Annotated in this window: 97 protein-coding genes and 6 pseudogenes (1 of these 103 running past the window's edge); 41 read left to right on the top strand and 62 right to left on the bottom strand. The window is 70.8% G+C overall.

All coding sequences use genetic code 11. From position 1 onward, the window contains the following. Together AB0I54_RS27825 and AB0I54_RS27820 are read right to left on the bottom strand one after the other, a co-directional pair. Positions 1–376 carry the beginning of an SDR family oxidoreductase gene (locus AB0I54_RS27825; protein ID WP_363298884.1) on the bottom strand. The gene continues 383 nt to the left of window position 1, outside the view, so the window shows 376 of its 759 coding nt (coding positions 1–376); its start codon is at positions 374–376; its stop codon lies beyond the left edge, outside the window. A gap of 93 nt (positions 377–469) precedes the next feature. Beyond that, positions 470–1,516 carry a Gfo/Idh/MocA family oxidoreductase gene (locus AB0I54_RS27820; RefSeq protein ID WP_363298883.1) on the bottom strand — a complete coding sequence of 349 codons (1,047 nt, stop codon included), beginning with the start codon at positions 1,514–1,516 and terminating at the stop codon, positions 470–472. Between the two features lie 126 nt (positions 1,517–1,642). On the opposite strand from AB0I54_RS27820, the gene AB0I54_RS27815 reads away from it, so the two are divergent. From AB0I54_RS27815 to AB0I54_RS27805, 3 genes are read left to right on the top strand one after another with little or no spacing between them, the layout of a single operon-like run. Next, on the top strand, positions 1,643–2,980 hold the full coding sequence (locus AB0I54_RS27815) for a multidrug effflux MFS transporter (protein WP_363298882.1): 1,338 nt from the start codon (positions 1,643–1,645) through the stop codon (positions 2,978–2,980). Continuing rightward, on the top strand, positions 2,977–4,107 hold the full coding sequence (locus tag AB0I54_RS27810) for a serine hydrolase domain-containing protein (RefSeq protein ID WP_363298970.1): 1,131 nt from the start codon (positions 2,977–2,979) through the stop codon (positions 4,105–4,107). The genes AB0I54_RS27815 and AB0I54_RS27810 overlap by 4 nt, the downstream gene beginning before the upstream one ends. Before the next feature lie 12 nt (positions 4,108–4,119). Then, on the top strand, positions 4,120–5,124 hold the full coding sequence (locus tag AB0I54_RS27805) for a small ribosomal subunit Rsm22 family protein (protein WP_363298881.1): 1,005 nt from the start codon (positions 4,120–4,122) through the stop codon (positions 5,122–5,124). On the opposite strand, the gene ddaH is transcribed toward AB0I54_RS27805, so the two are convergent. Beyond that, positions 5,113–5,940, bottom strand: coding sequence for a dimethylargininase (gene ddaH / locus AB0I54_RS27800; protein ID WP_363298880.1), 828 nt, complete (start codon positions 5,938–5,940; stop codon positions 5,113–5,115). The genes AB0I54_RS27805 and ddaH overlap by 12 nt on opposite strands. 105 nt (positions 5,941–6,045) lie before the next feature. Here ddaH and AB0I54_RS27795 point away from each other — a divergent pair, with 105 nt between their 5' ends. Both AB0I54_RS27795 and AB0I54_RS27790 read left to right on the top strand, forming a co-directional pair. Beyond that, positions 6,046–6,660, top strand: coding sequence for a TetR/AcrR family transcriptional regulator (locus tag AB0I54_RS27795; RefSeq protein ID WP_363298879.1), 615 nt, complete (start codon positions 6,046–6,048; stop codon positions 6,658–6,660). Positions 6,661–6,769: 109 nt separating this feature from the next. Further along, entirely contained in the window at positions 6,770–7,507 is a 738-nt protein-coding gene (locus tag AB0I54_RS27790; protein WP_363298878.1) for a bifunctional DNA primase/polymerase, read from the top strand. 15 nt (positions 7,508–7,522) lie between these two features. Here the strand turns inward: AB0I54_RS27790 and AB0I54_RS27785 are convergent, their stop codons facing one another. The 4 genes from AB0I54_RS27785 to efeO all read right to left on the bottom strand — a co-directional run bounded on the left by AB0I54_RS27785 (position 7,523) and on the right by efeO (position 11,990). Beyond that, complete coding sequence (locus AB0I54_RS27785; RefSeq protein WP_363298877.1) at positions 7,523–8,524, bottom strand: hypothetical protein; 1,002 nt, start codon at positions 8,522–8,524, stop codon at positions 7,523–7,525. Positions 8,525–8,713: 189 nt separating this feature from the next. Then, positions 8,714–9,568: an iron uptake transporter permease EfeU gene (gene efeU, locus AB0I54_RS27780; RefSeq protein WP_363298876.1), complete on the bottom strand. Its 855-nt coding sequence runs from the start codon at positions 9,566–9,568 to the stop codon at positions 8,714–8,716. A 3-nt stretch (positions 9,569–9,571) separates the two neighbouring features. Then, entirely contained in the window at positions 9,572–10,834 is a 1,263-nt protein-coding gene (gene efeB, locus AB0I54_RS27775) for an iron uptake transporter deferrochelatase/peroxidase subunit (RefSeq protein ID WP_363298875.1), read from the bottom strand. A 10-nt stretch (positions 10,835–10,844) separates the two neighbouring features. Further along, positions 10,845–11,990, bottom strand: a complete 1,146-nt coding sequence (gene efeO, locus AB0I54_RS27770) for an iron uptake system protein EfeO (RefSeq protein ID WP_363298874.1) — start codon at positions 11,988–11,990, stop codon at positions 10,845–10,847. A gap of 437 nt (positions 11,991–12,427) precedes the next feature. On the opposite strand from efeO, the gene AB0I54_RS27765 reads away from it, so the two are divergent. Next, positions 12,428–13,123 carry a PhzF family phenazine biosynthesis protein gene (locus tag AB0I54_RS27765; RefSeq protein WP_363298873.1) on the top strand — a complete coding sequence of 232 codons (696 nt, stop codon included), beginning with the start codon at positions 12,428–12,430 and terminating at the stop codon, positions 13,121–13,123. On the opposite strand, the gene AB0I54_RS27760 is transcribed toward AB0I54_RS27765, so the two are convergent. Together AB0I54_RS27760 and map are read right to left on the bottom strand one after the other, a co-directional pair. After that, on the bottom strand, positions 13,120–13,773 hold the full coding sequence (locus AB0I54_RS27760; protein WP_363298872.1) for a biliverdin-producing heme oxygenase: 654 nt from the start codon (positions 13,771–13,773) through the stop codon (positions 13,120–13,122). The genes AB0I54_RS27765 and AB0I54_RS27760 overlap by 4 nt on opposite strands. A 108-nt stretch (positions 13,774–13,881) precedes the next feature. Next, positions 13,882–14,739 carry a type I methionyl aminopeptidase gene (map, locus tag AB0I54_RS27755; protein ID WP_363298871.1) on the bottom strand — a complete coding sequence of 286 codons (858 nt, stop codon included), beginning with the start codon at positions 14,737–14,739 and terminating at the stop codon, positions 13,882–13,884. 58 nt (positions 14,740–14,797) lie between these two features. Here map and AB0I54_RS27750 point away from each other — a divergent pair, with 58 nt between their 5' ends. Continuing rightward, a complete protein-coding gene (locus tag AB0I54_RS27750; protein ID WP_363298870.1) occupies positions 14,798–15,031 on the top strand; it encodes a hypothetical protein in 234 nt (77 codons plus the stop codon). A gap of 3 nt (positions 15,032–15,034) precedes the next feature. On the opposite strand, the pseudogene AB0I54_RS27745 reads toward AB0I54_RS27750, so the two are convergent. Beyond that, a pseudogene (locus AB0I54_RS27745) lies at positions 15,035–15,382 on the bottom strand (MFS transporter); the annotation flags it as partial. Positions 15,383–15,438: 56 nt separating this feature from the next. Next, positions 15,439–16,035 carry a hypothetical protein gene (locus AB0I54_RS27740; RefSeq protein ID WP_363298869.1) on the bottom strand — a complete coding sequence of 199 codons (597 nt, stop codon included), beginning with the start codon at positions 16,033–16,035 and terminating at the stop codon, positions 15,439–15,441. A 126-nt stretch (positions 16,036–16,161) separates the two neighbouring features. Between AB0I54_RS27740 and AB0I54_RS27735 the strand changes: the two genes are divergently transcribed. From AB0I54_RS27735 to AB0I54_RS27725, 3 genes are all read left to right on the top strand, one after another. Then, positions 16,162–17,235 carry a sialidase family protein gene (locus AB0I54_RS27735; RefSeq protein WP_363298868.1) on the top strand — a complete coding sequence of 358 codons (1,074 nt, stop codon included), beginning with the start codon at positions 16,162–16,164 and terminating at the stop codon, positions 17,233–17,235. A gap of 37 nt (positions 17,236–17,272) precedes the next feature. Continuing rightward, entirely contained in the window at positions 17,273–17,986 is a 714-nt protein-coding gene (gene npdG / locus AB0I54_RS27730; RefSeq protein WP_363298867.1) for an NADPH-dependent F420 reductase, read from the top strand. Positions 17,987–18,096: 110 nt separating this feature from the next. Beyond that, positions 18,097–18,282, top strand: coding sequence for a hypothetical protein (locus tag AB0I54_RS27725; protein WP_363298866.1), 186 nt, complete (start codon positions 18,097–18,099; stop codon positions 18,280–18,282). Here the strand turns inward: AB0I54_RS27725 and AB0I54_RS27720 are convergent. Further along, the gene (locus tag AB0I54_RS27720; protein ID WP_363298865.1) at positions 18,272–19,075 is read right to left on the bottom strand and encodes a site-2 protease family protein; all 804 of its coding nucleotides are present in this window, start codon (positions 19,073–19,075) and stop codon (positions 18,272–18,274) included. The genes AB0I54_RS27725 and AB0I54_RS27720 overlap by 11 nt on opposite strands. Positions 19,076–19,179: 104 nt before the next feature. Here AB0I54_RS27720 and AB0I54_RS27715 point away from each other — a divergent pair, with 104 nt between their 5' ends. Then, positions 19,180–19,623 carry a DUF6578 domain-containing protein gene (locus AB0I54_RS27715; RefSeq protein ID WP_363298864.1) on the top strand — a complete coding sequence of 148 codons (444 nt, stop codon included), beginning with the start codon at positions 19,180–19,182 and terminating at the stop codon, positions 19,621–19,623. A gap of 14 nt (positions 19,624–19,637) precedes the next feature. Continuing rightward, the gene (locus AB0I54_RS27710) at positions 19,638–22,970 is read left to right on the top strand and encodes a BTAD domain-containing putative transcriptional regulator (RefSeq protein WP_363298863.1); all 3,333 of its coding nucleotides are present in this window, start codon (positions 19,638–19,640) and stop codon (positions 22,968–22,970) included. A gap of 35 nt (positions 22,971–23,005) precedes the next feature. Here AB0I54_RS27710 and AB0I54_RS27705 read toward each other — a convergent pair whose 3' ends face one another. From AB0I54_RS27705 to panB, 3 genes are all read right to left on the bottom strand, one after another. Beyond that, positions 23,006–23,833 carry an ABC transporter permease gene (locus AB0I54_RS27705; RefSeq protein WP_363298862.1) on the bottom strand — a complete coding sequence of 276 codons (828 nt, stop codon included), beginning with the start codon at positions 23,831–23,833 and terminating at the stop codon, positions 23,006–23,008. Continuing rightward, positions 23,830–24,855, bottom strand: a complete 1,026-nt coding sequence (locus tag AB0I54_RS27700; protein ID WP_363298861.1) for an ATP-binding cassette domain-containing protein — start codon at positions 24,853–24,855, stop codon at positions 23,830–23,832. Before AB0I54_RS27700 ends, AB0I54_RS27705 begins: the two co-directional genes overlap by 4 nt. 176 nt (positions 24,856–25,031) lie before the next feature. Beyond that, the gene (panB, locus tag AB0I54_RS27695; RefSeq protein WP_363298860.1) at positions 25,032–25,898 is read right to left on the bottom strand and encodes a 3-methyl-2-oxobutanoate hydroxymethyltransferase; all 867 of its coding nucleotides are present in this window, start codon (positions 25,896–25,898) and stop codon (positions 25,032–25,034) included. A gap of 287 nt (positions 25,899–26,185) precedes the next feature. Here panB and AB0I54_RS27690 point away from each other — a divergent pair, with 287 nt between their 5' ends. From AB0I54_RS27690 to AB0I54_RS27675, 4 genes are all read left to right on the top strand, one after another. Next, the gene (locus AB0I54_RS27690) at positions 26,186–27,784 is read left to right on the top strand and encodes an MFS transporter (RefSeq protein WP_363298859.1); all 1,599 of its coding nucleotides are present in this window, start codon (positions 26,186–26,188) and stop codon (positions 27,782–27,784) included. A gap of 96 nt (positions 27,785–27,880) precedes the next feature. Beyond that, positions 27,881–28,510: a TetR/AcrR family transcriptional regulator gene (locus tag AB0I54_RS27685; protein WP_363298858.1), complete on the top strand. Its 630-nt coding sequence runs from the start codon at positions 27,881–27,883 to the stop codon at positions 28,508–28,510. Positions 28,511–28,694: 184 nt separating this feature from the next. Next, entirely contained in the window at positions 28,695–29,756 is a 1,062-nt protein-coding gene (locus AB0I54_RS27680; RefSeq protein ID WP_363298857.1) for an endonuclease/exonuclease/phosphatase family protein, read from the top strand. Between the two features lie 89 nt (positions 29,757–29,845). Next, complete coding sequence (locus tag AB0I54_RS27675; RefSeq protein WP_363298856.1) at positions 29,846–31,069, top strand: MFS transporter; 1,224 nt, start codon at positions 29,846–29,848, stop codon at positions 31,067–31,069. A 1,098-nt stretch (positions 31,070–32,167) separates the two neighbouring features. On the opposite strand, the gene AB0I54_RS27670 is transcribed toward AB0I54_RS27675, so the two are convergent. The 6 genes from AB0I54_RS27670 to AB0I54_RS27645 form a co-directional block, all read right to left on the bottom strand. Then, positions 32,168–32,623: an ATP-binding protein gene (locus AB0I54_RS27670; protein ID WP_363298855.1), complete on the bottom strand. Its 456-nt coding sequence runs from the start codon at positions 32,621–32,623 to the stop codon at positions 32,168–32,170. Between the two features lie 142 nt (positions 32,624–32,765). Beyond that, entirely contained in the window at positions 32,766–33,851 is a 1,086-nt protein-coding gene (locus tag AB0I54_RS27665; protein WP_363298854.1) for a DUF6215 domain-containing protein, read from the bottom strand. A 139-nt stretch (positions 33,852–33,990) separates the two neighbouring features. Continuing rightward, entirely contained in the window at positions 33,991–36,039 is a 2,049-nt protein-coding gene (locus AB0I54_RS27660) for an NAD(+) synthase (protein WP_363298853.1), read from the bottom strand. Between the two features lie 109 nt (positions 36,040–36,148). Beyond that, positions 36,149–38,092, bottom strand: coding sequence for a S53 family peptidase (locus tag AB0I54_RS27655; RefSeq protein WP_363298852.1), 1,944 nt, complete (start codon positions 38,090–38,092; stop codon positions 36,149–36,151). Positions 38,093–38,301: 209 nt separating this feature from the next. After that, a complete protein-coding gene (locus AB0I54_RS27650) occupies positions 38,302–38,928 on the bottom strand; it encodes a DUF305 domain-containing protein (RefSeq protein ID WP_363298851.1) in 627 nt (208 codons plus the stop codon). Next, the gene (locus AB0I54_RS27645; RefSeq protein ID WP_363298850.1) at positions 38,925–39,596 is read right to left on the bottom strand and encodes a DUF3105 domain-containing protein; all 672 of its coding nucleotides are present in this window, start codon (positions 39,594–39,596) and stop codon (positions 38,925–38,927) included. Before AB0I54_RS27645 ends, AB0I54_RS27650 begins: the two co-directional genes overlap by 4 nt. Before the next feature lie 143 nt (positions 39,597–39,739). Here AB0I54_RS27645 and AB0I54_RS27640 point away from each other — a divergent pair, with 143 nt between their 5' ends. Next, entirely contained in the window at positions 39,740–40,174 is a 435-nt protein-coding gene (locus AB0I54_RS27640; RefSeq protein ID WP_363298849.1) for an Rrf2 family transcriptional regulator, read from the top strand. Positions 40,175–40,186: 12 nt separating this feature from the next. Here the strand turns inward: AB0I54_RS27640 and AB0I54_RS27635 are convergent, their stop codons facing one another. Continuing rightward, positions 40,187–41,374 carry a globin domain-containing protein gene (locus tag AB0I54_RS27635; RefSeq protein ID WP_363298848.1) on the bottom strand — a complete coding sequence of 396 codons (1,188 nt, stop codon included), beginning with the start codon at positions 41,372–41,374 and terminating at the stop codon, positions 40,187–40,189. A 303-nt stretch (positions 41,375–41,677) separates the two neighbouring features. Between AB0I54_RS27635 and AB0I54_RS27630 the strand changes: the two genes are divergently transcribed. Next, positions 41,678–43,039 carry a glutamine synthetase family protein gene (locus AB0I54_RS27630; protein ID WP_363298847.1) on the top strand — a complete coding sequence of 454 codons (1,362 nt, stop codon included), beginning with the start codon at positions 41,678–41,680 and terminating at the stop codon, positions 43,037–43,039. A 118-nt stretch (positions 43,040–43,157) separates the two neighbouring features. On the opposite strand, the gene AB0I54_RS27625 is transcribed toward AB0I54_RS27630, so the two are convergent. Beyond that, positions 43,158–43,889, bottom strand: coding sequence for a histone-like nucleoid-structuring protein Lsr2 (locus AB0I54_RS27625; RefSeq protein ID WP_363298846.1), 732 nt, complete (start codon positions 43,887–43,889; stop codon positions 43,158–43,160). Positions 43,890–44,172: 283 nt separating this feature from the next. On the opposite strand from AB0I54_RS27625, the gene AB0I54_RS27620 reads away from it, so the two are divergent. Then, complete coding sequence (locus AB0I54_RS27620; RefSeq protein WP_363298845.1) at positions 44,173–46,053, top strand: hypothetical protein; 1,881 nt, start codon at positions 44,173–44,175, stop codon at positions 46,051–46,053. A gap of 21 nt (positions 46,054–46,074) precedes the next feature. On the opposite strand, the pseudogene AB0I54_RS27615 reads toward AB0I54_RS27620, so the two are convergent. After that, positions 46,075–46,161, bottom strand: a pseudogene (locus AB0I54_RS27615) (VOC family protein); the annotation flags it as partial. A 114-nt stretch (positions 46,162–46,275) separates the two neighbouring features. On the opposite strand from AB0I54_RS27615, the gene AB0I54_RS27610 reads away from it, so the two are divergent. Next, positions 46,276–49,275: a bifunctional [glutamine synthetase] adenylyltransferase/[glutamine synthetase]-adenylyl-L-tyrosine phosphorylase gene (locus AB0I54_RS27610; RefSeq protein WP_363298844.1), complete on the top strand. Its 3,000-nt coding sequence runs from the start codon at positions 46,276–46,278 to the stop codon at positions 49,273–49,275. 397 nt (positions 49,276–49,672) lie between these two features. Here the strand turns inward: AB0I54_RS27610 and AB0I54_RS27605 are convergent, their stop codons facing one another. Continuing rightward, entirely contained in the window at positions 49,673–50,536 is an 864-nt protein-coding gene (locus AB0I54_RS27605; protein WP_363298843.1) for a phosphatase PAP2 family protein, read from the bottom strand. A gap of 184 nt (positions 50,537–50,720) precedes the next feature. Then, a complete protein-coding gene (locus tag AB0I54_RS27600) occupies positions 50,721–51,755 on the bottom strand; it encodes a LacI family DNA-binding transcriptional regulator (RefSeq protein WP_363298842.1) in 1,035 nt (344 codons plus the stop codon). 432 nt (positions 51,756–52,187) lie between these two features. Between AB0I54_RS27600 and AB0I54_RS27595 the strand changes: the two genes are divergently transcribed. The 5 genes from AB0I54_RS27595 to AB0I54_RS27575 all read left to right on the top strand — a co-directional run bounded on the left by AB0I54_RS27595 (position 52,188) and on the right by AB0I54_RS27575 (position 58,864). Then, on the top strand, positions 52,188–53,462 hold the full coding sequence (locus AB0I54_RS27595; protein WP_363298841.1) for an extracellular solute-binding protein: 1,275 nt from the start codon (positions 52,188–52,190) through the stop codon (positions 53,460–53,462). 105 nt (positions 53,463–53,567) lie between these two features. Further along, a complete protein-coding gene (locus AB0I54_RS27590) occupies positions 53,568–54,572 on the top strand; it encodes a sugar ABC transporter permease (RefSeq protein ID WP_363298840.1) in 1,005 nt (334 codons plus the stop codon). Positions 54,573–54,585: 13 nt separating this feature from the next. Further along, the gene (locus AB0I54_RS27585; protein ID WP_363298839.1) at positions 54,586–55,494 is read left to right on the top strand and encodes an ABC transporter permease subunit; all 909 of its coding nucleotides are present in this window, start codon (positions 54,586–54,588) and stop codon (positions 55,492–55,494) included. 163 nt (positions 55,495–55,657) lie between these two features. Then, positions 55,658–57,355 (top strand): glycoside hydrolase family 13 protein, encoded by a 1,698-nt coding sequence (locus AB0I54_RS27580; protein WP_363298969.1) that lies wholly within the window; start codon positions 55,658–55,660, stop codon positions 57,353–57,355. A gap of 135 nt (positions 57,356–57,490) precedes the next feature. Then, positions 57,491–58,864: an alpha-amylase family protein gene (locus AB0I54_RS27575; protein ID WP_363298838.1), complete on the top strand. Its 1,374-nt coding sequence runs from the start codon at positions 57,491–57,493 to the stop codon at positions 58,862–58,864. Between the two features lie 10 nt (positions 58,865–58,874). On the opposite strand, the gene AB0I54_RS27570 is transcribed toward AB0I54_RS27575, so the two are convergent. After that, complete coding sequence (locus AB0I54_RS27570) at positions 58,875–60,947, bottom strand: carbohydrate-binding module family 20 domain-containing protein (protein ID WP_363298837.1); 2,073 nt, start codon at positions 60,945–60,947, stop codon at positions 58,875–58,877. 190 nt (positions 60,948–61,137) lie between these two features. Here AB0I54_RS27570 and pulA point away from each other — a divergent pair, with 190 nt between their 5' ends. Together pulA and AB0I54_RS27560 are read left to right on the top strand one after the other, a co-directional pair. After that, positions 61,138–66,540 (top strand): pullulanase-type alpha-1,6-glucosidase, encoded by a 5,403-nt coding sequence (gene pulA / locus AB0I54_RS27565; protein WP_363298836.1) that lies wholly within the window; start codon positions 61,138–61,140, stop codon positions 66,538–66,540. Between the two features lie 32 nt (positions 66,541–66,572). Beyond that, positions 66,573–66,938: an isomerase gene (locus tag AB0I54_RS27560; RefSeq protein WP_363298835.1), complete on the top strand. Its 366-nt coding sequence runs from the start codon at positions 66,573–66,575 to the stop codon at positions 66,936–66,938. On the opposite strand, the gene AB0I54_RS27555 is transcribed toward AB0I54_RS27560, so the two are convergent. The 5 genes from AB0I54_RS27555 to AB0I54_RS27535 form a co-directional block, all read right to left on the bottom strand. After that, positions 66,935–67,633 (bottom strand): TetR/AcrR family transcriptional regulator, encoded by a 699-nt coding sequence (locus AB0I54_RS27555; RefSeq protein WP_363298834.1) that lies wholly within the window; start codon positions 67,631–67,633, stop codon positions 66,935–66,937. The genes AB0I54_RS27560 and AB0I54_RS27555 overlap by 4 nt on opposite strands. 68 nt (positions 67,634–67,701) lie before the next feature. Further along, entirely contained in the window at positions 67,702–68,751 is a 1,050-nt protein-coding gene (locus AB0I54_RS27550) for a PDR/VanB family oxidoreductase (RefSeq protein ID WP_363298833.1), read from the bottom strand. After that, positions 68,751–69,647 carry a metal-dependent hydrolase gene (locus tag AB0I54_RS27545; RefSeq protein ID WP_363298832.1) on the bottom strand — a complete coding sequence of 299 codons (897 nt, stop codon included), beginning with the start codon at positions 69,645–69,647 and terminating at the stop codon, positions 68,751–68,753. Before AB0I54_RS27545 ends, AB0I54_RS27550 begins: the two co-directional genes overlap by 1 nt. 344 nt (positions 69,648–69,991) lie before the next feature. After that, the gene (locus AB0I54_RS27540; RefSeq protein ID WP_363298831.1) at positions 69,992–71,908 is read right to left on the bottom strand and encodes a hypothetical protein; all 1,917 of its coding nucleotides are present in this window, start codon (positions 71,906–71,908) and stop codon (positions 69,992–69,994) included. Between the two features lie 49 nt (positions 71,909–71,957). Beyond that, positions 71,958–72,533, bottom strand: a complete 576-nt coding sequence (locus AB0I54_RS27535; protein ID WP_363298830.1) for a tetratricopeptide repeat protein — start codon at positions 72,531–72,533, stop codon at positions 71,958–71,960. An 85-nt stretch (positions 72,534–72,618) separates the two neighbouring features. Here AB0I54_RS27535 and AB0I54_RS27530 point away from each other — a divergent pair, with 85 nt between their 5' ends. Next, the gene (locus tag AB0I54_RS27530; RefSeq protein ID WP_363298829.1) at positions 72,619–73,038 is read left to right on the top strand and encodes a hypothetical protein; all 420 of its coding nucleotides are present in this window, start codon (positions 72,619–72,621) and stop codon (positions 73,036–73,038) included. 101 nt (positions 73,039–73,139) lie between these two features. On the opposite strand, the gene AB0I54_RS27525 is transcribed toward AB0I54_RS27530, so the two are convergent. From AB0I54_RS27525 to AB0I54_RS27485, 9 genes and pseudogenes are all read right to left on the bottom strand, one after another. Further along, positions 73,140–74,684, bottom strand: coding sequence for a DUF1996 domain-containing protein (locus AB0I54_RS27525; protein ID WP_363298828.1), 1,545 nt, complete (start codon positions 74,682–74,684; stop codon positions 73,140–73,142). Between the two features lie 195 nt (positions 74,685–74,879). Continuing rightward, positions 74,880–75,533 carry a response regulator transcription factor gene (locus tag AB0I54_RS27520; RefSeq protein ID WP_363298827.1) on the bottom strand — a complete coding sequence of 218 codons (654 nt, stop codon included), beginning with the start codon at positions 75,531–75,533 and terminating at the stop codon, positions 74,880–74,882. Beyond that, positions 75,518–76,789 carry a sensor domain-containing protein gene (locus tag AB0I54_RS27515; protein ID WP_363298826.1) on the bottom strand — a complete coding sequence of 424 codons (1,272 nt, stop codon included), beginning with the start codon at positions 76,787–76,789 and terminating at the stop codon, positions 75,518–75,520. Before AB0I54_RS27515 ends, AB0I54_RS27520 begins: the two co-directional genes overlap by 16 nt. 51 nt (positions 76,790–76,840) lie before the next feature. Then, positions 76,841–77,875 (bottom strand): NAD-dependent epimerase/dehydratase family protein, encoded by a 1,035-nt coding sequence (locus tag AB0I54_RS27510; protein WP_363298825.1) that lies wholly within the window; start codon positions 77,873–77,875, stop codon positions 76,841–76,843. A 60-nt stretch (positions 77,876–77,935) separates the two neighbouring features. Then, complete coding sequence (locus AB0I54_RS27505) at positions 77,936–78,499, bottom strand: winged helix-turn-helix domain-containing protein (protein WP_363298824.1); 564 nt, start codon at positions 78,497–78,499, stop codon at positions 77,936–77,938. 248 nt (positions 78,500–78,747) lie between these two features. Next, positions 78,748–79,345, bottom strand: a pseudogene (locus AB0I54_RS27500) (hypothetical protein); the annotation flags it as partial. A gap of 100 nt (positions 79,346–79,445) precedes the next feature. After that, positions 79,446–80,474 carry a glutamine synthetase gene (glnII, locus tag AB0I54_RS27495; RefSeq protein WP_363298823.1) on the bottom strand — a complete coding sequence of 343 codons (1,029 nt, stop codon included), beginning with the start codon at positions 80,472–80,474 and terminating at the stop codon, positions 79,446–79,448. Positions 80,475–80,800: 326 nt separating this feature from the next. Next, a complete protein-coding gene (locus AB0I54_RS27490; RefSeq protein WP_363298822.1) occupies positions 80,801–81,535 on the bottom strand; it encodes a hypothetical protein in 735 nt (244 codons plus the stop codon). A 120-nt stretch (positions 81,536–81,655) separates the two neighbouring features. Further along, entirely contained in the window at positions 81,656–82,024 is a 369-nt protein-coding gene (locus tag AB0I54_RS27485) for an arsenate reductase family protein (RefSeq protein ID WP_363298821.1), read from the bottom strand. Between the two features lie 235 nt (positions 82,025–82,259). On the opposite strand from AB0I54_RS27485, the gene AB0I54_RS27480 reads away from it, so the two are divergent. Further along, the gene (locus AB0I54_RS27480; RefSeq protein ID WP_363298820.1) at positions 82,260–82,574 is read left to right on the top strand and encodes a hypothetical protein; all 315 of its coding nucleotides are present in this window, start codon (positions 82,260–82,262) and stop codon (positions 82,572–82,574) included. A 54-nt stretch (positions 82,575–82,628) separates the two neighbouring features. On the opposite strand, the gene AB0I54_RS27475 is transcribed toward AB0I54_RS27480, so the two are convergent. Continuing rightward, positions 82,629–83,828, bottom strand: coding sequence for a winged helix DNA-binding domain-containing protein (locus AB0I54_RS27475; protein ID WP_363298819.1), 1,200 nt, complete (start codon positions 83,826–83,828; stop codon positions 82,629–82,631). A 195-nt stretch (positions 83,829–84,023) separates the two neighbouring features. On the opposite strand from AB0I54_RS27475, the gene AB0I54_RS27470 reads away from it, so the two are divergent. Beyond that, positions 84,024–85,364: a DUF2252 domain-containing protein gene (locus AB0I54_RS27470; protein ID WP_363298818.1), complete on the top strand. Its 1,341-nt coding sequence runs from the start codon at positions 84,024–84,026 to the stop codon at positions 85,362–85,364. Positions 85,365–85,375: 11 nt separating this feature from the next. Here AB0I54_RS27470 and AB0I54_RS27465 read toward each other — a convergent pair whose 3' ends face one another. After that, the gene (locus AB0I54_RS27465) at positions 85,376–86,134 is read right to left on the bottom strand and encodes an alpha/beta fold hydrolase (RefSeq protein ID WP_363298817.1); all 759 of its coding nucleotides are present in this window, start codon (positions 86,132–86,134) and stop codon (positions 85,376–85,378) included. 99 nt (positions 86,135–86,233) lie between these two features. Between AB0I54_RS27465 and AB0I54_RS27460 the strand changes: the two genes are divergently transcribed. Further along, entirely contained in the window at positions 86,234–86,503 is a 270-nt protein-coding gene (locus AB0I54_RS27460; protein WP_363298816.1) for a hypothetical protein, read from the top strand. Positions 86,504–86,522: 19 nt separating this feature from the next. Here AB0I54_RS27460 and AB0I54_RS27455 read toward each other — a convergent pair whose 3' ends face one another. The 3 genes from AB0I54_RS27455 to AB0I54_RS27445 all read right to left on the bottom strand — a co-directional run bounded on the left by AB0I54_RS27455 (position 86,523) and on the right by AB0I54_RS27445 (position 88,616). Continuing rightward, on the bottom strand, positions 86,523–87,107 hold the full coding sequence (locus AB0I54_RS27455) for a hypothetical protein (protein ID WP_363298815.1): 585 nt from the start codon (positions 87,105–87,107) through the stop codon (positions 86,523–86,525). Between the two features lie 2 nt (positions 87,108–87,109). Beyond that, a complete protein-coding gene (gene htpX / locus AB0I54_RS27450) occupies positions 87,110–88,027 on the bottom strand; it encodes a zinc metalloprotease HtpX (protein WP_363298814.1) in 918 nt (305 codons plus the stop codon). A 133-nt stretch (positions 88,028–88,160) separates the two neighbouring features. Next, a complete protein-coding gene (locus tag AB0I54_RS27445; protein ID WP_363298813.1) occupies positions 88,161–88,616 on the bottom strand; it encodes a MarR family winged helix-turn-helix transcriptional regulator in 456 nt (151 codons plus the stop codon). Between the two features lie 128 nt (positions 88,617–88,744). On the opposite strand from AB0I54_RS27445, the gene AB0I54_RS27440 reads away from it, so the two are divergent. The 3 genes from AB0I54_RS27440 (at position 88,745) to AB0I54_RS27430 (ending at position 90,581) form a co-directional block, all read left to right on the top strand. Next, positions 88,745–89,071, top strand: a complete 327-nt coding sequence (locus tag AB0I54_RS27440; RefSeq protein WP_363298812.1) for a rhodanese-like domain-containing protein — start codon at positions 88,745–88,747, stop codon at positions 89,069–89,071. A gap of 62 nt (positions 89,072–89,133) precedes the next feature. Further along, on the top strand, positions 89,134–89,712 hold the full coding sequence (locus tag AB0I54_RS27435; RefSeq protein WP_363298811.1) for a YceI family protein: 579 nt from the start codon (positions 89,134–89,136) through the stop codon (positions 89,710–89,712). 44 nt (positions 89,713–89,756) lie between these two features. Next, positions 89,757–90,581: a hypothetical protein gene (locus tag AB0I54_RS27430; protein WP_363298810.1), complete on the top strand. Its 825-nt coding sequence runs from the start codon at positions 89,757–89,759 to the stop codon at positions 90,579–90,581. Positions 90,582–90,682: 101 nt separating this feature from the next. On the opposite strand, the gene AB0I54_RS27425 is transcribed toward AB0I54_RS27430, so the two are convergent. After that, positions 90,683–90,940 carry a hypothetical protein gene (locus AB0I54_RS27425; RefSeq protein WP_363298809.1) on the bottom strand — a complete coding sequence of 86 codons (258 nt, stop codon included), beginning with the start codon at positions 90,938–90,940 and terminating at the stop codon, positions 90,683–90,685. A gap of 311 nt (positions 90,941–91,251) precedes the next feature. Here AB0I54_RS27425 and AB0I54_RS27420 point away from each other — a divergent pair, with 311 nt between their 5' ends. After that, positions 91,252–91,509: a hypothetical protein gene (locus tag AB0I54_RS27420; protein ID WP_363298808.1), complete on the top strand. Its 258-nt coding sequence runs from the start codon at positions 91,252–91,254 to the stop codon at positions 91,507–91,509. A gap of 130 nt (positions 91,510–91,639) precedes the next feature. Here the strand turns inward: AB0I54_RS27420 and glnA are convergent, their stop codons facing one another. Beyond that, a complete protein-coding gene (gene glnA / locus AB0I54_RS27415) occupies positions 91,640–93,049 on the bottom strand; it encodes a type I glutamate--ammonia ligase (protein ID WP_363298807.1) in 1,410 nt (469 codons plus the stop codon). A 210-nt stretch (positions 93,050–93,259) separates the two neighbouring features. Here glnA and AB0I54_RS27410 point away from each other — a divergent pair, with 210 nt between their 5' ends. Beyond that, positions 93,260–93,727 (top strand): RDD family protein, encoded by a 468-nt coding sequence (locus tag AB0I54_RS27410; RefSeq protein ID WP_363298806.1) that lies wholly within the window; start codon positions 93,260–93,262, stop codon positions 93,725–93,727. Between the two features lie 123 nt (positions 93,728–93,850). Here AB0I54_RS27410 and AB0I54_RS27405 read toward each other — a convergent pair whose 3' ends face one another. The 4 genes from AB0I54_RS27405 to lipB all read right to left on the bottom strand — a co-directional run bounded on the left by AB0I54_RS27405 (position 93,851) and on the right by lipB (position 96,975). After that, on the bottom strand, positions 93,851–94,549 hold the full coding sequence (locus AB0I54_RS27405; RefSeq protein WP_363298805.1) for a DUF4191 domain-containing protein: 699 nt from the start codon (positions 94,547–94,549) through the stop codon (positions 93,851–93,853). 59 nt (positions 94,550–94,608) lie between these two features. After that, on the bottom strand, positions 94,609–94,806 hold the full coding sequence (locus AB0I54_RS27400; RefSeq protein ID WP_363298804.1) for a hypothetical protein: 198 nt from the start codon (positions 94,804–94,806) through the stop codon (positions 94,609–94,611). 271 nt (positions 94,807–95,077) lie between these two features. Further along, a complete protein-coding gene (lipA, locus tag AB0I54_RS27395) occupies positions 95,078–96,043 on the bottom strand; it encodes a lipoyl synthase (protein ID WP_363298803.1) in 966 nt (321 codons plus the stop codon). A gap of 134 nt (positions 96,044–96,177) precedes the next feature. After that, entirely contained in the window at positions 96,178–96,975 is a 798-nt protein-coding gene (gene lipB / locus AB0I54_RS27390) for a lipoyl(octanoyl) transferase LipB (RefSeq protein ID WP_363298802.1), read from the bottom strand. A gap of 239 nt (positions 96,976–97,214) precedes the next feature. On the opposite strand from lipB, the gene AB0I54_RS27385 reads away from it, so the two are divergent. Continuing rightward, positions 97,215–98,651: a regulator gene (locus tag AB0I54_RS27385; protein WP_363298801.1), complete on the top strand. Its 1,437-nt coding sequence runs from the start codon at positions 97,215–97,217 to the stop codon at positions 98,649–98,651. A 7-nt stretch (positions 98,652–98,658) separates the two neighbouring features. On the opposite strand, the gene AB0I54_RS27380 is transcribed toward AB0I54_RS27385, so the two are convergent. After that, on the bottom strand, positions 98,659–100,014 hold the full coding sequence (locus AB0I54_RS27380; RefSeq protein ID WP_363298800.1) for an NAD(P)/FAD-dependent oxidoreductase: 1,356 nt from the start codon (positions 100,012–100,014) through the stop codon (positions 98,659–98,661). A 161-nt stretch (positions 100,015–100,175) separates the two neighbouring features. Further along, entirely contained in the window at positions 100,176–101,075 is a 900-nt protein-coding gene (locus tag AB0I54_RS27375) for a TIGR01777 family oxidoreductase (RefSeq protein ID WP_363298799.1), read from the bottom strand. 37 nt (positions 101,076–101,112) lie between these two features. Between AB0I54_RS27375 and AB0I54_RS27370 the strand changes: the two genes are divergently transcribed. Continuing rightward, positions 101,113–101,601, top strand: coding sequence for a GNAT family N-acetyltransferase (locus tag AB0I54_RS27370; protein WP_363298798.1), 489 nt, complete (start codon positions 101,113–101,115; stop codon positions 101,599–101,601). Positions 101,602–101,634: 33 nt separating this feature from the next. Here AB0I54_RS27370 and AB0I54_RS27365 read toward each other — a convergent pair whose 3' ends face one another. Continuing rightward, positions 101,635–102,828, bottom strand: coding sequence for a MarP family serine protease (locus AB0I54_RS27365; RefSeq protein ID WP_363298797.1), 1,194 nt, complete (start codon positions 102,826–102,828; stop codon positions 101,635–101,637). Positions 102,829–103,066: 238 nt separating this feature from the next. Between AB0I54_RS27365 and AB0I54_RS27360 the strand changes: the two genes are divergently transcribed. Both AB0I54_RS27360 and AB0I54_RS27355 read left to right on the top strand, forming a co-directional pair. Next, complete coding sequence (locus AB0I54_RS27360; protein ID WP_363298968.1) at positions 103,067–103,864, top strand: peptidoglycan recognition protein; 798 nt, start codon at positions 103,067–103,069, stop codon at positions 103,862–103,864. Between the two features lie 70 nt (positions 103,865–103,934). Beyond that, on the top strand, positions 103,935–104,153 hold the full coding sequence (locus tag AB0I54_RS27355) for a hypothetical protein (protein WP_363298796.1): 219 nt from the start codon (positions 103,935–103,937) through the stop codon (positions 104,151–104,153). On the opposite strand, the gene AB0I54_RS27350 is transcribed toward AB0I54_RS27355, so the two are convergent. From AB0I54_RS27350 to AB0I54_RS27330, 5 genes and pseudogenes are all read right to left on the bottom strand, one after another. Then, positions 104,120–104,638, bottom strand: a complete 519-nt coding sequence (locus AB0I54_RS27350; RefSeq protein WP_363298967.1) for a DUF4240 domain-containing protein — start codon at positions 104,636–104,638, stop codon at positions 104,120–104,122. The two genes, AB0I54_RS27355 and AB0I54_RS27350, sit on opposite strands and share 34 nt — an antisense overlap. Before the next feature lie 56 nt (positions 104,639–104,694). Next, positions 104,695–105,111, bottom strand: a pseudogene (locus tag AB0I54_RS27345) (WYL domain-containing protein); the annotation flags it as partial. 741 nt (positions 105,112–105,852) lie between these two features. Further along, positions 105,853–106,413 (bottom strand): annotated as a pseudogene (locus AB0I54_RS27340) (HTH domain-containing protein); the annotation flags it as partial. A gap of 75 nt (positions 106,414–106,488) precedes the next feature. After that, on the bottom strand, positions 106,489–109,191 hold the full coding sequence (aceE, locus tag AB0I54_RS27335) for a pyruvate dehydrogenase (acetyl-transferring), homodimeric type (RefSeq protein ID WP_363298795.1): 2,703 nt from the start codon (positions 109,189–109,191) through the stop codon (positions 106,489–106,491). A 293-nt stretch (positions 109,192–109,484) separates the two neighbouring features. Beyond that, positions 109,485–110,108 carry a GntR family transcriptional regulator gene (locus AB0I54_RS27330; RefSeq protein ID WP_363298794.1) on the bottom strand — a complete coding sequence of 208 codons (624 nt, stop codon included), beginning with the start codon at positions 110,106–110,108 and terminating at the stop codon, positions 109,485–109,487. A 287-nt stretch (positions 110,109–110,395) separates the two neighbouring features. Between AB0I54_RS27330 and AB0I54_RS27325 the strand changes: the two genes are divergently transcribed. Continuing rightward, positions 110,396–111,097, top strand: coding sequence for a hypothetical protein (locus tag AB0I54_RS27325; RefSeq protein WP_363298793.1), 702 nt, complete (start codon positions 110,396–110,398; stop codon positions 111,095–111,097). 59 nt (positions 111,098–111,156) lie between these two features. Here AB0I54_RS27325 and sucB read toward each other — a convergent pair whose 3' ends face one another. Both sucB and AB0I54_RS27315 read right to left on the bottom strand, forming a co-directional pair. Beyond that, entirely contained in the window at positions 111,157–112,950 is a 1,794-nt protein-coding gene (gene sucB / locus AB0I54_RS27320; RefSeq protein WP_363298792.1) for a 2-oxoglutarate dehydrogenase, E2 component, dihydrolipoamide succinyltransferase, read from the bottom strand. A gap of 62 nt (positions 112,951–113,012) precedes the next feature. Beyond that, positions 113,013–113,198, bottom strand: a pseudogene (locus tag AB0I54_RS27315) (dihydrolipoyl dehydrogenase); the annotation flags it as partial.

Raw genomic sequence — 113,198 nt, 5'->3', positions numbered from 1 at the left:
ACGCCGCCTGCGCGCACAGGAACGCCCCGTTGAGGTTGGTGTCCACCACATGCCGCCAGGCCTCGAAGGGCAGGTCCTCCACGGGCACCCCGCCGGGCCCGAAGGTGCCCGCGTTGTTGAAGAGCAGGTCGACGCGCCCGAACCGGTCGCGCACGGCGGCGAACAGGGCCGTGACGTCGTCGGGGTCCGCGACATCGGTGCGCACGGCGAGCGACTCGCCGTCGGGCGCCAGCGCCGCCGTCCCCGCCAGCTTCTCCGCGCGCCGCCCGGCCAACGCCACCGACCAGCCGGCGTGCATCAGTTCCACGGCGACCGCCCGCCCGATACCGGATCCGGCGCCGGTCACCACGGCGATCCTCGATTCCTTGTCAGTCATGGCATCGCAGCGTAGGCGCCGGGTCCGCGATGCGGAATCGTATGTCCGCCATACGGTTGCCTCGCGGCGCGGCCCCGGGCGGTGCCCAGGGGCTCAGACCGTGACGGCCTCCCCGGGGTAGCGCACCCCGATCCGCTCCCGTATCGCGTCCAGCGTCCGCATCACGGCGAGCGTGCCCTCGAGCGGTACGAGCGGGGACTCGGTCTCACCGGCCCGCAGCGCTCGCATGACCTCCGCCGCCTCGTGCCGCAGGCTGGTGCGCGGCCCGTCGGCCGGGTCCAGCACGAACTCCTCCGGGGCGCGGCCGTCGCGGTGCAGGACGAAGCGGTCGGGGTGGAAGAAGCCGGACGGGATGTCGATACGGCCGAGCGATCCGGTGACCGACGCGGTGTTCGCCGTACCGCCGACGATGGAGCAGTGCACCGAGGCGAGAGCCCCGCTTTCCCAGGAGAGCAGTGCTCCCGTCTGGAGATCGACGCCCTCGTCCGAGAGCACCGCTCGCGCCATCACGTCCGTCGGCTCACCCAGCAGCAACTGCGCGAACGACACCGGATACACGCCCAGATCCAGCAGCGCCCCGCCGCCCAGCGCCGGGTCCCGCAGCCGGTGGGCCGCAGGCAGTGCTCCATTCCTCGCCTCCGGCAAGAGGTGCCCGGCCAGCCCGAAGTCGGCGTGCACGGTGCGCACCTCGCCGATCGCCCCGTCGTCGACCAGCGCCTTCAGCCGCCGGATCAGCGGGTTGCAGTACATCCACATCGCTTCCATCAGGAAGCTGCCGCGCTCCTTCGCCAGCGCGACCAGTTCCTCCGCCTCGCGCGCGTTGAGCGTGAACGCCTTCTCGCACAGCACGTTGCGCCCGGCCTCCAGACACAGCCCGGCGGCCGCCCGGTGCGCCGAGTGCGGGGTGGCGACGTACACGACATCGATGTCCTCGTCCGCGGCGAGCGACTCCCAGTCGCCGTACGCCCGCCCGATCCCGAACCGCTCGGCGAACGCCTGCGCCGGGCCGAGGCTGCGCGAGGCCACCGCCACGATCTCCGCGTCCGGCAGGTCGACCAGGTCCGCGGCGAACGCTGCCGCGATCCCACCCGTCGCCAGGATCCCCCACCGCACGTTCCGCTCCGCCGTCCCGCCCGCCATCCCAGCCCGCCCTCGCTCATGTGACCCTCGACACTGCGTACGAGCTGAGAGCATAGGTGCCGATTCAATCAATGCGATCGGCGAGGCCGAAAAACCGGAGAGGCCGAGAAAGGGGAGGGACGACACATGCCCGAGCACGCGACGGCGGCGCCGACACCGGACACGGAGCGACAGCCCGCACCCCGCAACCCGGCCACCCGCTCGGCCCGCCGCACCGGCCTTCTCGTCACCCTCGTCCTCGGCGGCCTCACCGCCACGCCCCCGCTCGCGATGGACATGTACCTCCCGTCCCTGCCGGAGGTCACCCGCTCCCTGCACGCCCCCGCCGCCACCGTCCAGCTCACCCTCACCGCCTGCCTCGCCGGAATGGCGCTCGGGCAGCTGGTGGTCGGCCCGATGAGCGACCGCTGGGGCCGCAGACGCCCGCTCCTCGCCGGCCTCGCCGTTTATCTCGTCGCCACCGCCCTGTGCGCGGTGGCGCCCAGCGTCGAGACCCTGGTCGCCCTCCGGCTGGCCCAGGGCCTCGCGGGCGCGGCCGGGATCGTCATCGCGCGGGCCGTCGTACGCGACCTCTACGACGGCATGGCCATGGCCCGCTTCTTCTCCACCCTGATGCTGATATCCGGGACCGCCCCGATCGTCGCGCCGCTGATCGGCGGGCAGATCCTGCGCGTCACGGACTGGCGGGGCGTCTTCGTGGTCCTCACCGTCGTCGGCGCCCTGCTCGCCACGCTCGTCTGGCTCCGGCTCCCCGAGACCCTGCCGCCCGCCGAACGCCACGAGGGCGGGGGCGGCGAGGCCCTGCGCGCGATGCGCGGGCTGCTGTGCGACCTCCCCTTCACCGGCTACATGCTCACCGGCGGCTTCGCCTTCGCCGCGCTGTTCGCCTACATCTCCGCATCGCCCTTCGTCATCCAGGAGATCTACGGCGCCTCCCCGCAGACCTTCAGCCTGCTGTTCGGCCTCAACTCGGTCGGCCTGGTGATCGCCGGACAGATCAACGGGAAGGTGCTGGTCGGCCGGGTGCGCCTGGACAAAGTGCTGGCCGTCGGCCTGATCGTGACCGTCCTCGCCGCGACCGCACTGCTGCTGATGTCCGCCGGCGTCCTCGGCGAGGTGGGCCTGGCCCCGGTCGCCGCCGCGCTCTTCGTCCTGATGTCCGCGATGGGCATCACCCTCCCCAACGCCCAGTCCCTCGCCCTGCTGCGCACCCGGCACGCCGCCGGCTCCGCCTCCGCGCTGCTCGGCACCTCCTCCTTCCTCGTCGGGGCCGTCGCCTCCCCGCTCGTCGGAGTCGCTGGGGAGCACACCGCCGTACCGATGGCGCTGGTCCAACTGGCGGGAGCACTGGTGGCCCTGGCCTGCTTCGTGGGAATGTGCCGTCCCTGGTCCACATCTGCGGACGCGGAAGCCGGGGATTCCCCCCGCGCAAGCGAAACCGAAAGCCCGGGGGAGGAGAACTGAGCGCACCGAGACTCCGCGTCGACACACCGGAACGGGCCGGGCTCGACGCCGAGGAACTGCACCACCTCGTCCGCGAGGTCCACGACCTGACCACCGGCGACCACCCCTGGGCGCCCGGCGTCGTCGTGGTGGCCGGACGCGGGCCGGTCATCGCCGTCGAGGAGGCCGCGGGCTGGGCCGTGCGGTACGTGTCGTACGACCCGGAGATCGAGCAGGGCGTCGAACTGGCGCCCGAAGCCCGCGTTCCGATGACCGTCGACACCCCCTTCGACCTGGCCTCCCTCACCAAGCTGTTCACCTCCGTCGCCGCCGTGCAGCAGATCGAGCGGGGCACGCTCGGCATCGACGCCCGGGTCGGCGCCTATCTGCCCGAGTACCGCGGTGCCGCCGCGCACGGCATCACCGTCCGGCAGCTGCTCACCCACACCTCCGGGCTGCGCCCCGAACTCCCGCTGTACGACTGCCCGGACGACGCGGCCCGCCTCGCCCTGCTGCGGGCCGAGGAGCCGACGGGCGAACCGGGCACGTACCTCTACTCGGACCTGAACATGCTGCTGCTCCAGGCCGTGCTGGAGCGGATCACCGGACGCACCCTCGACGTCCTCGTGCACGAGGGGATCAGCCGGCCGCTCGGGATGACCGCGACCGACTTCGGGCCGTACCCGGGCGCCGCGGCGACCGAGGACCAGCGCTGGCCGTGGGCCAAGGCGGACCGGGGGATGCTGCGGGGCGTGGTCCACGACGAGAACGCATGGGCGCTCGGCGGGGTCGCGGGCCACGCGGGCCTGTTCTCGACGGGACGCGATCTGGCGGTCTTCTGCCGGGCGTTGCTGGCGGGCGGCGCGTACGGCCCCGCGCGCATCCTCGGCCCCGACTTCGTGGAGCTGCTGCTGACCCCGCCGGGGCTGGGCTTCGCCGTCGACCAGCCGTGGTTCATGGGGGAGCTGTCGGGGCACGGGGCGGCGGGCCACACGGGCTTCACGGGGACCTCGCTGATCCTGGACCCGGCCACGGACATCTTCCTGGTGCTGCTGGCCAACACGGTGCATCCCCGCAGACGCCCGCCGGACAGCGGGCCGAGGGCGAGGGCGGCGACTCGGATGGCCCGGGCGGTTCGGGAGACCTGAGAGAATCACACGGTGAACGCCCCCGTCTCCCCAGCCGAAAACCTCCGTGCAGCCCTCGCCGGGCTGCTCGACGGGCTCCCGCCCAAGCAGGCCGCCGGTGCCGTGGAGCGGCTGATCGCCAACTACCGGGGGCGGACCCCGACCGACGCGCCCATCCTGCGGGACCGCGCCGACGTCGCCGCGTACGCCGCGTACCGGATGCCCGCCACCTTCGAGGCGGTGCGCGCGGCCCTGGAGGCGTTCGCGGACGCCGTGCCCGGGTGGGTGCCCGGCAGCCATGTGGACGTCGGGGGCGGGACCGGCGCGGCGACCTGGGCCGTCAGCGCCACCTGGGACGGGGTCCGGCCGGTGACCGTGCTGGACTGGGCCGAGCCCGCGCTGGCCCTCGGCCGGGAGCTCGCCGCCGCCAACCCGGCGCTGCGGGACGCCACGTGGCAGCGCTCTCGCATCGGAGCGGCGCTCACCATCGAGAGCACCGATCTCGTCACCGTCTCCTACGTCCTCAACGAACTCTCCGACACCGACCGCGCCGCCCTCGTCGACGCCGCCGCTGCCGCCGCGCAGGCCGTCGTGATCGTCGAGGCCGGCACACCCGCCGGATACGCCCGCGTCATCGAGGCCCGCGACCGGCTCGTCGACGCCGGATTCCAGGTCGCCGCCCCCTGCCCGCACAGCGCCGCCTGCCCCATCGTCCCCGGCGAGGACTGGTGCCACTTCTCGGCCCGGGTCAGCCGCTCCTCCCTGCACCGCCAGGTCAAGGGCGGCTCACTGCCGTACGAGGACGAGAAGTTCAGCTACGTCGCCGCCGCCCGCTTCCCGGCCGCCCCGGCCGCCGCCCGCGTGGTGCGGCGCCCGCAGATCCGCAAGGGCCAGGTACTCCTCGATCTGTGCGAGGCCGAGGAGCAACTGCGCCGCACGACGGTCACCAAACGCCACGGCGACCTGTACAAGGCGGCCCGGGACGCCGACTGGGGCGACCCCTGGCCGCCGCGCGAGGACGACACCTCACAGCCGTAGCTCCTGCGTGCAGCACTTCACGCTGCCGCCGCCCTTGAGGAGTTCGCTCAGGTCCACGCCCACCGGCTCGAAACCGCGCTCCCGCAGCGGCCCGAACAGCCCGGCCGCCGCCTGCGGCAGCACCACGCGCAGCCCGTCCGACACGGCGTTCAGCCCGAACACGGCCGCGTCCTCGTCCCCGGCGGTCAGCGCGTCCGGGAACAACCGCCGCAGCACCTCCCGACTGCCCGGCGAGAAGGCGGGCGGGTAGTACATGACCTCGTCCCGCGCGTCGTCGAGGACGGCCAGGGCGGTGTCCAGGTGGTAGTAGCGGGGGTCGACCAGCTCCAGACCGATCACCGGGCGGCCGAGGAACTCCTGCGCCTCGCCGTGCGACAGGGGGCTCGCCCGGAAGCCGCGCCCGGCCAGCACGAAGGAGGCGGTGACGGCGAAGTCGCCCTCGCCCTCGTTGACGTGGACGGGCTCGTGGAGGCGCGTGAAGCCGTGCGCGCGGTACCAGTCCAGATGCGCGGCGGCCTCCCCGGCCCGCTCCCGGTGGGCGAACCGCGCCCCCAGCACCCGGCCGTCCACCACGGTGGCGCCGTTGGCCGCGAACACCATGTCGGGCAGCCCGGGTACCGGGACGAGCTCCTCGACGGTGTGGCCGAGGGCGCGGTAGAGGTCACGCAACTGCTCCCACTGGGCGACCGCGAGGGGTGTGTCGACGGGCTTGCGCGGGTCCATCCACGGGTTGATGGAGTACGTGACCTCGAAGTGCCTGGGTGAGCACATCAGATAGCGCCGGGGTGTGGCGCCGCGGGAACGGGAAAGGGCCAAGGCGGGCTCCTCCGGGAACCGCAGGGGTCGTTGCTGCCCATGGTGCGGCCCCGGCGAGCTTGGCGCGTGTGCCGAACGGGTTGTCTTCCTGGTTAGCCTCGACCCATGGTCAAGAAGCCCGCCCCCGACGCCACCCGGCGCAGCGAGAAGTCCCGCCGCGCGATCTACGACGCCGCCCTCGCCCTGGTCGCGGAGGCCGGGTACCCGAAGACCACCGTCGAGGGGATCGCCGCCCGGGCCGGGGTCGGCAAGCAGACCATCTACCGCTGGTGGGGCTCGAAGGCGGACGTCCTCCTGGAAGCCTTCCTGGACCTCGGCGAGCAGGCGGCACGGGCCGCGGGGCAGGAGCCGTACGAGATCCCGGACACCGGCGACCTCGCCGCCGACCTCAAGGCCGTCCTGCGCGCCACGGTCGACGAACTGCTCGACCCCCGCTTCGAGGCGCCCTCCCGCGCCCTGGCCGCCGAGGGCGTGGTCAACGAGCAGCTCGGCCGCGAGTTCGTCGGCAAGCTCCTCGAACCCCAGCTACAGCTGTACGTCGACCGGCTGCGCTCCGCGCAGACCCAGGGGCACGTACGACCCGAAGTCGACCCGCGTATCGCCCTGGAGATGTTCGTCTCGCCCCTCGCCCAGCGCTGGCTGCAGCGCACCGGACCCATCTCGTACGACTACACCGACACCCTGGTCGACTACGCGCTCGGTGGACTCGCCCCGCGCTGACCGAAAATCGCAGGTCGGAAGCCGGGCATGTCCCGACAAGGCACCCCGGCGCACGGGCAGGCGGGCGCATAGGGCATGCTGTGCGCAGCAGAGCGAGGCGAGGCGATACATGAGCGCGACGTTCGGCGGCCGCACCGGCCGGCAGGGCAAACTCTCCCAATGGCTGCGCGGACGCCGCCCGCAGGACGCGGCCGACGACGGCGGCCGTGAGGCCCTGCTGCTCGCCGCCGCCGGAGCGGGACTGCCGCTCGCGCCCGCCGCGTACCCCGCGCCCGGCTACCGCTGTTCGTGCGACCGCGTCGGCTGTCCCACCCCCGCCCGGCACCCGGTGTCGTTCGCCTGGCAGACGCAGTCAACCACCGACCGCGCCCAGATCGAGCGCTGGGCCCGGCATCAGCCGCAGGCCAACTTCATCACCGCGACCGGCATGGTGCACGACGTCCTCGACGTCCCCCTGGAGGCCGGCCGGCAGGCGCTGGAGCGGCTGCTCGGCTCCGGGGTCGAGGTGGGGCCGGTCGCCGAGAGCGACGACGGCCGCATGCTGTTCTTCGCCCTGACCCGCGGCACGCCCGAGGACGAGGACGAGTGGTGGCCGTGCGAACTGGACTGTCACCCCGAGACGATGGACGAGCACCCGGGGCTGCGCTGGCACTGCCGGGGCTCCTATGTGCTCGTACCGCCCGCCCGGCTGCCCGGTGACGACGACCGGACGGTGCGCTGGGTACGCGGCCCGGAGCATGCGCTGCCCGACCCGCTCAGCCTTCTTGAGGTGCTCACCGACGCCTGCGCCCGGCACGTCGGCGAGGAACCCGGCCACACGTCGGCGACCTGGCCCCTGCGCCGCTGAGGGCGGCGCGTCCTACTACTCGCCCTGCGCCGCCGTCAGTCCCTGGATACGGCCCAGCATCGACACCTTGCCGTCGCCCGAGCCCTTCTTCGGGTCCAGGACGACCTCGTTGGAGACGAACTCCAGCGTCAGCGACTGCTTGACCTCGCCCTTCGTCAGGGCCTGCACGTCCTTGTTCGGGGTCGGGACGGACGTGCCCGCGGCGGCGGTCTCCTTCTCGTAGTGGTGCGTGGTGAAGAACACCAGCGCCCCGCCGTCCTTCGTGCGCAGCGCCAGCGGCGCGTAGTCGCCGTCCGTGCGCGGCTCGTCGATGTACTGCGTGGCCAGGCCCGGCTTGCGGGCCTCCTTGGCGCGCGTCCTGCGCCAGCCGCTGGTGTGCTCGCCGTCCGCGAAGACACTGCCGCCGCTCTTCAGGTACGTCGCGTACTGCTCGCTCAGGTCCTGCGGGCGGACGGCGAGTTCGGGCGCGGTCGCCGGTACGGCCTCGGCCCAGCCGTCCTTGTCCGTCTGGAACTCGGGCACGCTGTCCGGGGCGAGCAGCGTCAGATACGCCACCTGGAAGGGCTCGGACAGGCTGTCGCGGGTGAAGACGAACAGCCAGCGGGCGCTGCCGCCCTTGTTGGCGGCGGTGTCGGCGACGAACCAGCGGGGCCAGCCCGCCTTCTTGGGAATGGTGAACTTCGCGTCCGACAGCTTCAGCGGCACGTGCCCCGCGTTGCCGCCGGGGTTGTTCGCATGGCCGGCCTTCAGCCGGGCGCTGTCGATGTCGCCGAGCGCACCGGTGACATGGTCCGCGTCCAGGGAGCTGTCGAACGCCTGGTCCGCCCGGTTGTAGGCGTCCGTGAACCGCGACAGCGCCTTCGCCGCCTCGGCCTTGGTGGTGGCGGGAATCACCTCGCGCTCCCCGTGCACCACCACACACCCACTCGCCGTCAGCGACAAAGCGACCAACGAGGCCGCTATGAGTGCGTTCCGGTCACCCCTACGAAGCGTACGAGACCTGCGATCCCTGCGCATTGGCTGCCTTCACCTTCCCCTTCCCGGAGCCGAACCCTACCGGGGCGGGGCGGCGGGCGGGTGGCGGGTTCCGTTACTGGTTCCGGTGGTCCGGGGGAGGAACGACGGCGGGGTCGCCCGGACCCGTGGCCCGGGCGACCCCGCCGTCGTTCTCTGCTGCCTTGTCCTCTGCTGCCTTGTCAGACCTGGTCAGACCTTGTCGCGGACCGCCGGAGGCGTCGGCTGTGGGGTCTTGCGGGTCAACAGGCCCGTCGGGGCGAGGAAGATGGCCAGTGTCGGGATCAGGTACAGGAGCCACACCGCGACCTGGACGACCGTCGGGTCGGGCTGGAAGTTGAACACGCCCTTGAGGAGCGTGCCGTACCAGCTGTCCGGCGCGATGGTGTCGCTGATGTCGAAGGCCAGGTTCCGGATGCCGGGGATCCAGTTGGCCTCCTGGAGGTCGTGGACGCCGTAGGCCAGCACGCCCGCGGCGACGACGACCAGCATGCCGCCGGTCCACGTGAAGAACTTGGCCAGGTTGATCTTCAGCGCGCCGCGGTAGAACAGCCAGCCCAGGAAGACCGCGGTGAGCAGGCCGAGCGCCACGCCGACCAGCGGGCGCGGAGTGCCGTCGCTGGCCGCGTGCACCGACGCCCACACGAACAGCGCGGTCTCCAGACCCTCCCGGCCGACGGCCAGGAACGCCGTCGCGACCAGCGCGCCCGTGCCCATCGCCAGCGCCGCGTCCAGCTTGCCGTGCAACTCCGCCTTCAGATGCCGGGCGGTGCGCCGCATCCAGAAGACCATCCACGTCACCAGGCCCACCGCGACGATGGACAGAGTCCCGCCGAGCGCCTCCTGCGCCTCGAACGTCAGCTCCTGCGAGCCGAATTCGAGGGCGCAGCCGAAGCCCATGGCGATGGCGACGGCGGTGCCGATGCCGATCCAGATGGGCTTGAGGGCGTCCTTGCGGTCCGTCTTGACCAGATAGGCGATGAGGATGCAGACGACGAGCGACGCCTCAAGACCCTCGCGCAGGCCGATCAGATAGTTGGAGAACACGGGCTACGCCTCCTCGGAGAACAGCGTCCGGCCCCACCAGTCGCGCTCGTCCCGGACACCGGGCGGAACCGCGAACACCGCCGAACCCACATGCTGGATGTATTCGTTGAGCGCGTCCTTCGCCGACAGCTGCCGCTGCAGCGGGATGAACCCCTTGCGCACGTCGCGCTGGTAGGCCAGGAAGAACAGCCCCGCGTCGAGGCGACCGAGCCCGTCCGTGCCGTCCGTGAAGGAGTAGCCCCGGCGCAGGATCGTGATCCCGTTGTTGGAGTCGGGATGCGCGAGGCGCACATGCGCGTCCGGCTTCATCGCCTTCAGGAACGGCTTGTCGTGCTCCTTGGCCTTGCCGACCGGCGCGCCCTCGCCCTTGTCCCGGCCGAAGATGTCCTCCTGCTCCTGCAGCGAGGTGCGGTCCCAGGTCTCGATGTGCATCCGGATGCGCCGGGCGACCAGATACGACCCACCGGTCATCCACGCCGAGTTCTTGCCGCCGTCGCCCTCGCCGACCCAGACGTACTTCTTCAGCCGGTCCGTCTCCGTACCCGCGATGTTGCGCGTGCCGTCCTTGAACCCCATCAGATTGCGCGGGGTCTGCGCGTCCGGCGTGGTCGAGGAGGTCTTGCCGAAGCCGAGCTGCGACCAGCGGATGACGACCTTGCCGAAGCCGATGCGGGCCAGGTTGCGGATGGCGTGCACGGCGACCTGCGGGTCGTCCGCGCAGGCCTGGATGCACAGGTCGCCGCCGGTGCGGGTGCGGTCGAGGTTGTCGCCGGGGAACTTCGGCAGGTCCACCAGCGCCTCGGGCCGCCGGTCCGCCAGCCCGAACTTGTCGAACAGCGACGGACCGAAGCCGATCGTCAGCGTCAGCCGCGAGGGCTTGAGGCCCAGCGCCTCACCGGTGTCGTCCGGCGGCGCCTCGGCCAGTCCGCCGTACGCGCCCTCGCCGACCGCCTTCCCGGCGGTCATCCGGTGCGCGGCCGCCGTCCAGTCCTTCAGCATCTGCACGAACTCGGCGTGGTCCTCGGTCTGCACGTCGAACGCGGCGAAGTGCAGCCGGTCCTGCACCGGCGTGGCGATGCCCGCCTGGTGGGCGCCGAGGAACTCCACCGCGGCGCCCGCCTCGGCGGCGACCGGGTCCACGTCGTCGCCGGTCCTGGCCATCGCCACCGCACCGCCGGCCGCGGCGGCACCGAGCGCGAGCCCGGCGCCGCCCCAGCCGATCAGCGAACGGCGGGTGGGGGAGGTGCTGTGCTGGGTCTCGGTCATCGCAGCGGTCCTACTTCTTCACGACGGCGACGGCGGCGGCGAGCTTCGACAGCGGTTCCGCGAGGGCGTTCACCGCGTCGGACAGCTCCTTGCGCTGGTCCTTGGTGACCTTGTCGTAGGAGACGAAGTCGTAGGAGGTCTTGTCGGAGCGGTACTTGTCGAGCTCCGCGTTCAGTGCGGTGAACTGCTTGTCGAGCTCGGTGGTCAGCGCCTGGTCGTTCTTCGAGGCGACCGGCTTGAGCAGCTCGTACGCCTTCTCGGCGCCCTCGACGTTGCCCTTGAAGTCGACCAGGTCGGTGTGCGCGTAGCGGTCCTCCTCGCCGGTGACCTTGCCGGTGGCGACCTCGTCGAGCAGTTCCTTGGCGCCGTTGGCCATGGAGGTCGGGGTGATCTCGGCCTTTCCGACCCGCTCCTGCCAGTCCTTCAGGTCCGTCACCAGCTGGTCGGCGAGGGTCTTCTCCTCGTCGCCGATCTTCTTGTCCTGCCAGAGGGCCTTCTCCAGGCGGTGCCAGCCGGTCCACTTCTGGCCGTCCTCCAGGCCGTCCTCACGGACGTCGACCTTGGGGTCGATGTCACCGAAGGACTCGGCGACCGGCTCGGTCCGCTCCCAGCCGAGTCGCGAGGGCGCGTACGCCTTCTGCGCGGCCGCCAGGTCGCCGTCCTTGACCGCCTTCACGAAGGTCTCGACGAGCGGCAGCGTGGCGTCGGCCTGCTCCCGGACGTACTCGCGGTAGTCGGCGACGGCCTTGTCCAGCTGCGGGTCACGCTTGGCGGTCGAGCCGCCGCCGGTGACCGTGAGCTTCTGCCGAATGCCGTGGCCCTTCATGCCCGGGACACAGGCGATCTCGTACGAGCCGGCCTTGACCTCGGCGGTCAGCGTGTACTTGGTGCCGGGGCCGATGTTCTCCTTCTCGGAGACGATCCGGTCGTCCGGGAAGAGGATCTCGACCTCGGTGGCCTTCGAGCCCTTGTTCTCGATCTTCAGGGTGACGTGGCCGGCCGGGACCGACTCGGCGGAGGTCTCGCACTTCGAGTCGGAGGCGGTCACCTGGATCGCGTCGCCGTCCTTGGCATCGCTCTTCGCCGTGCAGGCCGTGAGGGCGGTCAAAGCCGCCGTGGCGACGGCGGCGGTGACGGAGAGTCGGGCGGCTCGCATGCTGGCTCCAAGCGGAAACGGTGTGGTGAGGCTTGCCTAACTTACATGAGGCTTACCTCACCACTACCCGTCCAGATCGTGATTCACCTCTCACGGAAATCTCACAGGCACGGCTTGATCTCGACGGCTCAAAGTGGACCCCAAGGAATGTTAAAGGAAAGGTCAAGCGGAGTGCTTCGGGAACACCTCGCCCGGCTGGTCATGGACGCCCGAACGCAGCCGCTCGCCGAAAACCCCGGCGGGTGGAGGCCGGCCGCGACACGACCGGCGCACAGCATCGCGACCCGGCGCGCACAGCCCACCCGAAGCGCCGGACCGTGCAACACCACCCCTACGACGTCACCGGCGTGCGCTGTTCCCGACGCTGCCGACGCGAAGCCCCGGAGGAGCCGCGGCCTGGGACGAGTTGGCCGGGGCCGCGGTGCTTCAATGCCCGGGTGACTGATTACGACGTGCTGCGCGTGTTCTGCGCGGCGAACGGCGGATACGGCAACGAGCTCGGCGTCGTCCGTGACGGCTCACGGCTGCCCGACCAGGAGGACCGGCAGGCCTTCGCGGCGAAGCTCGGTTTCAGCGAGACCGTGTTCGTGGACGACCCCGAGCGCGGGGTCATCGACATCTACACCCCCACCCTGCGCCTCCCCTTCGCCGGTCACCCCTGCGTCGGCACGGCCTGGCTGCTGGACGTGCCCGAGCTGGTCACACCCGCGGGCGCCGTCGGGGCCCGGCTGGACGGCGAGTTCAGCTGGATCGAGGCGCTCCCGGAGTGGGCCCCGCCGCGCACCCTGCGCCGCTACGCCACCGCCGCCGAGGTCGACGCCCTGCCCGTCCCATCACCCGGCGAATGGATTTACGCCTGGGCCTGGGAGGACGAGTCGGCCGGCCGGATCCGCGCCCGTGCCTTCCCCGGCCGCGACGACGGCATCGAGGAGGACGAGGCCACCGGCGCGGCGGCGCTGCTGCTCACCGCGCAGCTGGGCCGGGCGCTCAACATCACTCAGGGCGCGGGCTCGCAGATCCTCACGGCACCGCAGCCGGGCGGCTGGGTCGAGGTGGGCGGACGGGTGTTCCTGGAACGCCAGCCCGAACGCCAGGCCGAGCGCGAGGCCGAGCGCCGGGCCTGGTCGGTCTAGGCGCTCAGCGGGAACTCCTCGCCCAGCTCCCTGAAGACCGCCGTGTTCAGCGCGAACGCCCGCCTGCACTCGGCGACGATCCGCTGCTTCTCCAGGTCGTCGGCGACGAGCGCGTCCAGCAGCTCCCGGTAACCCCGCTTGAACGCGGCGGGGTTGGGGATCCCCTCGAACACATAGAAGCGGACGCCGTCGCCCTTCTTCGCGAACCCCCACGTCCGCTCCGCCCGGTCACGGATGATCTGGCCGCCGGAGAGGTCGCCCAGGTAGCGGGTGTAGTGGTGGGCGACGTACCCGGCCGGCCACCGCTTTGCGCACTCCCGCACCCGGTCCGCGTACGCCCGCGTGGCCGGCAGCGCCCTCAGTCCCGCCCGCCACTTCGGCCCGCGCAGATGCGCCAGGTCCCGCTCCAGCGCCGCCAGCCGGTACAGCTCGGGCCGCACGAACGGCCCGGCCAACGGGTCCGACGCCAGCCGCTCGGCCTCGCCCTCCAGCGCCTCGTACACGAACCACAGCTGTTCGGTGTACCGCGCGTACGCCGCCACGCCGAGCCGCCCGCCGAGCAGGTCGCTCATGAACGTCGAGGTCTCGGCCGCCACGTGCGCCTCGTGGGACGCCGTGCGGATGAGTGTCGAGAACGAGAAGGGGTCCATGGGCAATGTCCTCGGTAGTCTTGCCGACACCCTGTCGGTAAAAGTCTACAAGAGGAAGCCCGCCCTCCAAAGGCGGCGGAGGACGGGCTCAGGCGCACGGGCGCGCGATCACGGCAGGGTCAGGATCTCCGCCCCGGTGTCCGTCACCACCAGCGTGTGCTCGAACTGCGCGGTCCGCCTGCGGTCCTTGGTCACGACGGTCCACCCGTCGTCCCACATGTCGTACTCGTGCGTCCCGAGCGTCAGCATCGGCTCGATCGTGAACGTCATCCCGGGCTGCATGACCGTCGTCGCGTGCGGGCTGTCGTAGTGCGGGATGATCAGTCCGGAGTGGAAGGACGAGTTGATCCCGTGGCCGGTGAAGTCCCGCACCACGCCGTACCCGAACCGCTTGGCGTACGACTCGATGACCCGGCCGATGATGTTGATCTGCCGGCCCGGCTTCACCGCCTTGATCGCCCGGTCGAGTGACTCCCGGGTCCGCTCCACCAGCAGCCGCGACTCCTCGTCGACGTCACCGACCAGGTACGTGGCGTTGTTGTCGCCGTGCACCCCGCCGATGTACGCGGTCACGTCCAGATTGACGATGTCGCCGTCCCGCAGCACCGTCGAGTCCGGGATGCCGTGGCAGATCACTTCGTTGACGCTGGTGCACAGCGACTTGGGGAACCCGCGGTAGCCCAACGTGGACGGGTAGGCGCCGTGGTCGCACATGTAGTCGTGGGCGACCTTGTCCAGCCGGTCCGTGGTCACACCCGGCGCGATGATCTTCGCGGCCTCGGCCATCGCCTGCGCGGCGATGCGCCCGGCGGTCCGCATGGCCTCGACGGTCTCCGGGGTCTGCACCTCCGGGCCGGTGTACGGCGTCGGCGCGGGCTTGCCGACGTACTCGGGGCGGCGGATGTTTCCGGGTACCGGACGGGTGGGAGAGAGCTCCCCTGGTACGAGCAGCGACTGGCCAGACATGCCAGCGAGTCTAACCAGCGGACATGGGGGAACATGTCGTTGGCGAGAGGAGCTGGTCATGGCCCTGTTCAAGAAGCGCACGGTCGGCAAGCCGGGCGAGTGGTACTACTGCCTGGAGCACAAGAAGGTCGAGGAGGGGCCGGAGTGCCCGGCCAAGGACCGCTTCGGGCCCTACACCACCCGGGCGGAGGCCGAACACGCGATGGAGACGGCCCGCGAGCGCAACCTCGAATGGGAGAACGACCCGCGCTGGCACGACGCGCCGGCCGGCGGCGACCCGGACGAGGACTGACGATCAGGCCTTGGCCGGTTCGGCGGCGGTTGCGCGGCGCTCGCGCAGCCGTACCGCGTGCTCGTTCGTCCGCGCGTCGTACGTCATGAGCCCCGGCAGGCACAGCGCCAGCAGCCCCACCGCGCCCGCGCACGCCGGCCCGCCGGACCAGACGACGGCCCGCACACCCGCCCAGGCGGCGAAACCGCCCGCCCGGACCTGACCGAGCTGCGGCCCCACCGAGTAAGAGAGCAGCTCGATCCCGGCGAGCCTGCCGCGCAGCTCGTCCGGGATCGTCTGGTTCCACATCGCGGCCCGGAAGATCCCGCTGACCATGTCGAACCCACCACCGATGGTCAGGAACAGCAGCACGGCAGCGCGGGCCGCTGCGCGGAAACCCCGTCCAACCCTCGGAGAGGACCGGCGGGTCACCAAGGCGCGGCTGGAGGGGCCGTCAGGGTTTCCGCCAGGCGGGACAGGCGGTCGCGGAAGCCGCGCCGGGCCCTCGGAGAGGCTCCGTTCTCGCCTGCTGCCGCGCTGACCAGGTGCTGCACCGTGTCCAGGTCCAGTTCCGCGCCCTCCGGCACGGCCAGTGACTCGTGGGCCATTGCCTCCAGTTCGCTCCCGCCGCAGCCCAGGGCCAGGACCGTCACCCCGGACCGCCGGGCGTCGTGCACCCGCTCCAGCAGCGGCGCGGGCTCCTCGGGGGCCACGACCAGCAGGGTCTCGCCGCGCTGCGCCGCGCCGATCCGTCCCGGTCCGACCGCCAGGTGCGCGGGGTCCGAGGGACGCGCGTCGTGCCGCACGAGCGTCGGGGCCAGCTCCGGCGTGCCCGACCACGCGGCCTCGTCCACCAGATGGGCCGCCAGATGCCACGGCTCGTACTCCGGTGTGCCCACGAGCAGCAGCCCGCCCCCGTGCGCCACCACGGACCCGCGCAGCGCCCCGGCGAACCGCCGCGTGGCATCCAGCCACTCCGTCCCGGCAAGCACTTCGCGCAGCAGCGCGACCCGTACGGCGTCCATACGACCGCATCCTGCCGCAACCGGTCACTCGTGACGCGGAGTTCACCACGAATTCGCCCAACTCGGGGACACTGCTCCGACAATGCCCTGTCACCGGAGACCCACATCTGCTCGGGAGCCCGCCAGATGACAGCAGTCACCGTCCCCTTCCGCGCCGGTGAAGAGGGCTACGCCAGCTATCGGATCCCGGCGGTCGTCGCAACCGCCTCCGGCACCCTGCTGGCGTTCTGCGAGGGCCGGGTCGGCTCCGCGAAGGACCACGGCCAGATCGACATCGTGCTGAAGCGCTCCACGGACGGCGGCCGCACCTGGAGCCCGCTCAAGGTCGCCGCGAGCAACGGCGACGACCTCGCCGGAAACCCCGCCCCCGTCGTCCTCGACACCGGCCGCATCCTGCTCGTCCACGTCCGCGCGGCCGCCGCCGCGAGCGAGGACTCCATCCTGCGCGGCAGGGTGAAGGCCGCCGACGGCCGCCGCGTATGGGTGCAGCACAGCGACGACGACGGCGTCAGCTGGTCCCGGCCGAAGGAGATCACCAAGTCGGTGAAGAAGGCGGGCTGGCGCTGGTACGCCACCTGCCCCGGCCACGCGATCCAGCTGCGCTCCGGCCGGGTCCTCGTCCCCGGCAACCACACCGCGCCGCCCACCGGCACCGACCTCGGCAACGAGCCCAGATACAACAGCGGCCACTGCCTGCTCAGCGACGACCGCGGCGAGACCTGGTTCCTCGGCTACGTCGACGAGAACACCGACGGCTATGTCAACGTCAACGAGACCACCGCCGCCGAACTCCCCGACGGCCGCGTCTACTTCAACACCCGCAACGACTCCCCGTCCCCCGGCAACCGCGCCGACGCCCACTCGAAGGACGGCGGGAAGACCCTCGTCAAACCGTTCCGCCCGCAGGCCGGCCTCACCGCCCCCGTCTGCGAGGCCAGCGTCCTCCAGCTCCGCGACCCCGACCTGCTCCTCTACTCCGGCCCCGCCGACCCCACCGACCGCGCCCTGATGACCGTCCGCGCCTCGACCGACGGCGGCACCACCTGGCGCCCGGTCCACACGGTCGACGGGCTGCCTGCCGCCTACTCCGACCTGGTCCGCGTCGACCGGGACACCGTCGGACTCCTCTACGAGACCGGCGACTTCGGCCCGTACGAGACGATCACCTTCCGGCGGCTGCCGGTCACGGATCTCACCTGACGCGGTGCGCGAACGAGGGCGGACGTAGAGTCGCCGCATGACCTCTACCGACAGTGCACAGCAGCCCGCGAAGGCCCCCGCCAAGGACCCCTGGGACCTGCCCGACGTCTCCGGGCTCGTCGTCGGCGTGCTCGGTGGCACCGGGCCGCAGGGCAAGGGCCTCGCCTACCGGCTCGCCAGGGCCGGCCAGAAGGTGATCATCGGCTCCCGGGCCACCGAGCGCGCCCAGGCCGCCGCCGACGAGCTCGGCCACGGCATCGAGGGCTTCGACAACGCCGAGACCGCCCGGCGCAGCGACATCGTGATCGTCGCCGTGCCCTGGGAGGGGCACGGCAAGACCCTGGAGTCCCTGCGCGAGGAGCTGTCCGGCAAGCTCGTCGTGGACTGCGTCAACCCGCTCGGCTTCGACAAGCAGGGCGCCTACGCGCTGAAGCCGGAGGAAGGCAGCGCCGCCCAGCAGGCCGCCGCCCTGCTCCCGGACTCCCGGGTGACCGCCGCCTTCCACCACCTCTCGGCGGTACTGCTGGAGGACCCGGAGATCGAGCGGATCGACACCGACGTCATGGTGCTCGGCGAGGACCGGTCCGACGTGGAGATCGTCCAGGCGCTGGCCGGCCGCATCTCCGGCATGCGCGGCATCTTCGCGGGGCGGCTGCGCAACGCCCACCAGGTGGAGTCACTGGTCGCGAACCTGATCTCCGTCAACCGCCGGTACAAGGCGCACGCGGGACTCAGAATCACAGACGTGTGAGCGCGGCTGTCACAGTCGTGTGAGTCCGTGGCCACCGTCGTGTGAGACGTCGGGGCGCATGGGGGACACTGGACGCCATCAGCAGTGTCCCCCGACAGGAGCCCCTTCCCATGCCCCGCCTCGCCTTCTACACCCTCGTCGTCTGTCTGCTGGCCGTGGCCGCCGCGGTCGTCTCCTTCGTGCAGGGCAGCTGGCTGGGGATCGTCTGGGTGCTGATCGCGGGGCTGTCGTCCAACATGACCTGGTACTACATCAAGCGCGGCCGCGGCGCCGGCGGCAAGTCCGTCACGGGCTGACCGCGCAGTACTCGTCGGTGCCCAGCCAGAAGCGGTAGAGCTGCTGGCCGCAGTACCGGTCGTCGCCGGTGATCCCCAGAGCGCGCAGGATCGTGTCGATCACATCGAAGAACGCGTGGTTGAGGGACGGCACCCACAGCAACGCGAACACGAACAGCAGGCCGAACGGCGCGAACGGCTCCACCTGGCGCTTCACGCCGTACGACAGCCAGGGCTCGATCACGCCGTAGCCGTCCAGGCCCGGCACCGGCAGGAAGTTCAGGATCGCGGCCGTGACCTGGAGCAGCGCCAGGAAGGCCAGCGCGTACCGGAAGTCGCGTGGCACCCCGTCCAGGGCGTGCAGCCAGAACGGGGCCGTGCACACCGCCGCGAACAGCACGTTCGTCAGCGGGCCCGCCGCCGAGATCAGGCTGTGCCGCCAGCGCCCCTTGATCCGGCCGCGCTCGATGAACACCGCGCCACCGGGCAGACCGATACCGCCCATGATCACGAACAGCACGGGCAGCACGATGCTCAGCAGCGCGTGCGTGTACTTCAGCGGGTTCAGCGTGAGGTAGCCCTTGGCGCCGACCGAGATGTCCCCGCTGTGCAGCGCGGTGCGCGCGTGCGCGTACTCGTGCAGACACAGGGACACGATCCAGGCCGCCGTCACGAACAGGAACACGGCGAGCCCCGGCTGCGCGGCGAACCCGGTCCAGGTGGCCCACCCCGTGACCGCGGTGACGGCCAGGATGCCCAGGAAGACGGGACTGATCCGCCGGTCGCTGCGGCTGCGGGCGGTTGCGGAGGTCATCGGCGGGGCTCCCTGGGGGACTGGGGCGGTCGGCGAGCCCGACCGTACCGGGCACGAGGGGAAAACGTCTCGCGGTGCGCCGTCGGTTCCTGAAGGGTGGGCGCATGGGAACGTGGCGGGTGTTCTACGAAAGCTGGCAGATGGAGTGCTGCGGTACACCCTTCTCGGTGGGGGAGGAGGTGAGCTGGCCGCTCGCGCCCATGGACCCCGAGGACATCCGGGCGTGGAGCCGGGAGGGGGAGCGCGACCGGTACGACGGGACGGTCAGGTTCGAGGGCCACGGAGACCGCCTGCCCGCGACCCGGGGCCGGGTCCTCGACATCCGTCTCGTGCGCGAGGAGTACGCGGAGCGCAGCCCGGGAGCGGACACCCTCGAACCGGTGTCCGGCACGAGGTCGCTCACACCCGTCGACGCCTGCCCGAAGTGGTTCGAGCACGAGGAACCCCGTACGAAGTCGGGGTTGCGCCGCGCCCGCCTCGCGACCGGCGTCCTCGTCACCCTCGACGTCCCGGGCGCCCCGCCGCCGGAACTCCGTGACCGGCCCTGACACCACCGGAGACAATGGACCCCGTGCGCTATCGCATCCTCGGCACCACCCAGGCGCTCCGCCCCGACGGCACGGCCGTTCCCGTGGGCGGGGCGCGACTGCGTGCCCTGCTGACCGTGCTGGCCCTGCGACCCGGCCGTATCGTGCCGGTGGGCCTGCTGGTCGACGAGGTGTGGCACGGGGACCCGCCCGCCGACGCGGCCGGTGCGCTGCAGGCACTGGTGGGCCGACTGCGCCGGGCACTCGGCTCGGACGCGGTCGCCTCGGCGGAGGGCGGCTACCGGCTCGCCGCCGCCCCCGACGACGTCGATCTGCACCGCTTCGAGCGGCTCACCGGCGACGGCCTGCGCGCCCTGGCCCACGGCGACCCCGCCAAGGCGGCCGGCGCCCTCGACGACGCCCTCGCGCTCTGGCACGATCCGGCCCTCGCCGACCTGCCCGACCGCACCGCGGAGGCCGCCCGCCGGGAGGCCCGCCGCCTCGACGCCCTGCGCGCCCGGCACACCGCCGCGCTGGCCCTGGGCGAGGCCGAGCACTCCCTGCCCGAGCTCACCGCCCTGTGCGACACCCACCCGCTGGACGAGTCCCTCCAGTGCCTGCGGCTGCGCGCCCTGCGCGAGGCGGGCCGCGCGGCGGAGGCCCTGGCCGCCTACGAGGACGTACGACAGCTGCTCGCGGACCGGCTCGGCTCCGACCCCGGCCCCGAACTGCGCGCGCTGCACGCGGAGTTGCTGGACCTCTCGGCGGGCTCCCGGGAGCACACCGGCGTGGCACGGGCGGACCTCTCCGCCGATGGCCGGGCCGCGGACGCCCCCGCCGAAGTCCGCCCGGCCGGCACGACCACCGGCAACCTCCCCGCCCGGCTCACCTCCTTCGTCGGCCGGGAGGGCGACATCGAGGCCATCCGGGGGGACCTCGCGGCCGCCCGGCTGGTCACCCTGCTCGGGCCCGGCGGGGCCGGAAAGACCCGGCTGTCGCAGGAGGCCGCCGAGACCGTGCGGTATGCCACCCGGGACGGGGTGTGGCTGGCCGAGCTGGCGCCCGTCGACGACCCGGACGCCGTACCGGGAGCCGTCCTCACCGCGATCGGCGCCCGCGAGACCGTGCTGCACGGCGCCGGGGCCGAGAGCATGCGGGCCGCCGCCGCCGACCGGCACGACGACCCCATGGAGCGACTGGTCGAGCACTGCGGCCGCCGCCGCATGCTGATCATCCTCGACAACTGCGAGCACGTCGTGGACGCGGCCGCCCGCCTGGTGGAGCGGCTCCTGGAACGCTGCCCGGAGCTGACGGTCCTGGCCACCAGCCGTGAACCCCTCGGCGTACCGGGCGAGTTGCTGCGCCCCGTGGAACCGCTGCCGGAGCCCTTCGCGCTCCGGCTGCTCGCCGACCGGGGCACCTCGGCGCGCCCCGGGTTCCGGGTCGACGACGACCGCGCGGCCTGCGCGGAGATCTGCCGCCGCCTCGACGGCCTCCCCCTCGCCATCGAGCTGGCGGCCGCCCGGCTGCGGATGATGACACCGCGTCAGCTCGCAGACCGGCTCGACGACCGCTTCCGGCTGCTCACCTCGGGCAGCCGCACCGTGCTGCCCCGCCAGCAGACCCTGCGTGCCGTCGTCGACTGGTCCTGGGATCTCCTCGACGAGGACGAACGGGACGTCCTGCGCCGCCTGTCGGTGTTCGCCGGCGGCTGCGACCTCGCCGCCGCCGAGGCGGTGTGCGGACCGGTCGCGCTGGAGGCACTCGGTTCGCTGGTCGACAAGTCCCTCGTCGTGGCGGCGCCCGCGCCCGACGGCGCGATGCGCTACCGGCTCCTGGAGACCGTGGCCGAGTACGCGGGCGAACGGCTCGACGAGGCCGGGCAGCGCAAGGAGACCGAGCGCGCGCATCTGACGTACTACCGCGAACTCGCCCGCACCACCGACCCGTTGCTGCGCGGCCCCGGCCAGCGCGACGCCGTGCGGCGGCTCCAGCTGGAGTACGAGAACCTGCGCACCGCCCTGCGCCACGCCGTCGTCGAACAGGACGAGCAGGAAGGGCTCTGCCTTGTCCTCTCCCTGGTCTGGTACTGGCAGATGCGCGATCTGCGCATCGAGGCCCGCACCTGGTGCCAGGAGGTCATGGCCCTCGGTCCCGACCCCTTCACCGAGCCGCCGCGCCGCGCCGAACCGGTCTGGCAGCGCTGCATCGACACCCCGCCGCCGCTGACCGGCGAACTCCTCGTCGAGGCCCGTCGCGGTGTCCACCTCGTCCATCTCTCCTGCATGGACACGGAGCTGGACGCCTGGCAGGTCCCGGCGGCGCAGGCGAAGCTGCGCGTGATCACCGAGGTGTACGAGCCCGGTCTGCCGCAGACGTGCCGTTCCCCCGGCATGTACTGGTTCTTCGCCGTGATGCTGACCGGCAGCGCGGACCGGCTGCTGGAGATCATCGACGGCTGCGTCCGCACCTGCCGCGAGACCCCGGGCTTCGAGTGGGAACTGGCCGGATCCCTGCAGATGCGAGCCAACGTCCTCGCCAACCGCACCGCCTGGGCGGGCGACGCGACCCGGGACGCGGAGGAGGCGCTGGAGATCTTCCGGCGCCTCGGCGACGACTGGGGCACCGCCGAGGCGCTCTCCGCCCGCGCCGAGGCCCGGGAACGCAAGGGCGACTACGTAAGGGCCGCGGACGACTACCGGGCGGCCGTCGAGCACGCCGAACGCCTCGGCGCCCGCGCCCAGACGGCGGTGCTCACCGCCCGGCTGGGCAGCGTGCTCATCGAAGCGGGCGAGACGGAACGCGGCGAGAGGCTGCTGCGCGAGGTCACCGCCGTCGGTGACGGCACGACCCACGAGGCCATGCCCATCGCCCGGCTCTTCCTCGCCTGCCGGCTCAGCCTGACCGGCCGTACCGCGGAGGCGCGCGAGCAACTCCGGTTGCTGCGCGAGGAGTTCAAGATCGCGCACTTCATCGTCTTCGACGCGATCATCCTCGGCCAGGAGGCCTGGGTGGACGCCGTCGACGGCCGTCACGCGGAGAGCCTGGTCCGGGTCCGGGAGGCGCTGCGGCACGCCGCCGATCCGCTGTCCCAGGTCATCACCCCGCACATGGACTCCATCTGCCTGACCGTCGCGGCGATGGCCCTCGCCGGCGTCGACGGCGGCACCCGTGCCGCCGACGCCGCCCGGTGCCTGGCCGCCGCCGACGCGCTGCTGCCGCCGGGCCATGTCGCCTCCGGTACGGAGCGCGAGGTGCGGGAGCAGACCGTGGCCCGGATCCGGGCCGCGCTCGACGCCGAGGCGTACGAGGCCGCGTACGCGCAGGGCGGTGGCCTCTCCCTCGCGGAGGCCACCGCCCTGGTCTGACCTGGTCTGACCTGGTCTGACAGGCGCGACGAACGTCAGTTCTTGGTGCGGAACTTGTGGATCGCGACCGGTGCCATCACCGCGGTGAGCCCCGCCGACCAGGCCAGGGTCACCCACAGCCCGTGCGTGACCGGTCCGCCGACCATCAGACCGCGCGCGGTGTCCGCGAGGGCCGACAGCGGGTTGTACTCGGTGAAGTTCTGCAGCCAGCCCGGCATCGAGGCGGTCGGCGCGAAGATCGACGAGCCGAACTGCAGCGGCATCAGCACCAGGAAGCCCATGGCCTGCACGGACTGCGCGCTCTTCATGATCACGCCGAGGGTGAGGAACACCCACATCAGGGCCGAGCCGAACACCGCGGACAGGCCCACCGAGGCCAGCAGCCCCGCCCAGTTGGTGATGTCGAAGCCCACGAGCACGCCGACGATCACCAGGACGACGGTCGCGAAGAGCATCCGCATCAGCTCCACCGCGATCTTGGCGAACAGCACGGAGCCACGCCCGATCGGCAGGGACCGGAAGCGGTCCATGACACCGGAGTTGAAGTCCGTGTTGAACCCGGTGCCCACGCCCTGGGCCATGTTCATGCCCATCATGGCCATGAGGCCGGGCACGACGTACTGCACGTACTGGTCCTGACCACCGCCCAGCGACTGCCCGATGGAGCCGCCGAAGACGTACACGAACAGCAGGGTGAAGATCACCGGGAACAGGATGGCGTCGAACATCGACTCCGGGTCCTGCCGGATCCACAGCAGATTGCGGCGGATGAGCGCGCCGGTGTGGCGCAGATGGGCACGCAGCGGGATGGGAGCGTCGGCCTTGGAGGCGGCTGCGGCGGGGGTGAGAGTGGCGGCGCTCATACGGCGACCTCCTCGCGGATCTCGGCGGGCGTGGCGTCCTGCGGGGCACTGGCGCGGTGGCCGGTGAGGGACAGGAACACCTCGTCCAGGCTGGGCAGTTCGGTGGTGATCGAGGAGATGGTGATGCCGCGCGCGGTGACCGCGCCGACCACGGCGGTCAGCTGCTCGTCACTGAGGATCGGCACCAGCAGGGAGCCCGCGTCGGTGTCCACGGTCGTACTGGCCAGCCCGGTGATGCCCAGCTCGTCCAGCATCCCGGCGAGCGGGCGCAGCTCCAGCGGGTCCGCGGGCCTGACACGCAGCGTGCGTCCGCCGACCCTGGCCTTCAGCTCCTCGATGCCGCCGTTCGCGATGACCTTCCCACGGTCGACGACGGTCAGCTCGGAGGCGAGCTGCTCGGCCTCCTCCATGTACTGCGTGGTCAGCAGGACGGTGACACCGTCCCCGACCATGGCCTTGACCTCGTCCCACACCTCGTTGCGGGTACGGGGGTCGAGTCCGGTCGTCGGCTCGTCCAGGTAGAGGACGGCGGGCCGGCCGATCATCGACGCGGCCAGGTCGAGCCGCCGCCGCATACCGCCGGAGTAGGTGCCCGCGGGCCGCCGGGCGGCCTCCGTCAGCGAGAATCGCTCCAGCAGCTCGTCGGCGCGGGCGCGGGCCTCCTTGCGCGGCAGGTCCAGCAGCCGCCCGATCATGTACAGGTTCTCCCAGCCCGGGAGCTTCTCGTCCACCGACGCGTACTGCCCGGTGAGGCCTATGACCCGGCGCAGCTGCCGGGGCTGCCGTACGACGTCGTACCCGGCCACGGTGGCGTGTCCGGCGTCGGGGGCCAGCAGGGTGGAGAGGATGCGTACGAGGGTGGTCTTGCCGGCTCCGTTCGGCCCGAGCACACCCATCACGGTGCCCTCGCGCACATCCAGGTCGACACCGTCCAGTGCCCTGGTCTCGCCGTAGTGCTTGACCAGCCCCCGCACGGTCACGGCGCTGCTCGCGCCACTGGGGTTGTCGTCGATTCGCGTCATGCCCCAGACGTTGTCAGCCCCGACCGACAAACCACCTACAGACCGCCTACAGCAACCGACGGCCCACCGACACGTGCCGGACATACGACAAGCCCCGCCGACGGGGGACGATCGGCGGGGCTTGTCGGTGGTGCGGCAATGGCTCAGTGGCGGGGCCGTGCCTCAGCGGCCGCGGCTCAGTGGACGGAGTGCTCCTCCAGCGGGAACGTCCCGCCCACGACGTCCTCGGCGAACTCCTTCACCGCGCTGCCCATGACCTCACGCAGGTTGGCGTACTTCTTCACGAACTTCGGCATCCGGCCGCCCGTCAGACCGAGCATGTCGGTCCACACGAGCACCTGCGCGTCCGTCTCCGCACCGGCGCCGATGCCCACGGTCGGGATGTGCAGCACGCGCGTCACCTCGGCCGCGAGCTCGGCCGGGACCAGTTCGAGTACCACCGCGAACGCGCCCGCGTCCTGTACGGCCTTGGCGTCGCGCAGCAGCTGCGCGGCCGCCTCCTCGCCGCGCCCCTGGACGCGGTAGCCCATGGCGTTCACGGACTGCGGGGTCAGACCGATGTGGGCCATGACCGGGATGCCGGACTCGACGAGCAGCCGGATCTGCTCGTGGGAGCGCTCGCCGCCCTCCAGCTTCACCGCGCCGACGCCGGCCTCCTTCACCAGCCGGGTCGCCGAGCGCAGCGCCTGCACCGGGCCCTCCTGGTACGAGCCGAAGGGCAGGTCGCCGACGATCAGGGCGCGCTGGGTGCCGCGCACGACCGCGGCCGACAGCATGGTCATCTCGTCGAGGGTGACGGGCACGGTCGTCTCGTACCCGAGGTGGCAGTTGCCCGCCGAGTCGCCGACCAGGAGCACCGGGATGCCGGCCTCGTCGAAGACGGACGCGGTCATCGCGTCGTAGGCGGTGAGCATGGGCCATTTCTCGCCCCGCTCCTTGGCGAGGGCGATGTCGCGGACGGTGATGCGGCGTGTGCCCTTGCCCCCGTACAGCGCTTTGCTGCCGTCGGAGGGCTTGTTCTGGGCAGCCGAAAGCTGCGTCATTGCAACGGCTCCTTCAGTCATCTCGAGGCGCCCTCACGGCGTCCCCGGATCCCCTCCATGGTGGCACCTCGTGCCAGGGAGGGCCAGGGGACCCCCGTGTGATCCCTTACGTCATCCCTTACGCCATCCCAACGCACTCCGCTCGCACCCCGCCCGTGTACCGCTCGGCCCGGGGTGGGCCGTGAACGAGCGGTGTGCGGCGGGCCATGACCGCGCTGCGTAAGGTCTCGGTAAAGGAATTAAAATACGAGACGGTTCCGTATTGGAAGTGGCCTAGGGTCGTCGACATGACAACTCCTGCCGACCGTGCCTCTCACGGTTCCCGGATACCTGAAGCGGTGCACCGCCGCCGCTGGGCGATCCTCGGCGTCCTGATGCTGAGCCTGCTGATCGTTGTGCTCGACAACTCGATCCTGAACGTCGCCGTCAAGACCATCTCCACCCCGGCGCCCACCGGACTGGGGGCCACCCAGAGCGAGATCGAGTGGGCGATCAACGCCTACACCCTCGTCTTCGCCGGCCTGCTGTTCACCGCCGGCCTCATCGGCGACCGGCTGGGCCGCAAGAAGGTCCTGCTCGGCGGCCTCCTCGTGTTCGGCATCGGCTCCGCCCTCGCCGCCGAGTCCGGCTCCCCGGGCGAGCTGATCGCCTACCGCGCGCTGATGGCGCTCGGCGCCGCCTTCGTCATGCCTGCCACGCTCGCCGTGCTGATGAACGTCTTCGAGCGCGAGGAGCAGCCCAAGGCCATCGGCATCTGGGCCGGCGGCGTCGGACTCGCCATCGCCATCGGGCCCATCACCGGCGGTGCGCTCCTCGACCACTTCTGGTGGGGCTCGGTCTTCTTCGTCAACGTACCCATCGTGATCCTCGCCCTGGCCCTGATGATCTGGCTGGTGCCCGACTCGCGCGACCCGAAGCCCGGCCGCCTCGACCCGATCGGCGTCGTGCTCTCGGTCGTCGGCCTGGTCCTGCTCGTCTACGGCATCATCAAGGGCGGCGAGCTCGCCGACTTCACGGACGCCAAGGTCCTGGCTACCATCGCGGCCGGACTCGCGGTCCTCGCCGGCTTCGTCGTCTTCGAGAAGCGCAGCGACCACCCGTCCCTGGACGTCACGTACTTCAAGAACAAGGTCTTCTCGGCCGCCATGAGCGCCATCGCGCTGGTCTTCTTCGCGCTGATGGGCGTGACGTTCTTCGGTGTCTTCTACACCCAGAGCGTGCGCGGCTACTCGCCGCTGGAGTCCGGTGTGCTGATGCTGCCGCTGGCCGCCGCGCAGATGATCTTCGCGCCGCGGGCCCGGCTGGTCGTCGACCGGTTCGGCAACAAGGCCACCACCACCGCCGGTCTGCTCCTCATCGCGGTGACGCTGGTCATCTTCGCCACCTTCGAGGCGGACACGCCCATCTGGCTCCTGGAGGTCGACTTCTTCCTCATGGGCACCGGCATGGCGCACATCATGACGCCGACCTCCGTCGTCATCATGCAGGCCCTGCCCCGCGAGAAGGCCGGCTCGGCCTCCGCGCTCAGCAACACCTTCCGCCAGGTCGGCGGCGCCCTCGGCATCGCCGTGCTCGGCTCGGTCCTGGCCACCTCGTACCGCACCGGCATCGAGGACAAGCTGCACCTGCTGCCGCCCGGCCTCAGGGACACGGCGGGCGAGTCCATCGAGGCCACCCTGGGCGTCGCCCACAAGCTCGGACCGCAGGGCAAGGCCCTGATCGGCCCCGCCAATGACGCGTTCCTGCACGCCATGCACGTCACCGCGCTGTGCGGCACGGGCGTGGCGATCCTAGGCGCGATCGTGACGGCACTCTTCCTGCCGGGCAAACCGCAGGCACCGCAGGAGGGCAAGCCGGAGCAGGAGTTGGTCGCCGCCGCGGACTAGTCCGACTGGTCCGCGAGAAGGCGTCCGGAGAGGCACCACGGGGGGAGGAGGCGGCTGCGGGACAATTCCCGCAGCGCAGTGAAAGGACGAAACGACGTGAGTCTTGCCGAGAGCCGACCGCAGCAACTCGGTCCCGTACGGGGCCGCCCGCGCAGCGAGGCCGTGGAACACGCCATTCTGGAAGGCGTGATGAAGCTCCTGGAGGAGGGCGTGCCCCTCGCCGAGCTCTCCATCGAGCGCGTCGCCCGCACCGCCGGCGTCGGCAAGGCCACCATCTACCGCCGCTGGAGCGGCAAGGAGGACCTCTTCGTCGACGTCATGCGCGCCGCCGAGCCCCCCGACCCCGTGCTCCCCGGCACCTCGATGCGCGACGACCTGGTCGTCCTGCTCGAATCGCTGCGCCAGCGCGGCCTGGTCAGCCGCTCGTCGGCGATCCTGCACAACGTCCACGTCCAGATGAAGAGCAGCCCCCGGATCTGGGCCGCCTACCACGCCGGCGTGATAACTCCCCGGCGCAACCAGGGCCTCGAAGTGCTGCGCCGCGGACAGCGCAACGGCGAGCTCCGCGAGGACGTCGACATCGAACTGGCCAACGACATGTTCGTCGGCCCCATGCTCGTCCGCTCCATCATGCGCCCCGACGCGGACCTCCCGGAGGGGCTGGCGGAGCAGATCGTCGACACGGTGCTCGCAGGCCTACGGCCCGTCAGCTCACCCGGCACTTAGCCCGAATGTGCGCGTTTCGTCACAGTCCAGGCGGGTGTCGCCACAGCCGGAACCCCTCGCGCCGACTTGTTCGTCATCGTCTTCCGTACGGCCGTCACACGGCGGCAGGAACGGACCCCATCATCCCCTAGGGTCGTATCCCGGGGGGAAGACGGTGCGCACGGCAGGTTGTGAGGCAGACGGTATGGCGCAGCAGGCGTACATGACGGAGACGGACAACGGCGGCTCGGGGCCCGAGCACCGGGGCTCCCGGTTCCGGCACCTGCTGGGGCGGCTGCGCAGAAGCCTGTTCGACGGCTGGCGCGGAGATCCGCGCATCTGGCGCCGCGGCATCGTCACGGCCGTGATCGCGCTGCTGCTCGCCCTGGTGATGCTGGTGCACTCGCGCATCCCGAACCGGGTGGGCAACCTCGGCAGTCTCACGGAGACGTTCCTGCCCTGGCTGGGCCTGCTGATCCCGGTGCTCCTCGTCGTCGGTGTCGTACGGAAGTCGGCGACCGCGCTGATCGCGGTGCTGCTTCCGGTCATCGTGTGGCTGAACCTCTTCGGCGGCCTGCTCACCGACAAGACGAACTCCGGCGGCGACCTGATGGTCGCGACGCACAACGTCAACGCCGACAACCCTGACCCGTCCGCCACGGCCCGGGACGTGGCCGCGTCCGGCGCGGACGTGCTGGCCCTGGAGGAGCTGAAGGCGTCGGCCGTGCCGGTGTACGAGAAGGCGCTGGCGGCGACCTACAAGTACCACTCGGTGCAGGGCACGGTCGGGCTGTGGAGCAAGTACCCGCTCACCGGCGCCAGGGCCGTCGACATCAAGCTGGGCTGGACGCGCGCCATGCGTGCGACGGTGGCCGCGCCGGCCGGGCAGGTCGCGGTCTACGTGGCCCATCTCCCCTCGGTCCGCGTGAAGATGGAAGCCGGCTTCACCGCCCGCCAGCGCGACAAGAGCGCCGACGCGCTCGGCGAGGCCATCGCCGACGAGCCGCTGCAGCGGGTGGTGCTGCTCGGCGACCTGAACGGCACCATGAACGACCGTTCCCTCAACGCCGTCACCTCCCAGCTGCGCTCCACGCAGGGCGCGGCGGGCAGCGGCTTCGGCTTCAGCTGGCCGGCCTCGTTCCCGATGGCGCGGATCGACCAGATCATGGTCAAGGGGGTCGAACCGGAGAGCTCGTGGACGCTTCCGAAGACGAACAGCGACCACTTGCCGGTCGCGGCGCGTGTGAAGGTCGACACGTCCTCGTAACCCGCTGGAATGCCGACCAGGGAGACTTTGTTCCGTACTTGAACATACACTGTACGGAACTCCGCTCTCCCTGAAAGGCAAACCCCGCCATGCCCCTGGCCCTGCTCGCGCTGGCCGTAGGCGCCTTCGGTATCGGTACAACCGAATTCGTGATGATGGGCCTGCTGCCCGAAGTCGCGGCCGACCTGCACATCTCGATCCCAACCGCCGGGCACCTCGTCTCGGCCTACGCGCTCGGCGTGGTGATCGGAGCCCCGCTCCTGGCCGCGCTGACCGCCCGCATGCCCCGTCGCACCGTCCTCATGGCCCTGATGGGCCTGTTCGTCGCGGGCAACGCGCTGTCGGCCCTCGCCCCCGGCTACGACTCGCTCCTCGCGGCACGCTTCCTGAGCGGACTGCCGCACGGCGCCTTCTTCGGCGTCGGCGCGGTGGTCGCGACGAACATGGTGACACCGGAGCGCAAGGCCCGCTCCGTCTCCCTGATGTTCCTCGGCCTGACGGTCGCCAACATCGCGGGCGTGCCGGCGGCCACGCTCATGGGCCAGCACCTGGGCTGGCGGGCGACGTTCCTCGGCGTGAGCGCGATCGGGTTGGCGGCGATAGTGTCCCTGGCGCTGCTGATCCCGCAGTCCCGCACTCACGTCCCCTCCTCCGGCCTGCGCGGCGAGCTGTCGGCGCTGAGGTCGCTACCGGTATGGCTGGCACTCGGTACGACGGTGGCGGGCTTCGGCGCGCTCTTCGCGGCGTACAGCTACATCACGCCGATGCTCACGGACGCCGCCGGTTACGCCGACTCCAGCGTGACGCTGCTGCTGGCGCTGTTCGGCGTGGGCGCGACGGTCGGCAACCTGGTGGGCGGCCGCCTGGCGGACCACGCGATGCGGCGCACGCTGTTCGGCGGCCTGCTGTCGCTGACGGCGGTCCTGCTCCTGTTCCCCCTCCTCATGAGCACGCCGCTGACGGCGGCCCTGGCGGTGATCCTCCTGGGCACGGCGGCGTTCATCACGGGTTCCCCCCTCCAACTGATGGTCATGGAAAAGGCCTCCGCGGCCCCCTCCCTCGCCTCCTCGGCCAACCAGGCGGCCTTCAACCTCGCGAACGCGGGCGGAGCCTGGATCGGCGGCCTGGCCCTGGCGGCCGGCTTCGGGGCGACGTCTCCGGCGGTGGCGGGGGCGGGGTTGGCGGTACTGGGACTTGCCGTGGCGAGCACGGCATACTTGGTGGACCGGCACCGGGCTACTCCGCCGACCGGCCTCGCGGAGCGGGTGGTCGCCTCACACGTGCCGGAGCAGCCGGGCGCGCTGCACCACTGAGTCGAGGGGGTTGTCGCGGGCGCAGGCTGAAGGGTTGCTGTTGGGGCCGCTCGCTTCTTGGCCAGTGTCGCGCTTCCGCGAGGCGAGTAAAGGGCGCTGCGTTCCACTTCGTTCCACTCCGCGTCGCCTTCGGCGATGGCCCTGCGGGCCACCCTTGACACACCTCGCTCCAGCACGGGTGGGAAGCGAGCGAGCGGCCCGGAAAGACGGGTGGCCAGGCGGGGTTCGCGGGCAACCGTCGGCTGCGTCCGTATCCGGCGTCGACGGGCGCGGTCGCGCCTCGCCAGCACGCCGGGCCGGCTTAGCGGCGAGCGGTGGGTGGGGGGGATGGGGGTGGGGCAGGCGGCCGGAGGATGGAAGGGGACGTGGGTGAGTGGGTGGGCGAGCGGGCGTGTGACAGGCCGACGGCTGTAGTGGCCCCACGAGGTCGTCACACCTGCCTCTCAAGTCACACGAAGGCGATGATTGGCAGGACTGGGCCACCGTCCGAGCCGAACCCGTCCCTCCCACTTCGTGGTTTGCCTCGACCCCTTGGCCCAAATCGACCAATCACGGTGGAGGGCGCGACCACCAACGGCCGCCACTGGGCTCCAGCCGGCGTGGATGCCCGCGTCACCGATCCGCGAACGTGAGCACTCCGCCCCCAGCCCCACACCCCAACTGACCGCGCCCAACCAACTTCCAACCGGCCATACGCCCCACCCCCACCCACTCAGCCCCCACCCACCCAGCTCCCTCCCCTCAACCTCCCTCACCCCCCCACGCACCGCTCGCCGCTAAACCGTCCCGGCGTGCTGGCGAGGTGCGACCGCGCCCGTCAGTGGACGGTGACCTTGCAGCCCACCGTTGCCCGCAAACCCCGGCCGGGCCACCCGTCTTTCCGGGCCGCTCGCTCGCTTCCCACCCGTGCTGGAGCGAGGTGTGTCAAGGGTGGCCCGCAGGGCCATCGCCGAAGGCGACGCGGAGTAGAACGAAGTGGAACGCAGCGCCCTTTACTCGCCTCGTGGAAGCACGACACTGAGAAAGAAGCGAGTGGCCCCAACGGCAACCCTTCAGCAGGGGCCCGCGACAACCCCCTCGGATGCCACCAGCGCCGCCTCAGCTTCTCAGTTCGCACCAGACCGTCTTGCGGTCCGGCGCCTGGTCCACGCCCCACCGGTCGGTCAGCGCGTCGAGTAGGGCCATGCCTCGCCCGGACTCGGAATCCTTCGCTGCCGGGGCTGACAGCAGGATGGGCAGGGTGCGCGTGTCGGGGTCCGTCACCTCGATTCGGGTGTGGCGGTGCCCTGGCTTGCTGATGACCTTGACGGTCACGGGTGTGCCCTCGCCCACGTGGTTGATGACGTTCGTCAGCAGCTCCGTTGCGCACAGACGTACGTCGAAGTCGTGGTCGCGGAGATGGTGGCGGAGTTCCGGTACGGCCTTCGGCGTGGCGAGCAGCCGGAGTTCGTATGGCGTTATTGCCACCGTCTTTCGGAGTGCGGCGGCGAGCGCGTTGGCCGTAGCCGTGTTGCAGTTCCCGAGCGCGACGAGGCTGGCGGGCGTTGCGTACATACTCGACACCGGCGGATCGGACCACCTGGACCGTGAGGTGATCGACGTCACGGGCCGCTTCGCAGCCCGGGTCCCGGTCCGGCCGGCGCGGCTGGGCAGGACCTGGGTGGACCGCCTGTGGCTTCCGCGGCGGCGAGCCGGTTCAGTGAACGCCCCTTTCCGGGATCGTCGGCAGGACCTTCTCGGCGATGTCCACGAGAGCACCGTCGTCGGGGAGGGCGCCGGTCTGGCTCCACACGGTGATGTCGTAGTAGCCGCCGAGGTCCTTCCGGTCGAGGGCCACTGACAGTGTCCTGGCCAACGGACCCTGCTGGACGGGCGTGTGCTTCTGGTCACCGCCGAGATTGATCTCGAACTTCATGGTGTGGTCCGAGGAGAAGACCGCGGGCCGGCCGAGAACCTTGAGCGTCCTGACGTTGCTCTCGATCCTGTCACCCGCCATGTCGATCAGCCGCACGTACTGGGCGGTCGACATCTTGTCGTAGGTGGCCGAGAGCTTCACGGTGTACGTGTCGAAGTCGATCTGGGCGTCCGGCTCGGCGACCTTCCCGTCGGTCAGGAGCGCGGTGCCGTTGCTGCTGGAGGCGGAGCTCGCGACTTCTCCGGGCGTTCCCATGAGCCGGGCCAGGTCGGGCCGGTTGAGCGCCTTGCACAGATCGTCGCCGGTCACCGCCCGGGGCGTTTTCTCGTACGCCTTCGGCAGCTTCTCGTGTTCCGTGTCCGAACAGGAGGCGGGCTGCGGCGTGTTGTCGTCGACCGGCATCACGCGGTCGCCCAGCCACACCGAGGCCGCGAGCGCCCCGAACACGGCCAGGGCCGCGACGGCCTGGCCCCAAGCGTTGTGGTCCTTCTCCGGCTTGTCCGGGCCGGGACGCGGTCCGGTTCCGGCTCCGGCACGGCTTCCGGCCGGTGCCGAGGCCGCAATGGGGTCCGCGGTGGGGGCCTGGGCCTGATCCAAGGCCGGGGCCGGGGCGGCGGTATCGGTCACCATCCCGCCTGCGGCGGACGCCGGACCCTGACCCTTGTTCCGGCGCGCGCGCAGCGCCCGGACCACCGTGTGGACGCGTATCGCCGTGAACACGAGGAACGCCGCCCCGATGGCGGCCGCGACCCGGTCGCTGTCGCGGGCGGCGAGATACATGATGCGCAGGCCGAAGACGGACCCGATCACGATGAGCAGGGGTTCGCGGACCCAGAAGGGCAGCACGCGCAGGAGTAGACCAAGCATCTGGTGATCTCATCAGGGACATGATCACATTTGCCGTGATGGAGGCCACAGTTCCGGGGGCGGTTCTGGCCCGCTTCCGCACGGTGCGTGGATGCCCAGCTCCTCAGCGCCGCCGCCTGGGCCCCCTTCGTCGACGCGTTCACGTCCTCGGGTCGTCGAACCGCTCCAGGTCCCGCAACCACGCCCCCGCCGAGCTGTCCGAAGGCGCGCGCCAGTCACCCCGCGGTGAGAGCGAACCCCCCGCCGAGACCTTCGGCCCGTTCGGCATGGCGGAGCGCTTGAACTGTGCGAACGCGAAGAAGCGGCGGCAGAAGACCTCCAGCCAGCGTCGGATCTCCGGCAGGTCGTACGCCACCCGCTTGGCCTCCGGGAAGTTCGGGGGCCAGGCGCCGGACTCCGGGTCGTGCCAGGCGTGCCAGGCCAGGAAGGCGATCTTCGACGGTCTGAAGCCGTACCGCAGCACGTGGAAGAGCGTGAAGTCGTGCAGCGCGTACGGGCCGATCCTGGACTCCGTGGACTGCATCTCCTCGCCCGGCACCAACTCCGGGCTGATCTCGGTGTCGAGGATCGCGGCGAGTGTCTTGCCGGTCTCGTCGTCGAACTGGTCGCTGCTGATGACCCAGCGGATCAGATGCTGGATCAGGGTCTTCGGTACGCCCGAGTTGACGTTGTAGTGGCTCATCTGGTCGCCCACGCCGTACGTGGACCAGCCGAGCGCCAGCTCCGAGAGGTCGCCGGTGCCGAGCACGATGCCGTCGCGCTGGTTGGCCAGCCGGAAGAGATAGTCCGTGCGCAGACCCGCCTGCACGTTCTCGAAGGTGACGTCGTACACCGGCTCGCCGGAGGCGAACGGATGGCCCATCTCCTGCAGCATCAGCCGTGCGGTCGGCGTGATGTCCAGCTCGGCCGCGGTGACACCCAGGGAACGCATCAGCGCATGCGCGTTGTCCTTGGTGTGGTCGCTGGTGGCGAAGCCGGGCAGCGTCCAGGCCAGGATGTCGCTGCGCGGGCGGCCCGCGCGGTCCATCGCGCGGGCGGCGACGATCAGCGCGTGCGTGGAGTCCAGGCCGCCGGACACCCCGATGACCACCTTCGGGCCGCCGATCGCCGCGAGGCGCTGCTGGAGGCCCTCGACCTGGATGTTGTACGCCTCGTAGCAGTCCAGGGCGAGGCGGTCGGGGTCGGCCGGCACGAACGGGAAGCGCTCCAGGCGACGGCGCAACCCCAGGTCGGTGAGCGGCGGATCGAGCTCGAAGGAGACCGTGCGGAAGTCACTCGTCCGCGCCTGATGCGTGCGGCGGTTGTCGTCGAACGTGCCCGTCCGCTGCCGTTCCTGACGCAGCAGGTCGAGGTCCACGTCGGCCACCGCGTACTCGTCGCCGAGCGGGAAACGCTCGGTCTCGGCCAGCAGCGCGCCGTTCTCGTAGATCATGGTCTGCCCGTCCCAGGACAGGTCCGTGGTCGACTCGCCGAGGCCGGCCGCCGCGTAGACGTACGCGGCGAGGCAGCGGGAGGAGGCCGAGCGGCACAGCAGCTTGCGGTCCTCGGCCCGCCCGACCGTGATCGGGCTGCCCGAGAGGTTGACGAGGACGGTCGCACCGGCGAGGGCCGCCTCCGCGCTGGGCGGCACCGGCACCCACATGTCCTCGCAGATCTCGGCGTGGAGCACGAGGCCTGGAACGTCCTCCGCGGCGAACAGCAGATCCACGCCGAACGGTACGGTCTCGCCGCCGACCCGGATCGATCCGCCGCGCTCGTCGGCGCCGTCGCCGATCTGCCGGCGCTCGTAGAACTCCCGGTAGTTCGGCGGGTACGACTTGGGGACCACACCGAGGATCCGGCCGCGGTGCACGATCACCGCGCAGTTGTAGATCCGGTTGCGGTGGCGCAGCGGGGCACCGACGACCAGCACCGGCAGCAGGTCCGCCGACCCGGCCACCACCTCGTCGAGCGCCTCCTCGACCTGGTCGAGCAGCGCGTCCTGCAGCAGCAGGTCCTCGATCGAGTAGCCGCACAGCACCAGCTCCGGGAAGACGACGACGGCGACCCCCTCCTCGGCGCACCGGCGTGCGTGGCGCAGGACCGCTGGGGCGTTGGCGTGCGGGTCGGCGATGCGGGTGTGACCCGTGCACGCGGCGACACGTGCGAAGCCGTGCTGATAGATCGACCAGAAGTTCAACGGAGGCACTGGCCCAGTGTAATCGTCAGAGCGACACGATGAGGGGCGCGGGGTGTGATGAGGGGCGTGGAGTGTTGTGTACCCCACGCCCCTCTACGGCACCTACCGCGTCAGCGGATCAGTGACGGCGGTACGACTGCACGTAGCCGTTCGCGGGCGAGCCCACGCCGGTGACGTCGTCGTAGCCCTTCACCGCGGACAGCGAGCTGTCCTTGCCGAGGCTGCGGACCGAGGTCGCGAGGCCATCGGCGGCGTCGAAGCCGTTCACGAAGTCGATACGGGCCACCGCCAGGCCGGAGCCGGTCGGGTTGTCCGTGACGTCATGGAAGACACCCGTCTTGCCGTACTTGCCGTAGATCGCCGGGTTGGCGAAGCCGATCGCCTTGCCGCCCTGGGCCTCCTGGGCCAGCGCCTGGACCGCCGCGATCACCGGCGCGGCCAGCGAGGTGCCGCCGATGCGGTACTCGCTGTACTGCTCGGTGCCGTCCGGGAAGGTCTGGGTCTGGCCGACCTTGAAGCCGGTGTTCGGGTCGGCGATGGCCGCGATGTCCGGGACGACGCGGTTGCCGGCGGCGTTGTTGGCCGTGGCCAGCGCCTTCGGGACGACGTTCTTCTGGTAGTACGGCTGCGGCACGGTCTTGCTGGTGCCGCCGCCCGCGCCCGAGGTGAAGGCGCCGGGGAAGCCGGTCCAGCTCTTGCCGTCGGCCGACAGGGTCGCCTTGTCGGTGCCCCAGCCGGTCTCCCACATGTACTTGTCGCCCTTGCCGACGGCCAGCGAGGTACCGCCGACCGCGGTCACCCAGGCCGAGTTGGCGGGGGTGTCGACCTGCTTCGTACCGGTGTTGGCGACCTCGTCGCCGTTGTCACCGGAGGAGAAGTAGAAGCCGATACCCTGCACCGCGCCGAACTGGAAGACCTGGTCGTAGGCGGACGCGAGGTCCGGCGTCTGGTTGGCCTCGATGTCGCCCCAGGAGTTGGAGACGATGTCGGCCAGGTGGTTGTCGACGATCTTGCTGAGCGAGTCCAGCAGGTCGTCGTCGTAGCAGGAAGCGGCGCCCACGTAGGTCACGTTGGCGGCCGGCGCGACCGCGTGCACGGCCTCGACGTCGAGGGTCTCCTCGCCGTACCAGCCGGCCGCGCCGCACTCCTTGGTCTTCGTGTAGTTCTTCGGCAGCACCTGGCTCAGCTGACCGGTCTTCCACGCCGCGTCACCGTGCTTGTTCGCGTAGGTGCCCGCGTCGAAGGCGATGGTCGGCGAGGCGTACGCGTCCGTGATGGCGATGCGGACGCCCTTGCCGGTGTAGGTGCCGGCGCCGTAGGCGGCGCGCAGCTGCTTGCCGGTGTAGCCCTGGACGGCGTACGGGATCTTCGTGCCGTACGCGTCCGGCAGCGTGGTCGCGATGTTCGAGCCGTAGTACGAGGAGAACGGCCCGGAGTTCTTGAACACCGCGTCCGGCGGCGGCAGCTGGTCGTTGTGCGTCGCCTTGTGCGGCGCGTTGTCCAGGCCGGTGACGGTCAGGACGGCGCCCTTGAGGCTCTGCGGCACCGAGGCCGCCTTCGACGGCGCGCGGTAGGTCTTCGCGCCCTTGGTGTAGTTGTGCAGCTGGGTGCCGAACGCCTTCTCGGCGGCGGACACGTCACCGGTGACGGCGATGTAGTGCTGCGTGACCTCCGTGACCGTGAGGCCCGACGACTTGAGCCAGGACTTGACGGCGGCCACCTGGGCCTTGGTCGCACCGAAGCGGGCCTGCGTCTGCTTGGCGCTCAGGTACTTGCCGTACGCCTTCGAGCTCGGGTCGGACACCGCCTTGGCATAGGCGGCGAGGCCGGCCGCGTTCCGGCCGGAGAGGTACACCCGGGCGGAGACCTGGGCGCTGTTCGAGGTGGCGCCCTTGTCCGCCTTGGTCGTTGCCCAGGCGGGCTTGGTGCCCGCGAGGGCGTTTCGGCCCGGGTTGTCCACGGCGTGCGCCGCGGGTATGCCGAGCGCCAGCGCACCGGCGATCATCGGCAGTGTCGCTGCCATGCTCACGCCGGCGCGCACCTTGGCGCGGTTGGATCTCATAGAACCCCCTGCGATGCGGTTCGCATGCATGTAGTGGTCGGTACGTCGTGGATCCGGGCGCCGGCCCGCGGCGGTGAGGCCCGCGAATGGATCACACGATGGGGGCCACTCTTTCGATGAACCGTTCATGCCAGGGGAACGCAAAAGTCAAGAGAACCCCAAGGAACCGTCATCCGGGGTGAATTGCGGCTTTCGTCCTGGTGGCCAGGTTACGAACGCGGCTTGGCGCCCCGCTCCTTGAGCATGTCGGCCATCAGCTGGATCTCCGACTGCTGTGCGTCGACCATGCCCTGCGCGAGCTTCTTCTCCACGCCGACGGTGCACTTGGCGACGCACCCCTCGGCCATGTGGATGCCGCCCTTGTGATGGTCCGTCATCAACTGGAGGAAGAAGATCTCGGCCTGCTTGCCGCTGAGGGTGCCGAGCTTCTTCAGGTCGGCGTTGGTCGCCATGCCCGGCATCAGCGCGCCGTCCTTGCCGGACGCCATGTCGCCCATGCCCATCCAGGTCATCGGCGGTTTCGCCGACACCTTCGGCAGCTCCCACAGGTCCAGCCAGCCCAGCAGCATGCCGCGCTGGTTGGCCTGCGTCTGCGCGATGTCGTAGGCGAGCCGGCGTACTTCCTCGTCCGTCGTACGGTCGCGCACGATGTACGACATCTCGACGGCCTGCTGGTGGTGGACCGCCATGTCCCGCGCGAACCCGGCGTCCGCCGAGTCGGTGCCCGGCGTCCCTGTCCCCGAGCCACCGTCCTCGGCGACCGCGTAGGTGATCGCGCCGGCGGCGACGAGCACGGCCGCCGCGGCGCCCGCGATCCAGCCGATGTGCTGCCTCACTTCATCGTCCCGCCGGTGCACGAGGCGCCCGGCTCGGGGGTCTGCTTGCCCTGGACGTAGGTGGAGAAGAACTTGTCGACGGCCGGGTCGCTCGCGCTCTTCACCGTGAGCTGGTGGCCCCACGCCGAGAGAACGAGCGGCGCCGCCTGGTTCTCGTACGGGCTCATGAGCGTGTACGGCGTCTTCTTCACCTTGGCCGCGAGCGCGTCGACGTCGGCCTTGTCCGCCTTGCTGGTGTACGTCACCCAGACCGCGCCGTGCTCCAGCGAGTGCACGGCGTTCTCGTCCTTCACGGCCGAGGTGTAGACGTCACCGTTGCAGTTGAGCCAGACCGGGTTGTGGTTGCCGCCCACCGGCGGGTGCATCGGGTACTTCACGGACGTGGTGACATGGGTCCGGGACAGCTTGCCGGTCCAGGTCTGCACTCCGTCCTTGCCCGTGGTGAAGTGGCCCGAGTCCCCGGAGCCCTTCGAGTCGCTCGCCGTGCTGTCGCTGTCCTTCTGCGAGTTCACGAGCACCACACCGCCGACGACGAGACCGGCGACCACCACCACGCTCGCGGCGATGGTGAGCACCCGGTTGCGGCGCTCGCGGGCCTGCTCGGCGCGCCGCATCTCCTCGATGCGCGCCTTGCGCGCGGTGGTGTTGCTGTTCTTGGCGGAACCCATGGCTGTTGTCCTTCTGGGGGAAAGGGCCGGAACGGACGGGACGGTCGGGCTCACTGATCGTAATGGGGAAGGGGCACCCTGCCGCAGGGAGGGCAGGGGAAAGAATATTTGAACGCCGGATGCGCATTATTTACGCTGCGGGTATGCGGCTGCTGCGCTCCACCGACATCGCCCTGCGTCTTTTGATGCGGCTCGCCGTCGCCGGTGCCTCCACCCCCACGACGCGCCAGGTGGCGGCGGACATGGACGTGCCGTACACACACGCCGCGAAGGTGGTGGCCGAGCTCCAGCACCTCGGCCTCGTCGACGCCCGGCGCGGCCGGGGCGGCGGTCTCGCGCTCAGCGAGAAGGGGCGCGCGGCATCGGTCGGAGCCGTTGTGCGCACGTTCGAGGGGGACGGCGAGACCGTCGAATGCGAGGGTTCCTCGCCCTGCCCCCTGAACTCCGCCTGCCGGCTGCGCGGCGCCCTGCGCCGAGCCCAGGAGGCGTTCTACGCGGCGCTGGACCCGGTCACGCTGGAGGAGATGGTCGCGGGGCCGACCGGCCCGCTGCTGCTGGGGATCTCCTCGCGGCCTTAGGGCCGCGCGTCCTCAGTTCTGCGCAAGCCACAGGTCGGGGCCGAACACCTCGTAGTGGATGTCGGCCGGGGCCACGCCCCGCTCGATCAGCTGGGTGCGCACCGCGCGCATGAAGGGCAGCGGACCGCACAGGTACGCGCGCGTGCCGGGCTCCACCGGTACGACCGTGAGGTCGACGAGCCCCGAGCGGTCGGCCGGCTCGGCGTCCTGCTCGTAGAAGAAGTGCACGGTGCCGTCGGCCAGCTTGGCGGCGTACGCCTCGTGGTCGTTGCGCAGCGCGTGGTCGGCGGGGGAGCGGTCGCCGTGCACGACGGTGACCAGGGCGCGATGGCCGTCCTCCGCGAGCTGCGCCAGCATCGCGATCATCGGGGTCACACCGATGCCGGCGGAGGCGAGCAGCAGCGGGGTGTCCGTGACGTCGTCCAGGACCAGGTCGCCGTAGGGGGCGGACAGCTCCAGCACGGTGCCCGCCTGCACGCGCGCGTGCAGGTGGTTGGAGACCTCGCCCTCGGGCGTCGTACCGCCGGACACCCGCTTCACGCTGAGCTGCCGCTCGGTGGCGCCGGGCGCCCCGGAGAGGCTGTACTGCCGTATCTGGCGGGCGCCGTCGGGGAGGGTGACGCGCACGGAGACGTACTGGCCCGCGCGGAAGCCGCGCACCGGGCCGCCGTCCACCGGCCGCAGCCGCAGGGTGATGACGTCGGCGGTCTCCGTGACCCGCTCGGTGACCTCCCACTCGCGCCAGCCGGTGTCGTCGGCGCTCTCCTCGTACAGCCGCCGCTCGATCGCGATCAGGGCGTTCGCCATCAGCCAGTAGACCTCGTCCCAGGCGGCCGCGACCTCGGGCGTGACGGCCTCGCCGAGGACCTCGACGATGGCGGCGAAGAGGTGCTCGTGGACGATCGGGTACTGCTCGGGCGCGACGCCCAGCGAGGCGTGCTTGTGGGCGATGCGGCTCAGCATCGCGTCGGGCCGCTGGTCGGGGTGCTCGACGAGGTGCGTGGCGAAGGCGGCGATGGACCCCGCCAGGGCCTGGCGCTGGGTGCCGGCGGCCTGGTTGCCCCGGTTGAACAGGTCGCGCAGCAGTTCGGGGTGGGCCGTGAAGAGTCCGGCGTAGAAACGTTCGGTGATCTCGCCGATGGCGGCGCCGACGGCGGGAAGGGTGGCTCGGACGGTGGCAGCGGACTGCACGGACAGCATCGGGGGCTCCTGGGCTCCTGAGGTGGGCTGTGGTCGTCAGCCATTAAAACTTGCATCTTGAATGCAAATTAAAGCGGGGGTGGGGGAACGCGACCGGCCATTACTTATGTCACTCCGAGCAGGCAAGATGGGCGGCAGAGCAGTACACCTGCCGGACGCGACGCGTTCAGGCCGAGGTCGGCCGGGCGATCATGGTTCGCAACGCGCGTGAAACGGTGTTGTGGTGTGATGCTCAGGTGCCCGACCGTCTCCCGGCGCCATCCGGGAAGGACGGCCTGACCAGCAAGGATGGGGAAGCGGAAGATGGACAAGCAGCAGGAGTTCGTGCTCCGGACGTTGGAGGAGCGCGACATCCGGTTCGTGCGCCTGTGGTTCACCGACGTGCTGGGCTTCCTCAAGTCCGTGGCCGTGGCCCCCGCCGAACTGGAGCAGGCCTTCGACGAGGGCATCGGCTTCGACGGCTCCGCCATCGAGGGTTTCGCCCGTGTGTACGAGTCCGACATGATCGCCAAGCCGGACCCGTCGACCTTCCAGGTGCTGCCGTGGCGCGCCGAGGCCCCCGGCACCGCCCGCATGTTCTGCGACATCCTCATGCCGGACGGCTCCCCGTCCTTCGCGGACCCGCGCTACGTCCTCAAGCGCGCCCTCGCCCGCACCTCCGACCTGGGCTTCACCTTCTACACCCACCCCGAGATCGAGTTCTTCCTGCTGAAGGACCGCCCGCTGGACGGCACGCGCCCGACGCCCGCCGACAACTCCGGCTACTTCGACCACACCCCCCAGAACATCGGCATGGACTTCCGCCGCCAGGCGATCACCATGCTGGAGTCGATGGGCATCTCGGTCGAGTTCTCCCACCACGAGGGCGCGCCGGGCCAGCAGGAGATCGACCTGCGCTACGCCGACGCCCTGTCCACGGCGGACAACATCATGACGTTCCGCCTGGTCATGAAGCAGGTGGCACTGGAGCAGGGCGTGCAGGCGACCTTCATGCCGAAGCCCTTCTCCGAGCACCCCGGCTCCGGCATGCACACCCACCTGTCCCTCTTCGAGGGCGACCGCAACGCGTTCTACGAGTCCGGCGCCGAGTACCAGCTCTCCAAGGTCGGCCGCTCCTTCATCGCGGGCCTGCTCAAGCACGCCGCGGAGATCTCCGCCGTCACCAACCAGTGGGTCAACTCCTACAAGCGCATCTGGGGCGGCTCCGAGCGCACGGCCGGCGCCGGCGGCGAGGCCCCCTCGTACATCTGCTGGGGCCACAACAACCGCTCGGCCCTGGTCCGCGTGCCCATGTACAAGCCCGGCAAGACCGGCTCGGCGCGCATCGAGGTCCGCTCCATCGACTCCGGCGCGAACCCGTACCTCGCCTACGCCCTGCTGCTGGCGGCGGGCCTCAAGGGCATCGAGGAGGGCTACGAGCTCCCGCCCGGCGCCGAGGACGACGTCTGGGCCCTGTCCAACGCCGAGCGCCGCGCGATGGGCATCGAGCCCCTCCCGCAGAACCTCGGCGAGGCCCTGACCCTCATGGAGACCAGCGACCTCGTCGCCGAGACCCTCGGCGAGCACGTCTTCGACTTCTTCCTGCGCAACAAGCGCCAGGAGTGGGAGGAGTACCGCTCGGAGGTCACGGCGTTCGAGCTTCGGAAGAACCTGCCGGTGCTGTAAGGGCGTTGACGCCTCGCGGGTGACGCCCCGCGTGTGACGCCCCGTGAGTGACGAACGGCGAGGGGCCGGCGGCTGTGTGCCGCCGGCCCCTCGCCGTGTGCGTGTCGCGCCCGTTCCGTCAGGACGTGGTGTCCTGGCCCGCCGCCCGCCAGGCCGCGACGATGTGGGCGGGGACCCGGCCGCGCGCCGGGACCTCGTAGCCCGCGGACCGCGCCCAGGCGCGCACGGTCCTGGCGTCGAACCCGGTGGCGGGCCGCGCCGGACGGGCGGACGGGCTCCGGCGGGCGCGCGGGGTGCGCTCCAGCGTCGCCTGCCGGTCGCGGGCGTCGGCGAGACGGCGCGTCAGGTCCTCGATCTCGGCCCGCACCACCTGCTCCGGCGTGCACGCGGGGAACAGCCGCGCCAGCAGGGAGCCGCCCAGGGTGAGCAGCATCAGGAAGGCGCTCGCGGCGGCGGGCGCGTAGTGCGCCATGGGCGGCGCCTCGGCGGGGGTCGCCGCCGTGGCGAAGCCCGCGGCGATGCTGGTCCCGGTGAACCCGACGAAGCTGAGCCAGCCGCTGCACATGCGCGAGAAGGTCTCGTCCGCCCGGGCGCGCACCGCGCGGCCCACGGCCAGGCCGGCGACGATGCACAGGGTGTACGCGGCGATGTACCAGAACGGGTTCGCCGGCATCAGCGTGTTGAGGGCGATGCGGGTGGAGGCGCCGGCGCCCAGGAAGAAGATCATGCCGTGCCAGCTCGGCCGGTCGCCGCACCAGGTGTTGGGCCGGCCGCTGCTGTCCCGCCACCAGGGAATCTGTACCGCCCAGCCCTCGCTGCGCGTATCCTTCGGGGAAGAAGAGAAAGCCATGTCGGTGTCCTTTGCACGCGTCATTGGTCGGAGGATCGCGCGCGATTCGGAGTCGGGCTCGATCTGTTTCTCTCCGCTGCGACCCCCCGGGTATCGGCCGGGGGGTTCGCGCATTTAGTGGCCCAACTCTGGCCCATCCGGCCCTGGCCACGCAAGTTTCAATTCCCTTTGATTTTCGCTTAGTTGCAGGTCAGAGGGGTGATTTCAAGATCCACCCAGGAATGCGAAAGTGGATCACAACAAAAGTGCTTCGCCGCCCATGAAGCACTGCTACTTTCACGCGATGGGATCCTCGCCGCACACGCACGAACTGCTCGACATCAGTAAGCGAGAGGATCTGATCCGCTACGCGGTCGCGTCCCATCTCGCCCGTCTGAAAGCGGGTGCGAACAAGGTCACCAGCCGTGTCGTCGCCTCCGTGATGAGGACGAGGCAGGACCGGCTGTCCCACTGCCTCCAGGGCGCCGAGCGGTTCAGCGACGCGGAGTTGCGCCGCTTCGACCTCGCCATGACGACGCTCGGGCTGGAGCGCTCCGGCGGACTGAGCGCGCTGGCCGTGCGACTGCGCGGCACCCAGGACCAGCGCGACCTCCTCGACGCGCACACACCCGCCAGCCTGCACGAGGGACTGCTCCGCCAGCAGCCGATCGACGAGGGCACGGTGCTGCACCAGGCCGACGCCCTGGTCTCCCAGCTCCAGGCCGCCTCCGAACTGGGCAAGCCCGTGCCGCGCGAACGCAAGGACCAGATCAAGCGGGTGGTCAGAAGCCTGATCCTGATCGGCGCCGCGCCACCCACCCGGCTCAACGTCGAGGCACTGATCTGGCTGGGCACGCTGTCCGGGTACGTCTTCGACGAGATGGCGGACCAACTGGAACAGGCGGTGCGCTCAACGCCGTTGGGCTTCCGGGTGTGGCGGGCCCTCACCAAGAGCGTCCTGCTGAGCACGTCCCGGTCCGCCCACGCCGACGAGCAGGTGATCAACGCGCTCGGCGACTGTGTGCGCATGCTGCTGGACGACGCCGAGGAGCTGCGCCAGGAGAGCCTGTACCCCGGCCGCTCCCTGGACCTGGAGCTCGCCATCGCCGTACCCGGCGACTGGTCCGACCCGTCCGGCCCCGACGGTGACTGGGTCGGCGCGATGCTGCTGGAGCGGGCCCGCAGCAGGGACGCCACGCTGCGCGAGCGCGGCACCGCCGCCCACGGGCTGTGGCAGCGGGCCGTACAGGGGCGCGGCCTGGACCGGGACACCGTGCGCGAACAACTGGGCAGGCTGATCGAGGTGTTCGAGAACCCCGGCGACCGGCCCGACATCGCCACCGGGCTGCGCTGGACGGCCGCCACCCTCCGGGTGGTGCTCGACGCGGACACCGAGGTGTGCAACACCTGGCCGGCCACCGACGAGCCGTGGTTCGCGCGGGTCATGGAGGCGGCCACGAGCCTGGAGACCACCCGCCGTATACCCCAGAACCTCCGCACGGCCACCCGACGGCTCTTCGAGCACGCCCTGCTGCAGAACGCCGGCGTCGTGCGCCGCCAGGCCATAGACACGATCGTCGCGGCCGGCTGGGGCGAACCGGTCGCGGACGCGCTGATCAAGGTGCTCAAGCGCGAGCAGCAAGAGCCCTGGCTGCGCATCCGCGCCCTGTTCGCCCTCGGCTTCCTCCAGGAGCACGGCCCGAAGATCCAGGACGCCCTGGTCGCCGCGTGCCTCGACGCGGACCGCCGGCTGAAGGAGTGCGCGCGCCCGGCCGAGCAGCCGGCCGTCGTCACCGAGCTGCACGCCGCGCTGTTCAGCGTGGGCGACTGCTTCGGCGCGCGCGGCACGGAGGCCACGGCACGCGCGGTCCGTGAGCGGCTGCGGCCCCTGCTGGACGGCCTGGTCACCGAGAAGGACCGGCTGGCCGCCCGCGAGACCTGGCCCGTCGCGCGGGCCGCCGCCTACCTGCTCACCGTCACCGCCCAGAACGGCCCCAGCGACCTGGCCGAGGGCCTGCTGGAGGAACTCGAGCGGCACGACGACCCGGTCACCGCGGCCCTGAGCACCTGGGCCGGCCGCTTCCGCTTCGACCGCGGGTCCCATCGGGTACGCCCCCTCCTGGCCGCCGCCCGCCTCGGCCCCGAGGGCACCTACCGGGACGACACCGCGGAGACCCCTGCCTGAGAGGGCCCGCTCCAGCCGCCCCGCCAGGTCGGCCGGCACCTTGTGCAGGGGCTCCGTGGCCCGGCGGCGGTACTCCTGGACGGACCGGCCGTCGCCGTCCGGGCCCGTCCGGATCCATCCGGGTCCGTGCGGTACACCCGCGGACGGAGCCGCCCCACCGCCGCCACCCGACTATCCGGTTAGGCTCAAAGCCGCAGACCTTGATCCGACGGGAGGCCGAGGATGACGGTGCCGGGGCGCAGGAGCAGTACCTTCACGCGGCTGCTGCGGCACGGTTTCACCGACCCGTCGGCGGCGGAGCGGCTCCTGGACAGCGCCGAGCTCTCCGCCGTCCGCGACGACCCGGTCCTCCTGGAGGCGCTGGGCGCCACCGCCGACCCGGACCTCGCCCTGCACGGACTCGTACGGCTCCTGGAGGCCCAGCCCGGCCCCACGGCCCACCGGGAGCTGCTGGACACCCTGATAGCGGCCAAGCCGCTGCGCGACCGTCTGCTCGGCGTCCTCGGCGCGTCCGCCGCCCTCGCCGACCACCTCGCCCGGCACCCGCGCGACTGGGAGGCGCTCGTCACGTACGAGCCGCGCGACCTGCACCCCGGGGTGGAGGAGTTCGAGCGGGGCCTGGCCGGTGCGACCGACCCGGTCTCCCTGCGCGTCGCCTACCGCCGCTGCCTGCTGTCCATCGTCGCCCGTGACGTGTGCGGCACCACCGGCGTCGCCGAGACCGCCGCCGAGCTCGCCGACCTCGCCACCGCCACCCTGCGCGCCGCCCTCGGCATCGCCGCGGCCGCCGCCCCCGAAGACGCGGCCCTGTGCCGGCTCGCGGTGATCGCGATGGGCAAGTGCGGCGGCCACGAGCTGAACTACGTCTCCGACGTGGACGTGATCTTCGTCGGCGAGGCCCTGGACGGCGCCGACGAGGGCAAGGCACTGCGCTCCGCCACCAAACTGGCCTCGCACATGATGCGGATCTGCTCGGAGACGACGGTCGAGGGCTCCATCTGGCCCGTGGACGCCAATCTCCGCCCCGAAGGCCGCAACGGCCCGCTCGTGCGCACCCTCAGCAGCCACCTCGCCTACTACCAGCGCTGGGCCAAGACCTGGGAGTTCCAGGCGCTGCTCAAGGCCCGCCCGGTGGCCGGCGACAGCGAACTGGGGCAGGACTACATCGCCGCGCTCGACCCCCTGGTCTGGAAGGCCGCGGAACGCGAGAACTTCGTCGCCGACGTGCAGAAGATGCGCCGCCGCGTCGTCGAGAACATCCCCGCCGCCGAGATCGAGCGCGAACTGAAGCTCGGCCCCGGCGGGCTGCGGGACGTCGAGTTCGCCGTCCAGCTGCTGCAGCTGGTGCACGCCCGGTCCGACGCCTCGCTGCGCAGCGGCACCACCCTGGACGCCCTCAGGGCCCTGGCCGAGGGCGGCTACGTCGGCCGCGCCGACGCCGTCCAGCTCGACGAGGCCTACCGCTTCCTGCGCTCCATGGAGCACCGCATCCAGCTCTACCGGCTGCGCCGCACCCACCTCGTCCCCGAGGAGGAGGCCGACCTGCGCCGCCTGGGCCGCTCCCTGGGCCTGCGCGCCGACCCGGTGGCCGAGCTGACCCGGGAGTGGAAGCGGCACACGGGCGTCGTACGGCGCCTGCACGAGAAGCTCTTCTACCGCCCGCTGCTCGACGCCGTCGCCCAGCTCGCCCCCGGCGAGGCCCGGCTGAGCGCCGAGGCGGCCCGCGAACGCCTGGTCGCCCTCGGTTACGCCGACCCCGCCGCCGCCCTGCGCCACCTGGAGGCGCTGGCCTCGGGCGTCACCCGCAAGGCCGCCATCCAGCGCACCCTGCTGCCGGTCCTACTGGGCTGGTTCGCGGACTCCGCCGACCCCGACGCGGGCCTGCTCAACTTCCGCAAGGTCTCCGACGCGCTCGGCAAGACGCCCTGGTACCTGCGGCTGCTGCGCGACGAGGGCGCCGCCGCCGAGAACCTCGCCCGTGTCCTGTCCGCCGGGCGCCTCGCCCCCGACCTGCTGATGCGCGCCCCCGAGGCGGTCGCCCTGCTCGGCGACGGGGACGGCGGCAGCGGGCTGGAACCGCGCGGACGCGCACACCTGGAGCAGGAGATACTCGCCGCGGTCGGCCGCGCCGAGAACGCGGAGCAGGGCGTCACGGCCGCGCGTGGCGTGCGCCGCCGGGAGCTGTTCCGGACGGCCGCCGCCGACATCGTCGACTCCTACGGCACCGAGACGAAGCCCGCCGAGCCCGATCAGGGAGCGCTGGTCGACCGCGTCGGCACCGCGGTCTCCGACCTCACGGCGGCGACGCTCGCGGGCACGCTGCGCGCCGTGGTCCGCGACGGCTGGGGCGACACGCTGCCCACCCGCTTCGCGATCATCGGCATGGGCCGGTTCGGCGGCAACGAACTGGGATACGGCTCCGACGCCGACGTCCTGTTCGTCCACGAGCCACGGGAGGGCGTCGAGGAACGGGAGGCCGCGGACGCGGCCAACAAGGTCGTCTCCGAGATGCGCCGTCTGCTCCAGATCCCCAGCGCCGACCCGCCCCTGCTCATCGACGCGGACCTGCGTCCGGAGGGCAAGTCGGGCCCGCTCGTACGGACCCTGAAGTCGTACGAGGCCTACTACCGCCGCTGGTCCCTGGTCTGGGAGTCGCAGGCGCTGCTGCGGGCCGAGCCGGTCGCCGGGGACGAGGAACTGGCGGGCCGCTTCATCGAGCTCGTCGACCCCCTGCGCTACCCGGCGGAGGGGCTCGGCGACGAGGCGGTCCGCGAGATCCGGCGCCTGAAGGCCCGCATGGAGTCCGAGCGGCTGCCGCGCGGCGCCGACCCCAAGCTCCACACCAAGCTCGGCCCCGGCGGCCTCTCCGACGTGGAGTGGACCGTCCAGCTGCTGCAGCTCCGGCACGGCTGGGTGGAGTCAGGCCTGCGCACCACGCGCACCCGCGAGGCGCTGGCCGCCGCCCGCGCGGCGGACCTGATCTCCACCGAGGACGCGGCGACCCTGGACGAGGCCTGGGTCCTCGCCACGCGCGTCCGCAACGCGGTCATGCTGGTCCGCGGCCGAGCAGGCGACACGTTCCCCTCGGAAAGCCGCGAACTGTCCGCGGTGGGCCGCTACCTCGGCTACGGCCCCGGCCACGCGGGCGACATGCTCGACGCGTATCGCCGCACGACGCGCAGGGCACGGGCGGTAGTGGAAGAACTCTTCTACGGAGCGTGAGCCTCCGGCGGTTCGGCAGGGGGGTTCACTGGTCGTGCGGGGGCTTCACTGCCGTGACGGTTCGGGGGTGTGTGAAGGCTGCGGTGGTCCGGGCACGCGGTAAAACCGCCGGTCACCACCGTCGTGGCCGGTCGCCGCTGCGGCGAGTCATGGGGTCGGCGGCCCCAGAGGGCGGGGGCGGCTGCCCGACCGCGCAGCCGCCCCCGGCTGCACCACCGCCCACAACCCACAGCTGCGAGAACACACCGCCGCCCACCAGAATCCGCCGCCACGGCGCTCAGCCGACACGGTGTCGACCGGCGGTGCCGTACCGGGCTGAACCCCCGCGGCCTCACGGGCCCACCAGTGCCCGCCAGCGGTGCCGGAAAGCTGAACCCCCGGTCGGGCCGCGCGGCGGTCACGCCTTGTTCGGGAGTAGGGGGCCCACTCTGCTCCGGCCCGGCACCACGCGCGGGAGTGCGTAGGGCAGGGTGCCGTACCACAGGCCTGCCAGCGTGTAGCCGAAGGTGAGGCAGAGGATGCCGCCCACCGCGTCCAGCCAGAAGTGGTTGGCCGTGGCGACGATGACCAGCAGGGTCGACGCCGGGTAGAGCAGGCCCAGGACGCGGATCCACGGGGTTCTGGCCAGCGCGAAGATCGTGAGGCCGCACCACAGGGACCAGCCGATGTGCATCGAGGGCATCGCGGCGTACTGGTTCGACATGTGCTTCAGATCCCCCGAGGCCATCGAACCCCAGGTGTGGTGGACCATCACGGTGTCGACGAAGTGGCCGCCGTTCATCAACCGGGGCGGGGCGAGCGGATACAGGTAGTAACCGACCAGGGCCACGCCCGTCGTCGCGAACAACACCAGACGTGTCGCCGCGTAACGCCCCGGGTGGCTGCGGAACAGCCACACCAGCACGGCCAGCGTCACCACGAAGTGCAGCGTCGCATAGTAGTAGTTCATGCCTACGACCAGCCAAGACACCGAGTTCACGGTGTGGTTGACCGACTCCTCGACGGCGATTCCCAGCCGGTGCTCGGTCCTCCAGAGCCAGTCGGCGTTGCGCAGCGCCGCACCCCGTTGCTCCGGAACCGCGTTGCGGATGAGCGAGTACGTCCAGTAACTCACCGCGATCAGCAGGACCTCGAACCAGAGACGGGGTCGCCGTGGAGTGCGCAACCGGCGGAGGAAGCCCTGTTCGCCCTCGCCCGTGACGGCCTGCGGAACGGCCACCTGCTCGCGACCTTCCGGTTCTGTCACGGTCGAGTCACTCATAGGCACAGAGTCTGCCAGAAAAGGCTTGTCCGACCGATCATCCCAAGGTCGGGTTCCTGCCGCACGTTCTACCGCGGGACGACTCCCGGGCCTGCTACCAGCGCAGTGTGCGGAATAGGGGATTTCTCCCCCTCAGGGAGGACTCCAGGCGGGTTCAGGAATCAGGCAGGGATCAGGGAGGAAATCAGGGACGATTCCGCTCCCCCGGGGCCGAAGCGGTCGAGCCGCGCACCACCAGTTCCGGCATGAAGACGAACTCGCTGTGCGGAGCGGGCGTACCCCCGATCTCCTCCAGCAGCGTGCGCACCGCGGCCTGCCCCATCGCCGGCACCGGCTTGCGGACCGTGGTCAGCGGCGGATCGGTGAAGGCGATCAGCGGGGAGTCGTCGAAGCCCACCACCGAGACGTCCCGGGGCACTTCCAGACCCCGCTGCCGGGCGGCCCGTATCGCGCCCAGAGCCATCATGTCGCTGGCGCAGACCACCGCCGTGCAGCCGCGCTCGATGAGCGCCGTGGCGGCCGCCTGGCCGCCCTCCAGGGTGTACAGCGAGTGCTGCACCAGCTCCGTCTCGATCACCTCGGCGCTCAGCCCCACCTGGTCCTGCATCGCGCGCACGAAGCCCTCGATCTTGCGCTGCACCGGCACGAACCGCTTCGGCCCCAGGGCGAGACCGATGCGGGTGTGCCCCAGGGAGGCGAGGTGCGTCACGGCCAGCGTCATGGCCGCCCGGTCGTCCGGGGAGATGAACGGCGCCTGCACCTTCGGCGAGAAGCCGTCGACCAGTACGAACGGCACACCCTGCGCCCGAAGCCGCTCATAGCGCTGCATGTCGGCGGTGGTGTCCGCGTGCAGTCCGGAGACATAGATGATCCCGGCGACCCCGCGGTCGACGAGCATCTCGGTCAGCTCGTCCTCCGTCGACCCGCCCGGCGTCTGCGTGGCCAGAATCGGCGTGTAGCCCTGCCGGGTCAGCGCCTGGCCGATGACCTGGGCCAGCGCCGGGAATATCGGGTTCTCCAGCTCCGGGGTTATCAGGCCCACCAGGCCCTCGCTGCGCTGCCGCAGCCGTACCGGACGCTCGTAACCGAGCACGTCCAGCGCGGCCAGCACGGACTGGCGGGTGGTGGCGGCGACGCCCGGCTTCCCGTTGAGGACGCGGCTTACGGTCGCTTCGCTCACCCCCGCCTGCGCTGCGATGTCCGCAAGCCGTGTGGTCACGGCACCGGACTGTACCGGCCGTACCTCGCCTTGCGCACCAATGGGACGCCGTGCGCGAGCGGTCCCACGGCCCGCTGTGGGTTGCTGCGTCATCGCGCTCCCTCGTCCTTCTGGTCGGCTGGTCGGCGTCCGTTCCGCAAGGGATGATTCCCGTCTTGGAAAGCTGTGGCAAGAGCTTGCAGAGTCTTGCACAAGTGTGCGCCTGCCCGCTGATCGGCTGGGCAGCGGGGTCGCGGCGAGGTCTAGCCGAGGTCACGGCGAGGTAACCCTGGTGTTCTCTTGCACTTTTTTTCTGCAAGGTCTTTCGCAACGCTTACATCGCTGTTACGTTCTCGACGCCCGGCGGCCGCAAAGGCGCAGTCGGCAAGTCGCAGGAGCGGCGGACGGGACCGCTCTCTGCACCACTCGGGCTTTAACCCTCAAGGAGAACTCATGCGGCGTGGCATAGCGGCCTCCGCGCTGGTGGCGTCCCTCGCCCTCACGGCGACGGCGTGCGGCGGGAGCGACAGCGGCAGTGACAAGGCGGACGGCCCGGTCACCATCACCTGGTGGGACACGTCCAACGCCACGAACGAGGCACCGACGTACCAGGCCTTGATCAAGGACTTCGAGGCCGCCAACAAGAACATCAAGGTCAAGTACGTCAACGTGCCCTTCGACCAGGCGCAGAACAAGTTCGACACCGCCGCCGGCTCCAAGGGCGCCCCGGACGTGCTGCGCTCCGAGGTCGGCTGGACCCCGGCCTTCGCCAAGAAGGGCTACTTCCTGCCGCTGGACGGCACCGACGCCCTCGCGGACAAGGACAAGTTCAAGTCCAACCTGATCACGCAGGCGCAGTACGAGGGCAAGACGTACGGTGTGCCGATCGTCACCGACACCCTCGCGCTCGTCTACAACAAGGCCCTCTTCAAGAAGGCCGGCATCAGCGAGGCCCCCAAGACCTGGACCGAGCTGAAGGCCGACGCCGCGAAGCTCAAGGCCAAGGCCGGCGTCGACGGCTACTGGGGCTCCACCCAGGCCTACTACGCCCAGTCCTTCCTCTACGGCGAGGGCACCGACACGGTCGACGCCTCCGCCAAGAAGATCACGGTCAACTCCGACGCCGCCAAGAAGGCGTACGGCACCTGGCTGAGCCTCTTCTCCGGCAAGGGCCTGCACAAGGCCGACACCACCGCGGACGCCTACGCCCACATCCAGGACGCGTTCGTCAACGGCAAGGTCGGCGCGATCATCCAGGGCCCCTGGGAGATCACGAACTTCTACAAGGGCTCGGCCTTCAAGGACAAGTCCAACCTGGGCATCGCCACCGTCCCGGCCGGCTCCTCCGGCAAGGCGGGCGCCCCGACCGGCGGCCACAACCTCTCGGTCTACGCCGGCTCCGACAAGGCCCACCAGGCCGCCGCGCTGAAGTTCGTCAACTTCATGACCTCGGCGAAGTCCCAGTCGACCATCGCCCTGAAGAACTCCACGCTGCCCACCCGTGACGACGCCTACACCGACCAGGTCAAGGCCGACCCGGGCATCGCCGGCTACGGCACGGTCCTCGCCGCCGCCCAGCCGCGCCCCGCGCTGCCCGAGTACAGCTCCCTGTGGGGCCCGCTGGACACCGAGCTGCCCAAGATCGCCGGCGGCAAGGAGTCCCTGGACAAGGGCCTGAGCAACGCTGAGCTCGCGATCCAGAAGCTGGTTCCGGACTTCAGCAAGTAAGCCCCCTGTGGCCGCCGGATCTCACCAGGAACATGGGGGGAGAGATCCGGCGGCCACCGGCCGTGCCCAGCCCGTCCCCCTTGAACATCCAGAAGGTGTCGAACCATGACAGTCGCCATCGACCGCGCGACCGGCAAGCGCCGCGGTGACCGCGCGCCTCGGCCCGGGCTGGGCCAGCGCCTGAAGCACGGATTCCAGAAGCACTGGTACGCCTACGCGATGATCGCCCCGGTGGCCGTCGTACTCGGCGTCCTGGTGATCTACCCCCTGGTGTACGGCCTCTATCTGACCCTCACCGACGCCAACAGCCTCAACACGGCCCGCACCATCGGCGTCAACCACATCGATGCGACATACAAGTTCATCGGCCTCGACAACTACAAGGACATCCTGTTCGGCCCGACGTCGTACGACCGCTTCTGGTCGCACTTCATCTGGACGATCGTATGGACGGCCCTCTGCGTCGCCCTGCACTACGGCATCGGTCTCGGCCTCGCCCTGCTGCTCAACCAGAAGCTGCGCGGCCGCACCTTCTACCGGCTGATCCTGATCCTGCCGTGGGCCGTGCCCACCTTCGTCACCGTGTTCGGCTGGCGTTTCATGCTCGCCGACGGCGGCATCATCAACTCCTTCCTCCACACGCTCCACCTGCCGACACCGGACTGGCTGGAGGACACCTTCTGGCAGCGCTTCGCCGCCATCATGGTCAACACCTGGTGCGGTGTGCCGTTCATGATGGTCTCGCTGCTCGGCGGCCTGCAGTCCATCGACTCCACCCTCTACGAGGCCGCCGAGATGGACGGCGCCAACGCCTGGCAGCGGTTCCGGTACGTCACCCTCCCGGGCCTCAGGTCCGTCAGCTCCACCGTCGTACTGCTCGGCATCATCTGGACGTTCAACCAGTTCGCCGTCATCTTCCTGCTGTTCGGCAACACCGCCCCCGACGCGCAGATCCTGGTCACCTGGGCCTACTACCTCGGCTTCGGACAGCAGCCGCGTGACTTCGCCCAGTCCGCCGCCTACGGCATCCTGCTGTTGGCCATCCTGATCGTCTTCACCTCGTTCTACCGCCGCTGGCTGAACCGCAACGAGCAGCAGCTCGCGATCTGAGGCAGGAGTTCACATGAGTACGACCACCGTCGAGACCCCCGCCGAAGTGACGCAGCAGAGCTCTTCGGACACCCGGCGCACGACCCGCGGCCGGGGCGAGCGCGGCCTCATCGCCTCCCTCGCCTCCCACGGCATCCTCGTCGTCGCGAGCCTGATCGCGCTCTTCCCGATCGCCTGGCTGATCTTCCTCTCGCTCGGCCCGGACAAGGACGACTACCTCCACCCCGGAGGCATCTGGTCGAAGATGACGTTCGACAACTACTCGTTCGTCCTCCAGCACACGAACTTCTTCGACTGGATGAAGAGTTCGCTGATCGTCTCGCTGGGCACCACGGTCATCGGTGTGATGGTCGCCGCCACCACCGGCTACGCCGTCTCCCGCATGCGCTTCCCCGGCTACAAGAAGCTGATGTGGGTGCTGCTGGTCACCCAGATGTTCCCGATCGCCGTCCTCATCGTGCCGATGTACCAGATCCTCTCGGACCTGCAGCTCATCGACACCTACTTCGGCCTGATCCTCGTCTACTGCTCGACCGCGGTTCCCTACAGCGCCTGGCTGCTCAAGGGGTACTTCGACACCATCCCCTTCGAGATCGACGAGGCGGGACGCGTCGACGGCCTGAGCCCCTTCGGCACCTTCGCCCGGCTGATCCTGCCGCTGGCCAAGCCCGGCCTTGCCGTCGCGGCCTTCTACAACTTCATCACCGCCTTCGGCGAGGTCGCCTTCGCCTCGACGTTCATGCTGGACGACAGCAAGTACACCTTCGCCGTCGGTCTGCAGAGCTTCGTCAGCGAGCACGACGCGCAGCGCAACCTGATGGCCGCCACGGCCGTGCTCGTCGCGATACCCGTCTCCGCGTTCTTCTACCTCGTGCAGAAGAACCTGGTGACCGGCCTCACCGCCGGCGGCACGAAGGGCTGAGCCCCTCAAGGAAAAGGCTCCCGCGCGCCTGACCGCGCGGGTGGCGGCCGCGGTGCTCCTCCGACCCCGCTGGCACCGCGGCCGCCTCACACACCTCCGGCCGTACACCCGCCGCCGTACGCAGACCCCCATGACCCGAACCGAGTTACGCATCAAGGACGCCATGAGCCAGCAGCACCCTGCCGCCCCGGCCCCGACCGCCGCCGTCGTCACCGCCGCCGTCGTCACCGTCGCCAAGCGCCGCGACTGGTGGCGGGACGCGGTGATCTACCAGGTCTATCCGCGCAGCTTCGCCGACAGCAACGGCGACGGCATGGGCGACCTGGAGGGCGTACGCTCCAGACTTCCGTACCTGCGCGACCTCGGCGTGGACGCCGTATGGCTCAGCCCCTTCTACGCCTCGCCGCAGGCCGACGCCGGCTACGACGTCGCCGACTACCGCGCCGTGGACCCCATGTTCGGCAACCTCCTGGACGCCGACGCGCTGATCCGTGACGCCCGCGAACTGGGCCTGCGCATCATCGTCGACCTGGTCCCCAACCACTCCTCCGACCAGCACGAGTGGTTCAAGCGCGCGCTCGCCGAGGGCCCCGGCTCGCCGTTGCGCGACCGCTACCACTTCCGCCCCGGCAAGGGCGAGGGCGGCGAACTCCCGCCCAACGACTGGGAGTCCATCTTCGGCGGCCCGGCGTGGACGCGCGTGACGGAGCCGGACGGCACTCCCGGCGAGTGGTACCTGCACCTCTTCGCCCCCGAGCAGCCCGACTTCAACTGGGAGCACCCGGCGGTCGGCGACGAGTTCCGCTCGATCCTGCGCTTCTGGCTGGACATGGGCGTCGACGGCTTCCGTATCGACGTCGCCCATGGACTGGTGAAGGCGGCGGGCCTCCCGGACCTCGGCTCCCACGACCAGCTGAAACTGCTGGGCAACGATGTCATGCCGTTCTTCGACCAGGACGGCGTGCACGCAATCTACCGCCAGTGGCGCGTGGTCCTCGACGAGTACGCCGGCGAGCGCATCTTCGTGGCCGAGGCCTGGACCCCGACCGTCGAGCGCACCGCGAACTACGTCCGCCCCGACGAGCTGCACCAGGCCTTCAACTTCCAGTACCTGGGCACGGAGTGGGACGCCGAGGAGCTGCGGACGGTCATCGACCGCACCCTGGAGGTCATGCGCCCGGTGGGCGCCCCCGCCACCTGGGTGCTGTCCAACCACGACGTCACCCGGCACGCCACCCGCTTCGCCAACCCGCCCGGCCTCGGCACCCAGATCCGCACCGCGGGCGACCGCGAACTGGGTCTGCGCCGGGCCCGTGCCGCCACGCTCCTGATGCTGGCGCTGCCCGGCTCGGCGTACATCTACCAGGGCGAGGAGCTCGGCCTGCCCGACGTCGTCGACCTGCCCGACGAGGTGCGCCAGGACCCGGCGTTCTTCCGGGGTGCCGGTCAGGACGGCTTCCGTGACGGCTGCCGCGTCCCGATCCCGTGGACCCGTTCGGGCTCGTCGTACGGTTTCGGCAGCGGCGGCAGCTGGCTCCCGCAGCCCGCGACCTGGGCCGAGCTGAGCGTCGAGGCGCAGACGGGCGTGCCGGGTTCGACGCTGGAGCTGTACCGCTCCGCGCTGAGCGCCCGCCGCTCGCAGCCGGACCTCGGAGCCGGCGACTCCGTCGAGTGGCTGCGCGCCCCCGAGGGCGTCCTTGCCTTCCGGCGCGGGGAGTTCGTGTGCGTCGCGAACACGACCGGGGAGTCGGTGACGACCCCGGCGTACGGCCGTGTCCTGCTCGCCAGCGGCGAGCTGACGGAGGCCGACGGCGAGGCGAAGGTGCCCGCGGACACGACCGTGTGGTGGACGACCGCGTGATCACCGCCGCATAACTTCTTGCATCAACTTTCAACGGCCCGCTGCCCTTTTGGGTGGCGGGCCTTTAACATCTCGCCAACCGAAAGGTTTCAGCAAGGTTTCAGCAAGAGCCTTCAACGACGAAGGAACCCCCACATGGCACGTAGAACCCTCTCCGGGGCGCTGGCCCTCACGGCCGCCGCCCTTGTCATGACCCCGACGGTCGCACACGCCTCCCCACCGGGCACCAAGGACGTCACCGCGGTCCTCTTCGAGTGGAAGTACGCCTCGGTCGCCCGCGAGTGCACCAACACCCTCGGCCCCGCCGGCTATGGATACGTGCAGGTCTCCCCGCCTGCCGAGCACATACAGGGCCCGCAGTGGTGGACGTCGTACCAGCCGGTGAGCTACAAGATCGCCGGCCGCCTCGGCGACCGCACGGCCTTCCAGAACATGGTGAACACCTGCCACGCGGCGGGCGTCCAGGTCGTCGTCGACACGGTCGTCAACCACATGGCGGCGGGCAGCGGCACCGGCACCGGCGGCTCGTCGTACACGAAGTACGACTACCCCGGCCTGTACTCCTCCTACGACTTCGACGACTGCACCGCCCAGGTCACCAACTACGCCGACCGCTGGAACGTCCAGCACTGCGAACTCGTCGGCCTCGCCGACCTGGACACCGGCGAGGAGTACGTCCGCAAGACCATCGCCGGCTATATGAACGACCTGCTCACCCTCGGCGTGGACGGCTTCCGCATCGACGCCGCCAAGCACATCCCCGCGGAGGACCTGGCCAACATCAAGACCCGGCTGACCAACCCCTCCGTCTACTGGAAGCAGGAGGTCATCTACGGTGCGAACGAGGCCGTCCAGCCCACCGAGTACACCGGCAACGGAGACGTCCAGGAGTTCCGCTACGCCTACGACCTCAAGCGCATCTTCAACAACGAGCGCCTCGCCTATCTGAAGAACTACGGCGAGGGCTGGGGCTATATGAGCAGCTCGGTGGCCGGTGTCTTCGTCGACAACCACGACACCGAGCGCAACGGCTCCACCCTCAGCTACAAGGACGGCGCGAACTACACCCTGGCCAACGTCTTCATGCTGGCCTACCCCTACGGCGCCCCGGACATCAACTCCGGCTACGAGTGGACGGACGTGGACGCGGGTCCGCCGGGCGGCGGCACGGTCAACGCCTGCTGGCAGGACGGCTGGAAGTGCCAGCACGCCTGGCCGGAGATCAAGTCGATGGTCGCCTTCCGCAACGCGACGCGCGGCCAGTCGGTGACGAACTGGTGGGACAACGGCTACCAGGCCATCGCCTTCGGCCGGGGGAGCAAGGGGTACGTGGCGATCAACCACGAGTCCTCGTCCCTTACCCGGACGTACCAGACGTCCCTGCCCGCGGGCACGTACTGCAACGTCCAGAACAACACGACGGTGACGGTGAACTCCAGTGGGCAGTTCACCGCCACCCTGGGTAGCAACACGGCGCTCGCGATCTACGCGGGCAAGTCGAGCTGCTGAGCCCCGCCTGCTACTTCCAGGTGTCGCTCGTCGTGTAGCCGGACGAACTGCCCGTCGTGTACGAGCGGTTCGTGCCGGACTCCCAGGTCACGTTCCCGGAGCCGTCCTTCTTGACGTATTTGTACTCGAAGGACGTGCTCTTGGGGACGATGACCGGCTTGCTCCAGGTCGGGTAGGACGCCGACGAGAGCGGGATCGCGTCGCTCGTGTTCCAGGAGCCGAGGGACGGGAGGGAGCCGACGACGTAGACGTTGGTGCCCCAGTCGGTCGTGGCGTTGACGTCGAAGGTGACATCGGTGGCGTTGGCGGTGGCCACGTTCCAGGAACTGTTGACCGTGAGGGCCGAGGTTCCCGCGGAAGCGGTGCGGTTGGCGTTGGATTCCCAGGTGACGTTGCCCGAGCTGTCCTTCTTGATGAACTTGAACTCGAACGACGTGTTGATCGGCACGCTCACCGCGCCCGACCAGACCGGGTAGCCGGACGACGACAGCTGGATCGCCTTCGAGGTGTCCCAGCCGCCCAGTGCCGAGGTCGAGCCGACGACGTACACGTTCGTGCCGGAGGACGTCGGGGCGTACTCGTTGAACGTGGCGGTCACCGTCGAGGTCGAACCGCCGCCGCCCGTGTCGTCGCAGCCCACCGTGCAGGTGTAGGAGGAGTTGTAGAAGGCGATCGCGCTCTTGGCGGGGATGGTGAGCGAGGCGCTGCCGCCCGACACCGTCACCGTCGTCGCGCCTCCGTCGATCACGTTCCTGTACGTACCGTCGGCCATGCCGGTGGTGAAGGTGTACGTGGCGGAGGACGAGCCGTTGTTCAGCGCGAAGAAGCCCGCGCCGCCGCGCCCGAAGCCGATCACGCTCGACGACTTGGTCTGCCAGTCGGAGACCGCCGCCGTGTCGACCGCGTTGTGCCAGGCCACCATGCCGACGACCGCCGTGTCCCGGTCGAGGCAGTACCAGGAGCCGCCGGCGCAGTCCGTGTTCGTCACGAAGCCCGAGGAGTTCGGCGGCGCCTGGTCGCTCTGGGTCCATTGCCAACTGGCGTACACCGTCGGCGTCGACCACTTGTAGGCGAGCTGGAAGAGGTTGGCGAGTTTGTACGTGTCGCCGTCCTTGTACGACATGTGCAGGCCGTTGCGCTCGGTGTCGTGGTTGGTCACGAAGGACACCGAGTTGGCGGCGGGCAGGATGCCGGAGGAGGGCAGCGACTCCAGGTCGCTCGCATTGCCCTGGAACGCGGACTTCAGCCTGCTCGCATAGGTGAAGTCGAGGACGTCACCGGAGGCGTAGTAGTCCGAGGGCTGGGGGGTCGAGCCAGGGTAGATCTCCTGGAAGACGTACGGCGCCGAGCCCGACGTGGTGTTCGTCAGCTTGGACTCGATCGCCGCCAGGTCGGTCTCGGGGATGTGCTTGGCCGCGTCCACGCGGAAGCCGTCGACACCGAGGGCCAGCTGGGAGTTCAGGAAGTCTGCGATGCCGGTGCGGACGGTGTCGGTGCCCGTCTTCAGGTCGGGCAGGCCCAGCAGCTCGCAGTTCTGGACCTGTGTGAGGTTCGAGTAGTCCTGGATCGTCAGGTCGGAGGTGGGGCAGGACGACGAGTCGTGGTAGTCGGCGCGGTCCCACTCGGGGGTGTCGTACTTGTTGGTGATCGTGGTGCCGTTGTAGCCGGTGCCGGTCTGTGCGGCGGTGTGGTTGATCACCGCGTCCGTGTAGACCTTCACGCCCGCCGCGTGACAGGCGCTGACCATGGACGCGAACTTCGCCGCCGTACCGAAGCGGCTGTTCAGGTTGTACGAGTACGGCTGGTAGGCGTCCCACCAGTAGTAGCTGGGCTGCTTCAGGGACTCGGCCGGCGGGGCGACCTGCACCGCGCCGTAGCCCGCGGGGCCCAGCACGTCGGTGCACTCCGCGGCGATCGAGCCCCAGTTCCACTCCCACAGGTTGGCGATCACATCGCCCTTGGCTGTCGTGTCGGCCTGCGCGGGAGTCGGCGGCAGGGCGAGCGCGCCGGCGAGCGCCAGCGCGCCGGCGGCCATGGCCCCGGCCGTCCTGCGGAAGACACCCGGGGGTCGGTGCTTGGTCATGTGCGGCTCCGAGTTGTGAGGGTGAGGCTTCAACAACCCGTGAGCGTGGGGCAGTTGAGAAGGACGCGTCAAGGTTGACGCTGAAACTTCTTGCTATGAGTTTCAAGGGTCTTGCTGTAAACCTTTCGGCGGCGGTACGGTCGCGCGGGGTCGGACCCAAAAGAGCCGCAATCGCAAGGAGTTCCCGCCTGTGATACCGAGATGGCCGGCGCCGCCGAAGCGCCGAACCGCCCCTGTCCGACGGGTCGCGGCCGTCACCGTCGCCGCGCTCGCCGCAGCCTTTGTGCAACCCATCGCCGCCCACGCGGACACCCCGCCCGCACCGCCCTCGGACGCGAAGCTCGCCGCTCAGCCCGCCCGGCACGACGACACGCGCGAGCAGTTCTACTTCGTCATGCCGGACCGTTTCGCCAACGGGGACAAGTCCAATGACAAGGGCGGTCTGACCGGGTCACGCCTGAGCACCGGCTACGACCCCACCGACAAGGGCTTCTACCAGGGCGGCGACCTCAAGGGCCTGACCAAGCGCCTCGACTACATCAAGGGCCTCGGCACCACCGCCATCTGGATGGCGCCGATCTTCAAGAACCGGCCGGTGCAGGGCACGGGCGCCAACGCCTCCGCCGGGTACCACGGTTACTGGATCACCGACTTCACCCGGGTCGACCCGCACTTCGGTACCAACAAGGACCTCGAAACCCTCATCTCCAAGGCGCACGCCAAGGGCATGAAGGTCTTCTTCGACGTCATCACCAACCACACCGCCGACGTCGTCGACTACAAGGAGAAGTCCTACGACTACCTGTCCAAGGGCGCCTTCCCTTATCTGACCGAGGACGGGCGGCCCTTCGACGACTCCGACTACGCGGACGGCCGCAGGAAGTTCCCGGCCGTCGACGCCGACTCCTTCCCGCGCACCCCGCAGGTCACGAGCGACAGCAAGGTCCCGGCCTGGCTCAACGACCCGACGATGTACCACAACCGGGGCGATTCGACGTATGCCGGTGAGTCGACCACGTACGGCGACTTCTCCGGGCTCGACGACCTGTGGACCGAGCGTCCCGAGGTCGTCAGTGGCATGGAGAAGATCTACCAGCGCTGGGTGAGGGACTTCGGCGTCGACGGCTTCCGGATCGACACCGTGAAGCACGTGAACATGGAGTTCTGGACGCAGTGGGCGACGGCGCTGGACAAGTACGCCGCCGCGCACGGCCGCAAGAACTTCTTCATGTTCGGTGAGGTCTACTCCGCCGACCCCGCCATCACCTCCCCGTACGTCACCCAGGGCCGCCTGGATGCCACCCTCGACTTCCCCTTCCAGGAGGCGGCCCGCCAGTACGCCTCCCAGGGCGGCAGCGCGCAGAAGCTGGCCGGGGTCTTCGGCGACGACTACAAGTACACGACCGACAAGGCCAACGCCTACGAACAGGTCACCTTCCTCGGCAACCACGACATGGGGCGGATCGGGTACTTCCTCGACCAGGACAACCCCAAGGCCACGGACGCCGAGCTGCTGAAGAAGGACCGGCTCGCCAACGAGCTGATGTTCCTCAGCCGCGGCAACCCGGTCGTCTACTACGGCGACGAGCAGGGCTTCACCGGCTCCGGCGGCGACAAGGACGCCCGCCAGACGATGTTCGCGTCCAAGGTCGGCGACTACCTCGACGACGACGAGATCGGCACCGCCCGCACCCACGCGAGCGACTCCTACGACAAGAGCGCACCGCTCTACAAGGAGATCGCCGCTCTCGCCAAGCTCCGGAAGGACAACCCGGCGCTCACCGACGGAGTCCAGACCGAGCGGTACGCGGCCGACGGCTCCGGCGTCTACGCCTTCACCCGCACGGACGCCAAGGCCGGCGCCGAGTACGTCGTCGCCTTCAACAACGCCGGCGAGGCCAAGACGGCCACCTTCGCGACCGGCTCCGCGGACATGACGTACCGCGGGATCTACGACACGGACGCCACCGCGAAGACCGACGCCGACAAGAAGCTCACCGTCACCGTCCCGGCCGGCTCGGCCGTCGTCCTCAAGGCGGCCGGCACCCTCGCCAAGCCCGCCACCAAGCCGACGATCACCCTCAAGGCCCCGGACAGCGGCGCCACCGGGACCGTCGAGCTCTCCGCCGACGTCGACGGCGGTCAGCTCGACCGGGTCGTCTTCGCCGCCCAGGTGGGCAACGGCAACTGGCGCGTCCTCGGCTCCGCCGACCACGCCCCGTACAAGGTCACCCAGGCCATCGGCAAGGACGTCCCCTCCGGCACCGCCCTGCGCTACAAGGCCGTCGTGATCGACTCCGCGGGCCGGACCGCGAGCGCCACCGCCGCGAGCACCACCGGCACCCTGCCCGCCCCGGAGGTCCCCACGGCCTCCTCCCGCGACTACGCGATCGTCCACTACAAGCGCACCGACGGCGACTACGCCGACTGGGGCCTGTACGCCTGGGGCGACATCGCCGACGGCGAGGCCACGAACTGGCCCGCGAGCCACCCCTTCGTCGGCCGCGACGCATACGGCGCCTTCGCCTACGTCAAGCTGAAGTCCGGCGCCTCGAACGTCGGCTTCCTGGTCATCGACAAGGACGGCAACAAGGACGTCTCCGCCGACCGGACCATCGACGTCACCAAGACGGGTGAGGTCTGGGTCGAGCAGGGCAAGACGGACGTCCTGACGCAGCGGCCCGACTACCCCGCGCAGGACAAGACCAAGGCGGTCATCCACTACCACCGCGCCGACGGGAACTACGACGGCTGGGGCCTGCACGTCTGGACGGGCGCCGCGAACCCCACCGACTGGTCGAACCCCCTCGAGCCGGTGAAGACTGATGCCTATGGCGCGGTCTTCGAGGTGCCGCTCAGCGACGGTGCCACCAGCCTCAGCTACATCATCCACAAGGGCGACGACAAGGATCTCCCCACCGACCAGTCCCTGGACCTCAAGTCCAACGGCTACGAGGTGTGGCTGTTGAACGGCCAGGAGAAGTACCTGCTGCCGCAGCCCGCGGGCAGCGCGGCCGCCCTCGACCTGACCACCTCCAAGGCGGTCTGGATCGACCGGAACACGGTCGCCTGGAACGGCGTCGACGGTGCCGTCTCCACCCAGCTGCTCTCCTCCCACGACGGCTCGATCGCCGTCAAGGACGGGACGCTGACCAGCGACGACGAGCGCTGGCTGCGACTGACGAAGACCACGCTCACCGACGCCCAGAAGGCCAAGTTCCCGTATCTGAAGGACTACACGGCCTGGTCCGTCGACCCGCGTGACCGCGACCGGGTGCGCCAGGCGCTGAGCGGCCAGATCGTGGCCTCGCAGCGCGCGGCGAACGGCGCGGTGCTGGCCGCGACCGGTGTGCAGATCGCGGGTGTGCTCGACGACGTGTACGACGCGACCAAGGCGAAGCTCGGACCGGTCTTCCACGACGGAAAGCCGACCCTCTCCGTCTGGGCGCCGACAGCACAGAGCGTCGCCCTGGAGCTGTCCGGCGCCAAGGTGGCCATGCACCGCAACGCCACCACCGGCGTCTGGTCCGTCACGGGCCCGTCGTCCTGGAAGAACAAGCCCTACCGGTACATCGTGAAGGTCTGGGCACCGAGCGTCCGCAAGGTCGTGACGAACAAGGTCACCGACCCCTACTCGGTCGCCCTCACCGCGAACTCCGAGCGCAGCCTGGTCGTCGACCTGAACGACAAGGCCCTCGCCCCGGGCGGCTGGTCGACCCTGCACAAGCCCAAGGCCGTACCGCTCAAGGACGCGCAGATCCAGGAGCTGCACATCCGGGACTTCTCCGTCGCCGACAAGACGGTCCCGGCGAAGGACCAGGGCACCTACCTGGCCTTCACCGACCAGGGCAGCGACGGTTCGAAGCACCTGCGTGCGCTGGCGAAGTCGGGCACGTCGTACGTGCATCTGCTGCCCGCCTTCGACATCGCCACCATCCCCGAGAAGAAGGCGGACCAGGCCACCCCCGACTGCGACCTGGCCTCGTTCGCGGCCGACTCCGACAAGCAGCAGGAGTGCGTGGCGAAGACCGCCGCGAAGGACGCCTACAACTGGGGCTACGACCCGTACCACTACACGGTCCCCGAGGGTTCGTACGCCACCGACCCGAACGGCACCGCGCGCACGGTCCAGTTCCGCAAGATGGTCAAGGGGCTCAACGACGACGGCCTCCGGGTCGTGATGGACGTCGTCTACAACCACACGGCGGCCAGCGGCCAGGCGGACACCAGCGTCCTGGACAGGATCGTGCCGGGCTACTACCAGCGGCTCCTCGCCGACGGAAGCGTGGCCAACAGCACCTGCTGCTCCAACACCGCGCCCGAGAACGCCATGATGGGCAAGCTGGTGGTGGACTCGATCGTCACCTGGGCCAAGGAGTACAAGGTCGACGGCTTCCGCTTCGACCTCATGGGCCACCACCCGAAGGCCAACATCCTGGCCGTGCGCAAGGCCCTCGACGCGCTGACCCTCGACAAGGACGGCGTCGACGGCAAGAAGATCATCCTCTACGGCGAGGGCTGGAACTTCGGCGAGGTCGCGAACGACGCCCGCTTCGTGCAGGCCACGCAGCAGAACATGGCCGGCACCGGCATCGCCACCTTCTCCGACCGGGCCCGTGACGCGGTGCGCGGCGGCGGCCCCTTCGACTCGGACCCCGGTGTCCAGGGCTTCGCGTCGGGTCTGTACACCGACCCCAACGCGTCCACGGCCAACGGCACGAAGGAGGAGCAGAAGGCCCGCCTGCTGCACTACCAGGACCTGATCAAGGTGGGCCTGTCCGGCAACCTGAAGGCCTTCACCTTCACCGACACCGCAGGCAAGCAGGTCAAGGGCTCCGAGGTCGACTACAACGGCGCTCCCGCGGGCTACGCGGACGCGCCCGGCGACGCCCTCGCCTATGTCGACGCGCACGACAACGAGTCACTGTTCGACGCCCTCACCTACAAGCTGCCCAAGGACACCTCGGCGTCCGACCGGGCCCGTATGCAGGTGCTGGCGATGGCCACGGCCGCCCTCTCGCAGGGTCCGTCCCTGTCCCAGGCGGGCAGCGACCTGCTGCGCTCCAAGTCGCTGGACCGCAACTCCTTCGACAGCGGCGACTGGTTCAACGCCATCCACTGGAACTGCGCGGACGGCAACGGCTTCGGACGCGGGCTGCCCATGGCGGCCGACAACGAGTCCAAGTGGTCGTACGCCAAGCCCCTGCTCAGCTCGGTGAGCGTCGGCTGCCCGCAGATCACCGGTACCTCGGCCGCGTACCAGGACCTGCTCAGGATCCGTACGACGGAGAAGGCGTTCTCCCTCGGCACGGCCGCGCAGGTGCAGTCCCGGCTCTCCTTCCCGCTGTCGGGGAAGGACGAGACACCCGGTGTGATCACCATGGAGCTGGGCGACCTGGTCGTGGTGTTCAACGCGACGCCGCAGCAGCAGGAGCAGCGGATCGACGCCCTTGCCCGGACGGCCTACCGGCTGCACCCGGTGCAGGCCGACGGCACGGACGCGGTGGTGAAGACCTCCTCCTACGCGGCCGGCTCGGGCACGTTCACCGTTCCGGCGCGGACCGTGGCGGTGTTCACCCGGGCGGCGAAGTAGGGTCGGGGCGTCGTCGTAGAACAGGAGTGGCCATGCCGCAGATCACCGTCGACTACTCGCACCCGGTGGAAGACACCTTCGACCTGGACGGTTTCGGGCGGGCGCTGCACGAGGCGACCGTCGAGATCGCCGCGGCGAAGCCGGAGGCGTGCAAGACGCTGTTCCGGTACAGCGACGACTGTGCGTTCGGATACGCGGACCCCGAGGCGAACGCGCACGCCATCGTGCACGTGACCATCGGGCTCCTCGCCGGGCGCAGCGACGAGACGAAGGCGAGGCTGACGGAGACCGTGCTCGAACTGATCCGGAGGCACGTGGAGCCGGAGGACGGAGTCACCCTGCACGCCTCCGCCGAGGTGCGCGACCTGGATCCGTCCTACCGGAAGTTCGAGGGCTAGGACGGCTGGGACGCGAGGGACATGAGCCGGCCGACCAGGTCCGTGAACGGACCGTCGGCCGGCTCTTCCTTGACCATGTCGCGCAGCAGGGCCGCCATCTCGTCGTCGTTGGCGGCGCTCACCGCGGCCAGCGCGGCGAAGTCGTGCACGAGCTGGACCTCCAGCTCGGCACGCGGGATGCGCCGGCCGTCCAGCCAGATCAGGGCCGTCGACTCGGTGAGCGAGATCCAGGACCGTATGACCAGTTCCAGTCGCGCGGGCGGATCGGTGACGCGCAGATGCGAAAGGATCTGTTCGTACGCGGCCTGTCGTACGGAGTCGATGAGCGCGTTCGTGGCGGACGAGCCGACTGCCGGGCCGCCGCGCATCAGGGCCGAGAAACCCGGCCCGTGCTCGTCCACGAAGTCGAAGAAGCGGCGCATCACGCGCAGCAGCCGGCGGCCCAGCGGGCCCTCCTGCGGTTCGACGAACCGGCCCGCCAGGTCCTCCGCCGCACGCTTCAACGCGGCCTCGTACAGACTGAGTTTGCCGGGAAAGTAGTGATAGACCAGCGGGCGTGAGATACCCGCCGCCGAGGCTATCTCGTCGATCGAGACCTCGTCGGGCGAGCGGCGGCTGAACAGTTCGAGGGCGACGCCGATCAACTGCTGCCGTCGCTCCTCCACTCCCATTCTGCGGCGAACCCCGGTAGTCATGCGAACACCTTACCGATCGGATCCGGCCCGTGACGGGCCGGACCGGTCGTTGCGTTCGCATGGAACCGTCACATGTCCAGCACGAGACGCTCACTTCGCGCACGCGAGACACAGATCAGCATCGAGTCGGCCCGTTCCGCGTCCGTGAGCAGCTCGTCCCGGTGCTCCACCTCGCCCTCCAGCACCCGCTGTTGGCAGGTCCCGCAGAAACCCTGCTCGCAGGAGTACGCCGTTTCGGGCAGCTCCTTGCGCACGGCGGCCAGCACGGTGGAGTCGGCCCGGACGGTCAACGTCCGTCCGCTGCGCCTGAGTTCGAGCTCGAACTCCGCGTCGCCGGCGAAGGACGCGCGCGGCGCGAACCGCTCCAGGTGGAGCGTGGCGCCTGCCGGGAGCCGTTCCTCGACCGCCGCCATGAGTCCCTCGGGCCCGCAGCAGTACACGGCGGCTCCCTCGGGCACGTCCGCGAACAGCGCGTCCAGGTCCGGCCGCCCCTCCTCGTCCTCGGCGACCACGGTCAGCCGGTCTCCGGCGACCTTCTCGACCTCCTCCAGGAACGGCATCGAGGCCCGCGACCGCCCGCCGTACAGCAGCCGCCACTCGGCGTTCTCCGGCAGGGCCCGCAGCATCGGCAGGACCGGGGTGATCCCGATGCCGCCGACGACGAAGACGTACGAGGGCGCCTCGACGAGCGGGAAGCGGTTGCGCGGCCCGCGCACCTCCAGCTCCATGCCCTCGGCAAGCTGCTCGTGGACCTCGCGGGAGCCGCCCCGGCCGTCCGGGACCAGCCGGGTGGCGACCGTGTACGAGGAGGTGTCCTCGGGGTCCCCGCACAGCGAGTACTGCCGCACGAGACCGGACGGCAGCACCAGGTCGAGATGGGCGCCCGGCTCCCAGCGGGGCAGCGCCCGTCCCTCCAGACGCAGTCGTACGACCCCGTCGGCCACCGTCTCGTGCGAGGTCACCAGCAGCCGCAGGGCCCGCGACCGCGGCCGGCCGGAGATCGGCGGGTCGAGGGCGGGCAGCGGCCACAGCGGGGAGTCCTGGACCCGGCGCCGCAGGGCCCGTCTGGCCAGCAGCGCGGCGCCCGCGAGGACGACGACGGTCCGCAGCCTCGGCATCAGGACGCTCCCTTCTCGGCGGCCTGTGCCGCGGGGGAGGAGGCCAGATAGGCGACGGCCTGTGCGGTGCAGCCCTCCTGCGAGGGGTGGTAGGTCCGGCTGAGGTAGCGGGGGATGGACTTGAGCATGTCGCCGGTCGCGGGCAGGGTGCCGCGCCGGCCGCTGAGATAGAAGTCCTTGAAGGAGGCCTTGCCGTCGAGCAGCGTGGGGTCGTTCTCCATGAAGAAGCGGGCCCCGCGCTGCCACAGGAACACCAGCGCGGTGAAGGCCGTCGCCCAGGTGCGCGCCCGGCGCCGGTAGCTTCCGTCGACGTGCATGAACAGGTCGAAGGCGACGGAGCGGTGCTCGACCTCCTCGGCGCCGTGCCAGCGCAGCAGGTCCAGCATGGTCGGATCGGCCTGGCGCCGGTCCAGTTCGTCTGCGTTCAGGACCCAGTCGCCGAGGAAGGCCGTGTAGTGCTCGATGGCCGCGATGAGTGCCACGCGCTCCAGCAGCCACCACTTGCGGGCCCGGCCCGGCGGCAGGGTGCGGTCGCCGAGCAGCTTCTCGAAGAACCAGTCGACCTGCGCGGTGTAGGGCGTCGGGTCGAGGCCCAGCTCCTTGAGGTGCGGCAGCACCTCGTCATGGGCCTGGGAGTGCATGGCCTCCTGGCCGATGAACCCGATGACGTCCTCGCGGAGCCGGTCGTCCCGGATGAGCGGCAGCACCTGCTTGTAGACGTGCACGAACCACCGCTCACCGGCGGGCAGCAGCAGGTGCAGCACGTTCATGGTGTGCGTGGCGAACGGGTCCCCGGGCACCCAGTGCAGCGGGGTGCCCTCCCAGGAGAAGGACACCTTGCGGGCCTTGAGCGGTATCCGCTCGGACTCCACCGGCCGGGCCTGCGTGTTAGACATGGCGTCAATGTACTGGCGGGTAAGTCCGAGGGGAACCCTGGTGCGCCTACTTGTTGACAGAAGTGTCAGCTAGGGGGTGTCGTTTGGATCATGCCAGCGTCGCGGGCCCTGGCACGTGCATCTGCGGCGTTGTCGTCGGTTGCCGACTCCCCCAAGTTCTCGACTGCGCTCGAACAGGGGGGACCCCCATCGCGTCGACGCCCTCCTCCGCCTTGCAGCTGCACGCTCCCCCAAGCTCTCGGCTTCGCTCGACCAGGGGGCACCCCCATGACCCCACTCGGGTCGGCTGAACGGCACCGTTCGTCACGGCCGACCTGATCCAAACGACACCCCCTATCCGCCGGCTAGCGCAGACCGTGCAGCGCGGACCCGTCGTCGAGGGTGCCCGACAGCTGTGCCTGGGTGCCCTGCTTCGCCGGTACGGCCAGTGTGCTGCCCCGGCCGGCGGCGGTGACCCCGCCGGTCGTGCGGATCGACGCGGTGTCCCTGCCGCCCGCGGCCAGCAGGTACCACGTCCCCGCGTGGGACTTCCACAACACCCCGGCCAGCACATGCGGATCACGCGCGCCGCACGCCGTCACGTCCGTCGCCCTGGCCGCCACCGCCCCGTAACGCCCGCCCGGTGTGTGGAACTGGGCCAGCGCCGCCGTTCCGTCGCCCCGCCAGGTCTCGGCGCGGGTGCACACCCACCTGGCCGTCCCGCCGTCCTCGGGCAGTGTCTGATCGGCGAACGCCCAGGCGTTGACGCTCCTGATCCCCGCCGCGCGCTCGGCGGACAGCGAGCAGGCGAACGGCGCCCAGGTGCGCAGCGCCTCCGCCCCGTTCGCCTCGTGCGGCTTGCCCGGCCGGCCCGTGGTGAGGTGGGCGGGGACCAGTTCGCCGAGGTCGGTGGTGAGCTGGGTGCCGGAGGCGTCGGTCAGTTGCAGTACGTTCCACGACGTGCACGCGCCGGGCTGCATGGCCGGGCCGGCCAGCGGGCCGGTGACACCGTCGGTCAGACCGAGGTCCATCGCGCCCGCGCCGGGCTTCGTCAGGTCCCGCTCGGCGGCCGCCTTCACCCAAGGGGCCGTCAGATAGCGGACGTTGCCGTCGGCGCGGCCCAGCACCAGCGCGCTCGCCCCGACGCCGGTCGCGCCGTCGGCACGGGCGAGGTCGAGGGCCGCGCCCTGGGTGCCGTCCTTCGGCTCCGCGTAACGGGCGATGCGCAGGCCGTCGTAGAGGATCACCACGCGGGCGTTGTCGACATCGCCCGCGTACAGCAGCTGGGGCGGTCCGGCCGGGCCGCCGGTCTGGGTGCCGGGGGTCGCCGAGACACGGACCGTCTCCCCGGGGCGGGCCCAGACGGCGAGGGCGCGGCGCAGCAGGGCGGTGTCGCCGGTGAGGGGGCCGCGCGCGGGCCAGACGGAGAAGTCGGCGCGCGCCGAGGTCTTCCAGGCAGTGGGCGCGACCCTGGTCAGCCGGCCAGGGTCGAGGGCGGCCTCGGCCGCCGGGTTCTGGGCGTAGGCGGGGGCGGCGGCACCGTCGGGGCCCCAGCCGCCGCCCGGCAGGACGACCAGGGCGCCGCACACCGCGAGGGCGGTCGCGGCGGCGAGCGCGGCCTTGGTGTGCTGCCTGCGCCGCATCAGGTCGGTGGGCCGGGCCTGCAGCGAGCAGGGGTCGAACTCGGGGGAGGCGAGCAGCCCGTGGTGCGCGGGGACGTCGTCGGCCTCCAGCAGCGCCTCGTCCGGGTCCTCGGCCCCGGCGGCCGCCAGCAGTTGGTGTACGTCGCCGTCGGCGAGCCGCTCCAGACCGCGCAGCACATACGCGGCACGGGCCGGGCCGGACAGGGTCGCAAGGCGCTGGTCCAGGGCGAGTTCGTCGGCGCCGCCCGAGCGCGGGAACAGGCGCAGGCCCCAGACCTGGGGCAGCAGCGGCGGCAGCCGCCACATCCCGCGGCCCCGCGTCCGGGTGGCCTTCAGGGCCGAACGCACCACCTGGAGGCGGACGAAGGCGTAGCCGGGGTCCGTGTCACGGCCCGTCGACTGGGCCGGGATCGCGGCGGCCGAGGCGCGGCCCCGGGGCAGCGCGCGCTGGGTGAGGGCGTGCGCGGTCAGGACGCGGCGGCCTCGGCCGAGGCCCGGCGGCAGCACCAGATAGGCGAGCCGGACCAGGCGCGGGTAGTGCTCGACGAGCGCGGCCTCGGCCTGCTCGACGTCGACGACCGGGCCGGGGCCTTTGGCGGAGTGGGGTGCGTGACGCGGGGCTACATCCTGTGACTGCACGTCCTTCAGAACGAGCGAGCCGTTGGTTGGTCACCTGCCCCCGGCTCGCTCAGTCCTCCGGCTCGACCAGCGCCCGCGCGTAGTTGGCCATCGACCGCTGGTAGCGCGGCAGATGGGGAGCGAGGGCACCGAGGACCAGGGACAGCCCCTCGCGGTCGCGGCCGAGGCTGGACAGGCACAGGGCCAGACAGGCGCGCACCGCGTCGTCCAACTCGTCCGAGGGGGCGTCCAGTTCGGGCGTGAGCAGCTCGACGCCCTCCTCCGCCCGCCCGATGTTCCTGAGCGAGCTGGACAGCTGGATCTTCGCCCGGCGGCCCTTGTAGCCGCTCAGCCCGCGGGCGAGTGCCTCGCGGTACAGCGGTGCCGCCTTGTCCGAGTGACCGGTCGAGTCCCAGGCGCAGGCCCGCTCGAACGGGCCCAGGGGGCTGTCCTCGGGCAGTTCGGCGACGAGCGCGTCGATCACGGCCCGGAAGCCGGGCCCCGCAGCGGAGCTGCTGACGGACGCGGTCTCCTCCGCGTAGCCGTCGAAGGTGGCCCAGGCCGCGGTCACACGATCTTCCCAGTCTCGGTTCACCGGCACACCCTCGCACGAGTGTGCGTGCGGCGGCACTCGATTTGAGCGCATCGCCCCCGGCGCCCGTATCGAGGGGCGGGGCCCCTCGCGAGGGCTCTCTGCGGCATGCTTACGCCCATCAGGACCGGAGGAACAGATGAGGTTGACCCGACCGATGCTCGCCGTGACGGGCGCCGCGGCCGCGCTGCTGCTGGCGGGGTGCGGCTCCGGCGGCGGCAAGGGCGCGGCGGACGCCGTGCCGACGACGGCCACCGGCAGCCTGGAGAGCCTGGCCGCCGAGGTGAGGTGCAAGCCGAACATGCAGACGGACGCCGATGAGATCCGCCAGGCCATCTGCAAGAACACCGACGGCAAGTTCATCCTCGCCACCTTCGCCACCGACCGCGGCCAGCGCGAGTGGATCAACGACGCCAAGGACTACGGCGGTTACTACCTCGTGGGCCGCAAGTGGGTGGCCGTCGGCGACGACGGGGTGGTCAAGGCGCTGCGCGGCACGCTCGGCGGCGAGGTGGAGATCGGCACCGACCACGGCTCCCACGGTTCGCACAGCGGCTGACGGCCCGCGCGCCGGGCGCGGACAACGGCGAAGGCCGGTGGCGGGAGGGACCCGCCACCGGCCTTCTTCGGTGGGCCACCGAGGTGGCCCACCTCAGGGGATCATCCGCACCGCTGACCGTTGTTGATGCAGTTGGCGATCTTGTTCGCCAGGTTGTTCTTCGTGACGCTGATGAAGTCGTCGTGGTCGGTGGCCGGCTTGTGGAGCTGCTCCGGGAAGCCGTCGACCGCGTAGGCGTTCTTCACCTGGCCGTTCTGGATGGTCGGCGGGGTGATGTTGTACACCAGGCGCATCGTCAGCTGCGGGATCGCCTTGAAGCCGTTGCCGCAGACGCCGCTGGCCGGGTCGGCGAAGGCCACGTGCGTGCGGTGGTTGGCGCTGTCGATGTTCTGGCCGTCCCAGCAGCTCTGGAAGGCGAACGTGCGGACCACCTTGCTGCCCTGCGGGCAGATCGGGTACTGCGTGGTCAGCTGGACCTTGTTCTCGAAGCCGGTGCAGCTCCAGTGCGCGTTGGCGTTGGCCAGACCGTTGGTGGTGGTCTTGGCGTCACCGGTGATGATGCGCAGGAACTGCGGCATCGCGACGACCTTGCTGGCCGGGCTGCCGACGTACTTGATCTGCGCCTGGACCGGCGTCAGGATCTTGCCGACGTTGCCTTCCTTGCCGCCGCCGTCCGCGTTCTGGTCGAAGTCCTGCGTGCCGTCCTGGACGCGGACCACGGGCCAGTAGTACGACGACAGGTCGTTCTGGTTCTGGCAGCTGGTGCCGGCCTGCAGGAACGTGTTGTTGCTGGAGAACGCGTTGACCTTCTGGTTGCCGACGTAGTCGTGCAGGTGGTGCGCGCCGTTGGCCACGCCGGGCGCCACGATCACGTTGTCGGTGTTGTGGTTCTTGTTCGCGTTCACACCGCACCGGGTGGTGAACGTACCGGTCGAGGCGTTGGCGCCGTTCTGCGGCTTGCCCTGGACGTTCGCCGCGACCTTCGTGATGTCCACGAAGTCGGCCGCCACCGGGCCGTTGCCGGCCTGTCCGCCGACGTTCTGCGCCTGCCCGCCGTTCTGCTGCTGACCACCGTTGTTCGCCTGGCCGCCGGTCTGGGCCTGCCCGCCGGTCTGGGCCTGGCCGCCGTTCTGCTGCTGGCCGGTGTTGGCCTGGCCGCCGGCGTTGGTCTGGTTGGCGGTCTGCGTCGTACAGGCGGCGAGCTGGGAGAGCGCGTTGTTGAACTGGCCGCCCACCCGCTGGATGTCGATCCTGATCCGGTCGATCGTGGCGGTCCGCTTCGACTTCAGCGGGCTGACGATCGCGTTCTGCACGAAGCTCGGGTCGTTCGTCTGCGCCTGACGCGTGGAAGCGAGCCGGGCATAGGCCTCGGTGATCTGCTTGTCGAGGTTCGCCAGCTCCGCGGCCACACCGCTGCGGGCCGCGTTCGGTACGTTCGTCAGCTTCTGGCCGACGTCCGGGCAGGAGATCGTCGCCACCTGCGCGGCTGCGGCCTTGGTCTGGTTCTGCGCCGAGTTGCTCGACTCGTGCGCGGATGCGTAAAAGTTCGCCCAGATCAGCCCGCCCCCACCGAGCGCTAGGGCCGCCGATGCGGCAATGGCCTTGGTGGCCAGCGGCGTACGGCGTTTGCGTGTGTTGCGTCCCATGGAACTCCTCTGACTTCCTTGGCGGGGCAGCGTTGAGGCGCCCGACAGGAGTGAAGCTGCTTCCATCCATACGGACGGCGTCCCGGGCGTGTTCAGCCGCCTCACAAATTCATCAGAGGAATGGCCGTCGATCGGGCCCCAACAGCCCCTTGAACAGCAGGAGTTACAAAAAATTGGTGGAGAACTCGCGGAACGTCAGCGGTCCCGGTCCAGATGGGCCAGGACTGCCAGGACGCGCCTATTGTCGTCGTCCGACACCTCCAGTCCCAGTTTGGTGAAGATGTTGGAGGTGTGTTTGGCGATCGCCCGTTCCGTGACGACGAGTTGCGCGGCGATCGCCGCGTTCGACCGGCCCTGCGCCATCAGCTCCAGGACCTCCCGCTCCCTGGGAGTGAGTCTGCCGAGCGGATGGTCGTCGGCGGACCGCCGGGCCAGCAGCTGCTGGATCACCTGCGGATCCATGGCCGTACCGCCCGCCGCCACCCGTCGTACGGCGTCCACGAACTGCTCCGCGTCGAACACCCGGTCCTTCAGCAGATACCCCACCCCGCCGCTGCCGTCGGCCAGCAGCTCGCGTGCATACAGCTGCTCCACGTGCTGCGAGAGGACCAGCACCGGAAGTCCGGGCCGGTCCCGCCGGGCCCTGAGGGCGCACTGCAGGCCCTCGTCGGTGTGGGTGGGCGGCAGCCGTACGTCGACCACCGCCACGTCCGGCTCCAGCTCGGCCAGCGCGCGGGCGAGCTCGGGTCCGGACTCCACGGCCGCCGCGATCTCGAAGTCGTAGGCCTCCAGCAGCCGGACGAGCCCGTCCCGGAGCAGGAACAGGTCTTCGGCTAGGACAACGCGCACGGAATCTCCATGGTCACCATGGTGGGACCGCCCGCAGGGCTGCTGACGGCCAGGACGCCGTCGAATGTACCCAGTCGCCGCTCGACTCCGGAGAGCCCGGAACCGGCTCCCGCCTCGGCGCCGCCCTTGCCGTTGTCGGTGACCGCGATCCGCAGCATGCCGTCGCCGTGGTGGAGGTCGACCCAGATCCGGTCGGCACCGGAGTGCTTGACCGCGTTGGTGAGCACCTCGCTGACCGCGAAGTACGCCGCCGACTCCACCGGCGCGTCCGCACGGCCGGGCAGCTCGACGGTCACCTCGGTGGGCAGCGGCAGGCGCAGCGCCAACGCCCGTACGGCGTCGCCCAGTCCGCGTTCGGCGAGCACCGGCGGATGGATGCCGCGGACCAGGTCGCGCAGCTCGCTGAGTGCGTCGGCGGAGGACTGCCGGGCCTGGGCGAGGAGTTGCTTCGCCTTGGCCGGGTCCTTGTCGAGGAGCATTTCGATGGTGCCGAGATCCATGCCCATGGCGACCAGCCGGGCCTGCGCCCCGTCGTGCAGATCCCGCTCGATACGGCGCAGTTCGGCGGCCGAGGTGTCCACCGCGTCACGCCGGGTCTCGGTCAACACCCGGACGCGCTCGGCGAGTTTGCCCTGATCGGCGCCGAGTACGGCCCGGGTGAGCCGGAAGTGGACGACGAGCAGGCGCGGGGCGAGACGGTAGGCGGCGACCAGGAGGACCGCGGCGGTGGCTCCCGCGCCGAGCGCGGTCGGCTGGTCGGTGACCGGCACGAAGCCGTACCAGTAGGTCTGGCCGTCGGCGAGCACCCGCCACAGCCCGGCCGCCACCGCGAACCCCTCGAAGGGGTAGAGGAGCAGGACGGCCGGAAGCAGCGCCGTGAGGTAGCCCGCCGTCATGTCCACCAGCAGCCACCGCAGGTCCCGCCGGACCTGCGGGTCGCGGAGCATCCCGAAGCAACGCGCCCAGAGGTTGGCGTCCTGAGGTATCGGGAGGTACGCCGACGGGATCCGCACCCCGCACCACTCGGCCGCGAGCCGCCGCCGTACGTCCGCGAAGTCCCGCACACCGCCCAGGACATAGGGGGTCGTGACGATGCCGATGCCGATCGGGATCGTCGCGATGGAGACGACGGCCAGCGTGAAGACGAGCACGGCGACGGGCAGCATCACCAGGGCCAGCACGAATCCCCGTACGGCGGCCAGCACCACTTCCCGGGTGCGCCCGCCGGCGCCGCCGCTCTTCGTGTCGGTGTTCATGGCGTCAGTCTCGCCGACCCCCGGGCGCGGGTCACTGGGCCCGGAACCCGGTCAGGTGGTGGTGTCAGATACACCCCGGACTTCTGCACCCCGGACGGCCGCGAGCACCTTCGCCTCCACCTCCGGATCCAGCCCCACCGGCGGGCGGTCCGGGCGTTGCGGTGCGGTGCCGCCGATGGACCGCAGCCAGCTCCAGGTGTCGGCCACGGTTTCCGTCACGGGCCGGCAGCGCAGGCCCGCCTCGACGGCCCGGGAGACGTCCGCGCCGTGCAGGGCGTCGTGCTCGTCGCTCCCCGGCGGCACCCACACGGGCAGCTGGGTCCACGGCTGGATGCCCGCTTCGAGCACGACGTCCGGATCGGCCCAGCGCAGCTCGGCGCGCCCGCCGGTCGCGGTCACGCACGCGTCGAGCAGCTCACCCATCGTGGCGTGCCCCTGCGGGCTGATCAGGTTGTACGGCCCGCTCAGCCCCGCAGCGGCCGCGTCGAGGATCCACTCGGCGAGGTCGCGGACGTCGACGTACTGCAGGGGCAGGTTCCGCGGGCCGGGTGCCAGCACGGGACCACCCCGCGCGATCCGGGACAGCCACCAGGGCAGACGGCCGATGTTCTCGTACGGCCCGAGGATCAGCCCCGCCCGCACGAGCACTGAGCGGTCCGCGCCGAAGGCGTCCAGCGCGGCCAGTTCGCCGCCCCGCTTGTCCCGCGCGTAGTCGGTCTGCTCCGCGTCGGCCGAGGCGCCCTCGACCAGCGACGCGTCCTCGGTGTACCCGGCGGGCGGGGCCCACGCGTACACCGAGCAGCTCGACACGTACACATACCGCTCGGCGCGGTCCCGCAGCAGCCGCGCCGCATCCCGCACCGCGCGCGGCGCCCGCGACCAGGTGTCCACGACGACCTCCCACTCGCCCTCGGCCAGGGCGGCGAGCCCATCGGAGCGGGTGCGGTCGCCGCGCAACGCCCTTGTCCCCGGCAGGGGCTCGTGCCGTCCCCGGTTGAGGACGGTGACGTCCCAGCCGCGCCCGAGCGCCGCCTCCACGACGGCCCGTCCCGCGAACTCCGTACCACCCAGCATCAGCATTCTCATGCCGGTGACTCTGCCCGCCGGGGCCGCGGATCGGAACGGTGCTCTGCTGTCAGCAGACGGTCAGCCCCCGGTCGGCGGTGTGTACTTGTAGCCGACGCGCCGGATCGTCTGGATCGCCTTGCGGTGCTCGGCGCCGAGCTTGCGGCGCAGCCGGGCGATGTGGACGTCGACCGTGCGCCCGTCACCGATGTGGCCGTAGCCCCACACGGTGCTGACCAGCTGGTCGCGCGTGTGCACCCGGCCCGGGTGCGCCACCAGATGTGCGAGCAGCTCGAACTCCAGGTAGGTGAGGTCGAGTTCGCGCCCTCCGACCTGTGCGGTGCGCTGCACGGTGTCGATGCGCACGAGCGGCTCGCCGCCGTCGGACGCCGGGTCGGGCCGGTCCGGCACCGCGACCGGCGGGAACGGCGGCTGGTCGTCCGCCGGGACCAGCACCAGATAGCCGACCATCGCCGGGCGGCCGGGCTGAGCGGGCAGGGTGTGCTGCGGCGCGGGCAGCCAGGTGGCGCCCGGCGGCAGGAGGTCCGTGATCCGGGCCACCTCGTCCCGGTCGACGGCACGCAGCCGCTGACGGGCGGGGGAGGTCAGGGTGGAGGCGGAGGAGAGAGAACGAGTGGTCGTCATGAGAGGTCAGCTCTTTCGCGCGAGAAGTTCGTCGAGGGACGTACGTCGTCTCGCGCCGGCCGAAGACCTGGGTGTACGGCTTCAGAGGGCCGGCGCGTTCATCGCGCGGCAACACACCCGGTCGAAGTCGTGGTGCTGACGGGAGGGCCAGAAGGGCTCAAGGTCATGGCGACCCGTCGCGCTGCACTTCCGGAAGCTGGCCATGCCCCCATTGAAGCAGACACCGGCCTCCGGCAGGAGCCCTCGTCTCAGCCCACCAGACGTTTGTGCCAGGTCAGTGGTGTGACATCGATCGCGCTGTCCGGGCTGCCGTCCCACTCGGTGGACAACCCGGCGCCGGAGAGGGCGGCCACGACCTCGTGACCGACGGCCGTCGTGGTCTCGGCCGAGCCGTCGAACCCGCCGTAGTACAGGCTCAGTCCGCACCCCTCGGCGGCGCCGTCCGTGACCTGCTGGTGGAAGAAGACGAAGCCGCACGCGCCCTCCCGTTAGGCCCCCTGTCTCCGACAGGCTGCAGCCCCGGCAGCAGGTGAAGTTCTCGCGGGCCGTGATGCCGGCCTCCTCCAGCGCCCCGAACGCGAGCGCCCCGGGCCTGCGCTCCCGACACCGGGCGCTCGTCCCCGTCGACCAGGTAGTCCTCGGCGATCTCGGCCAGCGTCCTGCGGGTGTCGTACCCGCAGCGCAGCCGCAGCCGCAGCCGTACGCGCTCCTCGACCTTTTCAGCAGGTCCGCCACCCGGCCGTCCTTGAGGTTCGTGCCGAAGAACCGGTCCTCACCGAGGCGGTGTTCCAGCCAGTAGGCCCCGCGCCTCTCGTGCCAGACCTGAGCGAAGACATGCGGGATGTCCTCGTCGATCTCCATGCCTCCACCATTCCACGCCCCACCGACAACGCGAGGGGGGCGCCCACCGCGAACGGTGGGCGCCCCCTCGGAGCGACAGCGGGGATCAGACCTGGCCGGCCTTCTCCAGCGCGGAGCAGCACGTGTCGACGAGCAGCCGCGTGACCACGTACGGGTCGACGTTGGCGTTCGGACGGCGGTCCTCGATGTAGCCCTTGCCGTCCTTCTCGACCTGCCACGGGATACGGACCGAGGCGCCGCGGTTCGAGACGCCGTAGGAGTACTCGTTCCACGGGGCGGTCTCGTGCAGACCAGTCAGCCGGTCGTCGATGCCGGCGCCGTAGTTCTTGACGTGGTCGAGCGGCTTGGAGCCCTCGCCGAGCGACTCGCACGCGGTGATGATCGCGTCGTAGCCCTCGCGCATCGCCTTGGTGGAGAAGTTCGTGTGCGCGCCGGCGCCGTTCCAGTCGCCCTTGACCGGCTTGGGGTCGAGCGTGGCGGAGATGCCGAAGTCCTCGGCGGTGCGGTAGAGCAGCCAGCGGGCCACCCACAGCTGGTCGGCGACCACCAGCGGGGACAGCGGGCCGACCTGGAACTCCCACTGGCCGGGCATGACCTCGGCGTTGATGCCGGAGATGCCCAGGCCCGCCTTCAGGCAGTTGTCCAGGTGGGCCTCGACGATGTCACGGCCGAAGATCTCGTCGGCGCCGACACCGCAGTAGTAGCCGCCCTGGGGGGCCGGGAAGCCGCCCTCGGGGAAGCCCAGCGGGCGGGCGCCGTCGAAGAAGGTGTACTCCTGCTCGATGCCGAAGATCGGCTCCTGCGCGGCGAAGCGCTCGGCCACCTCGGCCAGCGCGGCACGCGTGTTGGAGGAGTGCGGGGTCATGTCGATGTCGAGAACCTCGCACAGGACGAGGATGTCGTCGCCGCCGCGGATCGGGTCCGGGCAGGAGAAGACCGGGTTCAGCACCCGGTCCGAGGCGTGGCCCTTGGCCTGGCTGGTGGAGGACCCGTCGAAGCCCCAGATCGGAAGCTCGGCACCCTTGGCGTCGTCCGCGAGGATCTTCGTCTTCGAACGCAGCTTGGCCGTCGGCTCGGTGCCGTCGATCCAGATGTACTCAGCCTTGAAGGTCACGGGGGCCACATCCTTCGGGGGTGGGTCAGGCGCACTTGCGGGTGCTGCGGCGCTGCGGCACTGGGGCGCCGCTGTCGATACCCGGAGCCTGTCAACAGGCGATTTCCCGATCATTGCTCGAATGTGAACCCCGTGTTACCTGGTGGTTCTGTGTCGCGTCTCACAATGAGAGGTCCCGGTGGCCGGGATGTGGACGCGCGGCCGGACGGTCACCGGCTTTCCCTCCGTCAAAGCCGGTGACCGGTGACCCGCATGATGGGGAGCCCGAGGCGGCGCATGCGCGCCGGACCGGGCCCCGCCTCACCGCGTTCCTGGACGCCCGGGCGTCACCCCACCTTCTCGATGACCGCGCGGCGGATGAGGAACTTGCCGGGCTCGCGGACCTGCTCGAAGGCCGCGTTGTTCAGCAGGACACAGCTACCGGAGACGGAGGTGACCTTCACCGTCGTGGACTTGTTGTTGTCCAGGTTGGTGACCTTCAGGGTGGTCCCCGCCGGGAACTGGTTGCTGGAGGCCGCCGGGGCACCGCCCTCGCCGGAGAGCGTCACGGTGGAGCCGTTGCAGACCTGCTGGCCCGAGCCCGCGGCAGCGCCACCCGCGTTGTTTCCCGCGTTCCCGGCGTTACCTGCGTTACCTGCGTTACCTGCATTCCCGGCGTTCCCCGCGTTTCCGGCGGGGGCGGTCTGCTGACCGCCTTGCTGTCCGGCCTGCTGACCGCCCGCCGCCTGAGAGCCCTGAGCCGACTCCCCAACGACGCATCCGGCAGCCTTCTGCTGGACCTTGATCTGCTCGATGACCGCCTCGCGGTTGGCGATCCGGGCCGCCGACTGCGCGTCCGGGTTCGCCTTCTGGCCGTCGATGAACTTCTGGTTGTTGCCGAGGGCGGTGGCCAGCCCCTGGCATACGTTCGAGTCGGCGGCGGCCAGGGGTTTGGCGTTCTGCGGGCTCTGCGCCGCGTTCGACGTGGCCGCCATGGCGAAGGCCCCGCCGCCCGCCACCGCCGCGGCGCTGACAAGCAGCGCGACCTTCTTCTTCGTGCTGAGGGTTCGCCTGCGCGACATGCGCGCCTCCTGAAGAGGTAGGGGAGCGTACGCCGCTATGTACGAGATCCCGAACGGGGTTACTCAATGGTCACAGGGAAACGCTGAAGTAACCTGCGTCACATCGGAGTTGAGATTTTCTCAGCTCTTGTTCCGGGAGAGGGCGTCCTGAACGGCCTCGTCCGTGCGCCCGACGACCGCCGTGCCGTCGTCCGCCGTGATGATCGGCCGCTGGATGAGCTTCGGGTGCTCGGCGAGCGCCTTGAGCCAGCGGTCGCGCGAGGTCTCGTCCCGCGGCCACTCCTTGAGGCCCAGTTCCTTGGCGGCCGCCTCCTGGGTGCGGGTGATGTCCCAGGGTTCGAGGCCGAGGCGGTCGAGTACGTCCCTGATCTCGTCCTCGCTCGGTACGTCCTCCAGATAGCGGCGGACGGTGTACTCGGCCCCCTCGGCATCGAGCAGGCTGATGGCGCTGCGGCACTTGGAGCAGGCGGGATTGATCCAGATTTCCATGCGGCCCACGGTACGCGAACCCGTTGAGGAGCAAGGTCGCTGTTCGATTTTCTCGGCACCTCGCAGATGTCTCTGCTGCACCCTGCGCAGCACCCGAAATCACCTTCCCCACCAGGGAGTTTGGGTACGGCTGCGACCTCGCCGATTGTCAGTGGGGGCCGGTAGACTGGAAGCAGTGTTCGAGGATGTCGCCGGGGTTTCCGGACGGCGTCCTGACCGCGACCGGAGGATGCCTGTGCCCGCTGCCGCACTGAAGTCGAAGCCGCTGCCCACCCAGTCCACCGCGAAGCGTTCCGTCCTGCTCGACTCGCCCTACGCGCCGACCCAGAAGAGCCCGCTGCCGGCGGGCCGTCCGCGCGAGTGGTACGTCATGCACAACCGCCGCCTCAAGGCGATGCGCCTCGCCATAGCCCTGCTCGACTCGGGCGTTTACGTCCCCAATCAGGCCCGCAACGAGACGATCCGCAGCACGGCGGAACTGATCGGCATTCACCCGCCGTCGGACACGACGTGCCACATGGTGCGGGCGTTCATGCGGTATTCGCGGTGACCGCGGCGCCGGGTGCCCCTGAGTTTCCGGGTGCCCGGCGCCGACACAGCACCCCTAGGCCGACTGCGCCGACAGCTCCCGCTCCAGCGGTGTCCGGAAGCGTGGGGTCACCCTGGAGCCGTTCAGCACGGTGCGCAGATGTTCCGCCTGCGCCGCGATCGCCGTCTCTCCCTCCCGGCCCACCCCCTCGGCGTCCAGGATCCGCCAGACGACCTCGCCGTCGGGCCGCTGGGCCCACCCCCCGACCACCCGTCCGTTCCACCAGACGGTCGGCCCCACGTTCCCGCTGTAGTCGAAGAGACTCCGACGCAGCTCCGGTGCGAGGTACCAGTCCCGCTGCTGCCAGCCCATCGCCGTCGGGTCGAGGGCGGGGAGCAGCGCCGCCCAGGGTTCGACGGGTTCCGCCACCGGTTCCGCGTCGCCCGCCGTGACGTACCCGGTGTCGCCCTCGTCCAGTGAGACAGCCTCCGCCCCGATCGCGGCCAGCGCCCGGCGGACCTCCGTCACCCGCCACCCCGTCCACCACTTCAGGTCGGCCTCCGTCGCCGGACCGCACGCGGCCAGCCAGCGGCGCAGCAGTCCGGCCTGGGCCCCGGCGGCATCCAGTTCGGGGTGTGCGGGGGCCACCGCCCAGCGGAACTGGCTGGAGGTCCACGAGCCGAGCGGGCGGCCCCGGACCACCTTGCCCTCCACGCCCAGCACGCGCAGGAGCCGGGTGGAGACGGTGTGGACGCCCTCGTAGCTCTTCCCTGCCGCGTACACGAACTGCTCCCGCAGGCGCGGTTCGTCGGCCGCCAGTTCCGTCGCCGTCGCCTGCCCGCGCCGGGCCAGCGCGGCCAGCGTCGACTCCTCGACCTCCGCCAGCCAGGCCGCGTCCGGTGCGCCGGCCTTCGCCATGTCCTTGACGAGCGAGGCACGCTCGCGGGCGGCCACGGTCAGGCCCGTCGACGCGTGGACCACCGCCGTGAGGTCCGTGGGGAACACGAACACCGTGTGCCGCATGCCGTGCATCCGCACCAGCGTGCGGTCCTCGTACAGCGCCCGCTCCGTCTCCGGCAGTGTCTTCACCGGGTCGGCCAGCCGGGCGCCCACCGCCAGATACACCGTCGCCGGGTCGGAGCCGTGCAGCGCCACCAGCGAGGCGGCGACCTCCTCGGGGGCCGCCGCCCGTGCCGCACCGGCCAGCCGGTGGCGCAGGGCGAGCCGGACCCTTCGCTCCGCCGCCCCGATGTGCCGCTGTGCCCCGCCGCCCATGCCGACCTCCGCCCGTCGAGTCCGTCCACCACGCCCAGCACGTCCTGTATGCATCTTCGCCGACGCCACTGACAGCCGGTCCCCGTCACCCGTTCTGCCTACTGGACATGCGGTCACCCCCGCACACGGCCTTCACTTCGAATCAGAGACCGGAAGGTGCAGGAGGTGCCGGGACCAGAGGGAGGCCGTGCTCGGATGACCACTCCCACCGAACGCGCCCAGCGCGGCAAGGCCGCCCGCAAGCGCGTCCCCCGCTCCTCCCACGCCCTCTGGCTCCCGCCCGTCGACCGGCCCGACCCGGTCGCCGTACTGCAGCGGCAGGGGCGGGACCGGCTGCCGGAGCTGCTGCCGGTCCGCTACGGGCGGATGGCGACCACGCCGTTCGCCTTCCTGCGCGGCGCGGCCGCCGTCATGGCCGCCGATCTCGCCTCGCAGCCGAACACCGGGCTCGGCGTGCAGCTGTGCGGCGACGCCCATCTGCTCAACTTCGGTGTGTACGCCTCCCCGGAGCGGGTGCTGCTGTTCGACCTGAACGACTTCGACGAGACCTTCCCCGGGCCCTTCGAGTGGGACGTCAAGCGGCTCGCGGCGAGTGTGGCGGTGGCCGGCCGGGAGAACGGGTTCCCCGAGCCGAAGGTCCGCGGGGCGGTCCTGGCCGCCGCGGCCGCCTACCGCGGGTCCATGCAGCGGCTCGCCGCGCTCGGCGAACTCGCGGTCTGGTACGAGCGCATCGAGGCCGAGAGCGTGCCGGCGATCGCCCGCTCCGCCCGCCGCCGCAGCCGCGTGGAGTCCACGCTCACCCGCGCCCGCCGCCGCACCAGCCTGCAAGCCCTCGGCAAACTGACGGAGACGGTCGACGGGCAGCCGCGGATCGTCCAGGTCCCGCCGCTCCTCGAACCGGCAGGCGCCCCCGACATGGCCTCCCTGCGCAAGATCTTCAGCGACTACCGCTCCACCCTCGCCGAGGAACGCCGCGTCCTCCTCGACCGCTACCGCTTCGTCGACGCCGCCCGCAAGGTCGTGGGCGTCGGCAGCGTCGGCACCCGCTGCTTCATCGTGCTGCTCCTCGGACGGAACGGCGACGACCCCCTGTTCCTGCAGATCAAGGAGGCCACCAAGTCCGTACTGGAGGACCATCTGCCCAGTGGGCCGTACATCCATCCGGGGCACCGAGTGGTGGCGGGGCAGCGGCTGCTCCAGGCCGCCGGCGACATCTTCCTGGGCTGGATGACCGGGCCTCAGGGCCGCGCCTACTACTGGCGTCAGCTGCGCGACATGAAGGGCTCGGCCGACGTCGCCGGGATCACCCCGGCCGGGCTCGTCGAGTACGCGGGGCTGTGCGGCACCGCCCTGGCCCGCGCCCACGCCCGCTCCGGCGACCGTATCGCCATAGCCGGCTACCTGGGCACCACCGATGTCTTCGACCGTGCCGTCGCCGACTTCGCGCAGAGCTACGCCGCCCAGACCGTCACCGACCACGCGGCCCTCGGCGCCGCCATCGCGGCCGGCGTGGTGCAGGCGGCACCGGGGGTCTGAGCGCGGGCGGGTCAGGAATGGCGCTCCACCAGAGCGGCCGCATGCTCGCCGAGCCCCGTCAGCAGCACGTCCGCGAACTCCCGGCAGTCGTCCGGACTGTCTCTGAACCAGAGGCCCAACTGGTGGGTGGCGTCGGGGAGTTCGAGACGGGTGAACCGGGCCCGGGTGGACAGCGACTCCTGAACCGCCTGCGTCACCTCCGGCGGGATGACCGTGTCCGTGCCCGGCACCACGAGCACGGCGCGCCCCTTGTACGCCCGCAGCGCGTCGAGCGCGGGTGAGCGGCGCCAGCTGTCCGGGGTCCGGATGATTCCACTGAACCGCCCGTCGCCCTCGCCGAACGGTACGTCCCATGCCTCCGGCGCGTAGACCGCGGGGGCGCACAGGCCCAGCGCCGCGACCCGATCGCCGTAGTACTGGGCGAGGTCGGCCACCGTCTGTCCGCTCATGCTGAACCCGACCAGGACCAGCGGTTCGTCCGCGGGCACCCGTGCGTCGAGCACCGACACGGCCTGCTCGAACCGCCGTCGCAGGCTCAACTCCCGTAGCGCGCCGGTGCTTTCGCCATGACCGGAGAAGTCGAAGGCGAGCCCCCGGCAGTCGCGGGCGGCGAACTCCGAGAGCAGCGGCCGCAGTCGTTCCTTGCTGCCCCGCCCGGCGCCGTGCAGCAGGGCGACGGTGGCCCTGCCGGGCCGCCCGGGATCACCGCCGTACAGACCGCTGAGGCGTTCACCGTCGTGGGTGTGCGTGAAGGAGACCGGTTCGTTCATGGCGCCCATTCACTCACGGAAATCGAGATGCACCGCGCGTGACCGCATCCCTACGCTGGACGCACACCGACCACACTTCGACGCCAACGGAGGACCGTCATGGGCACCATCGTCCTGTCCGGGACCGCCGTCCTGGTGATCCTGGGATTCGGAAACCACATGTGGTGGCTCGCCGCCGTCGCCGCGCTCTACCTGTACGTGCAGTACGGGCGGGGCACGACCCCGACCGCCGGAGGGGATTCGGCGGGTGCGCCCGCCAGTTACCAGGCGTACCGCGAGCGCCGTGACCGCCAGGCCAAGTGGGAGCGCCGCTACCGTCGCGAGCGCCCCCACGAGGCCCGGCGTCAGGAGCGCGAGAAGAGCGGGTGAGCCCCGCGGGAGCCCTCGGTCACAGACCGGGGGCTCCCCACACCGGGAACCAGCGGCTCAGGTCCTGCTCGATCCGCAGGTCGTTCGCGAGGGCCGCCTTCACCTGGAGTTCCAGCGCGTTGTCGCGCCGCTGTGCCCCGCCGGGCCGTGGCGCGAAGGGGTAGAACGTGCCCCGCTTGTACAGATAGACGAGGGCCAGGCTGCGGCCGGAGTCGTCCCGGAACCCGGCCAGCGAGCACAGCAGCTGCGGTCCGAAGCCGTTGACCTCCATCGAACTGTTCACCGCGTGCAGATCGTTGACCAGCTGCGGGAGCTGGTCGGGCGTGCGCTGCGAGACCAGCCAGGAGTAGCCGTAGTCGTCCTGGCGCAGTTCCACCGGGGACCCGGCGCGCTCGGCGTCCGCGTCGAGCAGGGCCTGAACCTCCCGGTGGGTCTGCTCGAAGGCCGCGCCCTCCACCGTGGCGAAGCACACCGCGCCGCCTCCGGTGGGGGTGAAGCCGGCCGCGGCCTCCAGCGTGATGGCCGCCGAGGGCAGCGCGAACAGCTGGTCGAGGTCGGGTGCGACGGGCTTCGTACGGCCCAGCAGGATGTCCAGCAGCCCCATGCTCAGCCCGCCTTCCCCGGCGTCGCCGCCTCACCCAGTTCGGCGGAGATCCGCCCCAGTTGCTCGAGCCGCTGCTCCAGGCTGGGGTGGGTCGAGAAGAGCCCCGCCAGACCGGGCTCCGCGCCCAGTGCCGGGGTGAAGAAGAAGGCGTTGAAGGCCTGGGCCGTGCGCAGGTCCTCGGTCGGGATGCGGGCGATGTCGCCGGAGACCTTGGTGAGCGCGGAGGCCAGCGCCGAGGGACGTCCGGTGAGATGGGCGGCCGCCCGGTCCGCCGCCAGTTCGCGGTACCGGGACAGGGCCCGGATCAGCAGGAAGCTGATCGCGTACACGGCCATCGAGACGCCCATCACGATCCCGAAGACGGCGATGGTGTTCTGGTCCCTGCGGCCGCGGAACAGCGACGAGTAGAAGGCGAACCGGACGATCAGGCCCGCCAGTACGCCCAGGAAGGACGCGACCGTGATCACGGCGACGTCCTTGTGCGCCACGTGCGACAGCTCGTGCGCCAGCACGCCCTCCAGCTCGGCGGGCTCCAGCCGGCGCAGCAGACCCGTCGTCACACACACGACGGCATGGTCCGGGTTCCGTCCGGTCGCGAACGCGTTCGGCAGATCCATGCTCGACACGGCGACCACCGGCTTGGGCATGTCCGCCTGGGCGCACAGCCGGTCGATCACCCCGTGCAGATCGGGGTACTCCTCCCGCTCCACGACCCGGCCGTGCATCGCGTAGAGCGCGACCCGGTCGGAGAACCAGTACTGCGCGACGAGCATCCCCGCCGCGACCACCACGACCAGTACCCAGGACTTCAGCAGCACGATCAACGCGGCGACGAACCCCACGTACAACAACCCGAGCAGGAACAGCGTGACCCCCATACGCGCGGTCAACCGCCGATCGCTCCGGAAGCGGCTCTGCATCTTGCATCACCCCGCAGTCAGGCACTCGTCCCGTTGTCCAGTGTGCACCTGCCGGCTGCCATGAACAGGTACCGATCGGCCCTGCGTGCGGCAAAGATTCCCGGTGGGCGCGGGTGTGCGCAGGGCGGCCGGGTCAGCCGCAGTCCACGCCGTCGTCCCGCTGCGCGACCTTGCGCAGCGCCTTGGCGACGACCTGGGCGTCCTCGTCCGTCAGGTGCGCCGAGAAGTGGCGGCGGATGCTGCGCAGGTACACCGGCGCGGTGGCCCGCAGGGCGCCGGCGCCCTCGTCGGTGATGGCCGCCCAGGACACCCGGCGGTCGTGCGGATCGGGCACCTTGCGCACCAGCCCGGCGCGCACCATGTCGTCGACCAGGCGGCTGACCCGGGTGCGGCTGAGGACCACGCGGCCCGCCACTTCCTGCATGCGCAGGCCCTCCTCGCCGGCCGCCTTGAGTTCGAGCAGTACGTCGTACCACGTGAGGGGGACGCGGCCGTCACGCTGGACGTCGCTCTCGATCGCGCGCAGGGCGGCGTTGTGGGCGAGCAGCATCGCCCGCCATGCCTCTAGTCCGTAGTCCCGGTCAGCCATCGGACGATTCTACCCGGCATTGCGTGCGTGCGCACACACTGGTTATGGTGTGTGCGCACGCACGGAAATCGGGCCGGGTCCGGCCGCGTGGGTGCGCACGGAGCGCGAGTTTTCATCGGAGGTGCCACATGGCGCAGAACCTGACCCGTGACGAGGTCAAGCAGAAGATCGACGCCGGCGCGGTGACGATCCTGGAGGCCCTGCCGGAGTCGTACTACAAGGAGGCCCACCTGCCGGCCGCCCGCAATCTGCCGCTCGACGAGGTGGACACCCTCGCGCCGGAGCTGCTGCCCGACAAGCGGGCCGAGGTGATCGTCTACTGCACGGGCACCACCTGCCCGAACTCGGGGATCGCCGCCGAGCGGCTGGTCGAGCTCGGCTACGAGCGGGTCTACACGTACAAGGACGGCAAGGAGGACTGGATCGGCGCCGGGCTGCCGACCGAGTCCGCCTGACACCGAGCGGGCCAGGGACGAGGAAGTCGGAAGAGGGAAGAAGAGGGAAGAGGGTACGACCGATGACCGAAAGCGCGACGACACCGACCCGGCTGGTCGACGGTGTGGAACTCCCGGCGGCCGGCACCTGGAAGGTCGACCCGGGGCACGCCGAAGTCGGCTTCATGGGACGCCACTTCATGCTGACCAAGGTGCGCGGCCGGTTCACCGGTGTGGACGCCACCGTCCGCATCGGCGAGCGGCCCGAGGACAGCAGGGTGACCGCGGTGATCGACATGGCCAGCGTCGAGAGCGGGGACCGGACCCGCGACGACCATCTGCGGTCGGGTGACTTCTTCGACGCGGAGAAGCACCCACAGGCCGTCTTCGAGTCCACCTCGGTGATCTGGAACGGCAGGAGCGGCACGCTCGACGGCAATCTGACGATCAAGGGAGTGACCCACCCGGTCTCGCTCGACGTCGACTACCTGGGCTACGCCCGTGACCCGTGGGGCGGCGACCGGACGGTGTTCTCCGCCAGCGGGAAGATCAACCGCGAGGACTGGGGACTGACCTGGAACATGGCCCTGGAGACCGGCGGCATCCTCGTCTCCAAGGAGATCGAGCTCTCGCTGGAGATCGAGGCGGTGCGGGAGGTCTGAGCCATATGCGGGTCCGGCACGGTGCTGGGCCCGCCCTCAGGCATGTGCAGTCGGCTCCGGTCGCCGGACGCGTCAGTGACGGGCAGGGAAAGAGAGATCCACAACTGGCCTGTTTCACTTGTCCGTTCGAGCTAAGACCCCGCCCCCCCGAGCCACCGGACGCGTCGTACCCGGCAGTCGCCACCGAGGCCGACCGGCTCGCCACCGCCGGCCTCGGCGACCGCTTCCACCCGCTGCCCGGCATCTCCTTCGACCTGGAGCTGCCCGAACCCGTCGACCTCGTCGTCTCCGGGGCCATACTGCCGCGCGCGGTCGAGAGCTGTCTCGTCCCCGTGGCCGCCGAGCGGGCCCACGCCCAGTTGCGCGACGGCGCGCTCCAGGACGCCGGCAGCCGCGCGGGCTTCGCCGAACTGCTGCGCCGCCGGGGCGCGCGCAACCCGTTCGACCTCTACTACGACACGGTCATCCCGGCCGCCCGGCTCGCCGCACCCCGGCTGCTGCGTCGCTACGACTTCCGGGACGGTGCCGGGCACCCGGCCGAGTACAGAGTGCCGCTCGTCCACACCGTCCAGCGCGACGGCGTGTTCACCGGCTTCCAGGGCCACTTCGTCGCCGACCTGTCGGACACCGTCGCCCTGGACATCTCCGGCGACGATATCGGCGCGGACGACCCGGCGGCCCGTACGACCTCCGACAGCTGGAAGCACGCCTACCTGCCGGTCGCCGAGCCGGTCGCTGTACGGCGCGGCGACCGGAGTGCGCCGACGGGGCTGACTCCTTCGGGCAGGTCTACCGATGGCGGGGCGGCGTCGTCTCCGGCGAGGATCGCCCGCTTCGACCAGCGGACCCGGCCCGAGGAGCCGTCGTGAGCGACGATGCCGTTCGCCCGTGTCGCGGTGCGCCGGCTGCAGGAGACGTGGCGGCCGCGCGGCTACAGAGAGTGCCGGATGGTGCTGATCCGGTTACGGATCTAGTACGGAGCCCGCATCTGGGCGTACCCGAGCAGGACTATCACCGCGGCGACGCAGCCGAGGACTATCGCCGTGGACACCCATGACGAGCGGCGGGGCCCCACGGGGTCCGGGTCGGCGCGGAACGGTGCCGGGTCCGGGGGGTTTTCCTTCCAGCGGGCGGCGAGCATCCGGGCCCGGGCGGAGGGCTCCTTGTGCTCGGCGGAATTCGCCCAGCGGTGATCGAACTCCCGCTCCCAGTCGTCCTGTTCCGTCATCCCCGTTCAACCTCTCTCGTCCGAAAGAACCAAGGAGGATGATCCCCCGAGTGTAGGAAGCCTGGGAAGCGCGGAAGGTTGCCCAGGATGCCGAGCGGACGGCGGACCACTAGCATCTGAAGGTGAGAGAGCCGCAGTGCGGGGTACGCCCTACGCTGGCGTAATCCCTGCTCACCAGGGAAAACCGACAGCGCTGCTCCTGGTAGACCAGGCGGCCAGACCTACGACCGCGCCGAACTTTTACCTCTGAGGTCGCGGCCATCCGATTCGTGCTTCACATACCGCACGAGGGGTGGAAGGAAGGTACGTCCATGAAAGCACAGCGTGCTAGGCGTCTCGTGGCGGCGTCCGCCGTCGGTGTGCTGCTGGCCGGCGGCACCACCATCGCCACAGCAGGAACGGCCTCGGCCGCCACTCCGACCCAGGTCACGGCCAACCGCGGCTGCTTCAACGGCGGCTGGTGGAACAACTGTGGCTTCGGCTTCGGCAACTTCGGTGGCTTCGGCTTCAACAACGGCTTCACCAACGGGTTCAACACCGGCGGCGTCGTGGTGATCCTGGTCGGCTGACGAAGGCGGTGTGACACAGACAAGCACCCCAGCAAGCACCCCAGCGCACGGCTGAGGGCCGCCACCTGCAGTGTTGCAGGTGGCGGCCCTCAGCCACTTACTCGGGCGTCGCTACGGACAGACGTCCTTCTTACACGTCGAAGTAGAGCTCGAACTCGTGCGGGTGCGGACGCAGCTGCAGCGGAGCGATCTCGTTCGCGCGCTTGAAGTCGATCCACGTCTCGATCAGGTCGGACGTGAAGACGTCACCGGCGAGCAGGAACTCGTGGTCGCGCTCCAGCGAGTCGAGAACGGCCGGGAGCGAGGTCGGGACCTGCGCGACGTTCGCGTGCTCCTCGGGAGCCAGCTCGTAGAGGTCCTTGTCGATCGGCTCGGCCGGCTCGATCTTGTTCTTGATGCCGTCGAGGCCCGCGAGGAGGAGGGCCGAGAAGGCGAGGTACGGGTTGCCGGAGGAGTCGGGCGCGCGGAACTCGACGCGCTTGGCCTTCGGGTTGGAACCCGTGATCGGGATACGCATCGCGGCGGACCGGTTGCGCTGCGAGTACACCAGGTTGATCGGCGCCTCGAAGCCCGGGACCAGACGGTGGTAGGAGTTCACCGTCGGGTTGGTGAAGGCCAGCAGCGACGGGGCGTGCCTGAGGATGCCGCCGATGTAGTAGCGGGCGGTGTCCGACAGGCCCGCGTAACCGGCCTCGTCGTAGAACAGCGGGTCGCCGCCCGACCACAGCGACTGGTGCACGTGCATGCCCGAGCCGTTGTCACCGAAGATCGGCTTCGGCATGAAGGTCGCCGTCTTGCCGTTGCGCCAGGCGACGTTCTTCACGATGTACTTGAAGAGCTGGAGGTCGTCGGCGGCCGCGAGCAGCGTGTTGAACTTGTAGTTGATCTCGGCCTGGCCGGCGGTGCCCACCTCGTGGTGCTGGCGCTCGACCTTCAGGCCGGACGCCTCCAGCTCCAGGGAGATCTCGGCGCGCAGGTCGGCGAAGTGGTCGACCGGCGGGACCGGGAAGTAGCCGCCCTTGTAGCGGACCTTGTAACCACGGTTGTCCTGGAGGGCGCCGGTGTTCCAGGCGCCGGCCTCGGAGTCGATGTGGTAGAAGGACTCGTTCGCGGTGGTCGAGAAGCGGACGGAGTCGAAGACGTAGAACTCGGCCTCGGGACCGAAGTACGCGGTGTCGGCGATACCGGTGGAGGTGAGGTAGGCCTCCGCCTTCTTCGCCACGTTGCGCGGGTCACGGGAGTACTGCTCGCCCGTGATCGGGTCGTGGATGAAGAAGTTGATGTTGAGGGTCTTGTCACGGCGGAACGGGTCGACCCGGGCGGTCGACAGGTCCGCGCGCAGCGCCATGTCGGACTCGTGAATGGCCTGGAAGCCACGGATCGAGGATCCGTCGAAGGCGAGCTCCTCGTCCGGGTCGAACGCCTCGACGGGCACGGTGAAGTGCTGCATGACGCCCGGCAGGTCGCAGAAGCGGACGTCGATGAACTTGACGTCCTCGTCCGCGATGAACTTCTTGGCCTCGTCGGCGTTCTGGAACATCCAGCTCCTCCTACTCCCGACCGTCCTCGCCGGGGTGGTAGTTCGTTCGTGCGGCCAGTGCGGTGGCACACGCTGTCCCCGACCCTAGGGACGGGTGATTTCTCGGGCGTGACCCATTTGTTTCGCAGAAGTTAACCGGCTTCGGTTCCACGGTAGCCCCGACACACCCCGCCGTGCCCCCGGCATTCGAGCGGGCAGTACCGTGGACGGGTGGACAACAGGCAAGCAATGGGATCGTGGCTTTCCGGGCCGCGCGCGGCCATGGAAGACGCCGGTGCCGATTTCGGATACCGCGGCGAACGGCTCGGTCTGCCCGAGGAGGGGCCGGGTTCGATCGCGCGCCCAGGGCGCCGGCTGGGGGCGCTGGCCGTGGACTGGGGCCTGTGCCTCTTGATCGCATACGGCTTGATCACCGACAGCTATGACAAGGCGGCGCAGGTCTGGGCGCCGCTCATCCTGCTCGTGCTGCTGGTCCTCACCCTCGGTACGGTCGGCTCCACGCCGGGCAAGCGGCTGTTCGGGCTGCGGGTCGTCGCCCTGGGCACCGGCCGGGTGAACCCGCTGCGCGCGCTGCTGCGCACGGTCCTGTTCTTCCTCGCCATCCCGGCGCTCGTCTGGGACCGCGACGGCCGCGGTCTGCACGACCGGCTGGCCGGGACGGTCGAGGTCCGCATCTAGCGGCTTTCCAGCGGCCGTACGACGACTCTCCACCAGCGGCCTCGCGACGACGCTCCAGCGGCCGTACGACGAAGGGGGCGCCCGGAATCACCGGGCGCCCCCTTCGTCGTACTTCTGGGAGTGTCAGCGGGCCTTGCCGCCCTTGGGCATCCGCATGCCCTTGGGCATCGGGCCCTTCGGCAGCGGCATGTTGCTCATCAGGTCGCCCATGGCGCGCAGCCGGTCGTTGGTGGTGGTGACCTGCGGGCCGGTCAGGACGCGCGGGTACTTCAGCATGGTCGTGCGCAGCTTCTTCAGCTCGACCTGGCCCTCGCCCGTGCCGACGATCACGTCGTGCACCGGGACGTCCGCCACGATGCGGGCCATCTTCTTCTTCTCGGCGGCGAGCAGGCTCTTCACCCGGTTCGGGTTGCCCTCGGCGACCAGCACGATGCCGGCCTTGCCGACCGCGCGGTGCACCACGTCCTGGCTGCGGTTCATCGCGACCGCGGGGGTCGTGGTCCAGCCCCGGCCGATGTTGTCGAGCACGGCCGCGGCGGCACCCGGCTGGCCCTCCATCTGCCCGAACGCGGCCCGCTCGGCCCGACGGCCGAACACGATCGCCGCCGCGAGGAACGCGAGCAGCAGGCCCAGGATGCCCAGATAGATGGGGTGACCGATCAGGAAGCCGATCGCGAGGAGGACACCGAAGGTGCCGACGCCAACAGCCGCGAGCACAAGACCGATCTTCTTGTCGGCCTTACGGGTCATCTTGTACGTAAGGGCGATCTGCTTCAGTCGCCCTGGGTTCGCAGCGTCCGCTGCGGTTTCCTTCCTCGCCATGCCACGAAGTCTACGTGGCCCCGGGAGTGCCCACGACGGCAGTGCCCGGAGCGGGGGCGTCAGGGGCGGGTGGCCGCCTTCTCCAGCACGCGCTGCGCCTCGACCCGGTCCTTGGCGCGACGGCGGTCCTCCAGGACCGAGGTCCAGGCATTGCGGCGGGCGGTGCGCTGGCCGCCGCTCATGAGCAGCGACTCGACGGCACGGAGTGCGTCGGTGAAGGTCGGGATGGCGGTGGCGCGAACGGGCGCGGCCTGCATGGTGGAGGTCCCCCTCGAAGGCGTCGGGTACGGGTGTACGTGGCGTGATACCAGGGTCACTGATTGGTGTTACCAGGGTGTGACTGACCGGTCAAACGCCAATGAAACCTTGATGGGGCGGGGGTGGAGTGAATACGCGGCCCTGACGGCGCCCCCATCTGCGAGGACTGTCAGGACCGCGTGTTCTCGGTCGCTACCGAGCGGTAATTTCTTGTGCGAGAATTCACACGGTTGTCCCGCACTCGTACGGAGCAGCGATGGTGACGATCTGTCAGACGGCCTGGGTGGCGACGTAGGCGCCACGCTTCTCGATGGCCATCTGGTACAGACGTCCCGCGCGGTACGAGGACCGGACCAGCGGGCCGGACATCACGCCGGAGAAGCCGATCTGCTCGGCCTCCTCCTTCAGCTCCACGAACTCCTGCGGCTTGACCCAGCGGTCGACCGGGTGGTGACGCACGGACGGGCGCAGGTACTGCGTGATGGTGATCAGCTCGCACCCGGCCTCGTGCAGCTGCTTCAGCGCCTCGCTGATCTCCTCGCGGGTCTCGCCCATGCCGAGGATGAGGTTCGACTTGGTGACGAGGCCGTAGTCGCGGGCGTCGGTGAGGACCTTCAGGGAGCGGTCGTAGCGGAAGCCGGGGCGGATCCGCTTGAAGATCCGGGGAACCGTTTCGAGGTTGTGCGCGAAGACCTCGGGCCGGGTGGAGAAGACCTCTTCGAGCTGCTCGGGGACGGCGTTGAAGTCGGGAGCGAGGAGCTCGACCTTGGTCCGCCCGGCCGCGCGCTCCGCGGTCTGCCGGTGGATCTGGCGCACGGTCTCGGCGTACAGCCAGGCGCCGCCGTCCTCCAGGTCGTCGCGGGCGACGCCGGTGACGGTGGCGTAGTTCAGGTCCATGGTGACCACGGACTCGCCGACGCGGCGCGGCTCGTCACGGTCGAGGGCCTTGGGCTTGCCGGTGTCGATCTGGCAGAAGTCGCAGCGCCGGGTGCACTGGTCGCCACCGATGAGGAAGGTCGCCTCGCGGTCCTCCCAGCATTCGTAGATGTTCGGGCAGCCGGCTTCCTGGCAGACCGTGTGCAGACCCTCGCTCTTCACGAGCTTCTGCATCTCCGTGTACGCGGGACCCATTTTCGCCCGCGTCTTGATCCACTCGGGCTTGCGCTCGATGGGGGTCTCGCTGTTGCGGGCCTCCAGGCGCAGCAACTTGCGTCCGTCGGGTGAGACTGCGGACACGACCGGCTCCCTGCTGATTGCTTTGAGTAGTCTTCGATTCTTCGGCGTACACCAGCGTACGCCCGTGGTTGTTGGGCCTTTCCCGTGAGGCCAACCTCACCTCGGCGGGGTCCATTCCCAAGGCCGGACGGAGGTCAGGCGGTCGCCTTCTCGATCACCCGCGGCTTCAGGTCGGCATTTTCGAGGATGTCCTTCAGATGCCGCTCGACCGTCGGCAGGATCTCCTCGACCGTGATCTCCCGGCCCAGTTCATTGGCGAGGGAGGTGACCCCGGCGTCCCGGATGCCGCACGGGATGATCCGGTCGAACCAGGCGTTGTCCGGGTTCACGTTGAAGGAGAAGCCGTGCATCGTGACGCCCTTGGCGACGCGGATGCCGATCGCGGCGATCTTGCGGTCCTCGCGGCGCTGCCCCGCGTTGGAGGGGGCGTACTCCGGGCCGTTCAGCCTCGGGTCGAACTCCTCGTCGGTCAGCCTCGGGTCGAAGTCCAGGGAGAGTCCGCCGAGCGCCGGCCGCTGCTCGACGGGGTCCCCGAGCACCCACACGCCGCTGCGGCCCTCGACCCGGGTGCTCTGGACGCCGAACTCGGCGCAGGTGCGGATCAGTGCCTCCTCCAGGCGCCGTACGTGCGCCACCACGTCCACCGGGCGGGGGAGCTTCTGGATCGGGTAGCCGACGAGCTGTCCGGGGCCGTGCCAGGTGATCTTGCCGCCGCGGTCCACGTCGATGACCGGGGTGCCGTCGAGCGGCCGCTCGCTGTCCTCGGTGCGGCGGCCCGCCGTGTAGACCGGCGGGTGTTCGAGCAGCAGGACGGTGTCGGGCACCTCGTCGGCGAACCGCGCCGCGTGCACCCGGCGCTGCTCGTCCCAGGCCTCCTGGTACTCGACGGCCCCTGCGCCGAACCCCATGCGGACGAACCGCAACTCACTCACGGCAAGCGCCTCCCTCGGCGACGGGTGTGTCAGGCATGTAATGCGCCCAAGCCACTGTACGACCGGTCCGCTTACGTCAGCCCAGGGGGCAATCCTCACACGATCGGATGAATGAACTACAAAGTGTGCGACGGGCTGCTCACTCTCCGCTACATTCGCGCCGTTCATGAGGCCATAAGGGCTGCTCACAGGCAATCCGGGCACTTCGAAGGCCTGGAAGGCAGGAGACCGCACCGCAGATGACGGAACGACCCGCGCAGCGCACTCCCAATCGCCAGCTCGCCGCGCTCATCGCAGAAGCGGGATTCTCCAACGCAGGTCTGGCCCGTCGCGTCGACCAGCTCGGCCTCGAACACGGGCTGGATCTCAGATACGACAAGACATCCGTGACCCGGTGGCTGCGCGGACAGCAGCCCCGGGGCACCACGCCCGCGCTCATCGCCGAGGTCTTCACACGCCGCCTCGGGCGCCGGCTCACGGCCCAGGATCTCGGCCTGGACGCCTGTGCGCCGGTGTACGCCGGGCTGGAGTTCGCGTCCACCCCCGAGGAGGCCGTCGACATCGTCAGCGGGCTGTGGCGCAAGGACTCCGGCAGCCATGCCGAGCTGCGCAAGATCGCCTTCACCCCGGCGGGGCTCGTCGTGCCCAGCCGGGACTGGCTGATCGGCCGGGCCGACGACCGGGTGGCCCGCGGCGAACCGCTGCCCAAGGTGCCCCCACAGGGGCGGCCCGTCGTTCCGCGCCCGCGCGGCCAGGCCGAGCGCGGCCCCGGCCAGAAGGTCACCGGGGGCGACATCGCCGCGCTGCGCTCGGTCGGCGAGCTCTTCCGCACCCTCGACGACGCCTACGGCGGCGGCCACGCCCGCCAGGCCCTCGTGCGCTATCTGGAGCACGAGTGCGAGCCGATGCTGCGCGGCACCTACGGCGAGCAGACGGGCCGCCGGCTGTTCGCCGCGGCCGCCGATCTCACCCGGCTCGCCGGCTGGACGTCGTACGACATCGCCGCGCACGGACTCGCCCAGCGCTACTTCGTGCAGGCGCTGCGGCTCGCACAGGCGGCCGGGGACCGGACGTACGGCTCCTACGTCCTGGTCACCATGAGCCGCCAGGCCGTCTACCTCGGGCACGGCCGCGAGGCCGTCCAGCTGGCCCGGGTGGCGCAGCAGGGGGTGGGGACCACCGCCGCGCCCGTCGTGCAGGCCCTGCTGCACTCCGCGGAGGCCCGCGCGCACGGCGTGCTCGGCGAGGTGCGGGCCTGCACCGGCGCGCTGGTCCGCGCCGAGCGCGCCCTGGAGGCGGCCCGGCCCGGGGACGAGGTGCCGTACTGGGCACGCTTCTTCGACGAGGCGCAGCTCGCCGACGAGTTCGGGCACTGCCACCGCGACCTGCAGCAGTTCCGCGCCTCGGCGCAGCACGCGGAGCGCTCCCTGCAACTGCGCGCCCCGACGTTCGCCCGCAGCCGTCTCTTCTGCCGTGTCGTCCTCGCCACCGCCCGCCTCGGCCTCGGCGAGCTCGACCAGGCCTGCCTGCTGGGCGCGGAGGCGGCCGGGCAGGCGGTGGAGATGCGCTCGGTGCGGGCGATCGAGTACGTCAAGGACTTCGAGCGCCGTCTTGAGCCCTACAGGGACGCGGCACCGGTACGGGGCTACCGGGACAAGGTGGCGGCGCTCGGGTGACCGTCGGCTAGGCGGCGCGCTTCATCGCGGGCAGGGGGTCCGCCCGGTGCAGCGAGCCCGCCGTGCCCAGGTCCGCCAGGATCGCCGCCGTGGCCCGGTGGGCCGAGTGCAGGGCGCCCTGGACGGTGCTGGTGTCGCGGTGGTCGCCGCACACGTACAGGCCCGCCAGGAGCCGTACCGGGCGGCGCGGATCGTGCGGTGGGCGCATCGCCGGGACGGCCTCGGCGGTGTGGTGCACGGCGAGGGTCTCCCAGCGGCGGGTCGAGGTGCCGTACAGCCGGGACAGGTGCATCCGTACGGCCGTGTCGACCCCCTCCGGGGGAGTGCCGAGGACGGTCGACGAGACGAGCGTCCGGTCCGCGGGCGCGCGGCTCGGGTCGACTGCGCTGACCATCGCGGTGTGCGCGACGGGGCCGCCGCGGTCGGCGTCGAGCAGCAGCGAGGCGCCGGTGCCCAGGGGCTCGTCGGTGGTGTGGTGCACCACCGTCACCGGGTGGAAGTCCGGCACCCGCAGACCGGGCAGCAGCTCGGCCGCGGCGCGCGCGTCGGTGGCCAGCAGCACGGCACGGCAGCGGATCTCGCCGTGCTCCGCGGTGGTCACCGAGGTCGTGGAGACCGAAGTGACGCGGACCCCCGTGTGCACGGTGCCGGGCGGCAGCCCGCGGGCGAGCAGCTCGGGCAGTGCCTCGGCGCCGCCCTCGGGCACGCTGAGCCGCCCGCTCGCGAAGGCGCGCAGCGCGAGGTCGGCGCACCGGCTGGACGTCCTCAGCTCCGGGTCGCACAGCAGGGCGGCGAGCAGCGGGCGCAGGAAGCCGTCGATCGTGCGGGCGGGCACCCCGCGGACGGCGAGCGCCTGTGCGGCGGGCAGTTCGGGGCGGGCCAGGATGCGCTCGACGGGCGTGGCGGCGATCCGGGCCAGCGCCACCCCGAGCCGGGCCTGGTCGACGGCGCCGCCCATGGGCGCGCCCGCGCGGGCGGGCGACGCGACCGCGCCCCTGGGAGCGCTCGCGAGGGCGCGCACCGCGTGGAGTGCGCCCCTTGCGCTCCCTCCGCCCGCCGGAGCGCCCGCGCGGTGCCGGCGTCCGTCGTGGTGCAGCAGGACGCCCGGGGCGAAGGGGCGCAGAACGAGGGCGTCGAGCCCTGGTGTCAGGCGTAGCTCGGGATAGGAGGTGGACAGGAGCTGTCCGATCCGGTCGAGCCGGAAGCCGTCGACCTTCTCCGTCGACATGCGGCCGCCCACGTAGGGGGCGGCCTCCAGAACTGCGGTCGTTACGCCCGCGCTGGTCAGCCGATGAGCCGCCGACAGTCCGGCGATTCCGGCTCCCACGATGACGACGTCCGCCTGGTACACGGGCTCAAGCACGAGGCCCCTCCTCGATGTTGCGCGTCCGGTGGAGACGTGATGCCCCCAACCGGCTCCAGGGATACCCGAGTTCGGGTCGAGGTTAGGGCCGTGATCGGTCGAGGACAGTCGCGCACCGACAGAGCACGGTCGCACGACGGTCGCATACAGTCATTTCCTGGCTACGCCAGAGCCGCGCGGAGCGCGTCCTCGATCCCCGGGAAGGCGAACACGAAACCCGACTCCAACAGCCGCTTCGGCAGCACCCGTTGGCTGCCGAGCACATCTCCCGCCATCTCGCCCAGCACGGAGCGCAACACCGGCGCCGGGACCGGCAGGCCGGCCGGCCGGTGCAGCACCCGCCCCATCGCCGCCGTGATCTCACGGTTGGTCAGGGGTGTCGGGGCAGTCAGGTTGACCGGTCCGGACAGCTCCTCGGTGTCGATGAGATGGCGGATCGCGGCCACCTCGTCGTGCAGCGCGATGAACGACCAGTACTGCCGCCCGTCCCCCATCCGCCCGCCGAGCCCCGCCTTGAACAGCGGGAACAGCCGTGCCCACGCACCGCCCTCACGGGCCACCACCAGCCCCGTACGAGCGAACACGGTCCGTACGCCCGCCTCCTCCGCCGGCGCGGCCGCCTCCTCCCACTCCACGCACAGGGAGGGCAGGAAACCGTCCCCGGGCGGCGCCGTCTCGTCCACGGCACGGTCCCCGGTGTCGCCGTAGACACCGATCGCGCTGCCGCTGACGAAGACACGCGGCGGCTCGTCCAGCGCGGCGACCGCCTCCGCCAGCGCCGCCGTGCCGAGCACCCGGCTGTCCCTGATCTTCCGCTTGTAGGCGTCCGTCCAGCGCCGGTCGCCGATGCCGGCACCCGCGAGATCGACCACGACGTCACAGCCGACCAGCCCCGCCGCGTCCACGTACTGCCCCTCGGGGTCCCAGCAGATCTCCTGAGCGCCGCGGGCCGCACGGCGGACCAGCCGCACCACCTCGTGCCCGTCGGCGACCAGGGACCGCACCAGAGCGCTGCCGATGAGCCCGGACGCACCGGCCACCGCGATTCGCGAACGTTCCATGAACCCATCCTGCCCTGCCGCGTCTAAGGTGACCGTCATGCCGGATCCGTACATACGCACCGCCCTGCCGGACGACGACGAGGAGTTGACGCTCCTGGACAAGGCCACCTGGTCGCATCTGCACGCGGTGATGCCCGAGCCGCAGCCGCCCTACGACTCGTTCTTCAGCGAGCGCCACGCCCCCGACGACACGCTCGTCGCCGAACTCGACCGGCGCATCGTCGGCTACATCCGCCTCGGCTTCCCGACCCCGCTCGCCTCGAACGCGCACGTACGGCAGATCCAGGGGCTGGCCGTCCACGACGACGCCCGCGGCAGGGGTGTCGGCCGCGCGCTGCTCCGGGCCGCCCTCGACGAGGCCCGCCGCCGCGGGGCCCGGCGCGTCACGCTGCGCGTCCTGGGACACAACACCCCCGCTCGGGGGCTCTACGAGTCGGAGGGGTTCGCGGTCGAGGGCGTGCTGCCGGAGGAGTTCCTGCTGGCGGGGGAGTACGTGGACGACGTGTTCATGGGGCGCTCCCTCTGACCCCGCCGACCGCGCAGGACCCGCTGCCGGCCGCTACGAAGTGACCAGGTCCCCCGTGCCCACCGGTGCCGTCGCCGTGGCCGCGCGCCGTGCGTCGGGGGCCACCTCGTCCGCCGTCAGGACGTAGCCCGTCTCGTCGTCGGAGGTGGAGCGGGCGAAGACCACGCCATACACCCGGCCGTCCGTGGTCAGCAGCGGCCCGCCGGAGTTGCCGGGGCGGACCGTCGAGCGGATCGAGTAGATCTCACGGGTCACCGTGGCGTCGTTGTAGATGGTGCTGCCGTTCGCCCGCACCCGGTTCGCCACGGTCGCCGCCTGCAGATTCAGATCGCCGTCCTGCGGATAGCCCGCGACCACCGCCGAGTCCCCGCGCCCGGCATGGTCGTCGAACCGCAGCACGGGCGCGCGGAGCCCGGGAACGTACAGCACCGCCACGTCCCGGTTCGGGTCGAAGAGCACCACCCGGGCCTCGTACGACCGCCCGACCCCGCCGATCCGCACGCTCGGGCGGTCGATGCCGGCCACCACGTGGGCGTTGGTCATCACATGCTCGCGCGCGTACACGAAGCCGCTGCCCTCGCGGCCTTGGTTGCCGGCGGCGCCCTCGATCTTCACCGTGCTGGTCCTCGCGGCCTCGGTGGCGCGCGCCGTGACGCTGTCGCCGGAGGGCTTGGCGACCTCCGCCGTCGACTCGTTCTCGAACGGGTTGAAGACCTGCGGGAAGCCCGCCTCCGTGAGCGCGGACGTGGCGCGCGAGAACCACGAGGGCGTGGTGTCCGGCATCGCGTTCTGCACCGCACCCAGCAGCGCCGAGTCCCGTATCGCCGTCGTCACCACCGGGGACGAGGAGGCGCCCAGCACGCTCGCCGCCACCCAGGCCACGATCAGCACCGCGAGCGAGTTGGCCGCCGCCCCGCCTATCCCGTCCGCCACCCGCAGCCCGTCCCGGCCCGTACGGTCCAGCTCACGCCGCAGCCGCAGCGCGAGGCGCCCCGCCAGCTCGTGTCCCACCACCGCCGGGACCAGCACCGTCAGCACCGCGGTCACCGTGGCCGCCGTCGACCCCCGCGTGACCAGGTTCATCATCCACGGCAGCACCCACACCCCGAGCACCGCGCCGCCCACGAACCCGGCCAGCGACAGGCATCCGGCCAGCAATCCGCGCCGGTAGCCGGACCCCGCGTACACGAGGATCATCAGCGCAAGGAGGAGGTCGAGCAGGTCCACGGAGCCGCCTTTCTCTCGGAACCCCTAGTACGAGCGGGACGGGCCCAGTGATCAGTCGGGCGAGCGCGACTCGGGAACCTGTCACGCACGCATGTACCTCCAGAAACGCCTCGGACCGGGACGATGGTTCCACCAGGTGGCACACCACACATCGCGGACGGAGTGGATCACACCCACAGTGGAGCCCATGCTTTTCCCGCGAAGAACGCCCGGGCCGGGAAGGTGGCGCGCCGTGCGCCTGCCCGGCCCCGTCCTGGTGCTGCTCGGCTGTCTGCCCGGCCTCACCGCCGTCCTCGCCCTGGCATTGTCCGTGCGCGGCCCCGACCGACCGGTCGCCCCGGCCAGGCCCGCACAGCCCGCGGCGGCCAGCCCGGCGCCGGCGCCGCACCCGGCGGCCAGGCCCCGCATCGTGCCGCGCGATGTCTGGCTGGACGGCGGCACGGCGCCCACGCAGCCGCCCCCGCGGTACGACGACAAGGTCCTCGCGGTCTTCGTCCACCACACCGACTCGCCCAACGGCTACGACTGCGCCGACGCGCCCCGCATCATCCGTCACCTCTACGCGGGCCAGACCGGCGCCCGCAGCTGGGACGACATCGGCTACAACTTCCTCGTCGACCGCTGCGGCACGATCTACGAGGGGCGCGCGGGCGGAGTCGAGCGGGCCGTCACCGGCGCCCACGCCCAGGGCTTCAACCACCGCACCACGGGCATCGCGGCCATCGGCACCTTCACCGCGGGGGTGTCCGTGCCGCGGGCGATGACCGACGCGATCGCCGCCGTCGCCGCCTGGAAGCTCGGCTCCGCCGGCATCGACCCGCGCAGCCGGGTGCGGCTGGTCTCCAGCAACGGCCTCAGCCGTTACGAGGCCGGCACCACCGCCACCCTCCCCGCGCTCGCGGGCCACAACGACGGATACATGACGAGCTGCCCGGGAGCGGCCCTGGCCGCACGGCTCCCGGAGATGCGGGAGAAGGCGGCCCGGCTGCAGGGCAGGACATCCACAGCCGCACTCACCCCCACAGCCACGTCATAGGCCGCCCGCAGGTCCCTCAGATCCCCGCGTCCTACGGTCAGGGCACACAAGCCGACCGGAGGTGGGGATCATGAACAGCAGTCGTAGCGGGGACACCACGGAGATCACCGGCTGGGCCAAGGCCGCGCGCAGCCCCTGGGTGGTCGTCTGCGCGGTCGCGACGGTGATCCTCGGCCCGGCCGCGGTCACCGCATCCGCCCTCGACCAGGCCAACAAGGCACCCCTGCACCATGCCGTGCGGGCCGACCGGGGAACTCACTCCCTGAACCGGTCCCACAGCTTGGGGTAGCGCTCGGCGAGCACCTGCTCGTTCTCGAAGTCGACGGGCGCCCCGTCCGGTTCGGAGGGCGCGGGCGCGAGGCCCAGGTCCGGGGCGACGGTACCGGTGAGCTGTTCGTACGCCTCGTCCGCGGCGTAGCCCAGCTCCTCGCCGTCCCCGTCGATCTCCTCGTCGAACTCGCCGAGCAGATCGGCCAGCGCGTCCGGGTCGTGCAGGGCACCCTCGAAGACGTCCCGGCCCTGACCGATCAGCCAGCAGCGGAAGAAGTCGAAGGCGTCGTCGCTGGCACCGTCGAGCAGCACCCAGGCCGCGCCCCACAGGTCCCAGCGGTAGGCCCTGTTGTAGCGGGACTCGAAGTGACGGGCGAAGTCCAGGACCGACTCCGGGTCCAGCTGGAGCAGCCGCTCCACGAGCAGGTCGGCCTGCTCCTCCGGGTCGCCCTCGGCGGCCTCGCGGGCGGCGTCCACCAGCTCCCAGAACTCCGACTCTTCCATCACGGGTCCAGCATCGGGCCTGAGCGGGTGGGGCGCACGTGGAGTGCGGCGGATTGTTATCGGCCGTAGAGCTCCGCCACGCGCGCCGCGTCCCGGGCGAACCGCTCCCGCAGACCGGCCGGTGCCAGCACCTCCACTTCCGGGCCGAGCGCCATGAGCTGGGTGTGCGCGACCTCCTCGGACTCCACCGGCAGCGTCACGGTCACCCACCCCTCGCCGTCCGCCTCGCCGGCGCCGTGCAGAGCCTCGCGCGCGGACACGGGATCGACGACATGCGCCAGCCTGCGCACACCCCGAGCGGACAGCCGTACGACGACCTCGTCCCGCAGGATCGCCCGCGCGAACCCCTCGGCCTGCGCCGCCCAGAAACCGGGCAGATCGAACGCGTCGTCCCGCACGAAGCGGGTGCCGTGATCGGCGACGGCGGTGATCCGATCGATCCGATAGGTCCGAAAACCACCAACACCAGACACCCCACTACGCCCCGAACTGCGGCTCGCGCTGCCGCTCCGAACACCGCCCGCTTCCCGCACGGCACCGAAGCCGTGGAGACCCTCCACGCCACCCGGGCTGCCCAGGTTGCAGGTGTCGCCCGCTTCAGCCGGACCGATTGCGTTGCCCGCGTGGCCGAGATGGTTTGCGTGGCTTGCGCTGCCCCCGTCGCCTGGGGCGTTCGAGTCACCCAGGCCGCCCGCGTTGCCCGGGGCGTCCGGACTGCTCCCGTTGCGCGGACCGTCTGCGTTGCCCGAGCCGTCTGCATCGCTCAGGTTGTCCGCGCGGCCCGGACTGCCCGTGTCGCCCAGGCCATCCAGACCGCTGGCATGGCGCGGGCCGACCGCGCCGCCCCAGTCGCCGAGACCGTCCGCCTCGTCCGCGCCGCCCGTTTCGCTCAGGCCGCTTGCGCCGTCCGCATCGCCCAAGCCGCCCGCGCCGACCGGGTCGTCCGTATCGCCCGTGCCGTCCGCGCTGCTCGTGCCGCCTGCTTCACCCAGGCCGCCCGCACTGCCCAGGCCATCCAGACTGCTCGCATTGCGCGGGCCGTCCGCGTCGCCGGCGTCGCCGAGGCGGTCCGCTTCGGCCGCGTCACCCAAGTCGCTCGTGCCGCCCGCGTTGCCCGCATCGACCAAGCCGCTCGCCCCGCCCGCCCCACGCACCCCCATCGCCCCGCGCATCCCGGTCTCGGTGTCCGCGGTGTCCGTCGTGTCGGACGGCAGGACCCGTGCGCAGAGGTACCAGACGCCCGCCTTCAGTACGAGGCCGTATGGTTCGACGGTTCGTTCCACCTCCCGTTCGCCGCGTCGGTAGTGGGCGGTGAGGCAGCGGTCGTCCCAGACCGCCTCGGCGATCGCGGGGAGCAGCGTGGGTGTCCGTGGTTCGCGGAACCAGGCGGGCGCGTCCAGGTGGAAGCGCTGGGACGCCGTGCGGGGCGCGTCGCGCAGGGAGGGGAGGAGGGCCGCCGACACCTTCAGCCGGGCCGCCGAGGCGGCGTCCTCCAGGCCCAACTCCCGCAGCGCGTCCGGCACGCCGCTCAGGAACAGCGCCTCCGCCTCGCTCCTGGCGAGCCCGGTCAGCCGGGTTCGGTATCCGCCGATCAGCCGGTAGCCGCCGGCCCGGCCTCGGTCCGCGTACACCGGCACGCCCGCCTCCGACAGCGCCTGCGCGTCCCGTGTCACCGTCCGCTCCGACACCTCCAGCTCGCGGGCGAGTTCGGCGGCGGTCATGGAGGGGCGGGACTGGAGCAGCAGCACCATCTTGATCAGGCGGGCAGCGCGCATACCGTCATGATGCCCGGTCCCAGTGACAGCGAGGGGGTGCGGCAGACGCCGCACCCCCTCGCACCACCGCGGGCCTTACAGCCCGTACTTCTCCCGCGCTTCCTTCACCGCGGCCGCCTTGACCTCGCCCCGCTTCGCGAGCTGGGCCAGGGCCGCGACGACGATCGACTGGGCGTCGACGCCGAAGTGGCGGCGGGCGGCCACACGGGTGTCCGACAGGCCGAAGCCGTCGGCGCCCAGCGAGGACCAGTCCTGCTCGACCCACTGCGCGATCTGGTCCGGGACCTGGCGCATGTAGTCGGAGACCGCGAGCACCGGGCCCTCGGCGCCGTGCAGGGCCTGCCGGACGTACGGCACCCGCTCCTCGCCGCACAGCAGGGCGGCGTCCGCCTGCAGCGCGTCGCGGCGCAGCTCGGTCCAGGAGGTCGCGGACCACACGTCGGCGGCCACACCCCAGTCCTCGGCGAGCAGCTTCTGCGCCTCCAGGGTCCAGTGGATCGCCGTGCCGGAGCCCAGCAGCTGGATGCGGGGGGCATTGGCCACGGGGGTCAGGCCCGCCGACTCCGCCGTGTTGAAGCGGTACAGGCCCTTGAGGATGCCCTCGTCGACGCCGGCGCCGGACGGCTTCGCGGGCTGTGGCAGCGGCTCGTTGTAGACGGTCAGGTAGTAGAAGACGTTCGGGTCCTCGCCCGGCGCCGTCTCGCCGTACATCCGGCGCAGACCGTCCTTGACGATCGTCGCGATCTCGTACGCGAACGCCGGGTCGTACGACAGCGCCGCCGGGTTCGTCGCCGCGATCACCGGCGAGTGGCCGTCGGCGTGCTGCAGGCCCTCGCCCGTCAGCGTCGTACGGCCCGCCGTCGCCCCGACCAGGAAGCCGCGGCCGAGCTGGTCGCCGAGCTGCCACATCTGGTCGGCCGTGCGCTGCCAGCCGAACATCGAGTAGAAGATGTAGAAGGGGATCATCGCCTCGCCGTGCGTCGCGTACGCGGTCGACGCGGCGATGAAGTCGGCCATCGAACCGGCCTCGGTGATCCCCTCGTTGAGGATCTGGCCGTTCTTGGCCTCCTTGTAGTACATCAGCTGGTCACGGTCGACCGGCTCGTACGTCTGGCCCTTGGGGGAGTAGATCCCGAGGGACGGGAACAGCGACTCCATACCGAAGGTGCGCGCCTCGTCGGGGACGATCGGCACCCAGCGCTTTCCGGTCTCCTTGTCGCGGACCAGGTCCTTGATCAGGCGGACGAAGGCCATGGTGGTGGCCACGTTCTGGGAGCCGGAGCCCTTGTCGAAGGAGGCGAACGCCTTCTCGGCCGGGGCCGGCAGCGGGGCGAGCGGGTGGACCCGGCGGGCCGGGGCCGGGCCGCCGAGGGCCGCGCGGCGCTCCTGGAGGTAGCGGACCTCGGGGGAGTCGGCGCCCGGGTGGCCGTAGGGGACCACGCCGTCGGCGAACCGCGCGTCGGAGATCGGCAGCTCCAGCAGGTCGCGCATCGTCTTGAACTCGTCCACCGCCAGCTTCTTCATCTGGTGGTTGGCGTTCTTCGACGCGAAGCCCTGGCCGAGGGTGTGGCCCTTGACCGTCTGGGCCAGGATCACGGTCGGCGCGCCCTTGTGCTCGACGGCTGCCTTGTACGCGGCGTACACCTTGCGGGGCTCGTGACCACCGCGGGAGAGGTGGAAGCACTCCAGGATCTTGTCGTCGCTCAGCAGCTTCGCCATCTCGACGAGCGCCGGGTCGGCGCCGAAGAAGTCCTGGCGGATGTAGGCGGCGTCGCGGGTCTGGTACGTCTGGACCTGGGCGTCCGGCACCTGGCGCAGCCGGCGTACGAGCGCGCCGGTGGTGTCGAGCGCGAACAGCTCGTCCCAGGCACTGCCCCACAGGCTCTTGACGACGTTCCAGCCGGCGCCGCGGAACTGGGCCTCCAGCTCCTGCACGATCTTGAAGTTGGCGCGGACCGGGCCGTCGAGACGCTGCAGGTTGCAGTTGATGACGAAGGTGAGGTTGTCCAGCTCCTCGCGCGAGGCGAGCGCGAGGGCCGCGGTCGACTCGGGCTCGTCCATCTCGCCGTCGCCGAGGAAGGCCCAGACGTGGGACGCGGAGAGGTCCTTGATGCCGCGGTTGGTGAGGTAGCGGTTGAAGCGCGCCTGGTAGATGGCGGAGAGCGGGCCGAGGCCCATCGACACCGTCGGGAACTCCCACAGCCAGGGCAGCCGGCGCGGGTGCGGGTACGACGGCAGGCCGTTGCCGCCGGCCTCCTGGCGGAAGTTGTCGAGGTGCGCCTCGTCCAGGCGGCCGTCGAGGAAGGCGCGGGCGTAGATGCCGGGGGAGGCGTGACCCTGGATGTAGAGCTGGTCGCCGGAGCCGTCGGCCTCCTTGCCCTTGAAGAAGTGGTTGAAGCCGGTCTCGTACAGCCAGGCGGCGGAGGCGAAGGTGGCGATGTGGCCGCCGACGCCGTGCTTGGCGCCGCGGGTCACCATCGCGGCCGCGTTCCAGCGGTTCCACGCGGTGATCCTGCGCTCCATCTCCTCGTCACCGGGCACGGGCGGCTCGGCGGCGGTGGGGATGGTGTTGACGTAGTCGGTCTCGGTCAGCCTGGGCAGCGAGATGCCGTTGCCCTCCGCGCGCTCCAGTGTGCGGCGCATCAGATACGCGGCACGGTGCGGCCCGGCTTCCCTGGCCACGGCGTCCAGTGAGGCTCGCCATTCGGCGGTCTCCTCCGGGTCGCGGTCCGGGAGCTGGTCGAGCTCGCTCGGCTGGATGGCGTAGGGGTCGGTCATGTCGCCGCCTTCCTCAGTCGAAGGGGGTTTCCCTCATCGGTAAGGGATCGGGGTGCCCTTGGTCTTTGGCAGGACAGGGCGTGGACTCGGGTGCGGTGTCGATGTGTGACTCCGTCGCGTGCCCGTCGGCGACTGTAACTCGCTGATCGATGATCGATCAAAGGATTGCGGGCAAAACTTCTTGATTTCGAGAAAGTCGGCACCCGGTGCCTTCACAGATGGCACCGGGTGACGTGGAATCGCCTTGTTTTCGCAGGTGGGGCGGCGTGTGAGCGGGGGCGCGCTCTCCTGAATCAAGCGCGCGGCGCGCAGCCGAGGACATGCGCCTTCACCAGCTCCGCGATCTGCGGATCCCGGCGCTTGAAGGCCTGCACCAGTTCCTCGTGCTCCTCCGCGTACGACTGCTGGACCGTGCCCAGCCAGCGGATGGACAGCGCCGTGAAGACCTCGATGCCGAGCCCTTCCCAGGTGTGCAGCAGCACCGAGTTGTCCGCCGCGCGCACCAGCTCGCGGTGGAAGCCGACCGTGTGCCGGACCTGGGCCGTGCCGTCGGCGGTGCGGTCCGCCTCGTACAGGGCCAGCACATGCGGCTCCAGCGCCGAGCAGTCCACGGCGAGACGCTCGGCCGCCAGCTCCGCCGCGATCGCCTCCAGGCCGGCCCGCACGGGGTAGCTCTCCTCCAGGTCGGCCGCCGTCAGGTTCCGCACCCGTACGCCCTTGTTCGGCGCGGACTCGATCAGCCGGAGCGACTCCAGCTCGCGCAGCGCCTCCCGCACCGGGGTCTGGCTGACCTCCAGCTCGGTCGCGATCCGCCGCTCCACGATCCGCTCGCCCGGCTTCCAGCGACCGCTCACGATTCCCTCCACGATGTGCTCGCGGATCTGTTCGCGCAGCGAGTGGACGACGGGCGCGGTCATGAGGGCTCCTTAGGGAGGGGCCACGGGCCCCCGGGGCGTTTGACGTTTAGACAATAAGGCCGGACCGCCTTCCGGGAGGGGCGCACGGGGGCGCTTTCGTGCAGGTGAGACGAGACTTACACGCTCTCAGGGTGGCTTGTTCCGTAAAGCCCCGTAGCGGGCGAGCCGCGGAGCCGTCACCGCCGTGTCACCACCGGGCCACCGGCAGAACCCGCGGCGCCCGATCCGTGTCGCGGTCGGCAGAGGGGTTCCGGCAGGGGCACCCCTCGGCACCACTGGGGGTCGGAATGGACATCGGGGGACGGACCGGCTGGGCGGTCGTAGCGGTCGCTCTGGCGGCGGTCATGGGAGTCACGGCGTGCCGGCCGATGAGCACGGGCGCGCAGCAGCCACGGCACACCAAGGCCGGGAAGGTGAAGAGCACGACGGCCTCGGCCACGGGCAGCTCCGCGGTCCTGGCCGGCCGGGGGCAGCCCGCCGGTCCCGGCGGCGCCTGCGTCTTCGTCAAGCCGGACGGCGCCCAGAAGTTCGGCCACGTCGGCTGGGGCTTCCGGATCACCGGCACGAACACCTGGGAGTACGGCGCGGTCGAGAACCCCACCGGCCAGCTCTACACCGCGCCCGGAGGGGACATCGGCGCCTGGCACGCGCGGGGGTCGTACGACCGCATGCTCGGCGACATGTCCCGTGACAGGTACTACCCCGGCAAGTCGACCCATCCGTACAGCCGTTACCGCTGCACCTCGTCCTCGACGAGCGACGTGCGGGCGGCCGGGAAGACGATCCGTACCGTCGAGGGCCGCGGCTTTCTCGCAGGCGTCGATCCGCGGACGGGCGAGCTCACCTCGCGGGACTGCCTCGACGCCACCTACGACGTCCTGAAGGCCTACCGCACCGAGGACCTGACGCCCTCGCCCCGTCTCTACATCCCGAACGTGTGGGTGGAGACGCTGATCACCTGGTCCGACGCGCGGCTGACGCCGAGGTGATACGACGGTGCCCCGCCCGGAGAGGTCCGGGCGGGGCACCGCGGGGCAACTGCGAAGGCTTACAGCCCGAGCTCGACCTCGAACTCGCCCGCCTCCAGGATCGCCTTGACCGCCGTCAGGTAACGGGCCGCGTCGGCGCCGTCCACCAGACGGTGGTCGTAGGAGAGGGTCAGGTAGGTCATGTCGCGGACGCCGATGACCGTGCCCTCCTCGGTCTCGATGACGGCCGGACGCTTGACCGTGGCACCGATGCCGAGGATCGCGACCTGGCCCGGCGGCACGATGATCGTGTCGAAGAGCGCGCCGCGCGAACCGGTGTTGGAGATGGTGAAGGTCGCGCCGGACAGCTCGTCGGGCGTGATCTTGTTGGCGCGGACCTTGCCCGCGAGCTCCGCCGTGGCCTTGGCGATGCCGGCGATGTTCAGGTCGCCCGCGTGCTTGATGACCGGGGTCATCAGGCCCTTCTCGGAGTCCACCGCGATTCCGACGCTCTCGGAGTCGAAGTAGGTGATCGTGCCCTCGGCCTCGTTGATCCGGGCGTTGATGACCGGGTGGGCCTTCAGCGCCTGGGCCGCCGCCTTCACGAAGAACGGCATCGGGGAGAGCTTGACGCCCTCGCGCGCGGCGAACGAGTCCTTGGCCTGGGCGCGCAGCCGCATCAGGCGCGTGACGTCGACCTCGACGACCGACGACAGCTGGGCCTGCTCGTGCAGCGCCTTGACCATGTTGTCGCCGATGACCTTGCGGATGCGGGGCATCTTGACGGTCTGGCCGCGGAGGGGGGAGACCTCCAGGGTCGGCGCCTTCTTGGCCGGGGCGGCGGCGGCAGCGGCCGGGGCCGGAGCGGCAGCGGCGGCGGCCTTCGCGGCCTCGGCGGCGGCGATGACGTCCTGCTTGCGGATACGGCCGCCGACGCCGGTGCCCTTGACGGTGGCCAGGTCGACGCCGTTCTCGGCGGCGAGCTTGCGCACCAGCGGGGTCACGTACGCGCCCTCGTCACCGGCGGTCGCGGCCGGGACAGCCGGGGCGGTCGGAACCGCGGCGACCGGGACGACCGGCGCGGCCGGAGCCGGAGCGGCGGCGACCGGGGCGGGAGCGGCGGGAGCCGGAGCCGGGGCGGCCGGAGCCGCGGGAGCGGGCGCCGGGGCGGCCGGGGCCGGAGCCGGGGCAGCGGCGGGCGCCGGAGCCGCGGGAGCCGGGGCCGGGGCGGCGGGAGCCGGAGCCGCGGCCGGAGCCGCACCCGGGGCGCCGATGACGGCCAGCTTGGCGCCGACCTCGGCGGTCTCGTCCTCGCCGACCACGATCTCCAGCAGCACGCCGGAGACGGGCGCCGGGATCTCGGTGTCGACCTTGTCGGTGGAGACCTCGAGCAGCGGCTCGTCGGCCTCGACGGACTCGCCGACCGCCTTCAGCCAGCGGGTGACGGTGCCCTCGGTGACGGACTCACCGAGCGCGGGCAGGACCACGTCCGTGCCCGTGGCGCCACCGGCGGGGGCGGCCGGAGCCGCGGCCACGGGGGCCGGGGCGGCAGCGGCGGGGGCCTCGGCGACCGGCGCCGGCGCGGGGGCCGGAGCCTCGGCAGCGGCCGGGGCCGGAGCGGCGACGGGCGCGCCCGTGCCGTCGTCGATGACGGCCAGCTCGGCGCCGACCTCGACCGTCTCGTCCTCGGCGACCTTGATGGAGGCCAGGACGCCGGACGCGGGGGAGGGGATCTCGGTGTCGACCTTGTCGGTGGAGACCTCGAGCAGCGGCTCGTCGGCCTCGACGCGCTCGCCCTCGGCCTTCAGCCAGCGGGTGACAGTGCCCTCGGTGACGCTCTCGCCGAGCGCCGGAAGGGTTACGGAAACCGCCATGGTTTCGGTTGCTCCTTACGGAAAGTGCGGAAGTCTGTGTCGTCGCGTGCGTCGACCGAGGGTCAGTCGTGCGAGTGGAGGGGCTTGCCGGCCAGGGCCAGGTGGGCCTCGCCGAGTGCCTCGTTCTGCGTCGGGTGGGCGTGGATGAGCTGCGCGACCTCGGCGGGCAGTGCCTCCCAGTTGTAGATCAGCTGCGCCTCGCCGACCTGCTCGCCCATGCGGTCGCCGACCATGTGGACGCCGACCAC

Origin of the sequence: Streptomyces sp. NPDC050625, assembly GCF_040654755.1 — a bacterium.
In the GTDB taxonomy this organism is placed as follows: Bacteria; Actinomycetota; Actinomycetes; order Streptomycetales; family Streptomycetaceae; genus Streptomyces.
Note: the sequence above shows the minus strand (reverse complement) of the source record. Positions and strands in the feature narration are given on the sequence as shown.

Excerpts from the sequence above, each read along its gene's own strand:
- AB0I54_RS27635 (WP_363298848.1), bottom strand. The coding sequence starts at position 41,374 with ATGCTGTCCGTGCAGTCCGCTGCCACCGTCCGAGCCACCCTTCCCGCC.
- AB0I54_RS27445 (WP_363298813.1), bottom strand. The coding sequence starts at position 88,616 with ATGGCTGACCGGGACTACGGACTAGAGGCATGGCGGGCGATGCTGCTC.
- AB0I54_RS27525 (WP_363298828.1), bottom strand. The coding sequence starts at position 74,684 with ATGGGACGCAACACACGCAAACGCCGTACGCCGCTGGCCACCAAGGCC.
- AB0I54_RS27460 (WP_363298816.1), top strand. The coding sequence starts at position 86,234 with ATGGGCACCATCGTCCTGTCCGGGACCGCCGTCCTGGTGATCCTGGGA.
- AB0I54_RS27640 (WP_363298849.1), top strand. The coding sequence starts at position 39,740 with ATGCGGCTGCTGCGCTCCACCGACATCGCCCTGCGTCTTTTGATGCGG.
- panB (WP_363298860.1), bottom strand. The coding sequence starts at position 25,898 with ATGACGCAGCTTTCGGCTGCCCAGAACAAGCCCTCCGACGGCAGCAAA.
- AB0I54_RS27425 (WP_363298809.1), bottom strand. The coding sequence starts at position 90,940 with ATGACGGAACAGGACGACTGGGAGCGGGAGTTCGATCACCGCTGGGCG.
- AB0I54_RS27560 (WP_363298835.1), top strand. The coding sequence starts at position 66,573 with ATGCCGCAGATCACCGTCGACTACTCGCACCCGGTGGAAGACACCTTC.
- AB0I54_RS27790 (WP_363298878.1), top strand. The coding sequence starts at position 6,770 with ATGAGCGCGACGTTCGGCGGCCGCACCGGCCGGCAGGGCAAACTCTCC.
- AB0I54_RS27735 (WP_363298868.1), top strand. The coding sequence starts at position 16,162 with ATGACAGCAGTCACCGTCCCCTTCCGCGCCGGTGAAGAGGGCTACGCC.
- glnA (WP_363298807.1), bottom strand. The coding sequence starts at position 93,049 with ATGTTCCAGAACGCCGACGAGGCCAAGAAGTTCATCGCGGACGAGGAC.
- AB0I54_RS27720 (WP_363298865.1), bottom strand. The coding sequence starts at position 19,075 with ATGACCTCCGCAACCGCCCGCAGCCGCAGCGACCGGCGGATCAGTCCC.
- AB0I54_RS27370 (WP_363298798.1), top strand. The coding sequence starts at position 101,113 with ATGCCGGATCCGTACATACGCACCGCCCTGCCGGACGACGACGAGGAG.
- AB0I54_RS27485 (WP_363298821.1), bottom strand. The coding sequence starts at position 82,024 with ATGGAAATCTGGATCAATCCCGCCTGCTCCAAGTGCCGCAGCGCCATC.
- efeB (WP_363298875.1), bottom strand. The coding sequence starts at position 10,834 with ATGACCGAGACCCAGCACAGCACCTCCCCCACCCGCCGTTCGCTGATC.
- AB0I54_RS27655 (WP_363298852.1), bottom strand. The coding sequence starts at position 38,092 with ATGAGATCCAACCGCGCCAAGGTGCGCGCCGGCGTGAGCATGGCAGCG.
- AB0I54_RS27675 (WP_363298856.1), top strand. The coding sequence starts at position 29,846 with ATGCCCCTGGCCCTGCTCGCGCTGGCCGTAGGCGCCTTCGGTATCGGT.
- AB0I54_RS27630 (WP_363298847.1), top strand. The coding sequence starts at position 41,678 with ATGGACAAGCAGCAGGAGTTCGTGCTCCGGACGTTGGAGGAGCGCGAC.
- AB0I54_RS27605 (WP_363298843.1), bottom strand. The coding sequence starts at position 50,536 with ATGAGTGACTCGACCGTGACAGAACCGGAAGGTCGCGAGCAGGTGGCC.
- AB0I54_RS27350 (WP_363298967.1), bottom strand. The coding sequence starts at position 104,638 with ATGGAAGAGTCGGAGTTCTGGGAGCTGGTGGACGCCGCCCGCGAGGCC.
- AB0I54_RS27645 (WP_363298850.1), bottom strand. The coding sequence starts at position 39,596 with ATGGGTTCCGCCAAGAACAGCAACACCACCGCGCGCAAGGCGCGCATC.
- AB0I54_RS27440 (WP_363298812.1), top strand. The coding sequence starts at position 88,745 with ATGGCGCAGAACCTGACCCGTGACGAGGTCAAGCAGAAGATCGACGCC.
- AB0I54_RS27420 (WP_363298808.1), top strand. The coding sequence starts at position 91,252 with ATGAAAGCACAGCGTGCTAGGCGTCTCGTGGCGGCGTCCGCCGTCGGT.
- AB0I54_RS27490 (WP_363298822.1), bottom strand. The coding sequence starts at position 81,535 with ATGTCGCGCAGGCGAACCCTCAGCACGAAGAAGAAGGTCGCGCTGCTT.
- map (WP_363298871.1), bottom strand. The coding sequence starts at position 14,739 with ATGTCTGGCCAGTCGCTGCTCGTACCAGGGGAGCTCTCTCCCACCCGT.
- npdG (WP_363298867.1), top strand. The coding sequence starts at position 17,273 with ATGACCTCTACCGACAGTGCACAGCAGCCCGCGAAGGCCCCCGCCAAG.
- AB0I54_RS27530 (WP_363298829.1), top strand. The coding sequence starts at position 72,619 with ATGAGGTTGACCCGACCGATGCTCGCCGTGACGGGCGCCGCGGCCGCG.
- AB0I54_RS27515 (WP_363298826.1), bottom strand. The coding sequence starts at position 76,789 with ATGAACACCGACACGAAGAGCGGCGGCGCCGGCGGGCGCACCCGGGAA.
- AB0I54_RS27620 (WP_363298845.1), top strand. The coding sequence starts at position 44,173 with ATGGGATCCTCGCCGCACACGCACGAACTGCTCGACATCAGTAAGCGA.
- AB0I54_RS27725 (WP_363298866.1), top strand. The coding sequence starts at position 18,097 with ATGCCCCGCCTCGCCTTCTACACCCTCGTCGTCTGTCTGCTGGCCGTG.
- AB0I54_RS27570 (WP_363298837.1), bottom strand. The coding sequence starts at position 60,947 with ATGACCAAGCACCGACCCCCGGGTGTCTTCCGCAGGACGGCCGGGGCC.
- AB0I54_RS27705 (WP_363298862.1), bottom strand. The coding sequence starts at position 23,833 with ATGAGCGCCGCCACTCTCACCCCCGCCGCAGCCGCCTCCAAGGCCGAC.
- AB0I54_RS27375 (WP_363298799.1), bottom strand. The coding sequence starts at position 101,075 with ATGGAACGTTCGCGAATCGCGGTGGCCGGTGCGTCCGGGCTCATCGGC.
- AB0I54_RS27455 (WP_363298815.1), bottom strand. The coding sequence starts at position 87,107 with ATGGGGCTGCTGGACATCCTGCTGGGCCGTACGAAGCCCGTCGCACCC.
- AB0I54_RS27590 (WP_363298840.1), top strand. The coding sequence starts at position 53,568 with ATGACAGTCGCCATCGACCGCGCGACCGGCAAGCGCCGCGGTGACCGC.
- AB0I54_RS27670 (WP_363298855.1), bottom strand. The coding sequence starts at position 32,623 with ATGTACGCAACGCCCGCCAGCCTCGTCGCGCTCGGGAACTGCAACACG.
- AB0I54_RS27750 (WP_363298870.1), top strand. The coding sequence starts at position 14,798 with ATGGCCCTGTTCAAGAAGCGCACGGTCGGCAAGCCGGGCGAGTGGTAC.
- AB0I54_RS27325 (WP_363298793.1), top strand. The coding sequence starts at position 110,396 with ATGGACATCGGGGGACGGACCGGCTGGGCGGTCGTAGCGGTCGCTCTG.
- AB0I54_RS27535 (WP_363298830.1), bottom strand. The coding sequence starts at position 72,533 with ATGCGCTCAAATCGAGTGCCGCCGCACGCACACTCGTGCGAGGGTGTG.
- AB0I54_RS27625 (WP_363298846.1), bottom strand. The coding sequence starts at position 43,889 with ATGGCTTTCTCTTCTTCCCCGAAGGATACGCGCAGCGAGGGCTGGGCG.
- AB0I54_RS27700 (WP_363298861.1), bottom strand. The coding sequence starts at position 24,855 with ATGACGCGAATCGACGACAACCCCAGTGGCGCGAGCAGCGCCGTGACC.
- sucB (WP_363298792.1), bottom strand. The coding sequence starts at position 112,950 with ATGGCGGTTTCCGTAACCCTTCCGGCGCTCGGCGAGAGCGTCACCGAG.
- AB0I54_RS27465 (WP_363298817.1), bottom strand. The coding sequence starts at position 86,134 with ATGAACGAACCGGTCTCCTTCACGCACACCCACGACGGTGAACGCCTC.
- AB0I54_RS27785 (WP_363298877.1), bottom strand. The coding sequence starts at position 8,524 with ATGCGCAGGGATCGCAGGTCTCGTACGCTTCGTAGGGGTGACCGGAAC.
- AB0I54_RS27680 (WP_363298857.1), top strand. The coding sequence starts at position 28,695 with ATGGCGCAGCAGGCGTACATGACGGAGACGGACAACGGCGGCTCGGGG.
- AB0I54_RS27580 (WP_363298969.1), top strand. The coding sequence starts at position 55,658 with ATGAGCCAGCAGCACCCTGCCGCCCCGGCCCCGACCGCCGCCGTCGTC.
- AB0I54_RS27760 (WP_363298872.1), bottom strand. The coding sequence starts at position 13,773 with ATGGACCCCTTCTCGTTCTCGACACTCATCCGCACGGCGTCCCACGAG.
- AB0I54_RS27355 (WP_363298796.1), top strand. The coding sequence starts at position 103,935 with ATGAACAGCAGTCGTAGCGGGGACACCACGGAGATCACCGGCTGGGCC.
- htpX (WP_363298814.1), bottom strand. The coding sequence starts at position 88,027 with ATGCAGAGCCGCTTCCGGAGCGATCGGCGGTTGACCGCGCGTATGGGG.
- AB0I54_RS27820 (WP_363298883.1), bottom strand. The coding sequence starts at position 1,516 with ATGGCGGGCGGGACGGCGGAGCGGAACGTGCGGTGGGGGATCCTGGCG.
- AB0I54_RS27400 (WP_363298804.1), bottom strand. The coding sequence starts at position 94,806 with ATGCAGGCCGCGCCCGTTCGCGCCACCGCCATCCCGACCTTCACCGAC.
- AB0I54_RS27435 (WP_363298811.1), top strand. The coding sequence starts at position 89,134 with ATGACCGAAAGCGCGACGACACCGACCCGGCTGGTCGACGGTGTGGAA.
- AB0I54_RS27740 (WP_363298869.1), bottom strand. The coding sequence starts at position 16,035 with ATGGACGCCGTACGGGTCGCGCTGCTGCGCGAAGTGCTTGCCGGGACG.
- AB0I54_RS27475 (WP_363298819.1), bottom strand. The coding sequence starts at position 83,828 with ATGGGCGGCGGGGCACAGCGGCACATCGGGGCGGCGGAGCGAAGGGTC.
- AB0I54_RS27385 (WP_363298801.1), top strand. The coding sequence starts at position 97,215 with ATGACGGAACGACCCGCGCAGCGCACTCCCAATCGCCAGCTCGCCGCG.
- AB0I54_RS27585 (WP_363298839.1), top strand. The coding sequence starts at position 54,586 with ATGAGTACGACCACCGTCGAGACCCCCGCCGAAGTGACGCAGCAGAGC.
- AB0I54_RS27665 (WP_363298854.1), bottom strand. The coding sequence starts at position 33,851 with ATGCTTGGTCTACTCCTGCGCGTGCTGCCCTTCTGGGTCCGCGAACCC.
- AB0I54_RS27610 (WP_363298844.1), top strand. The coding sequence starts at position 46,276 with ATGACGGTGCCGGGGCGCAGGAGCAGTACCTTCACGCGGCTGCTGCGG.
- AB0I54_RS27595 (WP_363298841.1), top strand. The coding sequence starts at position 52,188 with ATGCGGCGTGGCATAGCGGCCTCCGCGCTGGTGGCGTCCCTCGCCCTC.
- AB0I54_RS27330 (WP_363298794.1), bottom strand. The coding sequence starts at position 110,108 with ATGACCGCGCCCGTCGTCCACTCGCTGCGCGAACAGATCCGCGAGCAC.
- AB0I54_RS27555 (WP_363298834.1), bottom strand. The coding sequence starts at position 67,633 with ATGACTACCGGGGTTCGCCGCAGAATGGGAGTGGAGGAGCGACGGCAG.
- AB0I54_RS27710 (WP_363298863.1), top strand. The coding sequence starts at position 19,638 with ATGGACCCCGTGCGCTATCGCATCCTCGGCACCACCCAGGCGCTCCGC.
- AB0I54_RS27795 (WP_363298879.1), top strand. The coding sequence starts at position 6,046 with ATGGTCAAGAAGCCCGCCCCCGACGCCACCCGGCGCAGCGAGAAGTCC.
- AB0I54_RS27715 (WP_363298864.1), top strand. The coding sequence starts at position 19,180 with ATGGGAACGTGGCGGGTGTTCTACGAAAGCTGGCAGATGGAGTGCTGC.
- AB0I54_RS27815 (WP_363298882.1), top strand. The coding sequence starts at position 1,643 with ATGCCCGAGCACGCGACGGCGGCGCCGACACCGGACACGGAGCGACAG.
- AB0I54_RS27510 (WP_363298825.1), bottom strand. The coding sequence starts at position 77,875 with ATGAGAATGCTGATGCTGGGTGGTACGGAGTTCGCGGGACGGGCCGTC.
- aceE (WP_363298795.1), bottom strand. The coding sequence starts at position 109,191 with ATGACCGACCCCTACGCCATCCAGCCGAGCGAGCTCGACCAGCTCCCG.
- efeO (WP_363298874.1), bottom strand. The coding sequence starts at position 11,990 with ATGCGAGCCGCCCGACTCTCCGTCACCGCCGCCGTCGCCACGGCGGCT.
- AB0I54_RS27505 (WP_363298824.1), bottom strand. The coding sequence starts at position 78,499 with ATGACGACCACTCGTTCTCTCTCCTCCGCCTCCACCCTGACCTCCCCC.
- AB0I54_RS27405 (WP_363298805.1), bottom strand. The coding sequence starts at position 94,549 with ATGGCGAGGAAGGAAACCGCAGCGGACGCTGCGAACCCAGGGCGACTG.
- AB0I54_RS27575 (WP_363298838.1), top strand. The coding sequence starts at position 57,491 with ATGGCACGTAGAACCCTCTCCGGGGCGCTGGCCCTCACGGCCGCCGCC.
- AB0I54_RS27545 (WP_363298832.1), bottom strand. The coding sequence starts at position 69,647 with ATGTCTAACACGCAGGCCCGGCCGGTGGAGTCCGAGCGGATACCGCTC.
- AB0I54_RS27470 (WP_363298818.1), top strand. The coding sequence starts at position 84,024 with ATGACCACTCCCACCGAACGCGCCCAGCGCGGCAAGGCCGCCCGCAAG.
- AB0I54_RS27550 (WP_363298833.1), bottom strand. The coding sequence starts at position 68,751 with ATGCCGAGGCTGCGGACCGTCGTCGTCCTCGCGGGCGCCGCGCTGCTG.
- AB0I54_RS27690 (WP_363298859.1), top strand. The coding sequence starts at position 26,186 with ATGACAACTCCTGCCGACCGTGCCTCTCACGGTTCCCGGATACCTGAA.